This window comes from Clostridium sediminicola (assembly GCF_050402865.1).
Classification (GTDB): Bacteria; Bacillota; Clostridia; order Clostridiales; family Clostridiaceae; genus Clostridium_AF; species Clostridium_AF sediminicola.
Genome location: NZ_BAABMF010000003.1, coordinates 230,687 through 346,029, shown reverse-complemented (window position 1 = coordinate 346,029; position 115,343 = coordinate 230,687). Strand labels below are relative to the sequence as shown.

General features: G+C 30.3%; 99 protein-coding genes, 1 tRNA gene, 2 riboswitches and 1 other annotated feature (2 of these 103 running past the window's edge). Of the genes, 75 read left to right on the top strand and 25 right to left on the bottom strand.

Translation table 11 applies throughout. From position 1 onward, the window contains the following. Positions 1–139: the 5' portion of an ACT domain-containing protein gene (locus ACQ3F0_RS08380; RefSeq protein WP_428864768.1), read on the bottom strand. The gene continues 131 nt to the left of window position 1, outside the view; the window shows 139 of its 270 coding nt (coding positions 1–139); it begins with the start codon at positions 137–139; the stop codon falls past the left edge of the window. Between the two features lie 181 nt (positions 140–320). After that, positions 321–1,160 (bottom strand): MBL fold metallo-hydrolase, encoded by an 840-nt coding sequence (locus ACQ3F0_RS08375; protein ID WP_428864766.1) that lies wholly within the window; start codon positions 1,158–1,160, stop codon positions 321–323. A 260-nt stretch (positions 1,161–1,420) separates the two neighbouring features. Between ACQ3F0_RS08375 and ACQ3F0_RS08370 the strand changes: the two genes are divergently transcribed. Genes ACQ3F0_RS08370 through ACQ3F0_RS08360 form a run of 3 tightly spaced genes read left to right on the top strand, consistent with a single transcriptional unit; the run spans position 1,421 to position 2,257 of the window. Continuing rightward, positions 1,421–1,684, top strand: a complete 264-nt coding sequence (locus ACQ3F0_RS08370; RefSeq protein WP_428864764.1) for a hypothetical protein — start codon at positions 1,421–1,423, stop codon at positions 1,682–1,684. A 50-nt stretch (positions 1,685–1,734) separates the two neighbouring features. Continuing rightward, positions 1,735–1,965 carry a hypothetical protein gene (locus ACQ3F0_RS08365; protein WP_428864762.1) on the top strand — a complete coding sequence of 77 codons (231 nt, stop codon included), beginning with the start codon at positions 1,735–1,737 and terminating at the stop codon, positions 1,963–1,965. Next, positions 1,946–2,257: a YbjQ family protein gene (locus ACQ3F0_RS08360; RefSeq protein ID WP_428864760.1), complete on the top strand. Its 312-nt coding sequence runs from the start codon at positions 1,946–1,948 to the stop codon at positions 2,255–2,257. The genes ACQ3F0_RS08365 and ACQ3F0_RS08360 overlap by 20 nt, the downstream gene beginning before the upstream one ends. 31 nt (positions 2,258–2,288) lie before the next feature. Here the strand turns inward: ACQ3F0_RS08360 and eam are convergent, their stop codons facing one another. Continuing rightward, entirely contained in the window at positions 2,289–3,563 is a 1,275-nt protein-coding gene (gene eam / locus ACQ3F0_RS08355) for a glutamate 2,3-aminomutase (RefSeq protein WP_428864759.1), read from the bottom strand. 208 nt (positions 3,564–3,771) lie between these two features. On the opposite strand from eam, the gene ACQ3F0_RS08350 reads away from it, so the two are divergent. From ACQ3F0_RS08350 to ACQ3F0_RS08335, 4 genes are all read left to right on the top strand, one after another. Further along, a complete protein-coding gene (locus ACQ3F0_RS08350; protein ID WP_428864757.1) occupies positions 3,772–4,614 on the top strand; it encodes a PHP domain-containing protein in 843 nt (280 codons plus the stop codon). 320 nt (positions 4,615–4,934) lie between these two features. Beyond that, complete coding sequence (locus ACQ3F0_RS08345) at positions 4,935–5,120, top strand: Spo0E family sporulation regulatory protein-aspartic acid phosphatase (protein WP_428864755.1); 186 nt, start codon at positions 4,935–4,937, stop codon at positions 5,118–5,120. Between the two features lie 83 nt (positions 5,121–5,203). Continuing rightward, entirely contained in the window at positions 5,204–5,467 is a 264-nt protein-coding gene (locus tag ACQ3F0_RS08340) for an ATP cone domain-containing protein (RefSeq protein ID WP_428864754.1), read from the top strand. A gap of 138 nt (positions 5,468–5,605) precedes the next feature. Further along, positions 5,606–6,454 carry an undecaprenyl-diphosphate phosphatase gene (locus tag ACQ3F0_RS08335; RefSeq protein WP_428864880.1) on the top strand — a complete coding sequence of 283 codons (849 nt, stop codon included), beginning with the start codon at positions 5,606–5,608 and terminating at the stop codon, positions 6,452–6,454. A 406-nt stretch (positions 6,455–6,860) separates the two neighbouring features. Here the strand turns inward: ACQ3F0_RS08335 and ACQ3F0_RS08330 are convergent. The 3 genes from ACQ3F0_RS08330 to ACQ3F0_RS08320 form a co-directional block, all read right to left on the bottom strand. After that, a tRNA-Leu gene (locus tag ACQ3F0_RS08330) sits at positions 6,861–6,949 on the bottom strand. A 234-nt stretch (positions 6,950–7,183) separates the two neighbouring features. After that, positions 7,184–7,987: a prolipoprotein diacylglyceryl transferase gene (lgt, locus tag ACQ3F0_RS08325; RefSeq protein ID WP_428864752.1), complete on the bottom strand. Its 804-nt coding sequence runs from the start codon at positions 7,985–7,987 to the stop codon at positions 7,184–7,186. Positions 7,988–7,994: 7 nt separating this feature from the next. Continuing rightward, positions 7,995–8,870, bottom strand: a complete 876-nt coding sequence (locus tag ACQ3F0_RS08320) for a ComEC/Rec2 family competence protein (RefSeq protein WP_428864750.1) — start codon at positions 8,868–8,870, stop codon at positions 7,995–7,997. A 298-nt stretch (positions 8,871–9,168) separates the two neighbouring features. Between ACQ3F0_RS08320 and ACQ3F0_RS08315 the strand changes: the two genes are divergently transcribed. The 9 genes from ACQ3F0_RS08315 (at position 9,169) to ACQ3F0_RS08275 (ending at position 21,188) form a co-directional block, all read left to right on the top strand. Then, the gene (locus ACQ3F0_RS08315; protein ID WP_428864748.1) at positions 9,169–9,882 is read left to right on the top strand and encodes a lysophospholipid acyltransferase family protein; all 714 of its coding nucleotides are present in this window, start codon (positions 9,169–9,171) and stop codon (positions 9,880–9,882) included. Between the two features lie 528 nt (positions 9,883–10,410). Continuing rightward, the gene (locus ACQ3F0_RS08310; RefSeq protein ID WP_428864746.1) at positions 10,411–12,330 is read left to right on the top strand and encodes an aconitate hydratase; all 1,920 of its coding nucleotides are present in this window, start codon (positions 10,411–10,413) and stop codon (positions 12,328–12,330) included. 21 nt (positions 12,331–12,351) lie between these two features. Next, entirely contained in the window at positions 12,352–13,350 is a 999-nt protein-coding gene (locus tag ACQ3F0_RS08305; protein ID WP_428864744.1) for an isocitrate/isopropylmalate dehydrogenase family protein, read from the top strand. Positions 13,351–13,771: 421 nt separating this feature from the next. Then, positions 13,772–14,611: an amino acid ABC transporter substrate-binding protein gene (locus tag ACQ3F0_RS08300; RefSeq protein ID WP_428864743.1), complete on the top strand. Its 840-nt coding sequence runs from the start codon at positions 13,772–13,774 to the stop codon at positions 14,609–14,611. 112 nt (positions 14,612–14,723) lie between these two features. Continuing rightward, positions 14,724–15,371, top strand: coding sequence for an amino acid ABC transporter permease (locus ACQ3F0_RS08295; protein WP_428864741.1), 648 nt, complete (start codon positions 14,724–14,726; stop codon positions 15,369–15,371). Between the two features lie 134 nt (positions 15,372–15,505). Next, complete coding sequence (locus ACQ3F0_RS08290) at positions 15,506–16,246, top strand: amino acid ABC transporter ATP-binding protein (RefSeq protein WP_428864739.1); 741 nt, start codon at positions 15,506–15,508, stop codon at positions 16,244–16,246. A 198-nt stretch (positions 16,247–16,444) separates the two neighbouring features. Continuing rightward, the gene (locus tag ACQ3F0_RS08285) at positions 16,445–17,638 is read left to right on the top strand and encodes an argininosuccinate synthase (RefSeq protein ID WP_428864738.1); all 1,194 of its coding nucleotides are present in this window, start codon (positions 16,445–16,447) and stop codon (positions 17,636–17,638) included. 113 nt (positions 17,639–17,751) lie between these two features. Beyond that, a complete protein-coding gene (gene argH / locus ACQ3F0_RS08280) occupies positions 17,752–19,065 on the top strand; it encodes an argininosuccinate lyase (RefSeq protein ID WP_428864736.1) in 1,314 nt (437 codons plus the stop codon). Positions 19,066–19,175: 110 nt separating this feature from the next. Next, a riboswitch (Lysine riboswitch) is annotated at positions 19,176–19,344 on the top strand. A 119-nt stretch (positions 19,345–19,463) separates the two neighbouring features. After that, positions 19,464–21,188 carry a Na+/H+ antiporter NhaC family protein gene (locus ACQ3F0_RS08275; protein ID WP_428864735.1) on the top strand — a complete coding sequence of 575 codons (1,725 nt, stop codon included), beginning with the start codon at positions 19,464–19,466 and terminating at the stop codon, positions 21,186–21,188. 205 nt (positions 21,189–21,393) lie between these two features. Here the strand turns inward: ACQ3F0_RS08275 and ACQ3F0_RS08270 are convergent, their stop codons facing one another. Further along, positions 21,394–21,726: a hypothetical protein gene (locus ACQ3F0_RS08270; RefSeq protein ID WP_428864733.1), complete on the bottom strand. Its 333-nt coding sequence runs from the start codon at positions 21,724–21,726 to the stop codon at positions 21,394–21,396. Positions 21,727–21,868: 142 nt separating this feature from the next. On the opposite strand from ACQ3F0_RS08270, the gene ACQ3F0_RS08265 reads away from it, so the two are divergent. The 34 genes from ACQ3F0_RS08265 (at position 21,869) to bioD (ending at position 60,225) form a co-directional block, all read left to right on the top strand. Continuing rightward, positions 21,869–23,095, top strand: coding sequence for an MFS transporter (locus tag ACQ3F0_RS08265; protein WP_428864731.1), 1,227 nt, complete (start codon positions 21,869–21,871; stop codon positions 23,093–23,095). 157 nt (positions 23,096–23,252) lie between these two features. After that, the gene (locus ACQ3F0_RS08260; protein WP_428864729.1) at positions 23,253–24,338 is read left to right on the top strand and encodes a GerAB/ArcD/ProY family transporter; all 1,086 of its coding nucleotides are present in this window, start codon (positions 23,253–23,255) and stop codon (positions 24,336–24,338) included. A gap of 88 nt (positions 24,339–24,426) precedes the next feature. Next, a riboswitch (ZMP/ZTP riboswitch) is annotated at positions 24,427–24,505 on the top strand. A gap of 44 nt (positions 24,506–24,549) precedes the next feature. Next, complete coding sequence (locus tag ACQ3F0_RS08255) at positions 24,550–25,722, top strand: phosphoribosylaminoimidazolecarboxamide formyltransferase (RefSeq protein ID WP_428864727.1); 1,173 nt, start codon at positions 24,550–24,552, stop codon at positions 25,720–25,722. Positions 25,723–26,148: 426 nt separating this feature from the next. Next, complete coding sequence (locus ACQ3F0_RS08250; protein WP_428864725.1) at positions 26,149–27,462, top strand: ABC transporter substrate-binding protein; 1,314 nt, start codon at positions 26,149–26,151, stop codon at positions 27,460–27,462. 92 nt (positions 27,463–27,554) lie between these two features. Beyond that, a complete protein-coding gene (locus ACQ3F0_RS08245; protein ID WP_428864724.1) occupies positions 27,555–28,478 on the top strand; it encodes a carbohydrate ABC transporter permease in 924 nt (307 codons plus the stop codon). Position 28,479: 1 nt separating this feature from the next. Beyond that, positions 28,480–29,319 (top strand): carbohydrate ABC transporter permease, encoded by an 840-nt coding sequence (locus ACQ3F0_RS08240; protein ID WP_428864723.1) that lies wholly within the window; start codon positions 28,480–28,482, stop codon positions 29,317–29,319. Between the two features lie 55 nt (positions 29,320–29,374). Next, a complete protein-coding gene (locus tag ACQ3F0_RS08235; RefSeq protein WP_428864721.1) occupies positions 29,375–30,235 on the top strand; it encodes a ketose-bisphosphate aldolase in 861 nt (286 codons plus the stop codon). A gap of 58 nt (positions 30,236–30,293) precedes the next feature. Then, a complete protein-coding gene (locus ACQ3F0_RS08230; RefSeq protein WP_428864720.1) occupies positions 30,294–31,478 on the top strand; it encodes an ADP-dependent glucokinase/phosphofructokinase in 1,185 nt (394 codons plus the stop codon). Positions 31,479–31,551: 73 nt separating this feature from the next. Next, on the top strand, positions 31,552–32,397 hold the full coding sequence (locus ACQ3F0_RS08225) for a MurR/RpiR family transcriptional regulator (protein ID WP_428864718.1): 846 nt from the start codon (positions 31,552–31,554) through the stop codon (positions 32,395–32,397). Positions 32,398–32,409: 12 nt separating this feature from the next. Beyond that, the gene (locus ACQ3F0_RS08220) at positions 32,410–33,612 is read left to right on the top strand and encodes a hypothetical protein (protein ID WP_428864716.1); all 1,203 of its coding nucleotides are present in this window, start codon (positions 32,410–32,412) and stop codon (positions 33,610–33,612) included. 248 nt (positions 33,613–33,860) lie between these two features. Further along, positions 33,861–34,415, top strand: a complete 555-nt coding sequence (locus ACQ3F0_RS08215) for a GNAT family N-acetyltransferase (protein WP_428864714.1) — start codon at positions 33,861–33,863, stop codon at positions 34,413–34,415. Between the two features lie 93 nt (positions 34,416–34,508). Beyond that, positions 34,509–35,660, top strand: coding sequence for a DUF2812 domain-containing protein (locus tag ACQ3F0_RS08210; RefSeq protein WP_428864713.1), 1,152 nt, complete (start codon positions 34,509–34,511; stop codon positions 35,658–35,660). A gap of 297 nt (positions 35,661–35,957) precedes the next feature. Further along, on the top strand, positions 35,958–36,986 hold the full coding sequence (locus ACQ3F0_RS08205) for an alpha/beta fold hydrolase (RefSeq protein ID WP_428864711.1): 1,029 nt from the start codon (positions 35,958–35,960) through the stop codon (positions 36,984–36,986). Positions 36,987–37,050: 64 nt separating this feature from the next. Next, the gene (locus tag ACQ3F0_RS08200) at positions 37,051–38,124 is read left to right on the top strand and encodes a hypothetical protein (RefSeq protein ID WP_428864710.1); all 1,074 of its coding nucleotides are present in this window, start codon (positions 37,051–37,053) and stop codon (positions 38,122–38,124) included. A 186-nt stretch (positions 38,125–38,310) separates the two neighbouring features. Next, positions 38,311–39,444, top strand: coding sequence for an acyl-CoA dehydrogenase family protein (locus ACQ3F0_RS08195; protein WP_428864708.1), 1,134 nt, complete (start codon positions 38,311–38,313; stop codon positions 39,442–39,444). A 33-nt stretch (positions 39,445–39,477) separates the two neighbouring features. Next, positions 39,478–40,275: an electron transfer flavoprotein subunit beta/FixA family protein gene (locus ACQ3F0_RS08190; RefSeq protein ID WP_428864707.1), complete on the top strand. Its 798-nt coding sequence runs from the start codon at positions 39,478–39,480 to the stop codon at positions 40,273–40,275. 13 nt (positions 40,276–40,288) lie between these two features. Next, positions 40,289–41,308 (top strand): electron transfer flavoprotein subunit alpha/FixB family protein, encoded by a 1,020-nt coding sequence (locus ACQ3F0_RS08185; RefSeq protein WP_428864705.1) that lies wholly within the window; start codon positions 40,289–40,291, stop codon positions 41,306–41,308. Positions 41,309–41,344: 36 nt separating this feature from the next. Further along, entirely contained in the window at positions 41,345–42,130 is a 786-nt protein-coding gene (locus ACQ3F0_RS08180) for an enoyl-CoA hydratase-related protein (RefSeq protein ID WP_428864704.1), read from the top strand. A 49-nt stretch (positions 42,131–42,179) separates the two neighbouring features. After that, positions 42,180–43,469: an acetyl-CoA hydrolase/transferase family protein gene (locus ACQ3F0_RS08175; protein WP_428864702.1), complete on the top strand. Its 1,290-nt coding sequence runs from the start codon at positions 42,180–42,182 to the stop codon at positions 43,467–43,469. A gap of 124 nt (positions 43,470–43,593) precedes the next feature. Further along, positions 43,594–45,054 (top strand): two-component system sensor histidine kinase NtrB, encoded by a 1,461-nt coding sequence (locus tag ACQ3F0_RS08170; RefSeq protein ID WP_428864700.1) that lies wholly within the window; start codon positions 43,594–43,596, stop codon positions 45,052–45,054. An 11-nt stretch (positions 45,055–45,065) separates the two neighbouring features. Next, entirely contained in the window at positions 45,066–46,436 is a 1,371-nt protein-coding gene (locus tag ACQ3F0_RS08165; RefSeq protein WP_428864699.1) for a sigma-54-dependent transcriptional regulator, read from the top strand. A gap of 110 nt (positions 46,437–46,546) precedes the next feature. Next, positions 46,547–47,068 carry a GNAT family N-acetyltransferase gene (locus ACQ3F0_RS08160; RefSeq protein ID WP_428864697.1) on the top strand — a complete coding sequence of 174 codons (522 nt, stop codon included), beginning with the start codon at positions 46,547–46,549 and terminating at the stop codon, positions 47,066–47,068. Between the two features lie 90 nt (positions 47,069–47,158). Beyond that, positions 47,159–48,097 carry a TRM11 family SAM-dependent methyltransferase gene (locus ACQ3F0_RS08155; RefSeq protein WP_428864695.1) on the top strand — a complete coding sequence of 313 codons (939 nt, stop codon included), beginning with the start codon at positions 47,159–47,161 and terminating at the stop codon, positions 48,095–48,097. Positions 48,098–48,435: 338 nt separating this feature from the next. Beyond that, on the top strand, positions 48,436–49,218 hold the full coding sequence (locus ACQ3F0_RS08150; RefSeq protein ID WP_428864694.1) for a hypothetical protein: 783 nt from the start codon (positions 48,436–48,438) through the stop codon (positions 49,216–49,218). Between the two features lie 270 nt (positions 49,219–49,488). Further along, positions 49,489–50,232 (top strand): DeoR/GlpR family DNA-binding transcription regulator, encoded by a 744-nt coding sequence (locus ACQ3F0_RS08145; protein ID WP_428864692.1) that lies wholly within the window; start codon positions 49,489–49,491, stop codon positions 50,230–50,232. 362 nt (positions 50,233–50,594) lie between these two features. Next, entirely contained in the window at positions 50,595–51,725 is a 1,131-nt protein-coding gene (locus ACQ3F0_RS08140; protein WP_428864691.1) for a sugar ABC transporter substrate-binding protein, read from the top strand. Positions 51,726–51,823: 98 nt separating this feature from the next. Then, complete coding sequence (locus tag ACQ3F0_RS08135; protein ID WP_428864689.1) at positions 51,824–53,326, top strand: sugar ABC transporter ATP-binding protein; 1,503 nt, start codon at positions 51,824–51,826, stop codon at positions 53,324–53,326. Then, complete coding sequence (locus tag ACQ3F0_RS08130) at positions 53,319–54,320, top strand: ABC transporter permease (RefSeq protein ID WP_428864687.1); 1,002 nt, start codon at positions 53,319–53,321, stop codon at positions 54,318–54,320. Before ACQ3F0_RS08135 ends, ACQ3F0_RS08130 begins: the two co-directional genes overlap by 8 nt. A gap of 4 nt (positions 54,321–54,324) precedes the next feature. Continuing rightward, positions 54,325–55,530, top strand: coding sequence for an S-methyl-5-thioribose kinase (gene mtnK, locus ACQ3F0_RS08125; protein WP_428864686.1), 1,206 nt, complete (start codon positions 54,325–54,327; stop codon positions 55,528–55,530). A gap of 11 nt (positions 55,531–55,541) precedes the next feature. After that, positions 55,542–56,591, top strand: coding sequence for an S-methyl-5-thioribose-1-phosphate isomerase (mtnA, locus tag ACQ3F0_RS08120; RefSeq protein WP_428864684.1), 1,050 nt, complete (start codon positions 55,542–55,544; stop codon positions 56,589–56,591). After that, a complete protein-coding gene (locus ACQ3F0_RS08115; RefSeq protein WP_428864683.1) occupies positions 56,584–57,714 on the top strand; it encodes an extracellular solute-binding protein in 1,131 nt (376 codons plus the stop codon). Before mtnA ends, ACQ3F0_RS08115 begins: the two co-directional genes overlap by 8 nt. A 223-nt stretch (positions 57,715–57,937) precedes the next feature. After that, on the top strand, positions 57,938–58,465 hold the full coding sequence (locus ACQ3F0_RS08110) for a biotin transporter BioY (RefSeq protein ID WP_428864682.1): 528 nt from the start codon (positions 57,938–57,940) through the stop codon (positions 58,463–58,465). A 27-nt stretch (positions 58,466–58,492) separates the two neighbouring features. Continuing rightward, positions 58,493–59,674, top strand: coding sequence for an adenosylmethionine--8-amino-7-oxononanoate transaminase (bioA, locus tag ACQ3F0_RS08105; RefSeq protein ID WP_428864681.1), 1,182 nt, complete (start codon positions 58,493–58,495; stop codon positions 59,672–59,674). Next, on the top strand, positions 59,674–60,225 hold the full coding sequence (gene bioD, locus ACQ3F0_RS08100) for a dethiobiotin synthase (protein WP_428864680.1): 552 nt from the start codon (positions 59,674–59,676) through the stop codon (positions 60,223–60,225). Before bioA ends, bioD begins: the two co-directional genes overlap by 1 nt. A gap of 23 nt (positions 60,226–60,248) precedes the next feature. On the opposite strand, the gene ACQ3F0_RS08095 is transcribed toward bioD, so the two are convergent. Then, positions 60,249–61,067, bottom strand: a complete 819-nt coding sequence (locus ACQ3F0_RS08095) for an AraC family transcriptional regulator (RefSeq protein ID WP_428864679.1) — start codon at positions 61,065–61,067, stop codon at positions 60,249–60,251. A gap of 172 nt (positions 61,068–61,239) precedes the next feature. Here ACQ3F0_RS08095 and ACQ3F0_RS08090 point away from each other — a divergent pair, with 172 nt between their 5' ends. The 3 genes from ACQ3F0_RS08090 to ACQ3F0_RS08080 are packed head-to-tail and all read left to right on the top strand — an operon-like array spanning position 61,240 to position 64,781. After that, positions 61,240–62,829 carry an FAD-binding oxidoreductase gene (locus tag ACQ3F0_RS08090; RefSeq protein ID WP_428864678.1) on the top strand — a complete coding sequence of 530 codons (1,590 nt, stop codon included), beginning with the start codon at positions 61,240–61,242 and terminating at the stop codon, positions 62,827–62,829. Continuing rightward, positions 62,826–63,605 carry an electron transfer flavoprotein subunit beta/FixA family protein gene (locus tag ACQ3F0_RS08085; RefSeq protein ID WP_428864677.1) on the top strand — a complete coding sequence of 260 codons (780 nt, stop codon included), beginning with the start codon at positions 62,826–62,828 and terminating at the stop codon, positions 63,603–63,605. The genes ACQ3F0_RS08090 and ACQ3F0_RS08085 overlap by 4 nt, the downstream gene beginning before the upstream one ends. Then, positions 63,606–64,781 carry an FAD-binding protein gene (locus tag ACQ3F0_RS08080; protein ID WP_428864675.1) on the top strand — a complete coding sequence of 392 codons (1,176 nt, stop codon included), beginning with the start codon at positions 63,606–63,608 and terminating at the stop codon, positions 64,779–64,781. An 89-nt stretch (positions 64,782–64,870) separates the two neighbouring features. On the opposite strand, the gene wrbA is transcribed toward ACQ3F0_RS08080, so the two are convergent. Next, the gene (gene wrbA / locus ACQ3F0_RS08075) at positions 64,871–65,503 is read right to left on the bottom strand and encodes an NAD(P)H:quinone oxidoreductase (RefSeq protein WP_428864674.1); all 633 of its coding nucleotides are present in this window, start codon (positions 65,501–65,503) and stop codon (positions 64,871–64,873) included. 234 nt (positions 65,504–65,737) lie between these two features. Between wrbA and ACQ3F0_RS08070 the strand changes: the two genes are divergently transcribed. Then, positions 65,738–66,580, top strand: coding sequence for a metallophosphoesterase (locus tag ACQ3F0_RS08070; protein WP_428864673.1), 843 nt, complete (start codon positions 65,738–65,740; stop codon positions 66,578–66,580). Between the two features lie 52 nt (positions 66,581–66,632). Here the strand turns inward: ACQ3F0_RS08070 and trpB are convergent, their stop codons facing one another. The 4 genes from trpB to ACQ3F0_RS08050 form a co-directional block, all read right to left on the bottom strand. After that, the gene (gene trpB / locus ACQ3F0_RS08065) at positions 66,633–67,814 is read right to left on the bottom strand and encodes a tryptophan synthase subunit beta (RefSeq protein WP_428864672.1); all 1,182 of its coding nucleotides are present in this window, start codon (positions 67,812–67,814) and stop codon (positions 66,633–66,635) included. A 51-nt stretch (positions 67,815–67,865) separates the two neighbouring features. Beyond that, positions 67,866–68,402, bottom strand: a complete 537-nt coding sequence (locus ACQ3F0_RS08060; RefSeq protein WP_428864671.1) for a tryptophan transporter — start codon at positions 68,400–68,402, stop codon at positions 67,866–67,868. Between the two features lie 129 nt (positions 68,403–68,531). Then, positions 68,532–68,793, bottom strand: a binding site (T-box leader). Between the two features lie 217 nt (positions 68,794–69,010). Next, entirely contained in the window at positions 69,011–69,223 is a 213-nt protein-coding gene (locus ACQ3F0_RS08055; protein ID WP_428864670.1) for a DUF378 domain-containing protein, read from the bottom strand. 126 nt (positions 69,224–69,349) lie between these two features. Continuing rightward, on the bottom strand, positions 69,350–69,814 hold the full coding sequence (locus ACQ3F0_RS08050) for an Lrp/AsnC ligand binding domain-containing protein (protein WP_428864668.1): 465 nt from the start codon (positions 69,812–69,814) through the stop codon (positions 69,350–69,352). Between the two features lie 344 nt (positions 69,815–70,158). Between ACQ3F0_RS08050 and ACQ3F0_RS08045 the strand changes: the two genes are divergently transcribed. After that, entirely contained in the window at positions 70,159–70,557 is a 399-nt protein-coding gene (locus ACQ3F0_RS08045; protein ID WP_428864667.1) for a hypothetical protein, read from the top strand. 70 nt (positions 70,558–70,627) lie between these two features. Next, positions 70,628–71,401: a histidinol phosphate phosphatase gene (locus ACQ3F0_RS08040; RefSeq protein WP_428864666.1), complete on the top strand. Its 774-nt coding sequence runs from the start codon at positions 70,628–70,630 to the stop codon at positions 71,399–71,401. A 53-nt stretch (positions 71,402–71,454) separates the two neighbouring features. Here the strand turns inward: ACQ3F0_RS08040 and ACQ3F0_RS08035 are convergent, their stop codons facing one another. From ACQ3F0_RS08035 to ACQ3F0_RS08025, 3 genes are all read right to left on the bottom strand, one after another. Next, the gene (locus ACQ3F0_RS08035; RefSeq protein WP_428864665.1) at positions 71,455–71,880 is read right to left on the bottom strand and encodes a MarR family winged helix-turn-helix transcriptional regulator; all 426 of its coding nucleotides are present in this window, start codon (positions 71,878–71,880) and stop codon (positions 71,455–71,457) included. Positions 71,881–71,991: 111 nt separating this feature from the next. Then, the gene (locus ACQ3F0_RS08030) at positions 71,992–73,236 is read right to left on the bottom strand and encodes a CehA/McbA family metallohydrolase (RefSeq protein ID WP_428864664.1); all 1,245 of its coding nucleotides are present in this window, start codon (positions 73,234–73,236) and stop codon (positions 71,992–71,994) included. A 194-nt stretch (positions 73,237–73,430) separates the two neighbouring features. Next, positions 73,431–76,592, bottom strand: a complete 3,162-nt coding sequence (locus ACQ3F0_RS08025) for a vitamin B12-dependent ribonucleotide reductase (protein ID WP_428864663.1) — start codon at positions 76,590–76,592, stop codon at positions 73,431–73,433. A gap of 322 nt (positions 76,593–76,914) precedes the next feature. On the opposite strand from ACQ3F0_RS08025, the gene ACQ3F0_RS08020 reads away from it, so the two are divergent. Beyond that, positions 76,915–77,424 (top strand): gamma carbonic anhydrase family protein, encoded by a 510-nt coding sequence (locus tag ACQ3F0_RS08020; protein ID WP_428864662.1) that lies wholly within the window; start codon positions 76,915–76,917, stop codon positions 77,422–77,424. A gap of 59 nt (positions 77,425–77,483) precedes the next feature. On the opposite strand, the gene ACQ3F0_RS08015 is transcribed toward ACQ3F0_RS08020, so the two are convergent. Together ACQ3F0_RS08015 and ACQ3F0_RS08010 are read right to left on the bottom strand one after the other, a co-directional pair. Further along, complete coding sequence (locus tag ACQ3F0_RS08015; protein ID WP_428864661.1) at positions 77,484–80,132, bottom strand: calcium-translocating P-type ATPase, PMCA-type; 2,649 nt, start codon at positions 80,130–80,132, stop codon at positions 77,484–77,486. A gap of 26 nt (positions 80,133–80,158) precedes the next feature. Next, a complete protein-coding gene (locus tag ACQ3F0_RS08010; protein ID WP_428864659.1) occupies positions 80,159–82,066 on the bottom strand; it encodes an NAD(+) synthase in 1,908 nt (635 codons plus the stop codon). A gap of 663 nt (positions 82,067–82,729) precedes the next feature. On the opposite strand from ACQ3F0_RS08010, the gene ACQ3F0_RS08005 reads away from it, so the two are divergent. The 4 genes from ACQ3F0_RS08005 to ACQ3F0_RS07990 all read left to right on the top strand — a co-directional run bounded on the left by ACQ3F0_RS08005 (position 82,730) and on the right by ACQ3F0_RS07990 (position 88,500). Then, positions 82,730–83,158: an NfeD family protein gene (locus ACQ3F0_RS08005; protein ID WP_428864658.1), complete on the top strand. Its 429-nt coding sequence runs from the start codon at positions 82,730–82,732 to the stop codon at positions 83,156–83,158. A 57-nt stretch (positions 83,159–83,215) separates the two neighbouring features. Further along, positions 83,216–84,157 (top strand): SPFH domain-containing protein, encoded by a 942-nt coding sequence (locus ACQ3F0_RS08000; RefSeq protein WP_428864657.1) that lies wholly within the window; start codon positions 83,216–83,218, stop codon positions 84,155–84,157. A 449-nt stretch (positions 84,158–84,606) separates the two neighbouring features. Further along, complete coding sequence (locus ACQ3F0_RS07995) at positions 84,607–85,800, top strand: glycosyltransferase family 4 protein (RefSeq protein WP_428864656.1); 1,194 nt, start codon at positions 84,607–84,609, stop codon at positions 85,798–85,800. Positions 85,801–86,046: 246 nt separating this feature from the next. Next, positions 86,047–88,500 (top strand): sugar phosphate nucleotidyltransferase, encoded by a 2,454-nt coding sequence (locus tag ACQ3F0_RS07990; protein ID WP_428864655.1) that lies wholly within the window; start codon positions 86,047–86,049, stop codon positions 88,498–88,500. 42 nt (positions 88,501–88,542) lie between these two features. On the opposite strand, the gene ACQ3F0_RS07985 is transcribed toward ACQ3F0_RS07990, so the two are convergent. Next, positions 88,543–88,788, bottom strand: coding sequence for an AbrB/MazE/SpoVT family DNA-binding domain-containing protein (locus tag ACQ3F0_RS07985; RefSeq protein ID WP_428864654.1), 246 nt, complete (start codon positions 88,786–88,788; stop codon positions 88,543–88,545). A 223-nt stretch (positions 88,789–89,011) separates the two neighbouring features. Here ACQ3F0_RS07985 and ACQ3F0_RS07980 point away from each other — a divergent pair, with 223 nt between their 5' ends. The 9 genes from ACQ3F0_RS07980 (at position 89,012) to ACQ3F0_RS07940 (ending at position 100,728) form a co-directional block, all read left to right on the top strand. Continuing rightward, a complete protein-coding gene (locus ACQ3F0_RS07980) occupies positions 89,012–89,740 on the top strand; it encodes an ABC transporter ATP-binding protein (RefSeq protein ID WP_428864653.1) in 729 nt (242 codons plus the stop codon). Then, positions 89,733–90,923 (top strand): ABC transporter permease, encoded by a 1,191-nt coding sequence (locus ACQ3F0_RS07975; protein ID WP_428864652.1) that lies wholly within the window; start codon positions 89,733–89,735, stop codon positions 90,921–90,923. Before ACQ3F0_RS07980 ends, ACQ3F0_RS07975 begins: the two co-directional genes overlap by 8 nt. A gap of 84 nt (positions 90,924–91,007) precedes the next feature. Further along, positions 91,008–92,006, top strand: coding sequence for a hypothetical protein (locus ACQ3F0_RS07970; RefSeq protein ID WP_428864651.1), 999 nt, complete (start codon positions 91,008–91,010; stop codon positions 92,004–92,006). A gap of 30 nt (positions 92,007–92,036) precedes the next feature. Further along, positions 92,037–92,462: a SoxR reducing system RseC family protein gene (locus ACQ3F0_RS07965; RefSeq protein WP_428864650.1), complete on the top strand. Its 426-nt coding sequence runs from the start codon at positions 92,037–92,039 to the stop codon at positions 92,460–92,462. 209 nt (positions 92,463–92,671) lie between these two features. Next, positions 92,672–93,403: an ABC transporter ATP-binding protein gene (locus ACQ3F0_RS07960; RefSeq protein ID WP_428864649.1), complete on the top strand. Its 732-nt coding sequence runs from the start codon at positions 92,672–92,674 to the stop codon at positions 93,401–93,403. Next, entirely contained in the window at positions 93,403–94,329 is a 927-nt protein-coding gene (locus ACQ3F0_RS07955; RefSeq protein ID WP_428864648.1) for a SufB/SufD family protein, read from the top strand. The genes ACQ3F0_RS07960 and ACQ3F0_RS07955 overlap by 1 nt, the downstream gene beginning before the upstream one ends. Before the next feature lie 220 nt (positions 94,330–94,549). Continuing rightward, entirely contained in the window at positions 94,550–98,854 is a 4,305-nt protein-coding gene (locus tag ACQ3F0_RS07950) for an acyl-CoA dehydratase activase-related protein (protein WP_428864646.1), read from the top strand. Between the two features lie 27 nt (positions 98,855–98,881). Next, positions 98,882–99,589 (top strand): suppressor of fused domain protein, encoded by a 708-nt coding sequence (locus tag ACQ3F0_RS07945; protein ID WP_428864645.1) that lies wholly within the window; start codon positions 98,882–98,884, stop codon positions 99,587–99,589. A gap of 86 nt (positions 99,590–99,675) precedes the next feature. Continuing rightward, positions 99,676–100,728, top strand: coding sequence for an AI-2E family transporter (locus ACQ3F0_RS07940; protein ID WP_428864643.1), 1,053 nt, complete (start codon positions 99,676–99,678; stop codon positions 100,726–100,728). A 103-nt stretch (positions 100,729–100,831) separates the two neighbouring features. On the opposite strand, the gene ptsP is transcribed toward ACQ3F0_RS07940, so the two are convergent. Next, complete coding sequence (gene ptsP, locus ACQ3F0_RS07935) at positions 100,832–102,454, bottom strand: phosphoenolpyruvate--protein phosphotransferase (RefSeq protein WP_428864642.1); 1,623 nt, start codon at positions 102,452–102,454, stop codon at positions 100,832–100,834. A gap of 656 nt (positions 102,455–103,110) precedes the next feature. On the opposite strand from ptsP, the gene ACQ3F0_RS07930 reads away from it, so the two are divergent. From ACQ3F0_RS07930 to ACQ3F0_RS07910, 5 genes are all read left to right on the top strand, one after another. Next, positions 103,111–105,111 (top strand): sigma 54-interacting transcriptional regulator, encoded by a 2,001-nt coding sequence (locus ACQ3F0_RS07930; protein WP_428864640.1) that lies wholly within the window; start codon positions 103,111–103,113, stop codon positions 105,109–105,111. Between the two features lie 342 nt (positions 105,112–105,453). Beyond that, on the top strand, positions 105,454–105,594 hold the full coding sequence (locus tag ACQ3F0_RS07925; RefSeq protein WP_428864639.1) for a hypothetical protein: 141 nt from the start codon (positions 105,454–105,456) through the stop codon (positions 105,592–105,594). A 157-nt stretch (positions 105,595–105,751) separates the two neighbouring features. Then, positions 105,752–106,846 carry a PfkB family carbohydrate kinase gene (locus ACQ3F0_RS07920; protein WP_428864638.1) on the top strand — a complete coding sequence of 365 codons (1,095 nt, stop codon included), beginning with the start codon at positions 105,752–105,754 and terminating at the stop codon, positions 106,844–106,846. Continuing rightward, positions 106,840–107,760 (top strand): pseudouridine-5'-phosphate glycosidase, encoded by a 921-nt coding sequence (locus ACQ3F0_RS07915; RefSeq protein ID WP_428864636.1) that lies wholly within the window; start codon positions 106,840–106,842, stop codon positions 107,758–107,760. Before ACQ3F0_RS07920 ends, ACQ3F0_RS07915 begins: the two co-directional genes overlap by 7 nt. A 444-nt stretch (positions 107,761–108,204) precedes the next feature. Further along, a complete protein-coding gene (locus tag ACQ3F0_RS07910; protein ID WP_428864635.1) occupies positions 108,205–108,699 on the top strand; it encodes a hypothetical protein in 495 nt (164 codons plus the stop codon). Positions 108,700–108,759: 60 nt separating this feature from the next. Here the strand turns inward: ACQ3F0_RS07910 and ACQ3F0_RS07905 are convergent, their stop codons facing one another. From ACQ3F0_RS07905 to ACQ3F0_RS07885, 5 genes are all read right to left on the bottom strand, one after another. Further along, positions 108,760–110,499: an NADH-dependent [FeFe] hydrogenase, group A6 gene (locus ACQ3F0_RS07905; protein ID WP_428864634.1), complete on the bottom strand. Its 1,740-nt coding sequence runs from the start codon at positions 110,497–110,499 to the stop codon at positions 108,760–108,762. 21 nt (positions 110,500–110,520) lie between these two features. After that, positions 110,521–112,416 (bottom strand): NADH-ubiquinone oxidoreductase-F iron-sulfur binding region domain-containing protein, encoded by a 1,896-nt coding sequence (locus ACQ3F0_RS07900; RefSeq protein ID WP_428864632.1) that lies wholly within the window; start codon positions 112,414–112,416, stop codon positions 110,521–110,523. Between the two features lie 18 nt (positions 112,417–112,434). Continuing rightward, positions 112,435–112,911, bottom strand: a complete 477-nt coding sequence (locus ACQ3F0_RS07895) for an NADH-quinone oxidoreductase subunit NuoE family protein (RefSeq protein WP_428864631.1) — start codon at positions 112,909–112,911, stop codon at positions 112,435–112,437. 636 nt (positions 112,912–113,547) lie between these two features. After that, complete coding sequence (locus tag ACQ3F0_RS07890; protein WP_428864629.1) at positions 113,548–115,290, bottom strand: NADH-dependent [FeFe] hydrogenase, group A6; 1,743 nt, start codon at positions 115,288–115,290, stop codon at positions 113,548–113,550. Positions 115,291–115,311: 21 nt separating this feature from the next. Next, positions 115,312–115,343 carry the end of an NADH-ubiquinone oxidoreductase-F iron-sulfur binding region domain-containing protein gene (locus tag ACQ3F0_RS07885; RefSeq protein WP_428864628.1) on the bottom strand. The gene runs 1,858 nt beyond the window's last position, so the window shows 32 of its 1,890 coding nt (coding positions 1,859–1,890); the start codon falls outside the window, past its right edge; the stop codon is at positions 115,312–115,314.

Genomic DNA, 115,343 nt, shown 5'->3' with positions numbered 1-115,343 from the left:
CCATTATCATTGTAAAATAATCTTCAAGAATGGTTTGACTTATATCAAGAATATTTACTTTTGCATCTGATAGAACATTACTAACTCCCGCTATAATCCCGATAGTATCTTTCCCCAAAACTGTAACTATTGCTTTCATTTAATAGCCCCCTTAAAATAAAAGATTTTATTTAATATTATTAATAATAAACGAATGTTAGATAATTATCAACATTAAATTAAGGATTTTTAAACATAATAGCGAATATTTAAAAAAAAATAGTTAGAAATATTCATAAAGTGTGTATTGTGAATTACATATTTCTCAAAAAAAAGTATAACTAAATAAAATCTAAGGTATTTCCTGTATTATTAATAAAAAAGTTTCCATTAAAATCTTTTTTAAATATTTCAGTGGTTTTGTCTCCTGAACAATGACATAAACCAGCTAATTTTATGTTATTTTGATTAAAATATTCTAGGGTTTTAAGAATTCTCTCATCAGATGCTTTTGATAGATGAGTTCCTCCGATCACGCCAAAAATAGGTTTAGATGTAGTCTTTTTTATATCCTCAATAATGTTCATAATTCCTGAATGTGCACAGCCTACAATTAATAATAAACCAGCCGAAGTATCAATTCCTAAGACAACTTCACGACTGAAATCATCTGTAAAATACATTTCATTTAGTTTATATCTCATATTTTGATCAATTATTTCATTTTTGTTTTTATTGGTAAAATTAGTAAATAAATAAATTTTTTCTGTTAGATTAGTGCAATTTTTCTTTAAATAGTCTACTTTAATGTTATGTTCTTTTATAATAGTAGAGTTGAAATTTATACCGGTGTATTTGATTGGAACGTCTTCTTTGAATTTAAATTTATCAGAAAATTTAAAGAAATTTTCATTTAGACAAAGTGTTGAGGATAAAGAATAATTGCTTAATAAGGAGGTCAAACCTCCACAATGGTCATAATGGGCATGACTCAATACGATATAATCTAATTTTGTTAAATCTACTTTCAAAGCTTCTGCATTTTTTATAAAGTTTTCACTTTCTCCGGTATCGAATAGGATTTTTTTATTATCGCATTCAATATAAATGGATAATCCGTGTTCATATTTAAGGTATTCTAAAGAACTTTGATTATTTTCAATTAAAGTTATTAATTTCAAGTAAATCATCTCCAAATCATTATAATTTTATTAATACGCTTATATTTTATAAGTTATAATATTATTTTACAATAAATTCTTAAACAAAATGCCAATTTAGGGTAAAATAAAAGTATGAATTACCAATAAGAGGATATTATAAACGAATTAACAAATTATTAATACAATTTTAAGTGATATTTAGTACTATATTACTGAAAGTATGATATAATATAAATATAAACAGAAAATTTAAAACATTTAAAAAGTGAGGGATAAGAATGTCATATTATAGAGGAAATATATTTAGTACAATAATAAATACGGTTTTTGCAGTTTTGATAATTTATTTGTTGATTCAAGGCTTAATATTCTTAGTTCCCATTGGGATAATTGCATGGATGATTTATAGAGTATATAAATATTTTGCTTACAATAAAGAAGACAAAAGAGAAGAAGAACCTATAGTATCGAGGATAAATGTTAATGATGAATTAGACGATTCTGAAGTTATTGATGTAGACTATGAAGATATAACAAAGTAAGTTGAGAATATTTTTTATTTCATAACGTAATATTTAATAGGAGGGATGATATGAAAAAAGGGATGCTAACAGTTATATTCATTACAATAATTATGGCATTAATTATATTTGGCTATGGATATGCAATTATGTTTGGACTTTTGTCCGCTGAGTCACCTATAATTTTTATTATTATAGCAGTTATGGTTTTTGTGGCAATAATGGGGGCTTTGATTTATAATTTGATTGAAAGAATAAAAGAAATAGAGGAGGAAGATAAGGATGATCTTAGTAAGTACTGATTACATTAATGGAAAAGAATTGGAAATGTTATCAATAGTTAAAGGTTCTACTGTGCATTCAAAAAATGTTGGAAAGGATTTTTTAAGTGGATTGAAAACCTTAGTTGGTGGAGAAATATCAGCTTATACAGAAATGATGAATGAGGCAAGAGCTATAGCTACTAAAAGAATGGTGGGAGAAGCTGAACAATTAGGAGCAGATGCTGTAGTGAATATAAGATATGCTACTAGTGCTATAATGCAAGGTTCAGCAGAAGTTATTGTATACGGAACTGCAGTAAAATTTAAGTAATAAAAAGGGCGGCAATTATTTGCCACCCTTTTTATTGTTCTAATGCTTTTTTCAATTCTGATTTTATATCAATAGTACTATGATTTTCGTAATCTATTACATTACCTTCCCAAGTTCTTATTTTAAAAGAATCTTTCCCTTTCATAAGTAAATATTGAGGATTTATAGGGGTTTTTCCTTGACCATTAGGCGCATTCACTATATAAGTTGGAATAGCAAGGCCTGATGTATAGCCTCGTAAATACTCCATTATTTCCATTCCATCATCTATAGAAGTATTAAAATGTGTTGTACCTCTAACGTGTTTTGCATGGAAGATATAGTACGGTCTTACACGGGCTTTTAATAACTCATGGTTTAATAATCTCATTATAAATTTATCGTTATTTATGCCATTTAAAAGAACAGCTTGATTTCCTAATGGAACTCCAGCATCAGCTAATTTTTTGCACGCTGCAACGGACTCATCAGTTAATTCTAACGGATGATTAAAATGAGTGTTAACAAATATAGGGTGATGTTTCTTTATGATATTTATAAAATCATCAGTTATTCTTTGGGGCATAGTTACTAAAGTTCTAGAACCAATTCTAATAATTTCAACATGCTCAATTTTTCTCAGTTCAGTAAGAATCCAATCAATAGAAGAATCAGGTAATGCTAATGGATCTCCTCCAGTTATAAGAACATCTCTGATTTCTGGGTTGTCTCTTATGTAATCTATTGATTCTTTTATAGTTTCTTTTGGACGATGACAGTCTGATGAACCAATATTTCTTCGTCTTTGGCAGTGTCTACAGTACATAGCACATTCATTTGTTACATTTATAATTAATCTATCAGGATATCGTCTAGTAATTGAACCAGCAGGATTTGTGAATTCTTCAGCCATAGGATCTAAGGAGCCTTCTTCTTGTAACTCAAGGACTGATGGGATAGACTGTAGTTTAACTGGATTAAACATATCATTGTCTATTAAAGATAAATAATACGGAGAAATAGACCATCTATACTTCTTGCCTATACTAATTATTGCATCAATTTCTCTGGGGCTTAAATCAATAAGCTGAGATAAAGTATCTACGTCACTTATTCTATTGCTAAGTTGCCACTTCCAATCATCCCAATCTTTTTCCGTTGCATTGAAAAATGAAAGTATTTTCAGCTTGTTTTGTTTAATAAATTCTTTGCTTTCGCTAGATGTACCAATGGGGATTTTTTTCTTCTTTTCTATATAATCTAAAATCCTAGATTTTAGTTCTGATGCTCTGTTAAGAGAAATTTCACGTTTGTTTATTTCAGTCATAACATACCTCCTTGGTGAATTTATTATTTTAACTTACTATATTATTTTAACGTAATGAATAAAAAAATTCAAATTTGAAATTATTGATACAAAACTTTCAATAAATAAAAAATTCACATAATTTGACGAAGTATGTACATAATTTTAATTTTATAATAGTATAATATAAAATAGTATGATGAATTAATAATTTTCTTGAGGTGAAATGATGGTTAATAAAAATTTAAAAGTTGATTTGCATATACACTCTGCCGCATCTGACGGTACGTGGAGCCCTGAAAAGATAGTAAATGAAATAAAAAAAGCAAAGGTAGAATTATTTTCTCTTACTGATCATGATAGTATTGGAAATGTCGAAAAAATGAAAAAATTAATTTTTAGTGAACAATTAAATTTTATACCTGGGATTGAGATTTCTAGCACACACAATGAAAATTTATATCATATTTTAGCTTATGGTACTGATAATTCAAATGAGAAGCTTAGAAAAGTTTTGAATAGGAATACAATTCTTTTAGAAGAAAAAGACGATAACGCTATAAAGAATCTGATTAAAGATGGGTATGATATAAATTTTGATGAATATGTAAACTATAAGCATATTTCTGAAAGAGGTGGATGGAAGGCTCTTAATTTTCTGATTGATAAAGGTTACTGTAAAGATGTATCTGATTATTTTACAAGACTTTTTGCTGGAAAAAAGGATATGCAATTTCCTATTTTTGAAGAAACTGAAAAGGTTATAAATGTTATTAAAAATGCTGGAGGAGTAGCGATTTTAGCTCATCCATATTATGTAGAAATAGATACTCCAGTTGAAAAAAGGTTAGGAACATTAAAAGATATAGGAATTGAGGGAGTAGAATGTTATCATCCTAATCATTCAAAGGAAAAAATAGTATCATGCGTTGAGTGGTGTAGGAAAAATGATATGATCATTACTGCTGGTTCTGACTGTCATGGGGATTTTATCAAAAAGAGAAAAATTGGAATGATGAATGTGAGTATTGATGATATAAGTTTGAAACATTTGAAAGATTATATTATATAAAATGTGCCAATTTCAAATTGGCAATAATTTACAAAATATACCATAGAATATCAATTTAAAAAAGTGGTATAAAAAAAATCTGTAAAGCTGAAATTTTATTAAATTAAAACTATTGCTCTATTTTGTGTAAAAAATATACCTTATATACAATATATAGAAAAAAACAGTATATAAAAAGTGAAATTAGTTTTTTACTCTTTTTATGTAAAAATGAATGGGTTGTAATATTTGAAAAAATATGGTATAAATATATTACAATAAACCTAAAAAATTACATGAAGTTATGTTAATTAACAAAAATTAACAAAAGGAGTAGAGTGATGGTTTCTAATAAATTTAGCAATCGTAGAGAAGTGGATAATATAAAAAAAGAAATTGAAAGAGTTAGGTTACTATTGAATACTCAAGTAAGTAGTAATTATAAAAAGTGTTTAGATCCAGAAGTAATTAAATTAAGTCAATATTTGGACAAACTCTTAAATGACTATTTTAAATGTTCTCATTAAATTCATATATTCATAGTAAATAAAAATAGAATTAGTGTATAATAAAAGTATAACTTTATTTATTTACTAGGGAGGAATGGATAATGAAAGTAATTAAAAGAGATGGTAGAATGCAAGATTTTGATAAAAACAAAATCAAAGTTTCTATAATGAGAGCTTCGGATGATGCAAAGGAACCTTTTAATACTTCTGATATTGAAAATGTGACTGGAAGTGTCACAAAAGCTTTAGGAGATAGAGTTGAAATAAAAGTTATAGAAATACATGAAATCATTCTTAAAACTTTAAAAGATTTTGGGTTTAATAAAACAGCTGAGTTGTTTGATAAAGTTAGTAATTTGACATAAGATTATGAATAAATAGTAAAACTCTAGATTTCTAGAGTTTTTATTTTAGTCATTTATGGACTTGTTAAATAATTGATAGTATAATTTATCTGTTCGGGTAAAATTAAATGGAGAAAGTGAAGTGAATTGTAATTGGATATTTTATTTATCATTAAGGCTGTAATTATAGGGATAGTTGAAGGTTTTACAGAGTTTATTCCGGTTTCATCTACTGGGCATATGATTATTATTGGACATCTTATCGGGTTTGTTGGTAATAGTGATCCAACAAGTTTATACTCAAAAGAATTTACGGATATGTTTGAGGTTGTAATTCAATTAGGTGCTATTCTTGCTATCGTAGTTTTATACTGGGGTAAGATAATGGATACATTGAAGAATTTTTCTCCTAAACATAAAAATTCAGGACTGATTTTTTGGCTCAAAATTATAGTGGCTAGTTTACCAGCAGCTGTTATAGGATTGAAATTTGATGACTTGATAAAAGCAAAATTATTTCATGCTTTACCTGTAACATTGGCTTTACTTATAGGTGCTATTTGGATGATATACGCGGAAAATAAGTTTAGAGGAAAATCAGTTACTAAATTAATTGATGATATTTCTTTTAAACAAGCACTGATTATTGGCTGTTTTCAATGTTTAGCAATGTGGCCTGGAATGTCAAGGTCTGCTTCTACTATTATTGGTGGTTGGATAGTAGGATTGTCAACTGTTGCAGCAGCAGAATTTTCGTTTTTTCTTGCTTTACCTGTAATGGTTGGGGCTTCTTTGCTATCTTTCATTAAAATGCAGATTACTCTAAATACTATTCAAATAATTGCTTTAACAGCAGGATTTATTGTTTCATTTATTGTAGCATTAGTTGTAGTAGACAAGTTTATTGGATATCTTAAAAAGAAAGAAATGAAAGTGTTTGCATATTATAGAATTATTGTTGCGGTATTATTGTTTGTTTTGTTTTTTACTAAAGTTATAAGTATATAATGGTTATTCCACAAAAAGTAATCTAGTTGAACTTCGACCACGATATATAGCGTCAGAACGTATCAATCTGCGGTAGTATTGTGGTCGATTTTAGTTCAATTTACTTTTTGTGGTTTAACCATATAATAAAAAAGTGCGAACAAGTTCGAAATTTATAGTGACAAGTTACAAGTGATAAGTGACAAGTTGTGGATACCTTTCGCAATCCCATCATCGAAGATGATAAAGACTTAGTTAAAGATTTTCTGCAAGAAAATCAACCTTAACTTGTCACTTGTAACTTATCACTTGTCACTGATTTAGTTCGTCTTTTATTTCAATTGCGCCAATACTATTTAAAAACATAATTAATTTTTAGAATAAAAAAAATCTAGTCAAAAGACTAGATTTTTTGTCTCACCAAACTTGGTGCCGAAGACCGGAATCGAACCGGTACGGTGTGTTAGCACCGCAGGATTTTAAGTCCTGTGCGTCTGCCAGTTCCGCCACTTCGGCATGTCCTGTTTTGCCGACAAATAGAATTATACAATGATATTTAACATGTGTCAAGGAATTTTAGAATATTTTTTTGCGAATTGGAAATAGTATAATTGTAGAGTTAATCAAAGTTCCTATTTCTCCTCGAAATAGCTTTCATAAAATTCGCTTGTTTCACAAATAGAAAAAGACTTGAGATCCAAGTCTTTTTCTATTTGTGATTATTAATAATCTGAGTAAGATATAAGTGTTTTACTCTTCATTTTCTTTATTTTCTTTTATAATGAAGTCAGAATTATTAGTTTTAAAAGGAAGTAAAAGTAATATTGAACATATTACAATTAGGCTCATACTAACTAATTGAGCTACTCTAAATGATCCAAACATTAAGCTGTCTGTTCTAAGACCTTCTATAAAGAATCTTCCTACAGAATAAAATATTAAATATAAACAGAAGAGACCACCCTTTTTCAAATCTTTGAACTTTCTGCTTATAAAAATTAGTAATCCAAAAACAAAAAGGTTCCATATAGATTCATATAAAAATGTTGGGTGATAGTAGGCACCATTTATATACATACCTTCTTGGATAAATTGAGGAAAACGAGAAATAAATTCTTTAGTAACTTCTCCTCCATGAGCTTCACTATTCATAAAATTGCCCCATCTACCGATAGCCTGACCAATTATAAAAGCAGGAGCTATAATATCTAATAATCTTAGAATACTAATTTTCTTGTATTTACACATGAAGTATGCAGCTAATACTGCACCAATTATACCACCATGAATAGCAAGGCCTCCCCCTCTTAAATTCAGTATTTGGGAAGGATTATTTCCATAATAACTCCAATTGAAAATAACATAGTATAATCTAGCACCAATAATTGCAACTGGAAGTCCAACTATAAATATATCAGTAATTTTATCAAAATCTACTTCATAAAATTTACTTTGGTAATTTCCTACCAGTAAACCAACCAAAATTCCGGTTGTTATTAATATTCCATACCAATGTACACTAATTCCAAATAATTCGAATGCTATAGGGTTCATAATATCACTACCTTTGTATTATTTTATTGCCGTCGCTTTCTAAGACAATATTACCATTAAAATCAGTTCTAAAAATTTTTATATTGTTTTCTTTTAATTTTTTTAGAGTTACATCGTGAGGATGCCCATATTCATTTTTTTTTTCACATGAAATTATAGCGATTTTAGGCGAAACTGATTCTAGAAATTTAATTGATGTAGAAGACATGCTACCATGATGACCAACTTTTAAAACATCAGCATTTATGTAATAATTGTTTTCTAAAATTTCTGTTTCACTTATTTTTTCTGCATCACCAGTAAATAAAAAACTGGTTTTATCAAAAGTTACTTTTAGAACAGCAGAATAATCGTTAGTATTTTTATAACTAATACTATTTGGTGCTATTATTTCACAGAAGACATCAGTGCCTAATTTAAAAGATACACCTGCTTTTGCAACTGTTATTTTTTTGTGAGCATCACTTATAGCTTTTATCATTGCTTTATAGGAAGCGCTGGTTGAAGTTATTTTAGGAGCAAATATATTTTGTTTTGCACCATATCTGTCAATTACATAACTCATATTGCCTATATGATCCTCATGGGGATGTGTTGCTATTATATAATCTAATTTTTTTATTCCAGTTTTATTAAGATAATTTAATAAATTATTTTTACTGCACTTTGAACCAGAATCAATTAACAAGTTCTCTCCATTTGATTGTAATAAAATAGAGTCTCCCTGACCTACATTAATGAAATGAACCACTAATTTGCCGGTGGTGTCAGCTTCTTGATATTTATTGAAATTTATCTTGTAAAATGCTAAAACAAATAAAATTAACACAATAATTACAAAAAATATTGGGAGTAATTTTATTCTATTTTTCTTATTTTTCAATTATTCACCTCACTTTAATATTCATGAGTTATTTTATCATACAATTAGTATTATTATCAAATACGTAGGGATAAAATTTTGTATTTCTATATACTTTTAATTATAACCAAAAAAATAAAATATTTAATATTTGAAAGAAATAATTTTAAATATTATAATGAATAGAGATAAACCACTTGAGCTATAAATCTAAACAAGTCCAAAACTCACTGATGCCTGAAATTTTGTACATGTTTAGTTTAAGTTTATGTATGGTATGTCTATAGTATTGTAGTGAAAAATAAGAGGGGAGAAAAATATGAGGTCTTTATATGCTTATGGATATTTCTTTTTCTATATGATTTTTACAGTATTTAAGAAAAGGAAGTTGGATAAAATTAAAAGAATAAAAGGAGAAAAGGCTGCACAAGAATATTTACATAGTCAAGTTATGATTTGGGCTGAAAAAGTGTTGAAAGTTTGTAATATCACAATGGAAGTAAGTGGAAAAGAAAATATTCCAGAAGAAAGTTGTTGTTTTATAGGTAACCATCAGAGTTATTTTGATATTCCAGCGATACTTTTTTCAGTAGATAAAAGTATGGGCATTATAGCCAAGAAGGAATTAGAAAAATTCAAGCTGATTTCTGGATGGATGAAAGAATTAAAATGCGTTTTTATGGATAGAAAAGATATTAGAGCTTCTTTGAATGCTATTAATGAAGGAGCTGAAAATATGAGAAATGGATGTTCTATGCTCATATTTCCTGAAGGAACGAGGAGTAGAGGTCCTGAAATGAACGAGTTTAAAAAGGGAAGCTTAAAAATGGCTTTAAAAGCTAAGGTGCCTGTGATTCCTATTACTGTTGATGGTGGATATAAATATTTAGAGAATAATAAATATTGGATCAAAAAAGGCACAATAAAAGTTGTTATTGGAAAGCCCATATATCCTGAAAAAATGTCAAGAGAAGAATTAAAGGGGTTATCCTCTTTATTAAAAGATGAAATTTCTAAACATATTCAAAAATAATTAGAATTATTGCCTAAAACTGTTTTTTATACTGTTTTAGGCTTTTTTACTAAAGGCTTAGTTTAAGATTTTCTGAAAGAAAATCATCCTTAACTCCTTACTCTTAACTAATCTAGTTCGTAATCTATTTCAATTGTAATTTTTTTAATTAATGTCAACAATATTTTAAAAAGTAGCTTTATTTAAAAAAAGATTAGAAAAAATTTTAGAATTGCATATGATACCTTGAAAAATGTAGATAATAATATGGAATACTATAATAAATACTATCAAAATGAATGAAGGTAATGTAAAAATTGCAAAAACGCTTTACTTCCTTAAGAGTTTTATGATAATATATCAGTATAAATATACGATTAATAGATTAAAAAAGAAAATAAATCTATAAATATGCAAAAATACTGAATAAAAATTACATGAACTAAATAATGGAAACATACATGATTGAAATTTGTTAGTATAAATTATTCAAAAATGGTTTTGATGTATAAAAACAATACTTTTTTAAAATTTAAGGAGGAAGCAAAAATGGGGCATAATATTGTTGGGAAAATTTTGAAAGAACATATTGTTGTTGGGGAAATGAAAAAGGGGACTGAAGTTGGTATAAAAATTGACCAAACTTTAACTCAAGACTCAACAGGGACAATGGCTTATCTACAATTTGAAGCATTAGGTGTAGATAAAGTAAAAACAAAAAAATCAGTAGCGTATATAGATCATAATATGCTGCAGACTGGTCCTGAAAATGCAGACGATCATCTTTATATTCAGACAGTTGCTAAGAAACATGGTATATTCTTTTCTAAACCAGGAAATGGTATTTGCCATCAAGTTCATTTAGAAAGATTTGGGGTGCCTGGTTATACTTTAGTTGGATCTGACAGCCACACACCTACTGCTGGTGGTATAGGAATGATTGGAATTGGCGCCGGTGGATTAGATGTTGCAGTTGCTATGGGTGGGGGAGAATATTATATAAAATACCCTGAAGTTGTTAATGTAAAATTAACTGGAAAATTAAATGATTGGGTTACTGCAAAAGATATCATTTTAGAGGTTTTAAGAAGAGTAACAGTTAAAGGTGGAGTTGATAAAATATTCGAATATGGTGGAGAAGGTGTCAAAACTTTATCTGTTCCAGAAAGAGCTACAATAACTAATATGGGAGCTGAATTAGGTGCAACTACTTCTATATTCCCAAGTGACGATGTAACTTTAGAATTCTTAAAAGCTCAAAATAGAGCTGGAGATTACGTAGAGTTAAAAGCAGATGATGATGCAGTTTATGATGAAGTTATAAATATAGATTTAAGTGAATTAGAGCCTTTAATTGCATGTCCGCATAGTCCAGACAACGTTGTTAAAGTTGCTGAGCTTCAAGATGTTAAAGTTGATCAAGTAACTATTGGAAGTTGTACGAATTCTTCATATGCAGATATGATGAAAGTTGCTGAAATTTTGGATGGAAAGACAGTTAATGAAAAAGTATCTTTAGTTATTGGACCGGGATCAAAACAAGTATTAAATATGTTGGCAGAAAATGGTGCACTAGCAAAAATGATAGCAGCAGGTGCTAGAATTATTGAAAGTGGCTGTGGACCATGTATTGGTATGGGTCAATCACCAGCTAATGAAGCGATTTCTTTAAGAACTATAAATCGAAACTTTAAAGGAAGATGCGGAACTGTTTCTGCAGGAGTTTACTTGGTAAGTCCAGAGGTAGCTGTCGTATCTGCTTTAACAGGATATATCACTGATCCAAGAAAATTTGGAGAAGCTCCAAAAGTAGAAATGCCTGAACAGTTTTTAATAAATGATAATTTAGTAGTAACACCAGCAGAGAGTTCAAATGAAGTGGAAGTTGTTAGAGGACCAAATATAAAACCTTTCCCACTAGGAAAAGAATTAGATAACAAAGTAGAAGGTAAGGCATTAATTAAAGTAGAAGACAATATAACTACGGATCACATAATGCCATCAAATGCACAATTGCTTCCTTATAGATCAAATATTCCACACCTCTCTAATTACTGTTTGGCGCCATGTAATGAAGAGTTTCCTAAGAGAGCAAAAGAAAATGGCGGTGGATTTATAGTTGCAGGAGATAACTACGGTCAAGGATCTAGTAGAGAGCATGCAGCATTAGTTCCATTATATCTTGGAATAAGAGCTGTGTTTGCAAAATCATTTGCAAGAATTCATAAAGCTAATCTGTTAAATAATGGAATTATTCCTTTGGTGTTTGATAATGCTGAAGATTATGATAGTATAGATGAATTTGATGAACTAGTTATAAATGATGCTTTATCAAGTGTTGAAACTGGAAAGTTTGTTGTGGAAAATATAACCAAAGGTAATAAGTATCATTTGACACTAAATGCGTCTGACAGACAAAAGGAAATGATTTTGAATGGTGGATTAATTAATTCTTTAAAAACAAAGTAGAAAAGAATAAGGGGGCATAATATGAGTTATACAATTACATTAATACCAGGTGACGGAATAGGACCAGAGGTTATGGAGGCAACGAAAGCTGTAATAGAAGCTTCTGGAATTGAAATAAAATGGGATGTAGTAGAAGCGGGAGCAAAAGTGGTTGATGAATATGGGACTCCATTACCACAATATGTTATTGATAGTATAAAGAAAAATAAAATTGCTATTAAGGGACCAGTAACTACACCAGTAGGAAAAGGTTTCAGAAGTGTTAATGTAGGTTTAAGACAATCTCTTAAACTTTATGCCAATGTAAGACCAGTTAAAACTTATAAAGGGGTACCTTGCAGATATGAAGATGTAGATCTAATTATTGTAAGGGAAAATACTGAAGGTTTATATGCTGGTATAGAACATATGGTAGGAGACGAAGCTGCTGAAACTATTAAAGTTATAACTAAAAAAGGTTCTGATAGAATTTGTAAATATGCTTTTGAATTAGCAAAAGCTCAAAAAAGAAAAACAGTTACTACTGTTCATAAAGCAAATATTATGAAACTAACAGATGGTTTGTTTTTAAAATGTGCTAGAGATATTGCTGAAAACTACTCTGATATAGAATCAAATGATATGATTGTAGATGCAATGAGTATGAGATTGGTTCAAGATCCTACAAAATATGATGTTCTAGTAATGCCAAATTTATATGGAGATATAGTCTCAGATATGGCTTCAGGTCTTGTTGGAGGACTTGGTATAGTTCCTGGTGCAAATATAGGAGAAGATATTGCAGTGTTTGAAGCAGTTCATGGTTCAGCACCTGATATAGCAGGTCAGAATATTGCAAATCCTACAGCGGCAATTTTATCTGGGGTTATGATGCTAAAACACTTAGGGGAATTTGAAGCTGCTGAAAAAATTGATAATGCGGTTTCAAAAGTCTTAGCAGAAGGCAAAGTTGTTACATCAGACCTTGGTGGTACAGCAAAAACAATGGAATACGCAAATGAGGTAATTAAGAATATGTAAAAGCTTCCCGAATGGGGAGCTTTTTATTTTTAATGCATAATTCACTTTAATCAATGCACAATTCACAATGCACAATTGAGGATACCTTTCGCAAGCGAAAGCTTTTAATTAATAAAAAGGTAAAATGATTTATTTTACGTTGGTAAAAGTACATTAAATAAAATGTTTCTTAGTGAAATAATTATACAATATTTGCTTAGTTTATAAATGTAGTTAATTATTAAAAAACAACAAATAATAGAGGTTCAACTTTGGGTAAACTCAATAAACAAGCCGTTTAAACCTTGGTATGAATAATGTGGTGCCAGGGTGGGAGTGATGAAATTGTGTATAAATATAAAAAAATATTGCATAAATATAAAGTTTGTTATATAATAAGTGCAAGGAAAATAAAAAGTTTAAATACAGGGGGAAAATTAACATGAAAAAATTAATTACAATTTTATTAACTCTTGCAATGGGGACAAGCATTTTAGTGGGATGTGGAAGTAACAATAAAAATAATGCTAATGAAAGTGATAAAGCATCAGGAAGTGCTCAAGAAGGTGATATTTCTCTTTCTAGAGTTCAAGATTTAGGAAAGATTACAGTGGGTCTTGATGATTCATATCCACCAATGGAGTATAGAGATGATGATAATAAACTTGTTGGGTTTGATATAGATTTAGCTGAAGCTATAGGTGATAAGATGGGGGTTGAAGTTGAGTATGTGACAACTGAGTTTAGCGGGATTTTACTAGCACTTCAATCTTCAAAATTTGATATGATATTATCTGCATTAAGTATCACTGATGAAAGAAAAGAAAGTATTGGATTTACAGATGCATATGTACAAGGTGGTCCAATATTAGTAACTTTAAAGGATTCTGGTATTGAGAAAGCAGAAGATCTTGATGGTAAGGTTCTTGGATGTCAAATGGGTTCTACTGGACAAAATGCAGCTGAAGAAAGTTTGAGTTTTACAAAAGAATTGAAAAAGTATAGTAAAATTACAGAAGCTATTATGGACTTAAAAAATGAGAGAGTAGATGCAGTAATTATGGATGCTCAAGTAGGGGGATATTATTTAGCAAAAGATACTGATAGTGATGTATTTAAAGTTCTTGATGAAATGGTAAATGAAGAACCAATGGGCATTGGATTAAGACAAGAAGATAAAGAATTAACAGAATCTATTAATAAGGCCATTGCAGAGTTGAAAGAGGACGGAACATTATCAAATTTATCTCAAAAATGGTTTGGTTACGATGCTTATAAGTAAAAAAATTAACTTTTGAAATAAATATATCTACCCTTGTATGTATTATATAAGGGTAGATGTTCTGATATATAGATAAATTAAGCAAGTCATAAATTAACTGGAGGAAAATATTATGGATTTAGAATTTCTAATAAAAATACTTCCAATATTATTAAAGGGAAGTATAATGACAGTTCAATTAACAGTTTTATCTGTTTTTATAGGTAGTGTTATAGGAATAATTTTTGCACTAATGAAGATATCAAATAATGTATTTATATCTAAAATTGCTACTTTTTATACATGGATTTTTAGAGGAACACCTTTGTTATTACAACTATTTGTATTTTATTATGGATTGCCAGTTGTAGGAATAAAGTTAGAACCTTTTTCAGCAGCTTTACTAGGCTTAAGTTTAAATTCTGGAGCTTATATGGCCGAAATTATAAGGGGTGGAATAATATCTATCAACAAAGGTCAATTTGAAGCGTGTAAAGCAATGGGATTTACTTATTTTCAAACAATGAAAAGAGTCATCTTACCTCAAACATTCAAAAATATTATACCAGCAGTAGGAAATGAATTTATTACTATACTTAAAGATACATCATTAGTTCAAGCAATTGCTATGGAAGAATTAATGAGAAGTGCTCAACTAAGAGTATCTGCAACAGGGAGACCATGGGAACCATACTTAGTTGCTGGGTGCTTATATTTATTCATGACAACTATTTTTACAGTAATTTTCTCTGGAATTGAGAAGAAATTATCGGTATACTAGAGATAAACCTACGCAAACTTAATCTATACATGTCCAAAATCTCAGACATTAATGAGTTATGGACATGTATAGATTAGTAGTTGGAGTGGTTTATCTATAACGTTGAGCTTTAGCACTTTAAAGGGGGAAATAAAATGGAAGATTTTATAATGATAGAGACAAAAGGGTTATCTAAGAATTTTGGAAGTTTAGAAGTTTTTAAAGATTTAAATGTAAAGGTACATAAAGGCGAGGTTCTTGTAATTATTGGGCCTTCTGGTTCAGGTAAAAGTACATTTTTAAGATGTTTAAACCATTTAGAAGTACCAACTAATGGAGAAGTTTATGTAGAAGGTGAAAAGCTAGATGTTAAAAATAAAGTAAAAATGAGAGAGACAATTGAAAAAATGGGTATGGTTTTTCAAAATTTCAATCTATTCCCTCATATGACGGTAATGGGGAATGTTATAGAAGCACCTATAACTGTAAAGAAAGAAGATAAAGAGAAAGTTATTAGTAGAGCTGAAAAAATAATTGAAAAAGTTGGTCTTAAGGATAAAATGGAAGCTTATCCATCAAAACTATCAGGTGGACAAAAACAAAGAGTTGCAATAGCTCGTGCTCTTAATATGGAACCAGATATTATGTTGTTTGATGAACCTACTTCAGCACTTGATCCAGAACTTGTAGGAGAGGTTTTAAATGTAATGAAAGACCTAGCAAAAGAAGGAATGACTATGGTGGTAGTAACTCATGAAATGGGATTTGCAAAGGAAGTTGCGGATAGAGTAATATTTATGGATGGGGGTAAAATTGTAGAAGAGGCACATCCTGATATAATATTCAATAATCCTAAAGAGGAAAGAACTAAGGAATTTTTAAATAAAATACTGTAGGAACAAATACATATACGTTCATATACAATAAAAAACTCTAGATGTAAAAGTCTAGAGTTTTTTATTTGAAAAATATTTATGTATATTTATAAATTTTTATTGCATAATTATAAATTATGTAATATAATATGTATAAGAAATCAAACAAATAAAAAAATAAAATTATTTATATATAATATTTCGGGAGGGAAAATAATTATGAAAGAAAAAGTGGTTTTAGCATATTCAGGAGGACTAGATACTTCTATAATTATTCAATGGTTAAAGGAGAATTATGATTTGGATGTAATTGCTTGTTGTATAAATGTAGGACAAGATGATGATTACGAAGCTGTAAAAGAAAAAGCTATAAAATCTGGAGCGGAAAAGATTTACGTAGAAGATTTAACAAAAGAGTTTATAGAGGATTATGTATTCCAAGGTTTAAAAGCAAATGCTAAATATGAAGGTAAATATTTACTGGGAACTTCTTTTGCAAGACCTTTAATGGCTAAAAAATTAGTAGAGATTGCACATAAAGAAGGAGCAAAATATATTTGTCACGGATGTACTGGTAAAGGAAACGATCAAGTTAGATTTGAAGTTGGAATTGCTTCTATTGACCCTACAATAAAGATAATAGCTCCTTGGAGAATATGGGATATAAATTCAAGAGAAGATGCTATTGACTATGCAACTTCTAAAGGAATAGAGATAACTGTAACTAAAGAAAAAATTTACTCAAGAGATAAGAATTTATGGCACTTAAGTCATGAAGGTGGAGATATTGAAGGGTTACAAAATGATCATAAGAGAGACATGTATCAAATGGTTACACCACCAGAATTAGCAAAAGATGAGCCAACATTTGTAGAAATAAACTTTGAAAAAGGTATTCCTACAAAAATAAATGGTGAAGAAATGTCACCAGTTGAAATAGTTAAAGTTTTAAATAAAATTGGTGGAGAAAATGGTGTTGGAGTAGTTGATATGGTTGAAAACCGTCTTGTGGGTATGAAATCTAGAGGGGTTTATGAGACTCCAGGTGGTACAGTACTATATGCTGCTCATCAAGAATTGGAAGAAATCACAATTGATAAAGATACATTACACTATAAATTTATGATAGCTCAAAAATATGGAGAGCTTGTATATAATGGACTATGGTTCTCAACTTTAAAGGATTCATTAGATGCATTTGTGAGTAAAACTCAAGAAACTGTAACAGGTTGGGTTAAATTGAGATTATATAAAGGGAATATTATGGTAGCTGGAAAATCATCTCCATATGCATTATACGATGAAGGTATATCATCATTTGGAGCTTCTGACTATGACCATAAAGATGCCGAAGGATTTATTAATCTATTCTCATTGCCTAGCAAAATAAGAGCTTTGAAATTTGATAAATAAGTTAAATATGCTACAATGATATTAATAATTAGTTTATTGTGCTAGCTCAAATTTTTGACTAGCACAATGTTTTTTTTAATAATAATTAAATGAAAATGGAAAGGATGAGATAGATGAAACTTTGGGGCGGTAGATTTAAAGATGAAGAAAGTAAGTTAATGGAAGATTTCAATAGCTCTTTAAGCTTTGATAAGAAACTTTATTTTCAAGATATAACAGGAAGCATGGCTCACGTAAAAATGTTATCAATTCAAGGAATCATATCTGAGAGTGATAAAGAAAAGATATTAGAAGGGCTTAATTCAATCTTGGATGATATAAATAATGAAAAACTATTAATTGAAGGGGACTATGAAGATATACATAGTTTTGTTGAAACTAATTTAATTAAAAAAATTGGTGATGTAGGTAAGAAACTTCATACAGCTAGGAGTAGAAATGACCAAGTAGCTGTAGATATGAAGATGTATTCAAGAGAAAAAGCAAAAGAAATAATTGAAAATGTAGCCCTACTTATGGATACAATGAAAACTGTTGGTGAGAACAATCATGTAATGATGCCGGGTTATACTCATTTACAGAGAGCTCAGGTTGTTACTTTTACGCAGCATATTATGGCTTATTATAATATGTTAAAAAGAGATAAAAAAAGACTTGAGAATGCAGTGGATATTTTAAATGAAAGTCCTTTGGGATGCTGTGCTTTGGCAGGAACTACATATAATACAAAAAGAGAGTTAACTGCTAAAGAACTTAAATTTGATAAACCTGTTGATAATTTTATGGATGGTGTAAGTGATAGAGACTATTTATTAGAGTTGATGTCAGATTTCTCTATAATAATGATGCATTTGAGTAGGTTAAGTGAAGAATTGATATTATGGAGTAGTAAGGAATTTGATTTTGTAGAAATAAGTGATGCATATTCTACAGGTAGTAGTATAATGCCTCAAAAAAGAAATCCTGATGCTGCTGAATTGATTAGAGGAAAAACAGGTAGAGTATATGGTGACTTAATGAGTCTTTTAACTACAATGAAGGGTATACCACTAGCTTATAATAAAGATATGCAAGAAGATAAAGAACCTTTCTTTGATGCTTCTGATACAGTTCTTAAATGTATAAAGATTATGAATGAAATGATTAAAACAATTAAAGTTAAAGAAGATAATATGTATGCAGGTGTAAAGAAAGGATTTTTAAATGCTACTGAAGCTGCAGATTATCTTGTGAATAATGGGATGCCTTTCAGAGATGCTCATGGGGTAATAGGATCTATAGTATTGTATTGTGAAGAAAATAAAATTGCTATAGAAGATATGAAATTAGAAAAATTAAAAGAGTTTAGTGATTTATTTGCAGAGGATATTTATTCATTTGTTGATTATAAAAACACTTTATCAAGGGGAATAAAAAAGGAAATGTAATTTTCTATGTCCTTGCTATAACTCTGATAAAATTTAATAAAATATTGATTTTCAATTGACATGCTATGTTTTTTGTTATAGAATCAGTTTGGTATTAAAAATTGAATAAATATTTAGGTAGAGGTGCAGTAGTTATAAGTACCAAAGTGGAGGTAAGCACAGTGAAGCTTTGGAAAAGGAATTATTGCCGAAATATATAACTAATGCTTTGATGTTATGTATTGGGCTTGTATACAATATATACAAGACTGTCACGAGTCGTGGAGAGCTATCATTCATTGATTATAAATTTGTTTTTGTATTTAAATGTTTTGAGAATCTCTCAAAACATTTTTTTTGTTTTCTCTACTAAATTTATTCCTTTTTAAACTATTAACATAAATTAAGGGGGAAATATTATGAAAAAACGTAGTATATTTATTACTACATTAGTTTTAATGCTTGTTATGGTTTGCACAACGGCATTTGGGGTTGAACAAGCAGTTAAAGAAGCTAACGCTGCAAAATTTGGACTTTGGACTTTGTTACCACCATTAATTGCTATTGTACTAGCGTTTATTACTAAGAATGTTGTATTATCACTTTTTATCGGAGTATTTACTGGAGGAATTTTACTTAATATAAATGGGTTAAATATTTTTTCAGCAATGTTTTATGGTTTTTTAAGAGTTGTAGAGGAGATACTAGCATCACTAGCGGATTCATGGAATGCAGGAATTATTCTTCAATGTCTTGCAATTGGTGGTCTTATAGCATTAATAACAAAAATGGGTGGAGTAAGAGCTATAGCAGAAGCATTAGCTAAAAAAGCAAAAAGTCAAACAAGCACTCAATTGATTACATGGTTCCTTGGTTTATGTGTTTTCTTTGATGACTACGCAAATGCTTTAATAGTTGGTCCTATTATGAGACCAATAACAGATAAAATGCGAATATCAAGAGAAAAATTATCTTTTATTGTAGACTCTACTGCAGCACCTATTGCAGGTATTGCATTAATATCTACTTGGGTAGGATTTGAGTTAGGTGTAATTAAAGATGGATACGATTCTATTGTAGGGTATGCTGGAGCAGTAGTTAAACCTTATAATATATTTATAGAAACAATTCCATTTAGATTTTATAATATATTAGTTTTAGTATTTATAGTATGTACTGCAATATTTCTAAGAGAATTTGGACCTATGTTAAAAGCTGAAAGAAGAGCAAGAAAAACAGGTAAAGTATTAAGAGATGGTGCAAAGCCAATGGTTTCAGATGAATCAACAGAGATGGAACCTGTTGATGGTACTAAACTAAAAGTATCAAATGCATTAGTACCAGTTTTAGTTCTTGTAATTGGATCATTTTTAGGATTTTATTACAATGGGTATGTAGCTATTTCAGGTGGCGAAGATACTGCTCTTATTGAATTATTAAAGAATAGCCCTGCATCAATGTTGGCAATTCGTGAATGCTTTGGAGCATCTGATGCTGCTATAGTATTATTCCAAGCTGCGTTATTAGCAGGTATAGTTGCAATGATTATGGGTGTGGTTCAGAAGATATTTACTATCAGTGAAGCAATTGATACATGGGTAGTAGGTTTGAAATCAATGCTTATTACAGCGGTTATTTTACTATTAGCATGGTCATTAAGCGGAATAATCAAAGAATTAGGAACAGCTATATTTATAGTTGATAAGGTGTTAGCAGTGAATTTTCCTGCATTCTTATTACCATCATTAATATTTGTATTAGGTTCTATTATTTCTTTTGCAACTGGAACTTCTTATGGAACAATGGGTATTTTGATGCCATTAACTATTCCTTTGGCATATGCTTTAGACCCAACACATTCATATATGGTTGTTGCAATTAGTGCTGTACTAACAGGTGCAATTTTTGGAGATCACTGTTCTCCAATTTCAGATAGTACAATCTTATCATCTATGGGATCTGCTGCAGACCATATAGATCATGTTAAGACGCAAGTTTTCTATTCATTAACAGTTGCAGCTGTAACAATATTATGTGGTTATATTCCAGCAGGACTTGGAGTTTCAATTTGGATTCTTTTACCTGTAAATATTTTAATCATAGCTTCTATCGTTAGATTTGTTGGAAAACCTGTAGAAGCATAATAATATGATAGAGATTTTAATCAAGAGTACTGAATAATTTCAGTGCTCTTTTTGTTATTCAAACCTAAACTCTAAACTCTTAACTAATATATATGTCTACATGTAACTTTTTACTTTATTCTAATGTTAAACTTATTTTATATAAAGTATTAGGTAAATGATTTTTAAGAGGTAGAGGTAAAATCCTAAAAAGTTCAAGTGCTTTTCAGGATTTTTTCTCTTCTCCAGCACCTATATAGGTTAATGCTGTTCCTAACACAATAATCCATTCTCCTATAAGTATTTTATATGTTGATTGAAGATTCTTTATATCATGAGTATTTTTTATGCAGCATCTTAGTAATAAATATTCCTTCAAAATTGCTATAGCTAAAATAAGTCTTCCAACTAAATATAGAAGTCTTATTGGTTGTCTTAAATTATCTGGGTTACATCCTAAATCTTGTTCTTCATTTTCTTTATGTTTAATTTCACAAAGTTCATTTTTCTCAAGAGAGATTGCTTTTAGGAAAAGTGAGTCTGCTAATAATTCAAACAAAACTACTAGCTTACCTAATTTGAAATATGGTTATATATGGATTTTAAACTCATAAGAATAAAGAATACATCTTTGTATTACTATTGGAATAGTAATAAGGGAGTGTTATAATGATATTGCTATTCGTGATGTATAAGGATGAATGAAACTAAAAGAAAAGAATCTATATCAAGAAAAAGGTGGCAAAACATTGAATAATTTAGCAGTTATAAATCAAAAAAAAACTAGTAATCTTACAAGACTTATAGCAGTATCTATAGGACACTTTATTAATGATTTTTATATGAATCTTATTCCGCCAATATTATTTTTATTCGCAAACAGTTTGTCTTTAAGTCTAACACAGCAAGGATTTATAGCATTTGTAATAACAAGTAGTGGTACATTTGCGCAACCTATTATCGGTAGTTTTGTGGACAAGTATGGGAGAACATATCTTTTAATTATATCTATATTATGGATAGGTATTTGGATGAGTTTAACGGGAATAGTTACAAATTATTATTTATTTCTTTTAATAGTTTTTATGGGCGCATTAGCATCCTCGTTATATCATCCTTTGGGAAGTGCTACTGCAATCATGTTGGGCAATAAATCAAGAGGGAAAAGCATTTCTATTTTTATGACTATTGGTGGTTTTGCTGCATCCGTTACACCATTAATAACTATACCTATAGTAAAAAACTATGGTACTGATAAGCTAATTTATTTTATGATTGTTGCATTTGTTACTGCAGGATTAATGTATATTTTACAAGTTCATAAAATTGAAATTACAACTAAAGTAAAGAAAACAAAAGATTCTGAGGAAAAGGCTAATCATTTTTCACTAAAATGGATATCAGTTATAGTTTTTATAGCTACAAATAAATTTTTTATTGTAAGGACATTTTTGACTTTTGGAATACAAATATTAGTTTTAAAAAATGTTGATATAAAAATTGCCGGAATAATACTTTCTTCATATCTCTTTATGAATGCTGCTGGTACGATTACAGGTGGGTTTTTAAATGATAAATTTGGTAGTAAGAAAGTTATACAAATTTCAAATGCGTTAGCTCTTATAATAATATTAATGATAATTTTTGGCTCAGGGATGATTTCTATGATTGCTTTTATATTTTTAGGATTTACTTTTAGTTGTACTAATGCAGCCAATATTGTATTTACACATGATTTAATGCCAGATAAAAAGAACACAGGAACAGGTCTGATTATGGGACTTTCAGGAGGGATAGGTGGACTAGGAATATTTGTGTTTGGTAAGTTAGCAGATCATTTGGGGTTAATCTCAGCAACACCTTTTGTACTTATACCTGTAGTAATGGTGAATATACTATTATTGTTTATACCAAAAAAAGTAGCTTAGTAAGCTTGTGTGGTGGATTGATTTTTTTATAGTTTGTATTGCATATCTTGTAGGAAGAATATATTTATTTGGTATCTGGTTAAACTATAGTTAAGTTTAATTGAATTATTTGATGATAAAGGGATAATTTATTAACTATAGATTGGGGAATTAAATAATGAATAAAGAAGTTATTTCCGATAAACAAGGAGTATCGCTTGTAACTCTTTTTATAATTGGGGAATCTAGCATACTGGTATCTGGTATAACAGCAAAAAAAGAATTATGGTTGGCTATTATTTTTGCGATATTTATGGTATTACCTTTTATATTTTTATATAGTAAATTATTTAATGTTTCCACAGATAAAAATTTGTTTGAAATAATTGAGATTACCTTTGGAAAATTCATTGGAAAGGGGATAATCTTAATATATACTTGGTATACTTTTGATTTAGCATCTTTAGTTCTAATAGACTTGGGTCAATTTATAAATATTGTTAATTTGGATAGTACCCCAATAATTGTGATAATTATATGTATTATGATTCTATGTGCTTGGATAGTAAAAGAAGGAATTCTAGTTATGGGTAAGTTTGGGGAATTATTCTTGAATGTACTTGTCATTTTATCTATTTTTGGAATATTATTACTCGTTCCTAAGATGAACATAAATAATCTTCGTCCTATATTATATAATGGGATTAAACCGGTTATTAAAGGTGCTTATGAAGTATTTATTTATCCTTTTGGCGAAACGGTAGTGTTTACTATTGCTTTTTCTACTCTAAAAAGCAAGAAATCTATTTATAAAATATATAATCAGGGTTTGCTAGTTGGAGGAATATTTTTATTAATGACTTCATTAACAATTGGTTTAGTTATAGGAATAGAGCATGCATCAATATTGTATTATCCAGCATATGAAGCTATTGAAAGAATAGATGTTGGAAATGTTTTGCAAAGAATAGAAGTGATATCGGGTGTTATATTTGTAGTGGGATGCTTTATTAAAATTAGCATTTATTTATTGGCAACATGTAAAGGAGTTGCTAAGATATTTGAATGTAATAATTATAGATTCATAGTAATGCCTATTTCACTACTAATTGTAAATCTAACATATTTTGAATTTGATAGCATTATGAGTTTTAATGAATGGATTTTTGAGGTATGGATATATTATGCTTTTTTATTTATAGTAATTTTGCCTATTATTATATGGTTTGCTTGTGAAATAAAAAAGAAACAATTATCAAAGTGATTCATATAGAATTATTGGAATTAGAATTGAAATATAAAATTTCATACAAATTCTATTTTGACAATTGGAGCTAAAAATGATATAAATAAATTAGTTATACGACTGACGGAAGTGGAATTAACCACATGAAGTATAGCAAATATGAGCCGACCGTCTGGGCAAAGAGCCCGGATAGTAGGCTCTTTTCTTATACTAAAAGGAGTGTAGCAAAATGAAAGAATTAGAATTAAAGTATGGATGTAATCCAAATCAAAAACCATCAAAAATTTATGCAAAAGCTGGTGAACTGCCTATAAAGATATTAAATGGAAAACCAGGATATATTAATCTATTAGATGCCCTTAATGGGTGGCAATTAGTGAAAGAATTAAAAGAAGCTACAGGATTAGCTTCCGCTGCATCATTTAAACATGTAAGTCCTGCAGGAGCAGCCTGTGCTATTCCATTAGATGAAACATTAAAGAAGATATATTTTGTAGAGGGTGTGGAATTATCAGATATTGCTGTTGCTTATGTTAGAGCTAGAGGAGCTGATAGAATGTCTTCTTATGGAGATTTCGTAGCTTTATCCCATGAGTGCGATGAACAAACAGCGACATTCTTATTACGTGAAGTTTCTGATGGTATTATCGCTCCATCCTTTTCAAAAGAAGCATTAGATATTTTAAAAAGAAAACGTAAAGGGACATACGTTGTTATTCAAATTGACAAGGATTATGAACCAAAAGAATTAGAAACAAAAGATGTGTATGGAATTACATTTGAACAGAGAAGAAATGATGTAAAGATAAGATCAGATATATTTGAAAATAAACCTACAGATAATAAATCTATTCCACAAAATGCGAAAAGAGATTTAATGATAGCTTTGATTACATTAAAATATACTCAATCTAATTCTGTTTGCTATGTAAAAGACGGTCAAGCAATTGGTATTGGAGCAGGCCAACAATCAAGAATTCATTGTACAAGGTTGGCAGGAAATAAAGCAGACATATGGTATTTAAGGCAAAATCCTAAGGTATTGAATTTGCCATTTAAATATGATTTAAAAAGAGCTGAAAGAGATAATGCTATTGATGTATATATTTCAGAAAATTATTTAGATATTCTAGCTGATGGAATATGGGAAAATACTTTTGTGAAAAAACCAGAGCCTTTTACACATGATGAAAAAATAAAATGGCTACAAAATTTCAATGGGGTAGCACTGGGTTCAGATGCGTTTTTCCCTTTTGGAGATAACATAGAAAGAGCAAGAAAAAGTGGTGTCTCTTATATTGCACAACCAGGAGGTTCAGTAAGAGATGATAATGTAATTGAGATATGTGATAAATACAATATTGCTATGGCATTTACAGGAATTCGCTTATTTCATCATTAAATTTAAAAATAAATAGTGAAACAAAATCAATTTCTAGTGAGGAAAGATATTCCTTGCTAGTTTTTTTATATCAAAATTTAGTTAATTATATGAGTGTTCTTTTAAAATGCAATAACTAATTTAAGTTATTAATGAATGTTTTTTTAGACATGTTAAACCAAGTAATAAAATTTTATTAAGAAATAAAATTTCATATAATCTAACTATCTTTTGTAGAAATAGCGCAAAAAATGTAGTTATTGTTTGATTAATAAATAAAATGAAGTAATAAAATAATAGAATAACCCATATAAGTAATTAAATAAAATTTTATTTCATTAAAACATTGACATAAATGTAAAAATAAGCTAATATAGAAAATGAGATTGGTAAAATTATACAATAGTATGGTTGGTACTAAAAATACATAGGGGGGAAACCTAATACATGAAAAGAAAATTTTTAAGCGTATTATTATCTGTAGCTTTGGTTGCTACCGTTATAACTGGGTGCGGCAGCAGTAGTTCAAATGACAAAACTAACACAACTAATACTAAGGAAACATCTTCAAAAGAAGCTGATGCTGGTGATAGTGTAACTCTTGAGTTTGCTCAGTGGTGGGAACCTGAACTTCCTGACGGTGCTTTTAGAAAACTGATGGACCAGTTTGAAAAGCAGAACCCTAACATCAAAGTTGAACTCATTAGTGGTCCTTATTCTTCTACGAAGCAACAAGTTATTGCGGGTGCGGCAGCAGGCACAATGTCAGATGTTGTTGGTTTGGACGGAGCTTGGGTAAGTGATTTCGTTAATCAGGGAGCTATTACTAACTTGACTGATTTAATGAGTGAGGCCGGATATGATGATAGCCAGCTTGCATCACAGATTAAGTTAAATGGTGCTACTTATATGATTCCAGTTGTAAACTTTGTTTATCCTGTTTTCGTTAACCTAGATCTAATGGATAAAGCAGGTATTAAAGATCTTCCAAACACTAGAGGTGAATTTGCTGCAGCAGCTAAAAAATTCACCAATGCCGACAGTAACACTTATGGATGGATTCTTCCATTGTCACTACAATCTCCTAATGGTATCCAGAATGATGTTATGTCATGGGTATGGGCTTCAGGAGGAAGCATGATGAAAGATGGTAAGCCTGATGTAACTAATGATAATGTACGCAGTGCTATTGAATTTGTTAAAGGACTATATGATGATGGTGTTGTTACACCAGGGTCATTTTCTATGGCTGAGCAGGATAAAGTTGAAGAGTTTACAAATGGACGAGTTGGTATGATGGTTGATTCTCTAGCTCATATCAATACAATTCGTGAGAAGAATCCTGATTTGAAATTTGATGTTACTTCTATTCCAGCTGATGATAGTTATACTGGCAAAAGAGGACTACCTTATGCATCATGGGGTATAGGTGTTTCTGAAAACAGTAAACACAAAGCAGAAGCTTGGAAACTTGTTGAATTTCTTATGAGCGAAGAAGTTAACTCACAGTTATCATCTATCGCTAATGCATTCCCTGGTAATGTGAATTCTAAACCTGATTTTGTAGAAACTGATGAATTATTTGCTAAGGCATTTGATATATATAAGGAAGGTTATCCTGCAAACGAGTTTGTTGGGTTGCCAGTTGCTGAAGAACTTATGAGATTGTTTGATGAACAATTACAACTTTTACTTGATGGTGATCAAACAGTAGATGAAATGCTTGATAATGCGCAAAATGCTTGGAAGAAAAATTTCTAATGCATTAGTATGTTAAATAAAAGTTGCGCGGCGGTTTAGCCGTGCAATTTTCAATATGTAGAGATTACTTTTAAGAAGGGGGAAAGCTTTCTATGTTGACTAATAACAGTATAAGTAAAAGTACTAGGAAAAATCCACTACAAGTTTTAAAAAGAAAACTTGTTCCATATGCTTATTTATCACCTACGATTATTTTGATGACAGTATTGATGCTAATTCCTATAGTAATGGTTATAATATATTCCTTAATGGATAATGTTGTTATGAATAAAAATCCTGTTCTTGTAGGAATTGAAAATTACGTAGAAATCCTCACAGACAGTATTTTTCTTGAAACTATTTCAAATACACTATATTTTACAGTAATGAGCGTTATTTTTCATTTTGTGATTGGATTAGCATTTGCAATGCTTTTGAATGTGAAAATACTCCACTCTGCTACGAAATCTTTTTTTCGAGTTGTGTACGTTTTACCATGGGTATTTACCGCAACAATTATAGCAATTTTGTGGAGGCTTATGCTTAATCCAAATGGTATTGTAAACTATATACTTAATACATTAAACATCATTAGTAGTAATATTGAATGGTTTAGTTCTAGAAAGTTTGCTTTACATGCAATCACATATTTAAATATTTGGGCAGGTTATCCCTTCTTTATGATTAGCCTTCTTGCAGGACTACAAGGAATTCCTAGTGACCTTTATGAGGCAGCAACTATTGATGGTGCTAATAACATTAAGAGTTTCATATATGTTACAATTCCTCAACTTAAGCCTATTATCATAAGTATGGCTATGCTAGATTTTATTTGGACAATGCAGCAATTTCCGTTGGTATGGATGACTACAGGTGGTGGGCCGATTCATGCGACTGAGATGTTGAGTACTTATACATATAAATTGGCATTTAGTTCTTATAAGTTTTCTCTAGCATCAGCAAGTGCAGTTATTATTCTTATTTTATCAATGTGTGTAGCTTTATTTTATGTAAAGAATCAGAAAGCGAGGGATTAGCATGGTTTCAAAAAAAAGAAGAATACTTGCTAAGGTATTAATTATTATTGTACTTTTGATTGGTGCTATTTATGCAGGATTCCCTGTTCTTTGGATGCTTGTATGTTCATTTAAGCCCAATACAGAAATATTTGCTTACCCACCAAGCTTTATTTCAGATTCTTTTTCTTTCAGTGCATATAAGTCAATATTTAGTGATTCATCGAAGATTCGTTTTTTTATAAACAGTTATTTGGTTTCTTCACTGGTAACTATTTTCACTCTCATTGTTGGTATTTTGGCTGGATATAGTTTCAGTCGATATGAGTTCAAACTGAAAAAAACTTTAAATATGATTATTATCAGTGTACAGGCAGTACCGCCTATTACACTGTTGATACCTTACTTTAGTCTTATCGTTACAATGAAGTTGTACAATACTTATATGGCTTTGATATTTACTTATATGGTTTTTACACTTCCATATGCCATCATAATGATGACCGGGTATTTTAATACTTTGCCAAAGGAATTAGATGAGGCTGTAAAAATAGATGGTGCAAATTCTTTTGTTGCTTTGTGGAAAGTGCTTGTACCGATTTCTGTACCAGGTATTGTTTCAACAGGAATTTATACATTCATGTTGGCTTGGAATGAATATTTATTTGCACTTACTCTTACGAAGACAACTGAAATGAGAACAGTTCCTATAGGTATCCAATTGCTTATGGGTCAGCATTCCTACGAGTGGAATGAAATGATGGCTATGAGTATACTGGGATGTCTACCTGTTCTACTACTTTTTTTATTCTTCCAACGTTATTTTATTGGAGGTATGACAGTGGGTTCTATAAAAAGTTAAAATTAACTTTTTATTGTTAACTATACAAAATTATTATTTGATGGAGGTTATGAGTATGTTAATGAATATGAAAGATTTACTATCTGTGGCAAATGAGAATTATTTTGCTGTTCCAGCATTTAATATTAGTAGCAATATGTTACTAAGAGGTATTTTTGAAGTTTGTGAAGAAAAGCAGTCACCTGTAATTATTGCAATTCATCCTGATGAATTGAGTTTTGTTCGCCCTTCATTTGTAAAGTCAGTAATTGAGGAAGCTAATAATGCTACTATTCCTGTATGTATTCATTTAGATCATGGAGCAACATTTGAACAAGTAATGGAAGCAATTCAGTGTGGTTTCACATCTGTTATGATAGATGCTTCCAGCTACTCATTTGAAGATAATATCGCTATATGTAAGAAGGTTGTGGAAGCTGCTCATGCTGTCAAAGTTTCTGTAGAAGGAGAATTGGGTACCATAGGCACAACAGATGCTGAAGCTGAAGCCGGTGATGAAACAATTATTTTTACCAATCCTGAAAATGCTGTAACTTTTGTGGAAGCTACAGGTGTTGATTCTTTGGCTATTGCTATAGGTACTTCTCATGGTATCTATCCAAAAGACTTGAAACCTGAGTTGAAACTAGATTTACTTAAGAAAATCAAATCTAAAATTAGTATTCCTTTAGTTCTTCATGGTGGTTCAGCTAACCCTGACGAGGAAATTGCAGAATCAGTGAAATTAGGTATTAATAAAATTAATATTTCCAGTGATATAAAGGATGCTTTCTACAAGAAGTGTCGTGAAATTCTTGATGATCCTGTTATTAGAGAACCCAATTCTATTTATCCACCTTGTATTGATGCTATGAAAGAGGTTGCTTATCATAAGATCTCACTTTTTAAATCAGAAGGTAAAGCTTCACTCTATTAGAATTTTAACTTCTGCCAAAAAGTGAGTATATCAAAATGGAGATAGGAGAGATACTATAATGAAGGAAAAAATTATTTTGGGACTTGGCGATAATATAGATTATGAGATTGTCTGGAATTCTGAGGTCATTGAAAATTTAATTACTCAATATGAGATTAAAGATTATGAGTTGTCAACAAATTTAGAGATAAATAGTGAACGTGACTTAGTTATTTCTATCCTCGGTTTTTTAAAGTGCGAAAGTGGTGGTGAACGATTTGTTTCCTCGCAGGACATTATTGAGAAGTTTACACAAAGTTTTGAGAATAAAATCACCCTAGGAGGGACATCTGTAAGAGCTGCCATAGCAATGCGTAAGCTTGGATATATTTCTGCTCTTCATCTTGTAACTATAAACGATAATGTACGAAGACTAATTCCACAAGATAGTCCTTATGTTTGCAGTAATACAAAAGATAGCTCCTATCCTCATTTGATTGTGCAGTTTGGTAAAGATACTAGAGTGAAAGTAGGTGATATTAACATCTGCACTAACCGCGCAAATCGTATTATTTATAATAATGACTACGATAATATTGTAATGAAGCTTAATGAAGACTTTTCTAAACTTATTTCAGATGCAAGGATATTTTTGATTTCAGGATTCAATGCTATGCAAAGTAAGGAACTTCTAGCTAAAAGGATACAGTCTTTATTAAACATATTAAAAAAACTTCCAAAGGATGCTTTGGTTTATTATGAGGATGCATGTTTTTATGATGTAAGTTTTAGTAAACTAATTCACTCTACTTTAGTAGATAGTATAAATATTTATAGTCTTAATGAAGATGAGCTGCAAGCTTATCTTGGCAGAAAGCTGGATTTGTTGAATGCATCTCAAATGAAAGAAGCACTTGAGGATATTCAAAATTTGATTCCTGTACCATTAATTGTGGTACATTCTATGTATTGGGCTATTGCATATGGCAAGAATGCAATTAGTGTTTCAAAAGCTCTTAAAGGCGGAACTACTATGGCAACAACAAGATTCCGTTTTGGCGATGATTTTACAGTGGAAAATTACAAGGAAACAGAAAGTCTTCCGCTTAATGAAGAAGGGGTTATATTTGCAGATGAATTAAAAGAATTGCTAGGAAATAAAGTATGTTGTGTACCTGTTGTAAATGTTGAAGAGACAAATACAACAACTATTGGTCTTGGAGATTCATTTGTTGGAGGATTTTTGCCAGCTATGCTTCCATAGAATTTTAATTATATTAAAGTGTGGACTTTTATGAGTTATTTGTGACGATATTTGTGTTGTAGTGGAGGGGAGTATGAATATGAATCAGGGAATGACAGTTATAGAAACAATAAAAGAAAAATATAATAATATTTTTTTGGCAGAGAAAAAAGTGGCGGATTTTATTTTAGAAAATCCAGAGAAGGCAGTAAACTGCAATGTATCAGAATTAGCTAATTATAGTGGAGTAAGTGATGCAACGGTGATTAGACTGTGCAAACATATAGGTTATCAAGGATATTACCAGCTAAGAATTAACTTATCAAGAGATTTAGGGCGCAAATCAGTGTCGGATAATGAAATGGAAAATATTAAGGTAGATACAGTAAGTGGTTTGTTTCAAGCTTTTTCCTACAGTATAACAGCAATAGGGAAAAATTTAGAACAAAGCAAATTACTAGATTGTGCAAATTTGATAAAAAAGAGTAAACATGTTCATATCGTAGCGGTAGGAAATACAAGTCCATTAGCAATGTATATGGGATTTAGATTAGGTCGTTTTGGTGTTAAATGTACTTATAATATGATTCCAGAATATTTTTTAAATCATATAAACTTGGCAGATGAGGACGATATAGTAATAGCCATTTCTCAATCCGGGGATTCTAAACATGTAGTACAGGCTATGGAACTTGCTAAAGAAAAGGGATTGAAAATTATTGCAATTACTGCATTTGAATATTCTCCAGTTTCCAGGTTAGCGGATTATTTGTTATTATCCAATGTATCGGGACAACCATTTGATTATTATAAGAGTTATTGTCATTTAAATGAAACAGTTGTAATTGATGCTTTATTACATTTTGTAGCAAATGAAGAAAGAATTATTGCGAGTAGCGCAGATAAGCCAGAAATGATTTTATCTGAATATAAGTTATAGGAGGCATATATATTGTTAAAGGAATATATAAAAGAAGTATTCGAAAAAGGTGATGGAATTCTACAATTAACACCAACATGGGTACCGAGGGCCTTTAATGAACCAGGACATAGATTACGTCTACATCCTGATGACTACTATGCATTTGGTATGAATCGTGGAGGTATATGTGAACGGTGGTTAGGTTCTGTAACTACTGCATTAAATGGACCAAAAGCAGGGTCAGCAGAAGGTATGAGTTTTGTATTAGTTGATAGTGTGAAAAGAGAAAAACTTATATTTGCTGATTTTGTAAAGGTTCTAGGAAAAGAACTAATTGGTGATGAATTACAAGAAAAGTATGGATCATGGCCAACATTTGCTAAGTTGTATGACTATGATAAACCGCTATTCCACCATCTACATTTAACCGAAGAAAAAGCTAATAAAATAGGAAGACATGGAAAGCCAGAAGCGTATTACTTCCCAGTACAATATAATTCTTATTTAGGACGATTCCCACTTACTTATTTTGGGTTTGATCCATCGACAGACCCTGAAGATATCAAAAAATGCATTTGCAATTATGATAAAGGAGATACTAGAATTACTGAATTCTCAAGAGCTTATCGTATTCAATTAGGAACAGGTTGGTATACACCAGCAGGTATTATTCATGCTCCTGGTTCTGTTGTTACATATGAACCTCAGTGGAATAGCGATGTTAATACTATTATGGAGAATATTACAATGGGAGAAGTAAATCCTCATAATTTATTAACTGATTGTCAACCAGAAGAAGAAAAAGATGATGTAGAGTCATTATTTAATCAAATTGACTGGAAAGAAAGTACTTTACCAAACTATAAAGAAAAATATTTCCGTGCTCCAAAAGAAATTCCATCGAGTCAGAATGGTTTAACTCAAAAATGGGTTGCCTATGCAAATGAATGGTTTGCAGCAAAAGAAGTTGTTGTTGACCCTGGTGTTGATATCAGATTAGTCGATGAAGCTTGTTATTGTGCACTGGTTACTCAGGGGCATGGAACCTTTGGAGTTTATGAATGTGAAACTCCAGGTTTACTAAGAGTTGACCAACCATCTGGAGATGAATTCTTTGTCTCTGAAAGAGCTGCAAAAAAAGGTGTTGTTATAAAAAATAGAAGTAAATATGAACCTTTAATCATATTACAGAATTTTGCTAACAATAATCCTGAAGTTCCTAAGACTGTTTAATTATTTATCAATTACTAGTGAGGATAGATATTCCTTGCTAGTTTTTTTATATTAATTTTTTTATAGCAACTAGGTAAATTGATAGAACTAAGGAGTGGGTCATAAAGGTGCATATTATAAACAAGCTATAATTTGTGATATAATGGTGAATGATATAAAATATGTAATTATACATTAAACTGAAAGTAAATTTGCTTACAATATAAAAGGAAGTTTATTTATAATTGTTAATAAAATGAGGTGTTGAAATGAGTATTTGTATAGAAACAGATAGACTAATAGTAAGACAATTTTCGTTAGACGATATAATTGAATTACATAAAATTTGTAATGAACCATATATTTTGAAATGGATGCCTGATTGGCAGTGTTCTTTAGATACTAGGAAAGGATGGTTAAACTGGGTTGAAAAACAATATTCATTAGCAACTAGAGAATCAGTAAGAATAATGCTGGCAGTGACTCTTAAAACAAATGGTAAAATAATTGGTATGGTTGGGATAGGAAATAAGGAAGAAGTAGATAATGAAATTGAAATTGCCTACTTTATATCAGAAAAACACAGCAATAAGGGATATATAAGCGAAGCAACAAAAGCTATGGTAAAATGGGCTTTTAGTAGTTTAAATATGGACTACCTAATAGCTATAGTTGAGCTAGACAATTTTCCTTCACAAAGGGTTGTTGAGAAATGTGGGTTTATAAAAATTGAAACAAAAATGATACTTAATTCTGGTGAAACAGAAGAAAAACCATTCTTTTATTACAGATTATATAATGATAAATCAGGTTTAAATCTTTAAGGTAATTATTTAGCTAAAAGTTTCTATATCATCACTACTGAATATTTATTTTAATTAGATTATATGTCTCAATTATCGAGAAAGGGAAAGTATATGAAGGGAAAAGTTAGAAAATTTCATTTTAAGTTCGGATGGGATATAGGTAAATACGAAAAATGGTTTTATGATATGTCAGAAAAGGGACTTCATTTAAAAAAGTTAGGGAAAATATTTGCTACTTTTGAAAAGGGAGATGAGAGTGCAAAATTATACAGAATTTACATTTCAGAAGATAAACTTTCTCCTAATATACTTGAGAACATTAAAAATAAAGGATGGGAATTTATTACAAGTAATGGCGATTTTCAAATTTTTTCAGCACCAATATATTACAACGTAACTGAAATATATGATAATCCACAGGAATATAGCAATAGATTAATTGATAAAGAGAAGAGCCTTAAGAACAGTATAATTCTTTCATTAGTTTTGACTATAATTTTTATTTTTCTTATATTTATCGCCATCTCCAGTTGCACTACTAAAGTTTTAGCATTGATTAGATGGCAAGTTACTTTGCAATTATTAGTTGGTGTTGTTGCTCTTATCAATTTTTTAAAACTAATAAGGAACTACAGAACAATTCATAAAGTAAGGAAATCATTAACTAGAGGTAATTCAATAAATCATAGAGAACCCTGGAAAAAGGCACGCTATATAAATGGATTCTTTTCAATTTTAGCAATAACTATTAATTTGGCTATAATTATAGTTTATAGTGTACAAATTTTTGTGGATTTTTATGATGGTATGGATGATGCTAAAAGAGATTTTCCTATTGTTACGCTATCAGAAATAGAGCAGAAGTCTGATTTTGAAGATAGGGAGTATTATGAATGGAGTATTTTAGCACCTGCTCAGCTTACAATATATGAAAATGGATCATTAAATAATGAAAATGTAGGTGAGAACAATTCTAATAACACATTAGAGAATAAGTATTCATCTTATATGCAAACAGAATATTATAAATTAACTTTTAGAAAAATGGCTAATGGGTTAATCCAAGAAATGATTTGTGATGCTGGTTGTAAACCCAAAAGAACAAAAGGTACTAACTTTGACCAAATATATATTTATGAAATAGGAGTTAAAAAAGAGGTATTTGCGTGTTGGAAGAATAATGTTATACATATAAAATATTATGGAGAAAAAGATGTTGATCAAATTGTTTCTATTCTATCGGAAAAGACTTATAGATATTGATTATTGTAACAATTGATTACCATAGGAAAGACACATATTTCTGAAAACTCAAAATTGAGTTTTCAGAAATTTAAAGGAACTATCAAAGATAAAGGGAGTAATTGAATGACAATTAGTAAAAGAGCAAAAAGAATAATGTTATTAAATTAGCAATGAAAATAGAGTAATAAATTGACTTCATTTCATATATTGTAATATGAAATAACAGGAAAGTAATTTTAAAAATGTAACTTAACTATTTACTTTTTTGTATGCAAATTTCTTGACGATAGACACAAATTATTTGGAGGTTAATTGATGAAAAGATTTAAAAAAATCTTAAAGAGGTTTACATTAGTAATACTTGGTTTAATATTGATAGGATTATTTTTTCCAACTTGGACACCTGCAATTAAAGGTGAAAATAGTGTTAGCATATTCGAACAGGTATCAATAAATGGAACTAAACATCAACTTATGATACGAGGTAAAGATAAAGATAACCCAATCATAGTTTTTGTTCATGGTGGACCTGGGTTTTCAGAAATTCCATATGTAAGAAAATATCAAGATATTTTGGAAGAAAAATTTACTATTGTTCACTACGACCAACGTGGAACTGGAAAATCATATCATTTTTTAGAAGATTACTCAAATTTAACTCCTGAATTATTAACTGATGACTTAATAGCACTAACTGAGTATATTCGTGAAAGATTTGAAAAGGATAAAGTACTCTTAGCTGGGCATTCATTTGGAACTTATATTGCAATGCAGGCTGCTGCAAAAGCACCTGAAAATTATATTGCTTATATTGGAATTGGACAAATATCAAATTTTAAAGAAAGTGAGACAGATTCTTTAAACTATTGTCTTGAAGAGGCAGCTAAAGCAGGAAATAAAGAGGATATTGCAGATCTTCAAAAAATAAAGGTTCCAGTTACAAATGGATATACGGTCGTTCCACGTAAATATATACAAAAATATGGTGGTGGTGCACGCCTCATTGATGAGTACGGTGATTATGACGAAGGGTTCATTAGGAACAGGGAATACAATTTACTTGATAGAATTCGTTTTAAACTAGGTATAAGAAAAAGTGTGGGTATGGTAGAAGATTTACTTAGAAAGCCTTTGACAACTATTGTTAAAAAACTAGAAATTCCATGTTATTTCCATATGGGGCAGTATGACTATAAGACTTCTGCAAAAGCCGCAAAGAATTATTATGACTCCATTATAGCACCAGAAAAAGAATTTATACTTTATTTAGAATCAGCACATTATCCACAATTTGAAGAAGAAGAAAAATTTGCAGAATGGCTTATTAAAAAATATTCAAATTAACACATCTGTGTCACTATCTATTTTAAATTGATTAGCATATAATTTCTTTTGGAGGTATTGAAGAATGGTAATAAAAAGGCTATCAAAGAAAAAGATATTTTTAGTAGCATTTATTTTGATATCCATTTTCATTATAAGCAATAAGATATACAATAAGAAAATAATAAAGAATATGGAAAATGAGGTAAGTGCTATTGTATCTCCAATAATTGAGAGAGTCAAAATAAACTTGACAGATAAAATGGAGAATGGTGAAAAAATTAAAAATAATTATAGTGTGAAGTTTATAAGTTTAGAGCTATACCCTTATAACGATGAAAGTATAAAAGAAGCTTTAACAGCAAGGGCTTATATAAAATATGCTGTTTTAAACGAAAAAGGGGAAGAATGCTACAATCATAGATTGTCAATTCCAATTGAAAAAGAAGACAAAGAGGAAGATTTCAAAGTAGATTGGGATAGGATGACATCAAGAAGTGTGGATAATTTTTTCGTTCTAGATATAATTGAATATTTTTATGATTATCAATACTCTAATTATCAGGAAACGCTTAAGTCACAAGGTTCATATAATGATGAAGATGGTAGTGAGTACTCTGGATCTGGAATAAGTAATAAAGATGAGATTGTATTTGATAAGAATGGAACCTTAATAGAAGGAGAAGAACTTTATTATGTAGGAACTATGACAGGATCTATTGCTACTATGCAAATTAAATATGAATATAATCTGAAAGAATTTACTGGAGAAGAAATTGGACAAGGGATTATTATAGAACTCAAAAAGGAAAGACAGAATGGAAATCCATTTTGGTTTACTAATATTAATGATGTAGATAAGATTGAATTAAGATGGGATAAAGAAGAGGATAAAACTCAAGAAATAGTTGAAATATCAGATAAAGAAGAAATTCAACAAATTCTAAACATCTTGCAATCACAGAAATTTCAATATCTTAGCAACGAGGAGTACTATGTAATTATTTTTAATACGAAAGCAGATTTAAATATTTTATTATTATTAAAAAGTGGATTAGAAATGCATGTAATTATAAACGAAAAAGGAATATTTGCTGATGACCAACAAGGTATTATATCAACTGAAAAAAGTAGAAATATTTTAGAATTACTTAATTAAAGCAATTGTGCAATTAATTTTTGTGCAATTGTTTTTATTTTGCACAAAAATTAATTGCGCATTTTTTAAAAACCACCATTTCAAGTATTTTCCAAATTGGCATAGAATTTGCATACTATAATTTACGAAATCAATAGGATTAGACATTTAAAGAACTTAAAGAAATAAATATTAGGAGGTATTATGATGGGATATATTTTAAATGAAGACCAACAGAGTTTAGTACAAATGGTAAAAGAATTTGCAATCAAAGAGGTAAAACCACATGTCGCTGAATTTGATAAAACAGGAGAATTTCCTGAGAAATTATATAAAAAAGCATTTGAAATGGGATTACATTGCCTTGAAATTCCTGAGGAATTTGGTGGTGGTGGTGTTGATTATATGACTGCGGCAGCTATCTATGAGGAAGTAGGAAAAATTGATGCTGGATTTATAACAGGTTTATGTGCAACAGGTTTAGCAACTAAGCCTGTCTTATTGGCAGGAACTACTGAACAGAAAAAGCGTTTTTCTGACATTATTGTACTAGGTGCTTCTGCAGCCTTTTGTTTAACAGAACCTAACGCAGGTTCAGATGCTGGTGCTGTAAGAACAACAGCAGTAAAAGATGGTGAAGAATATATAATAAATGGTGGAAAATGTTTTATTACCAATGGTGGAGTATCAGATGTATATGTAGTCTTTGCTACTGTAGATAAATCTAAAGGATTGAAAGGTTTAACAGCATTTATTGTTGAAAAAAGCCGTGGAGGTATAACTATAGGGAAAGAAGAAGACAAAATGGGAATTAGGCTTTCAAATACTACTGAAGTAGTGTTCGAAAATGTAAGAATTCCGGTTGCTAATCGTTTAGGAAAAGAAGGTCAGGGATTCAAAATTGCAATGCAAACATTAGACCTATCAAGACCTTTCCTTGGAGCTATTGCTGTAGGGATTGCACAAAGAGGTATTGATGAGGCAGTTAAATATGCAAAAGAAAGAATAACATTTGGAAGACCAATTGCTAAATTTCAAGCAATACAATTTATGCTTGCTGATATGGACATTAAAACAGAAGCTGCACGTCAAACAGTGGTGCATGCAATACAATTAATTTTAGCAAATAAACCATATACAAGAGAGGCTGCTATTGCTAAGTGTTATGCAGGGGATGTTGCAGTTGAAGTAGCATTAGATGCAATTCAAATCTTAGGTGGTTATGGATATAGTAGAGAGTATCCTGTAGAGAAACTTTTAAGAGATGCCAAGATATTCCAAATATTTGAAGGTACTAACCAAATTCAAAGGGTAGTAGTTGCTGGACAATTGTTAAGGTAAACGTTATCTTCTGAAAAAGACTAGGAGGTTAAAATGAATATTTTAGTTTGTGTAAAACAAGTCCCTGATACAACTGAAATTAAAATAGATCCAATTAAAAATACTCTTATCAGAGCAGGTGTACCAAGCATATTGAATCCATTTGATGCTTATGCTCTAGAGTTAGCGGTAAGAATCAAGGAAAGTAATGGAGGTTCAATAACTGTCTTATCAATGGGACCTCCACAAGCAAAGGCTGCTTTGAAAGAGTGTTTATCAGTAGGTGCAGATAAAGCAATTTTAGTAAGTGATAGAGTCTTTGGGGGATCAGATACATTAGCCACAAGTTATATTTTATCAACAACTATAAAGGCTATTGAGGATAAAACAGAAAAATTTGATTTAATACTTTGTGGTAAGCAAGCAATTGATGGAGATACAGGACAAGTTGGTACTGAAATAGCAGAGCATTTGGATTATCCTCAAGTTACATATGCTGCTGATATTACAGTTGATGGTGAAGTGGTAAGAGTGAAAAGAGAAAATGAGGATCATCATGAAATTATTGAAGTAAAATGTCCTGCAGTAATTACTGTTATTAAAACTGAATATGAGCCAAGATATGCAACTATAAGAAGTAAGATGGCAGCTAATAAAGTTAAAATACCTACTATGATAGCTAGTGATTTAGAAATTGACTTGGAGAGAGTAGGTTTAAAAGGATCTCCTACAAAGGTAAAAAAAACTTTTGTACCTCAACATAAAAAAACAGGTATTAAAATTAAAGGAGAAACAGCCTCAGAATCAGCATTAAAGTTAATTTCTTTGCTTTCTGATGCGAGTCTTATATAGGAGGTTACAAAAAATGAATTCATTGGAAGAATATAAAAACCTTTGGGTTTATATCGAAGCAGTAGATGGAAAGCCTAAAAGTGTAGGATTAGAGTTGTTAAATCCAGGAAGAAGACTTGCGGATATCAAAAAAGAAAAATTGATAGCTATAGTTATTGGGGAGGGAGTTGAATGTATTGCAAAGACAGCTATTGAATATGGTGCGGATGAAGTTATTTTAGTAGAAGATAATCAATATAAAAACTATTCTACAGATGGATATGTTAATGTTTTTGATAAACTAGTTGAAAAATACAAGCCTTCAACAATTTTGATTGGTGCTACAAATAATGGAAGAGATGTAGCTCCAAGATTATCATGCAGAATTAAAACGGGATTAACAGCAGATTGTACAGCACTTGATATTGATGAGGAAAGCGGAAATGTTGCTTGGACTAGACCTGCTTTTGGTGGAAATCTTATGGCAACAATTTTATGTCCTAATACAAGGCCTCAAATTGGTACAGTAAGACCAGGGGTTTTTAAAAAAGTAGAACCTGATTTTATTAGAAAAGGCAGAATTATAAGAGAAAGAATTTGTTTGCCAAAAGAGGGGATTAGAACTAAATTAATTGAATGTATTAAAGAAATGGCAGAAGAAATAGTTAATCTTGAAGAGGCTGAAATCATTGTATCTGGAGGAAGAGGATTAGGTAAGCCAGAAAACTTCTCATTGATAAGAGAACTTGCAGAAGCATTAGGTGCTGCAGTAGGTTCATCAAGAGCAGCAGTTGATGCTGGCTGGATATCACATATTCATCAAGTCGGACAGACAGGAAAAACTGTTCAACCTAAGATATATGTTGCATGTGGTATTTCAGGTGCTATTCAACATTTGGCAGGTATGAGTTCCTCTGATACAATTATTGCCATTAATAAGGATGAAGATGCACCTATATTTGATATTGCTGATTATGGAATAGTTGGAGATTTGTTTGAAGTATTACCTATTTTTACAGAAGAAATCAAAAAGATAAAAGTTAAAAATGATTAATATGATTAACACTTAATAAATAAAAGGAGTGGTTGCATGAGTTATGAAAAAATTATTTTTGGGCATGAAAATGGGGTTGCTAAAATCACATTAAACAGTAAAAAGAATTTAAATGCATTAGATGAATCCTTGGCATCAGATTTAATGAATGGACTGGATGAATGTGAAAAAAATCCAGATATAAAAGCAGTAGTTATAAATGGAGCAGGAAAAGGATTTTGTGGTGGTGGAGATATTGCTGCAATGTATAAACTTATAGATGAAGGAAATGGTTTTGATAAATTGATTGAAAAGGTTGTAGAAATAGCGATAAAAATTAAAAAAATGCCTAAGCCTGTAATTGCATCAGTCCATGGGCCAGTAGCTGGTGCTGGTTTTAGCCTTGCATTAGCTTGTGATTTTTGTATTGCAGCAGAAAATGCTTTGTTCTTAGAAGCTTTTGTAAAACTTGGACTTGTTCCTGATACAGGAGGTGTTTATTTATTAACAAAAGCAGTTGGGGCATCAAAAGCATATGAACTTGCGTTAACAGGTAAAAAAATATCTGCAAAAGAAGTATTTGATTTAGGAATAATATCAGAGTTGTGTTCAATTGAAGAGCTTGAGGCCAAAACAAACAAGTTTGCTCTAAAAATGGCAAAAGGACCAGCTGTTGCTTATAAGAATATTAAAGAATTAATTTATAAAAGTCAATTCTCTGATTTTGAAGAGTATGCAAAAGCAGAAGTAAAAGCGCAGATAGAATGTAGTAAGACAGAAGATTTTAAAGAAGGGTTGAAAGCTTTTTTAGAGAAAAGAAAACCTAATTATGTAGGCAGATAAGTAAATACGACTTTTGAAATATAAATATATTGATATGAGGAGGATTATTATGAATTGGCAAGAAATTTATAAAAGTAAATTAGTATCAGTAGAAGAGGCTGCAAAAAAAATTGAATCCGGTGATAAAATTTGGTTTGGAGCATGTTCAGCAGGACCTATACAATTATTAGAAGCGTTAGCTGATCGTGCTGAAGAACTTAAGGATGTTCACCTTGTTACAGCTATGGCAATGTATCCGTATAAATTTTTACAATCACCAAAATTCATTGGTAAACTTAATTTTCATACAATTTTTTATGGACCTATTGAAAGAAAATTCTACAAAGTAGGAAATGTAGATATAGATTCAGTTCATTTTGCTAAATCTTATTTAGCAATAAGAGATGTGTATAAAGTTGATACATTATTAGCTGATGTGTCAGAACCTGATGAAGATGGGTATATGTATTATGGAGCTATGGGTGTATCATGGAATGGCACAGTTGCGGAATATGCAAAAAAGAAAATCGTTCAAGTGAATAAATGCCAGCCAAAAGTAAATGGAACAAAACATAGAATTCATGTTAGTGAAGTAGATTGCATTTGTGAATATGACCATCCCCTACCTGAATTAACGCAGCCTCCAGTTCAGAAAACAGATGAGGAAATTGCATCTTATATTATTCCATTAATTCCTGATGGGGCAACATTACAAGTAGGATTAGGCGGTATTGCAAATGCTGTAGCTTATGGACTTGAAAATAAAAAGAATTTAAGTGTTCATACTGAAATGCTTACAGATTCAATGGTATATTTAGCTAAGAAGGGAGTAATAAATGGAAGAATTTTAGCAGCATTCGGGTTAGGAAGCCAAGAATTAATTGATTTTGTTGGTGAAGGTAAGGTTGAATTAGCTCCTATTGAAGGTGTAAATGATCCATATATAGCTGGTAAAAATGATGATTTTATCTCAATTAATAGTTCACTTATGGTGGATCTTACAGGACAGGTGGGTTCAGAGTCAATTGGTTTTAAACAGTTTAGTTCCACAGGTGGGCAGCTTGATTACGTAAGAGCTGCCGGTATTTCAAAAGGTGGAAAGAGTTTTATTTGTTTAGCTTCTACTGTTAAAAACAAAGATGGTAGTATAGGATCTACAATTAATGTTAGTTTACCAGCTGGTCAAGCAGTTACAACTCCAAGATCTGATGTTATGTATGTAGTTACTGAGTATGGTTTAGCGGATGTATATAACAAGCCTATTAAAGAAAGAGTTGAAGCTATGATTTCTATTGCACATCCAGATTTTAGAGAAAAACTAAGACAAGAGGCTATTGATGCAAAACTAATAACTAAATAAAATTACCATATGCCCTAATGTGTTAAAAAGACATTAGGGCTTTTATAATGTAGACATTCTCTTTTAAAATGACTATAATTAATATAATAGTAAAATTATGTAAAAATATTGAATGGAGGTATTGATGATATTTTCTAAAGTAAGTTGTAAAGCTGATAATTCACTAAAAAAAATTGAAAGTTTGGGTATAACAGAATTAGTTAAAGCTGAGGAAGTTGGTATATGTACAATTACGCAAAGAAATAAGGTATATGTAGATGCTTACTTAAAATATAATGAGGAAGTCAAAGATTTAAAAGACTTGTTAAATTACATAGCTTGTGAAATTTTTAAACTTGAAGATAAAAATGAGGTATTCAATCTTCTGGAATATGGTTATAAAGGGTTTGTTTTAACAATTCCAATAAGAGCTTATTTTAAATATAAAGTTTTTTTTGTGTTTTATAAGAGGGAGAATTTTACTAAAGAAGAAGTTATAGCAGTATCAGCAGTTGTTAATTTATTATATGAAAACGTTTTACTAGACTATGATGTGCTGAAAGAAAGAAATTATCTCAATAGTTTGTTTGATAGTTTGGAATCAATAGTTATTGGATTAGATATGGAGGGAGTAGTGACATCTGGGAATAAAACAGTAGAAAAGATATTCAAGTTGAATTCTCAAGATATTTTAGAAAAAAAATTTATTGATTTAAAAACTATAAAAGGAAAAAGAAATATTCTTGAAACAATTAATAAAGTTATTAAAGACAATAGAAGTTATATAGTTAAAGAAGAAACTTTTTTGATTGATGGTAAAAAAACATTTATGGATATGGTTTTTTCACCTGTAAATAATAGAGAAGGTGAAATTGATGGTATTGTTATAGTTATGGATGACATTACTGACAGAAAAACTTACGAAAAAGAAATTGAACAATTAAATCAATTTGCTTTTTTAGGAGAAGTAGCAGCAGGAATTGCACATGATATAAAAAATCCGCTTACAAACATTAAGGGATGCGGAAGAATATTAGAAAAGAAGTTAATTGGCAATAAATATTATAATGATTTTATATTACCTATAACAAAAGAGTCAGATAGAATTGATGATGTAGTTAATAAAATGTTATCATACACATTTATTACTCAAGAAGATATTTATGGATACATAAGTGTGGAAGAGGCAATTAATAAATGTTTCGATATATTAAGTTTTCATATTAAATCAAGGGATATAAATATAACAAAAGAGATAGAAAAAAATTTGCCTTTGATAAAAGGTAATAATGTTCAACTTCAACAGGCATTTATAAACATTCTTTTCAATGCTTTACAAGCAGTGGAATGTACAGGTGAAATTAAAATTGCATGTAAAAAACTATCTAACAAAAATATAATTAAAATATGTATATCTGATAATGGAAAAGGAATTGAAAAGGATAATATAGAAAATATTTTTAATCCGTTTTTTACTACAAAAAAAGATGGAAATGGATTTGGATTAGCTATAGTAAAGCTAGTTATTGAAAAATTTCAAGGAAATATTAAAGTGAAATCTAAAGAGGGATTTGGAACAAAATTTATAATATATTTACCATGTTAGGAGTTGTGTAAATGAAAAAGAAAAAAATATTAATAGTTGATGATGAAATATTAACTTTAAAAATATTGAAAGAAGAATTAAGTGATATTGGATACAAGGTTAGTATATCCAGTGATGGAGAAGATGCTATAAAAAAATTCAAAAAAGAAGATTTTGACATGGTGATTGTGGATAACAAAATGCCTAAAAAAAGTGGTATTGAAGTAATTAAAGAGATAAAAAAAATCAAACCGAATACAATAATGCTTATGATGACTGCGTTTGGAAGTATAAATAATGCAGTTGAAGCTATGAAAGAAGGTGCATATGACTATATAACTAAACCTTTCGAAAACAATGATTTTGTAGAAAAGATAAAAAGCATTTTAGATAATCAAAAAGAAATTCATCAAAAAAAGATATCGGAATCTGAAGAAAACAAGAAATTAATTGGCAGTGGTAAAGAAATAAAAAGGATTAATAAAATAATAGAAAAAATAAAAGATTTGGATACAATAGTTTTGTTAACAGGAGAAAGTGGTACTGGTAAGGGAGTATTGGCAAGAGAAATACATTCTAGAAGTAGCCGAAGAGAAATGCCTTTTGTACATTTAAGCTGTGCTGCTTTGCCTGCAAACCTAATGGAAAATGAGTTGTTTGGACATGAAAAAGGATCTTTTACAGGTGCAAATGAAAGAAAGATTGGTAAATTTGAATCAGCAGGAAAAGGAACGATATTTTTAGATGAAATAGGGACTTTAGATTTAAATTTACAGGCCAAGTTACTTATTGTTTTACAAGAAAAGGCTTTTGAAAGAATTGGATCATCAGAGTCAAGGAAATTAGAAGCAAGAGTAATTGCTGCGACAAATGTTAATTTAGAAGATGCTGTACATAAAAAAATATTCAGAGAAGATTTATATTATAGATTGAATGTAGTAGCTATAGAGTGCTGTCCTTTAAGGTACAGAAAAGATGAAATAAAAGAGTTATCTTTAGCTTTTATAGAAAGTATAAATAAAAGATTTAAGAAGAAAATTTTATTTGTTTCGGAAGAAGTATGGGATATATTTAATATATATAATTGGCCAGGAAATATAAGAGAATTAGAAAATACTCTAGAAAGCAGTATAGCACTTTCCTCAGATGAAAAGTTAAAAGTAAATGATTTACCTATAAGAATTGTAGAAAAAGTAAAATATATAAAGAAAACAATGAAGAAAGAAGAATTAAAAAAAGCTTTAAAAGATAAAGATAAAAAGAATAAATTAGAAAATCAAGAAATTAGAAGGTTAAAAGAAGCACTTTATAGAAATAATGGACATAGAGAAAAAACAGCAAAGGACCTAAATATATCTAGGCGAACTTTGCAATACAAATTAAAAAAGTATTCTATTAGTTAATCAAAAGCAGAGTTGGGAATCCTGCTGGAATAGAAATTTCTTTTAATTCTAAAAAAAAGCTAGTGTAGTAAGAAGAAAAATAGATGAAACACTTTAAGGAGGAGAATAACATGTCTATATCAATTCATTTATTGTCTAAATGTAATGCAGAAGAAATACTAGAATTTGAAAATCAAAATAGAGATTACTTTGAAACTGTGATTCCTACAAGAGGAGATAGTTACTACAATATAGAAAATCTTAAGCAAATATTAGAAGAAATAGAAGAAGAACAAAGTAAAGGGCTTTGCTACATGTATTTAATTAGAAATGAAAAAGGAGAATTAGTAGGAAGAATAAATTTATTCTCAGTTTTAAGAGGAATATTTCAGAAAGCAGAGATTGGGTACCGGATTGGTGAAGAATATAATGGGAAGGGATATGCAACTGAAGCTGTTAAATTGGTATGTAAAGAGGCCTTTGAAAGATATAAACTTCATAGAATAGAAGCGGGAACTTCTAGTAAAAATATTGGCTCACAAATAGTTCTAATTAAGAATGGATTCGAATTTATTGGAAGAACAAGAAAAGTTATTAATATCAATGGAAAGTGGGAAGATGGTATTTTATTTGAAAAACTAAATGAAAACTAGGTATAGTTGTTATGCTTGGTAATTATATGCGCTTAGTAGGGCTTCAGGGAGTTAATAGCATTTTTACTATATTCATTGGAGGGTTTAAGAATGAATCACAATCAATATATTTATAATGTTAAATATCAAGTTTATGAAGAAGACCTTTGTGCGCTTGAGATAAGATCACTTTTTAACTATAACTTGGATGGCAAAGTCTTTTTTTCAAGTAAACATATAGATCCTTCTATTAGCCCTTTTTTAAAGAACAGGTTAGAAATTATTTATAAGACTTCATCTCTTAGCGAGGTCATTGAGTTGATAAAAAAAGATAAAATAAAGGCACATGATTTTTTAGTTAAATATGTAGAGTTGGTTAGTGGTGATTCATATGTTAAGAAAAGGAAAGAAATTTGCAAGGATGTAGGTTTTAGAATTCAAGGATTTCCTTCATTTTCTGCTCCTAAAAACACTTTTGGTATTACTTTTTATCAAGGTAGCTGGTATTTTGGTATTTTAGTTACTAATAATCCTAAATGGAAAGAACACAATGCAAAACCTTACTCTTATTCTAGTTCTCTAGGAATTAATATAGCGAAAGTACTTCTCAATATTGCTGGGAATGGTGATTTTTCAAAAAGATTAATAGACCCATGTTGTGGTGTTGGAACAGTTCTTTTGGAAGGATTTTTTGCTGGTTATGATATTAGAGGATGGGAGATAAAGAGCAAGGTCGCAGAGAATGCTCGAGGCAATTTACAGTACTTTAATTACCCGCCAAAAGTTACTACTGGCGATATTCAAGATATTGAGGAAAGCTTTGATGTTTCCATTATAGATCTTCCATATGGAAATTTCAGTCATACTACTGTAGCAAACCAGGTGAAGATTATTAGAAATGCAAAAAGAATTTCAAAAAAACTAGTATTAGTTTCTTCTAAGGATATTACTAATGAAATTTTAGAAGAAAAACTTAAAATAACTGATTATTGTAAAGTAAGTAAAAATGAAAATGGAAGTTTTGTTAGGTATATATGGGTCTGTAAGTAATTAATTTTAATTTGCATAGAATTTGAATAACCTACAATAACTTCCCTATCTAATACTTTAGAGGGATGTAATCTTAAAATAAATTATGTGCAATATAGTTTATATAATGAATAGAATATTTTACAAAGTAGAAATTTTAGGGGTCTGTTCAATTTTGAGCAGACTCTATAATTTTAATGTACTAAAATAAGGCTATAAATTTGAATTAAGTGAAATATTTGTTAGGATACTAATGATTTTGGTATAATATTTATATAGTATTATTAATTATTAAATAAGACTAGATTATTTTGAGAGGTGATATTATCAATAAAAAACGAAGCAGGATTACTGCAATTATGACTCTTATCATGTCTGTACTTGTTATATTTGCGTGTCTTACAGGAATTCTAAAGGAAAGCATTTATAATGATGTGTTATTATCAGGAACGATCACAAAGTTTTTATTGTCAGGAGCTAGAGCTCAGGATATAATATTTATTCCGCTAGCTGTGATTCTATTTTTTTTATCAATCTTATTCTTGAGACGACCTTGTTACAAGGTGTTAATTACTATTATCGGACTCAGCTGTAACTTTTTTTATGGCTACGCATTATATGTAATGCAAGGACAATATACATCAATTTATCTTGTTTATCTCGCTATATTTAGTATATCCATATATAGTATTATTTTAGGACTTCTTAGTTTCCCAGCTGAGTTTGTAATGATAACATCCCTGTCTAAAAGATTGTGTAGGTTCATTAGTATATTTCTTTATAGTATTGTATTTATTTTAGGGCTTATTTGGTTAATAAGAATTGAACCTGACATTGCAAGACATATCCCACAAGATACTTACGGGGTTTTTATTTTGGATTTAGGGATTGTTTTTCCTGCAGTTGCAATTTCAGCTACAATGCTAATTCTAAGGAAACCCTATGGAAATATATTTGCAGGAGTAGCTTTAATGAAAGTATTTACAGTGTGTCTGTCCTGGGGGTTTGGAGAATGGTATGGAAGAATTTATGGAGTTGCTCAGGGAAATTATAATATGCTTATCATACCAAGTGTTTTAACTATATTGGGATTCATAATATTCATATTTTATATTGTAAAATTGAAAATAGAACTCAATTGAGACTAGATCTATTCAATCTCAATAGGAATAAGTAATTCACTCTTGTAATCATCCTCAGAAATAAGTCTACAAGTGGTATTAAATTAAGTTTGGCGATGAGTTTAGAGGGAATTAGATAAAAAAAGGAGTGTTATAGAGCTCATTGATAAATTCATGCATAAATCTATTGGGATTGTAGTACCTATATGTATATGCATTTTATATATAATATGTGGAGTTGTGGATTGGAAACTAGACAAAATATGAAATAAAGTGAAAGGATGTGAGTGGATGGTACCTTACGCAAGAAGAAGAATTATTTTGGAACTTATGCACTCAAAGGATCTTGTTCATCTAGATGAAATAAAGGAACACCTAAATGTATCAATTGCTACTGTGCGTAGAGATTTGAAAATCTTATCGGAAGAAGGGCAAATTGAGTTACTATCTGGGGGAGCCGCTAAAATTGTAGTAAATATTGCTGAAAAATCTCTTAGTGAAAAAATAAATCTAAATAAAGAGGAGAAAGAAAGTATTGGAAGTTATTTAGCTACTTTAGTTAATGATGGGCAATTTATTTTTATTGGTCCTGGTACCACTGAAAATCATATGATAAAACATTTAGAGGGTAAAAATGTAACAGTAGTAACCAATGGTGCATTTCATATACAAGAGCTAATTAAGTATAGAATTAATAGTATTTTACTAGGGGGAAGGATTATTAACGATATTGCGGTACTTGTTGGACCCGCTGCTATTAATCAAGCTATGGATATGAATTTTGATAAGTGTTTTATAGGAGCATCAGGCATTACTTTTGAAAGAGGGTTATCAACATCTAATATAGATGTCGCTGAAATAAATAAAATTGTAATTAAAAATTCTAATGAAGTGTTATTTTTTGGAGATTCTACTAAACTTGGAAAGAATTCTAGATATATATTCGCACAAGTGGAAGAAGAGTTTAAGCTGATTACTACTAATAAAGCAAGTCAACAATTCAAAGATGATAGTAAAGTAATTGTAATAGATTAGAAAGAATTTATATAAAACATAACAAAAATCACCATTAGCATTAAGTTGATGGTGATTTTTGTTATTATACAAGGAATTTATAAATTTTTTCAGTAAATCCATACTTGTCAAATGTAGCTATATATGCATTTGTTCTGTTTTTAGTGTATTTTGATTCAATAATATTTAAGAAATTATATACATGTCTACTACTGACGATTAATAGTTCAGTTGGACTTAAAATCACTAATTATACAATTAATGAACGAAAATGATAATAATTGATAATTGTAGTTAAATGATTAATATTATTTACAATATAATGATATATTTTGATTGGACCATGAATATAGATAAATATAATTAAAAAAGGAGAATGTGGAATGAAGAAAAAAATATTAGTGTCACTGTTTGCTTTATTGATTGCATTTGTTGTGGGATGTAATAATTCTTCTACAAAAGAAACGGTTCAGTCTAACGAGGAAAGTGTTGAAAAGAAAACTACCACCGTCGCTAGCACAGCCGAAATTCCAGAAGCACTTAAAGGAAAAACTTTGAAAATGGCTTTAGTTAAGGAGTGGGGTACTGGAACTCATATGATTACTCATATTAACGGAGTTAAAGCAGAGGCAGAAAGATATGGGATTGAACTTAGTGTAATCGATGCCAATAATGATTTAACTAAGATGTCAGAAGGTATTGACAATGCGGTAACTAACAAAATGGATGCAATTTTGATTTCACATGGTAAAGCAGATGCTTTAAAAGATTCTGTACAAAAAGCTTTGGAAGCTTCAATTCCTGTTATTGTATTTGATAATGATTTTGATATTCCAGAAGAAATACATAAAGGAAAACTAGTTTCCCTAGATCAGTACGATTTAATGATGGGATTAATTTCTCAAATGGCTTTAGTACAAGAATTAGATGGAGAAGGTAATATAGTATACAACCGTGTAGCAAATTGTCCTCCAACTGATAAGCGTCATAGAATATGGGAAGGCGGAATTTTGCCAACTTATACAGGTATAAATGTGGTTAATACTATTGACCTTGGAACAGATAATCCAATGCCAAAAGCTCAGACTGCTCTTGAAACATTGCTTACTACTAACGATGATATTGATGCTGTTTATGGAGTTTGGGATGAGTATGCAAAAGGGTTCTATAATGCAATAGTTGCTTCAGGCAAAACTATTCCATTGTATTCAGTTGATATATCTGATCAAGATTTAGCTATGATGCAAGATCATCCAGAAATTTGGAGAGCTTCTGCAGCGGTTGATCCAACAGTTGTTGGTCAAGTTCAAATTCGTTTAGCATTAAAAGCATTAGCTGGAGAAAAAATTCCTAGATATTATTCTTTAAAACCTGTTTTAGTACATGTTGATGATCTACCAACGGCAGATGAAAAACGTGTAACTATGGCTGATTTAGCTGAATACTATGATGGTTGGGGTTCAACAACAGATTTCTTAGAAGAATGGATGTTAACAATAGAACAAAGTAAATAATAAAAATAAATAAGGACTGTGAATGAAGAAAAATTATAAAGAGTTCTTCATTCACAGAAATTTAGATATATATTTGTATTTATGTGAGGGTGAATATTATGGATAAATTAGTTATGAAAGGAATTACTAAGACTTTTCCAGGTGTTAAGGCTTTACAAAATGTTGATTTTCAGGTATCAAGTGGAGAAGTACATGCCTTAATAGGTGCTAATGGAGCAGGTAAAAGTACATTAATGAAAATATTAGCAGGTGTTTATTCTCCTTGTTCAGGTGATATTTTTATTGGAAATCGTAAGATATCCATAAAAAATCCAAAAGATGCAATGAAAAATGGTATTGTTATTGTTTATCAAGAGGTAGATACTGCTTTGGTTCCTCATTTAACTGTGGCTGAAAATATTATGATGGATTATATTGTTACCGAGAAAAAAGATGTGTTTATGAATTGGAAAAACATAAAAATGAGAGCAAAAAAAGAAATTGAAGCTCTTGGGTTAGAGATTAATGAAAACCAATTGATTAGTGAATTATCATTATCTCAAAAACAAATGGTTTTGATTGGTCGCGCGGTTTTACATAAAGCAAAATATTTAATATTAGACGAACCAACAGCTCCTTTGAGTGTTGAAGAAACAGAAAAATTATTTAAGATTGTAAATAAATTAAAACAAGATGGAATGAGTGTTGTTTTTATTTCTCATAGATTAGATGAAGTTTTTAAAATTTGCGAGAGAATAACTATACTAAAAGACGGAGAATTAGTTGGCTCTTATAAAACAAAAGATATGACAATTGATAAAGCAGTGGAGAAGATGTTAGGTAAGAAATTAGAAAATTCTTATCCCAAAATAGATACAACAATTGGCGAAAAAATATTTGAAGTTAAAAATCTTACTGGAACTGGTGGAATCAATGATGTAGATATATTTGTCAGGGCTGGTGAAATTGTTGGATTGGCAGGATTAGTAGGTGGTGGCAAAACAGAATTATGTAAACTACTATTTGGAGAAGGGTGCATAGATTCAGGGGGAATTATATTAAAAGGTAAGAAGATTAATCCTAAATCACCATCACATGCTGTCAAGGAAGGGCTTGCTTTAGTACCTGAAGAAAGAAGAAAAGAAGGCATTTTAGTTCAGGAATCTATAGAAACAAATATTACTTTACCTACGTTACAAAACTATTGCAAAAGAGGATTTATTCAGAGGAATCTCACAAAAAAAATATCAATTGAGAATATAAAAAAAATTGGAGTTAAGACACCTAATGAAAAACAACTTGTAGCTAACCTAAGTGGTGGTAATCAACAAAAGGTAGCTATTGGCAAATGGCTTTTATCGGAAGCAGAAGTCTTTATATTTGATGAGCCTACAAAAGGTGTTGATGTTGGTTCAAAAGCAGAAATTTATTCACTTATAGGGGAATTAGTTGTACAAGGAAAAGGGGTTATATATGCCTCTTGCGAATTTAGTGAAATACTTGGATTATCAGATCGAACATATGTAATGTATAACGGTTCAGTAGCTAAGGAACTAGTAACTAAAAATACTACTGAAGAAGAATTACTTTACTATTCTGCTGGAGGGATGATAAATGATTGATAAAGAAAAGAAAGAAAAAATTGATTTTTTCAAGATATTCTACAAATATGGAACAATTATAGTGACAGTTGCAGCGGTTTTATTTTTCTCATTAACTCTTGAAAATTTTATGAATTTTAACAATATAACGAATGTATTTAGATCTGTGTCTATAGTTGCTTTAATTGCATTGGCTATAACAATATCCTTAACAGTTGATGGCTTTGATTTATCAGTGGGAGCTACTGCTGGATTCGCCTCTGTAATTGCGGCAAAAATTATGGTTATATGGCAGATGGGACCTGTTTTAGCAATTATCGTCCCACTACTTGTTGGCATATTAATTGGTTGTATAAATGCTTTTTTGATTATAAAAGTTGGCATAAAAGATATGCTTACTACCCTATCAATGATGTTTGTTTTGACAGGTATTTCTATAACATTTCAAGATGGTTCGGCGATTTATAATTATATGCCATTGCCTAATAATGGGGGAATAGCACCAGGAACTATGAGTGAAGCTTTTCTCTATATTGGCCAAGGAAAATTATTTCAAATACCAGTGCCAGTTATCATTATGTTGATTGTAGTAATACTTGTACATATTTTATTGAAATACACAAAATATGGAAGATATATGTATATGGTAGGAGGAAATGAAGAAGCTGCTAAGTTAGCAGGTATTCCAGTTAACAGATATAAATTGATTGCCTATATTATTTCAGGATTTCTTGCAGCCTTAGGTGGTCTTGTTCTTGGTTCAAGACTTGGGTCTGGAGAAGTTAATGCAGGAGCAACATATTTAATGGATGCGGTGGCTGCAGCTTATGTTGGATTTTCAGTACTTGGAATTGGTAAACCAAATGCATTTGGTACATTGCTTGGAGCTCTATTAATGGGCGTATTATTAAACGGATTAATAATGATGGATTTTCCATATTATTCACAAGATATTGTAAAAGGTATTGTTCTAATTGTTGCATTAGGATTGACTTATTATAAGCGAAAGGGGTAATCTCATGGGAAAATATTATGAATTAACGACAAATACAGTAGTTAAATATGTTAACAATAAAATAGATTTTTTTGCAAATGATGCGGTTTATGAGTGCAATGAAATTGGAGATGGAAATTTAAATTTAGTATTTAGAGTAAAGGATACTAAAAATAATAAGAGTATTATTGTTAAACAAGCGCTACCATATGTTAGAGCAGCCGGTGAAGCTTGGCCTCTTGATGTTGGGCGAGGTGCTATTGAAACTAAAATTCTAGGAATTGAATATGAATTAACAAATGGATTAGTACCTAAAGTATATACTTTTGATGAGGAAATGTACTGCATGATTATGGAAGATTTATCAGATTATATTATTATGAGATATGGATTGTTGAAATATGAAAATTACTCTCAGTTTTCAGAACAGATTAGTGATTTTTTAGTGAATACTTTACTATTAACTTCTGATGTAGTAATGGAGCATAAAAAAAAGAAAGAAATGGTAAAAGATTTTATAAATCCAGAACTTTGTGAAATTACCGAGGACTTAGTATATACAGAGCCATTTAATATAGGAGCACGTAATGACATGGAAGAGTTTTTGATAGATTTTCATAAAAAAGAGTTAGTTGAAGACAAAGAGCTAAGATTAGAGGTTGCCAAACTTAAATTTGATTTTATGAATAATGCACAATCCTTGTTACACGGTGATTTACATACAGGTAGTATATTTGTAAATAAAACATCTACAAGAGTTATTGATCCAGAATTCGCATTTTATGGACCTATGGCTTACGATGTTGGTGCATTAATTGCAAACTTGGTAATGAACTTCTTGTCAACTAAAGCTGTGCTAACGGATGGTGATAAGAAAGATAAACATTTAAGTTATTTATTAAAAAGTATAGTAGAAGTTGTTGATTTATTTAAAGAAAAAAGTTTTAAAATATGGGACGATGTTGTAAAAGATAAAATGGCAAAGGTTGAAGGTTTTAAAGAATGGTATATAAATGATGTATTAGTCAATTCTGCTGGAGTTGCAGGTTGTGAGATGATAAGAAGAACAGTAGGATTTGCTCATGTGAAAGATCTTGATTGTATTCCTAATGACTCACTTCGACAAGAAGCCAAGAAGAAAAATATTCTGCTAGCAAAAGAATTTATTATTAATAGACAGCAACTTACAACTGGTAAAGATTATATAGAGTTAATAAAAAAATTTGAATAGGAGTGTGAATCATGAATATGACTGTGGTACCAGCTAAACTAAATGAGGCGAAAGATAAATTAGTGTTAATAGATCAAACTTTATTACCAAATGAAGAAGTATTCTTAGAATTAGATAAGGTTGAAGATGTTTGGGAAGCAATAAAAAAATTAAGGGTTAGAGGAGCTCCTGCTATAGGTATAGCAGCGGCATTTGGACTATACGTATGTGTAGCAAAATCAAAGGCTAATAATGTAGCAGATTTTAAAAAAGAATTTGATGAGTTAAGAGAGTACCTTGCAACTTCAAGACCAACTGCAGTAAATTTATTTTGGGCTCTTAATAGAATGAATGATAGATTTGAAGGAGAAGAACATAAAACAGTAGATAAAATAAAAGAAGCTTTATTAGATGAAAGTGAAAAGATATTAGCAGAGGATCAGGCAATGGGAAGAGCTATTGGTGAGTATGGTTTGTCATTGTTAAAACCTAATATGGGTTTGTTAACACATTGTAATGCTGGAGGGATTGCAACATCAGGAATTGGAACAGCTTTGGCTCCAATGTATGCGGGTCATTCAAAAGGATACAATTTTAAGGTATTTGCTGATGAAACAAGACCATTACTTCAGGGAGCTAGGTTAACAGCATATGAGTTATATAAAGCAGGTCTTGATGTAACAGTTATATGTGATAATATGGCATCTATAGTGATGAAAGAAGGAAAAATTGATGCAGTTTTAGTTGGGTGTGATAGAGTGGCTGCCAATGGGGATGTTGCAAATAAAATAGGCACATCTGGTGTTGCTATTTTAGCAAAAGAATATGGTATTCCAATGTACGTTCTTGGACCTACTTCAACAATTGATTTAAATACTCCAACTGGAAAAGAAATCGAAATTGAACTTAGAGATGAAAATGAGATAGGTAACGGATTTGGTAGAAGAACTGCTCCTGAAAAAGTAAAGGCATATAATCCAGCTTTTGATGTAACTGATGCGAAATATATAACTGCAATTATTACAGAAAAAGGGGTTGTTAGAGCACCATATAAAGAAAACTTGGAGAAATTATTTGACTAGGGGAACAGTAAATGTTTTAGCTGTAGGAGACCCTGCCATTCATGTTTATGTAGATGAAAAAAATGATTTCTTAAGTGAGTTTGAAAAACAGACAGGCATATATGTGAACTTTACTATCGTAAAATGGTCTGAGTACTATACTACTTTACTAGAATCATTTGAAACATATAAGTATGATATCGTGATGATAGCAGGACATCTGTGGCTAAAAGAGTTTATTGAAAAAGAATACCTACTCCAACTGAAATGCAAGTTTAAAGAGGATTATGATTATGATGATATTCTTCCGGCTATTAGAAAAGAACTGGAGTTAAATAATGTGAAATATTTACTTCCTTCATTTTGTGATGGGCATATTTTACTATATAGAAAATCTAAAATTAATAAAAGTCTTTCAAATGTTGTAAGCCTAGAAAATGTAATGGATTTAATAAGGAACAGTAAAGATAGCGTAGATAATATATTTGTATTAAAAGCACATCCTTCAGAAATATTTTTAGACTTTTTACCTTATCTAAGAAATGAAGGTGTGGATGCGTTTAATGATAAAGGTATGCCCACTTTTTATAATAAAAATGGAGTAAGAGCACTGAAAAAGTACATTTCAATGAAGAATTATTGTTCATATAATGTTGAAGAATTTGGAAATGAAGAAGTTCTTAAAATAATTCAAGAAGATAGATGCAACCTAGGTGTCTCATGGGGAGGACAATTAGGCCAAATCATGAATGAAAAGTGTATCAATAGAGAAGACATAGGCTTTGCAGCTTTAGAAACCTCATGGAATGTAACATGGTCATTTGGTATTAATAAATTGTGTAGGGAACAAGAAAGTGCAGAACAATTTCTCCAGTATATTACATCAAAGAATGTTGATAGAAAGGTTGGTGCTTACAGTGGAAATCCAACAAGAACATCAAGCTTTAAAATTGATGGGACAGTTTATAAATGGTACCCTGCTCTTCGTAAAATGATTGAAACAGCAAAGCAACTCCCACACTTAACTAATACAGGTGAATTAATTGGGATTGTTACTGAGGAGATAGTGAAAGCTTTTGTTGGCAAACAAAGTGCTGAAACAGCATTATATAAGGCTTCTAAGAAGATTGAATCAATAAGATAATAAATGAAGACTACAAATAAATTTGGATAAAATTTGTTTGTAGTCTTTTTTTACTTAAAAAAGGAGCTAAAAAGTAAGTGTTTTTGATTATTGTAAACCATAAAACAAAAAATGGTTGACAAACTATCTTTATTAATTTACTATATATTCAAGAGACAACTAGAAAGAACAAAATGAATAAAAAACAATAGCTAAAGAAAAAACTTAATTTTAAGGAGGAAAAATGAAAACAAAAGAATTAACTAAAGTAGCATTAGGAACATCATTAATTGCCATAGGAGCATTTATTAAAATTCCATCACCTGTGGCAGGATATTTTACATTGCAATTACCATTCATTATTTTCTTGTCCATTGCATTAGGCAGTAAAAGTGCAAGCAAAAGTGCACTTTTATATATGTTTGGTGGATTGGTTGGTATACCTTGGTTTGCATCAGGTGGGGGCTTAATGTACATTGTGAATCCTACATTTGGGTTTATTGTTTCATTTGTATTTGCTACATACATAGCAGGACAAGGCCATCATCAAAAAAAGAATTATATGAGTATATTTTATAGTCTGCTTGCTACAACGTTTATTTGGGTTTTTGGTATGATCTGGCTTGTAACAGTTAGTAAATTTTATATAGGCAAAGATATAAATTACATATCTATACTTGGTATATTTGTTTCAGTAGATTTTTACGCAGACATTGTACTTTCCATTATTTTTGGTGGTGTAGCTATGAGAATAAAAAAGGTTATTAAATAAATTAATTAATGAGATGAGGGTTGTAAAATGATTTGGTATCCATATTCACAAATGAAAACAATGAAAGAGCCAATAGAAATTACAAATGCAAAAGGAAGTAAACTGTATGTAGGTAAACATGAGCTGATTGATTCAATCTCTTCGTGGTGGAGTGTTATTCATGGTTATAGTAATGATGAAATTAATGAAGCTATGAAAAATCAAATTGATAAATTTTCTCATATAATGCTAGGAGGTCTTACCCATAAGCCTGTACAAGAATTATCACAAAAGTTATCAGAAATACTTCCTAAAGATTTAGATTACTGCTTTTTTTCTGACTCAGGTAGTGTAGCTGTTGAAGTATCTTTAAAAATGGCTGTTCAATACTATTACAATTTAGGTAAAACTGATAGAAAAGGTTTTGTTGCACTAAAAAAATCATATCATGGAGATACTTTTAAGGCGATGGAAGTGGGCGATGATGAAGATTATCACTTAGCTTTTCCAGAAAAAAACAATATTTATCATATTAATCCTTATGAATATGAACTTGAAGAGGCTTTGAAAAACTATAAACCATATGCGTTTATTGTAGAGCCATTACTTCAAGGGGCAGGAGGAATGAAAACCTACTCTATGGAATTTCTCAAAAATGCAAGAGAACTATGTGATAGATATGATACGCTTTTTATTTTTGACGAGGTTGCTACGGGGTTTGGTAGAACTGGGCATATGTTTGTTAGTGATGTAGTATGTCCTGATATAGTAGTTTTAGGAAAGGCTCTTACGGCAGGTTATATAGGACATGCTGTTACGGTAAGTAATAAAAAAGTTTATGATTCTTTTTATTCTGATGATCCGCAAAAGGCATTTATGCATGGTCCTACTTTTATGGGGAATCCACTTGCGTGTGCAGTCGGTTTGAAATCAATAGAAATTTTCCAAAGGGATAATTACTTAGATAAAGTTAAACATATTGAAAGTTATGCTAAAACGGTATTTAAAGATTTTTCAAGTGAAAAAGTTAAAGAAGTAAGGATACTAGGTGCTATGGTTTGTATTGAAGTGTATGATTCCAAAGATTTGGCTGGTTTTTCGGATTTTGCATATGAAAGAGGTATTTTTAACAAACCTTTCTTAAACTATTTATATGCGATGCCGCCTTATATAGTAACAGATGATGAGCTTGATAAGATATATGATACTTTTAAGGAGTGGTTTAATTAATGATAAGATTTATAGTGGGGACCGGTACAGGTGTAGGAAAAACACATTATGGCAAGTCACTAATAGAAAAAGGACATAGGGTTATTAAACCCATTGAAACAGGTAAGAACACCTTTAAAAATATAAATGATAGTGATTGCTATACCTATGCAAATATGCAAAAGATAAGTGTAGATAAAGTCAATAAGTACTTCTTTACAAAAGCTGTTTCACCACACTTAGCTAGTGAAATAGATGGTATAGATTTTGATATCAATTCTTTAAAAGAATTTGTTAATTGCAATAAAGATGTATTTGTTGAACTTGCAGGTGGACTTTTCGTTCCAATTAAAAGAGGGTATACGCAACTTGATTTTATAAAATCATTTGACAATGCCTCTGTTCATTTAGTAATAGAAAATAAACTAGGCTGTATCAATCACGCCCTTTTAACAATTGATGTATTAAAAAGGAACAATATCGAAATTGAACACCTTCATTTTAATCAAATAATAAAAGATGATTTAGATATTGCTAATGATAACATTAGAGTTATTAAAGATTTTTGCTAGAATTGAGAGAAGGTAGCTGAGAACTATTGTTTATTACCTTCTCTGTATTTTTTCATGTAGCGTCCAGGAGAAATTCCTGTTAACTTTCCAAAAGTGCGGATAAAATGAGCATTATTGTTAAAACCTGAGTGTTCTCCGGCTGATTGAACAGAGTATCCCTGTCTTAGTAATTCCTTTGCTTTTAGTATTCTACAATTGATAATATAGTCTACCACATTGAAGCCGGTAGCAGCTTTGAAGGTGCGGCTCAAATGATATTTACTGATAAAAAAGTGCTTTGATATTGAATCAAGATTAAGCGTTTTGTCTAAATTAGCTCGAATATATTCTATAATGGGAGCCATTTTAGAAAAGTCGGGAGAGTTAGAGGCATCAATCCATTTTTTTGATTCTAGTAATGTACATACTCTTAATAGAAACTCGATAAAAGCAATTTTTCTCTTTATATCATCTCCAAAAGCTTCAGATTCAGGTAAGTTACATTTTTCTAATAAATTTATCAAGCCTTTGATTTCATCGTCTTCTAATTGGATACAATGGTTAGAATGGTTTAAAAGGTATAGAAAATCAGTTTGCGGTGTAGAAATTTTGCAAAGTGTATCTTTTGCAAAATGGACTACATACCTTTCGTATAAATTACACTCATTAGCAATTGTTTTATGAAGGCATGAGCTTTTAAATAGCATTAAAGTTCCTCTTTTTAATGGATAGAGGTTATTTTCTGCAAATAAACTTCCAGCATCGGACAATGATAGAAGAATTTCGTGGTACTCATGAAAGTGATGTTTACACATATACCATTCTTTATCTTTATTATTACTTATTTTGTAGTTCAAATTCATAAAATCACCTCCAGTATTAGAATATCATATTAAGATAAAATGAGCAATATATGCAAATAAAAACGCAAAATAGAGAAAGAAGTTGCTTATATAGTAATGTATAATGTATAAATATGAGTAATGCGTGAATTAATATGTAACAACTACAGATAAATATAGAAAGGGGATAAATATGGTCAATAATCTTATAAAACCAGTAAATAAAGAATTTGCCGAGTATTTAAGAGATGAGTCAAGGGTTAGTGGAAAAGCTGATAGCATCTCTTTTCCTCGGGAAGAGAAAGATGTTATTAAACTGATGAAGAGACTATATTCAAAGGGCAGTCCAATTACTTTTCAAGGGGCGAGAACAGGACTTGCAGCAGGGGCAGTACCTCATAGTGGACATATTATGAACTTATCGAGAATGGATAAAGTCACTTCAATGAGACGGGATGAATGTGGAACTTTCTACGTTACTGTTGAGCCAGGTGTAATACTTTCCAACCTAAGAGAACAAATCAAAGGAAAGAAATTCAAAACAAATAAATGGGATAGTACTTCAAAAAATGCATTCATTGAGTTTTGCGAAACAGAAGAACAATTTTTTAGTCCAGATCCAACAGAAGCATCAGCTACTATTGGGGGAATGGTAGCTTGTAATGCATCGGGGGCAAGAAGTTATTTATATGGATCTACTAGAAATCATGTGAATGCATTAAGGATAGTTCTCTTTAATGGAGATACATTGTGGATCAAACGTGGTGAGAATTTTGCTGATGGAAGAGTTCTTAGACTAAACACTGAGCAAAATAATAGCTTGATTATTAATTTGCCTTCATATGAAATGCCTAAAACGAAAAGTGCATCAGGTTATTATGTTGAGAATAATATGGATGCAATTGATTTATTTATAGGTTCAGATGGAACACTTGGCGGTATTACAGAAATCGAATTAAGACTATTACCTTTGCCACAATACAATTGGGGAGTAAACTGTTTTTTTGAACGAATTGAAGATTCAGTAGATTTTGTGGTTAAAATACGTGAACAGCTAGAACATATTGCGGTTATAGAGTTTTTTGATGGAGAAGCATTAAGTATACTACGAAAACAAAAAATAGAGAATCCAGGGTTTTCTCATTTACCTGACACTGACGAATCAATGAATGCAGCTATTTATGTAGAGATTCATTGTAAGGAAGAGCAAGAAGCTTTAAATGAGTTAAAAGCAGTTGGTTTGGCTATGAATGCTTCAGGAGGAAACAACAAGGATACATGGGTAGCTCGTACTGACTCTGATATAGACAGATTGATTTTTTTCAGACATGCTGTTCCAGAAAGTGTTAACATGTTAATTGACAAACGCAAAAAGAAGAATCCTATTATTACTAAACTTGGAACTGATATGTCTGTTCCAGACAAATATTTGAAAGAAGTTATGAAATTGTACAGAGACTCACTTGAAGAATATAAACTTCAGTCAGCTATGTGGGGACATATTGGTGATAATCATCTTCATGTAAATCTACTACCTAACAGTGAAGAAGAGTACCTTAAAGGCAAAGAACTCTATGAAAAGTGGGCAGTAGAAGTGACTAAAATGGGTGGTGCAGTTTCTGCAGAACATGGAGTAGGTAAGTTGAAATCGGAGTTTCTTACTGTAATGTATGGAGAAGAATTTATTAATGAAATGGCAGAAATGAAATTGGAATTTGACCCAAGAGCATTAATTGGTACAGGAAATATGTTTATTCCATTAAAGAGAGGTGATTTGAAATGAAGATAGTGGTGTGTATTAAACAAGTTCCTTCAACCAATGAAGTTCGACTTGACCCTGTTACGAATACTATATTAAGGGACGGACGGCAATCAGTTACGAATCCCTTTGATACATATGCTATTGAAGAAGCGGTTCAAATCAAAGAAAAACTTGGTGGAGAAGTTATTGGACTTAGTATGGGAATTCCAGAAACAGAAAGACTACTTAGGGATGCTGAAAGCAGAGGAGTTGACCGTTCACTATTGCTATCAGATAGAAATTTTGCAGGAGCAGATACTTTAGCAACAGCATATACCTTATCTTTAGGAGTAAAAGAACTAGGGGATGTGGACTTAATTTTATGTGGTAAGATGGCAGTTGACGGAGATACAGCTCAAATTGGACCGGAACTTGCTGAAAATCTAGGAATTCCACATGTGACTGATGTATGTGAATTGGTAGAGGTTACTGAGAAAAAAATTGTATGCAAAAAGATTACAGACTATGGCCATCAAGTTATTGAGGTAAAATTGCCTGCATTACTTACTGTTGTTAAAGACATAAACATGCCTAGGATGCCTTCTATTCCTGGTGTTCTATTTGGACTTGAAGCTCCCTTTGAAATAAAGAATTCAAATGATTTAAATGCTGATATAAAGCGTATAGGATTATCTGGATCACCAACACAAGTTGTAAAAACCTTCACGCCTGAAAGAGAATGTGAGGCTTTAAATATCGATGGGGATGTGGATATACAGGCAGAGAAAATATCAGAAATACTTAGGGAGGTGCTTTAGATGGCAGGTTTAAAGGTAGATATGAACAAATGTGTGGGATGTGGAATCTGCACAAAAAGTTGTGGTTATAATGCCCTAAGTATTGTTGATAAGAAAGCCATTGTTAATGATAAGTGTATGTTATGTGGGATGTGTCTTGATAGTTGTCCTTTTGATGCATTATCAATTGAAAAAGAACATTCAGCTGATATTGATTGTTCAGAGTATAAAGGAATATGGGTTTTTGCTGAACAGCATGAAGGTGAAATATTGTCAGTTGTATATGAACTTCTAGGGAAAGGAAAAGAACTTTCCATGGATAAAGGATGCGAGCTTACTGCTGTGCTTTTAGGTAGTGGAGTTACATCGGATGTAAAAGAACTAATTGCTTATGGGGCTGACCAGGTGATTGTTTGTGATGATGTAAATCTCAAATCTAACATGGATGAAAGATATGTTGAAGTATTCGAAGAATTGATAATTAAGCATAAACCAGAAATGCTGCTACTAGGAGCAACTGGATTTGGGAGATCACTAGCGCCTAGAATTGCTGCGAGAATAGGTACTGGATTGACTGCCGACTGTACGGTATTGGAGATAGACAAGGAATCAGGGTTACTTGAACAGACTCGACCTGCTTTCGGTGGTAACCTTATGGCTACAATAATATGTCCAAATCATCGTCCACAAATGGCAACAGTGAGACCTGGTGTAATGCCTATAAAGCAAGCTGATTATTTTCGTGAAGGAAAAATTATTACTGTTGAGTATGAATCAACTAAAAACGAGAATATAAGGATACTAGACGAAGTGTTTGCTCCAGAAGTAAAAACAATAGGAGATGCTGAAATCATAGTTGCTGTTGGTAGGGGTATAGGAGCTCATAAAAACATTGCGCTAGCAGAAAAACTGGCTAATCTTATTGGTGGAACTGTTGGAGTAACAAGACCTCTAGTTGATATCGGTTGGAGTGAATACAAATATCAAATAGGACAGACAGGGTCTACAGTTGCACCGAAGATTTTGATTTCATGTGGAATTTCTGGCGCTATTCAACATGTTTCAGGTATCGGAGGGGCGAAAACTATTATTGCCATCAACAGCGATCCAGATGCGCCAATATTTTCGCTTGCTCATTATAAGATAGTGGGGGATTGTGTTGAAATTCTTCAAAAGCTTATATCTAATTTTGAATAAAATTGTATTAAGCGATATGGAATTTGGGAAATATTAATCAAAATATAACCATGACTAATCAAAGACTGATTAATCATGGTTTTGTATTTTTACAAACTCTTCGTGCCTAAACATAATGCTTTAGTAATTTGTGCAACGTGTTTACCTTGTAATCTAGCAATTTTTCTTTCTTCTTCAGAAATCTCATTATTATTCATACCACCAGTTATCATAGATGATCCATAAGAATAACCCCCTACTGGCTTATCATCAACATGCATCTCTCCATATGTAAGTGCTGTTGGTACACTTGCAATAAGCATTCCTTGATGATAGAAAAAAGTATTTAAATTATGTAAACAAGTTTCTACACCGCCATTTTGCTCTGAAGACGTTGTAAAAGAACTTCCAACTTTTCCTACTAAAGCTCCTTTAACCCATTCTTCTCCAAATTGATTCAAGTAAGCCACCATCTGACCACTTGGAGTTCCAAAATAGGTAGGTGCTCCTAAAATTATAGCATCCGCATCTACGGCCGTTTCTATTGTAGCTAGAGGTATATGAGAAAAAGTTTTTATTTTTTCTGTTCCACCCATAGCTTCAATAATATCAGCTGAAACAGTTTCAGGGACTCTAAAGATGTTACCTTTAACTCCTTCTACCATCTCAATACCTTTTTTGATTTCTTTAGCCATAGCGTAACCATGTCCATGAATGCTATGAAAAATAATATTAATATTCATTTTTTTATATCCCCCTTAAATAATAAATGTTATATTACAATCTAGACTTATTCTATAAGAAAATTATAACAGATATTTAATATTTATACATAGCTGTACTTATATAATGATGGTGTTTTTATTTATTAATAATATGTTTTTAATTTTTTAAATTCTTTTGTATCTTTTTTGTTACACACCACAATTAATCCAATGGTATAATTAACGAAAATCAGAGGGGCAGGGGAGAGAACATTGAAGAAGAAAAAAATTACTATTATTTGTTTATTCATATTAAGTATAATTAGCTTTTGTTATATTGAGAATAATTTTATAAAAGTAAATAGAATGGAGATTGAGAATGAAGAAATCCCCAAAGCTTTTAATGAATACAAAATAGTTCAATTATCTGATTTGCATTCAAAACTTTTTGGAAAAGAACAAAAGAGACTTGTTAAGAAAGTTTTAAAAGAAGAACCAGACATAATAGTTTTTACGGGTGATTTAATTGATAGTAAAAATTATAACGAAGAGAATAGTTTGATTTTAATGGAAAAACTTATAGAAGCATCACCAGTATATTATGTTACAGGGAATCATGAAAAGTGGAGTGGAAAATTTGATGATTTAGAAGAAAAATTAATAGCTTTAGGAGTTAAAGTTTTAAGAAATGAGTCCATAGATATATTTCACAATGAGAATAGAATCGCTTTAACAGGTATAGACGACCCAGATTTTCAGAATAATTCCTATAATATAAATGATACGGAAATTGAAGGCTGGGATACGTTTATTGATGGTTTAGAAGAAAATAAATTCAACATACTTTTATCACATAGACCAGAATTATTTAGTAATTATGATATAATCAAATTTAATTTAGTTTTTTCTGGACATGCGCATGGAGGACAAGTTAGACTGCCTTTTATAGGTGGGGTGGTTGCTCCTAATCAAGGTTTTTTTCCTGAATACTTATCAGGTATATATAAAGGTCAAAATACTTTGATGGTTGTAAATAGAGGGTTAGGGAATAGTATTATACCTCAACGTTTATTTAATAGACCTGAAATTATTGTTGTAACCTTGAAAAATGAATAAATACTGAAAAGTCAAAATTGACTTTTCAGTATTTATTTGAGGTTTTAGAAATTTATTTACTTAATATATCAGCTATTTCCTGTACATCTTTGTCTCCACGTCCAGAAAGATTTATTATCATAGTTTTAGAAGAATCTAATTCAGCTGCTAATTTTATTCCATATGCTATAGCGTGCGAACTTTCAATAGCTGGAATTATTCCTTCTACTTTAGACAGCTCTTGGAAGGATTCAATAGCTTCAGCATCTGTTATTGCTACATATTCAGCTCTTTTGCTATCTTTATAAAAAGAATGTTCTGGGCCAACACCTGGGTAGTCAAGTCCTGCAGAAACAGAATAAACTGGAAGTGCTTCGCCATTTTCATCTTGCAGTACATAGCTCTTAAAACCGTGAAGAACTCCTGGCGTACCTAATGTTAGAGTTGCAGCATGCATTGAAGTTTCAAGACCTTTACCAGAAGGTTCAACTCCTATAAACTTTACATTTTCATCATAATAAAATGGGGAGAACAATCCAATAGCATTACTTCCTCCGCCGACACAAGCAACTAGATAATCAGGAAGAGTTCCTTCAGCTTCTAAAATTTGAGCTTTCGCTTCATTTCCAATTACAGATTGAAAATAATTTACCATCTCTGGATATGGATCAGGACCAACTGCTGAGCCTAGCATGTAGTAGGTATTTTCATAATTTTCAATAAGGTCATTAAGAGCCTCGTCAACTGCTTCTTTAAGAGTTCTCATTCCTTTTGTTACTGGGACAACTTTTGCTCCTAATAATTCCATTCTAAACACATTTAGAGCCTGTCTTCTTGTATCTTCTTCGCCCATATATATAGTACAGTCCATATTAAATAATGCACATACGGTAGCTGTAGCTACACCGTGTTGACCCGCACCTGTTTCAGCTATTATTCTTTTTTTACCTAATTTTTTTGCAAGAAGAGCTTGACCTATTGTGTTATTAATCTTATGAGCACCTGTATGATTTAAATCTTCTCTTTTTAAATAGATTTTCGCTCCACCTATTTTTTCAGTAAGTTTTTCAGCAAAATATAGAGGGCTAGGTCTACCAACATAATTTTTGTTGTAGTATTCTAATTCTTTTATAAAATCTTCATCATCTTTATAGTGAAAAAAAGCTTCTTTCACTTCTTCTAATATTCCATTCAAACTTTCAGGAACAAATCTTCCACCAAAATCCCCATAAAAACCAGTTTCTTTATTATACATTTGATAATCCCCTTTCAAAATAAATATTTATTATTCTTATTTAAAATCATTTTAGTTATTAACAGTAGAATACATTTGTAAATTAGTAGCTTTTAATGCACGTTTTAGCAATACTAAAAGTGCAGGTGTTACCGCTGCATTAATTGCGGCTGTAGGTATAACAACACTTATGAATAATACCTCAAAAGGAGCAGGTAATCCGGTTATTAATAGCGCTGTGTATAGAAAAACTGAACCACTAAAAGCTGTTCCTAAGAAACCGATAATAATTGATTTGACTTTACTTCCTCTAAATTTTCTGAAAGGAAGTAGAGTTAAGTAAATAACGTGGGTAGTGATAATTTTATCTATTATATTTGGAATTTGACCAGCTGGAAAAGTAGTAGTCATAGCTGCTAGAATTCCAGCAACTATTCCAGTTATCAAAGTTGTTTGATAGTCATTGTTAAAGATTATAATTACGAATAAAATGGCTAACATAAAATCAGGTTTTATTCCTCCTAAGAATCCAGGTGTGATTTGTCTAATAACAAGTCCTACCGCTAATAATAGTGAGTGAACAATTTGTCTTTTTAAATTTGAATTCATATGAAAATCTCTCCTTTTTGTTTTGTATATTTAAATAGAAACTTTGCAACCACCAATCATTTATATCATCAATTCACAACAAATTGTTCACCTCCTTTTTTCTTTAAAATAAAAAAACTCCGTCCTATATAATAGGACGAAGTGTTAATTCGCGGTACCACCTAAATTTCCTAAATCAGTATATAAGATATAGCTGATCTAAGTATCTCTTTTTCGGATACAAACATATCCTATCGCTGTAACGGGCGAACACGGTAAATACTACTCTCTAAAAAGATTTCGGTTTACATCTAACAGGGCCATTCACTAAAAAACATCGTATTGAGATTCCACCATCCTCAACTCTCTGGAACTAAGATTTATAGTTACTCTTCCTGATCAAAGATATTTTCAATTAACTTATTTATTATTCTATACTGATATTTTTTGTTTGTCAATAGTAAATTTATAATAATACATAATAAATTTACTATTGACAAACAAAAAAATAATAATTATAGATTGAAGTATACTGATTTAACTGCATTAGGATAATATTATTTTATAAGAAAAATTTATGAATTGCTTTAAATTTAAAAAAGTTCTCAAAAATGAGAACTTCTTTAAAATTATTTAATATCTCTAGACGCTTCATCATTTTTGCCAAAGAATGAAATTGCATATAAACCAGCAATACCAACTAATGCATAAATTACTCTGCTGAAGGTTGTTAAGTCTCCGAAGATAGCAGCTACTAAATCGAATCTGAAGAATCCAATTAATCCCCAATTAACGGCGCCTATTATTACTAAAATAAGTGCAGTTGTATCTAATGCTTTCATTTAATACATCTCCTTTTAAAAAAATTTACAAATATATTATTTGCAGATACACAAAAAATATGAGTGTTTTGCAAAAAAAATATAAAAATTTCGTAAAGTTGGATATATTATCTGAAATAGTTTTATTTATAATTGTATATTTCTGTCAATTGGTTGTGACAAGGAGATAAAAGTATCAGTTCTTTGTATACCATCAATTACTTGAATTTTATTCATTAATAAAGACTGCAAGTCAGAGATATTTCTACAAATTACTTTTGAAAATACGGAATATTCACCTGTGGTATAATGTAATTCAACAATTTCATTAATTTTATTTAACTCATCTAACACATAATTATAAGATGATGCTTTATCAAGATAAATTCCGATAAAACAACATACATCAAAGCCTAAGCGTGAAGTATTAAGAATTAGTTTAGTACCTTTTATTATCCCTAATTCCTCCATTTTCTTCATTCTTACATGGATGGTACCGCCACTTACATGACATTTTCTAGCTATTTCTAAATATGGAGTTCTTGAATCTTTAATTAGTATTTCTAATATTTGCAAATCTAGTTCATCTAAGCCATTTATATTTAAATTCATTTAAATCACCTCTAATTTTTTCATGCCAATAATATTATATCAAAATCTTTAACAATTTATCAAAATAAACATGCAAAGTTTATAAAAAAATTATAACATTAATAATTATTTTTGCAAATAGTAATAAAGTGTCAAAAAAATAAAGAGAAAATTATTAAAATATTAGTAATAAAAAACAGAATTTTAATTAATAGGCTGTTTTTTTATTAATTTGTTAATTACTATTATGATTATCATCGTTAAATTCCTTTTACTGTTAAAATTTTATGTTTTTAATTGTACTTGATATATATAATGAACATTGTATAATATAGTAATAAGGAATTTATAAAGGAGGGGAATAAATGGAGTGGGTTTATTTGGTATTAAAAATGTTAGTATTAGTTATAGTAATATTAATAGTATATAACTTTATGAAAGTCTATCTTTTAGATAAAGTGAAAATTAATAAATGGATAGTACTAGCACTTGCTGTGATAACTTTTATAGCTCCTGTTTTTTTTGGAGAAAAGTCTAATATGCTTGGGAGCTGGTGGCAGTATCTACATTCGGCTATTTTTGTTATGCTGTTTTTGTGGTATATGGACCTTGCTGGTTTTAACAAAAGAACGAAATCAAATAATAGGTACTCTAAGAATGATAAAAATACTGTAATTAAATCTAAAGCTAAACCGTCAAGAATCAAAAATACAAGTATGGAAGTTATCGAAAAAAATAAAAAGAAAAAACTTTTTAAAAAATAGAAATTAAAAACATCAAAAACAGCAAAACTTTGTTTTGTTGTTTTTCTTTGTTCTTATAGGAGGGAATAGAATGTTTGATACACATGTGCATACTACTTTTTCTTCTGATTCACAACTTGAAATACAGGAAGTATTGAGTAGACTAGATAATTCAAAGTTAGGTATCATAACTACAGAGCATCTAGATTTAAATTACCCTGAAGAAAAATTATTCAAATGTGATATAGATAAGTATTTAAATACATATAGAAAATATCGTGGAGATAAGTTATTGTTAGGGATAGAAATGGGATTAAGTCTGGAGAAAATTAAAGAATTCAGTGATGTAGAAAGAAAATATAATTTTGATTATGTCCTTGGTGCAGTTCATGAAGTTGATGGATTAGATTTATATGCAACTAAAGAATTATATAAAAACTATAGTAAAAAAGAAATGTATGAGAAGTATTTTGAATATATGATTGAATGTGTGAAAACCCATCCGTTTATAGATTCTTTGGCGCATATAGATTATATTTGTAGGTATGCTGAATATATAGATACTGAGATGTATTATAGAGAATTTGCAGATCATTTAGATACTGTTTTTAGAGAACTTATTGATAGAGATATTAGTTTGGAGATAAACACAAGAAGATTAAATATAGATAGTGCAGTTAAAAACATGAATGATTTATATAAACGATACAGTGAGCTTGGAGGCAAGTATGTAACATTAGGGTCAGATGCACATAAAGTTGAAAATGTAGGCGCAAATTACGACCTAGCAGTGGATATGGCTAATCGTAATAATCTGAAAATAGTATATTGCAAAAATAGAAATAAAAATTTTGATATAATCTAAAGTTTTTATAATATAAACTACCTTTTAAATTACTAAAGGTAGTTTATATTAAGTTATTCTTCAGAATTACATACCATTTTATTTAAAACTCTTTTGAATATTTCAAATTCTTCGTCCGTTATCCCTTTTGAAAAAACTTTACTCATTTCTTCGCCAAGAGGGAGCAATGAATCTCTAAATTGCTTTCCTAAAGGGGTTAACTCTAAGTAAGTAACTCTTCTATCATCAGTGCATTTAGTTCTAGTAAGGTATCCTTCTCTCTCCATCCTATCAATTAATCTGGCAGTAGTAGATGGTTTTATATTCATTTTTTCTGATAATTCGGATTGGTTGATTTTTTGTGATAATCCTAAGTAATACAATGCTATAAACTGAACTCTTGTAGATCCTTTTTGTACAAGTCTTTCGTTGAAGGAATTTGATAGTTTTTTAGATGAATTATTAGTTATGAATGCGATACAAGAATTAAGATCAAACATATTTTTAAAAATCTCCTTTTTATATTCATAATCATATTTTATAGGAATTCTAAATATTATACAATGGTTATTCAACAAAAAGTAATTTAGTCTAATCATCAATAGTTTTTACTAAATAACATAAATAGCAGATGAAAGTGCAGATTTGTTATCACTTAAAGTTACCTTAGCTACATAATATTGGCCAGCTTTTGAAGAAATTTTTTCTTGGAATTCAGCTATGTGTGCGTTGAATGATTTATTAAATATGACTTCACCTTTATTAGATATTATTTCTAAATTTTTTATAAGATAAGTTTTATCTTCAGCCTTAACGTATAAATCTATATCTCCTTGAGAAGATAGAGGAACAAGGCTTCCCATCCATTTATTATTAGCTAGAAATTTCAATTTTAATGATTTACTTTCAGTTGAATAAACACGTCTTTTTTTTAAGGCTTCTGCAAAGCTTTTGTATGATAATTTATCAGCAATTATTGCTGTAAGATTATCTGAATCACCCCAATTTTCTAAATGGTTATCTTGGGAGTTTAATGCACCTAGATGCCATCCTTTATCAAGCATTTTGAAATATAGGTCATAATAATCTTTGTATTTATTAGGTGGAGAACCATTTGCTACTTCTATTAAATTAATTACTTTGTCCAACTGAGAATCATAATCCATTTTTAGGATTTTTTTAGCTGGATGATTTAGTGAAATAATCATATTTGGATTTGAACTAGCCACTTCTTTTAATTTTTTTAAGTTTTTCAAGTTAGGAATTAGTTTCTCAGAGAATAGTATGTTTATATGAGATCCTAAATACCCTTTAGTTTCATACCCATAAAGAGGTAAAAACTTTGAACGTTTATTTTTGAAATTTTTACTTTCATTTTTTAACTTATTCCATCTTGTAGTTGATGAGGATTCATTAATAGTTTTTTTTAGACCGCTATAATGATCAGAGATAATCAAGAAGTCTAACTCATTTTTAGCAGCGTATTTGTAGGCTTTTGATGGAGTGCCTTTTCCGCTTGAGTAAGATGTATGACTATGAGGAATACCATAAAAATAAGAGTATTCTTGCTGCAAAGTATTTACATTAAAGCGAAAACAATATTCTTTTTTCTTACCGTTTTTATACTTGATTTTTAATTTTAGTTTATGAGAACCTTTTTTTAGCTTTTTAATAGGTGTATAGGTTAGTGAATTTTTAATTAATTGAGGAATAATCTTTTTTTTATCTAAGTAACATTTCATTTTTTTTAGACTATTCAAACTAAAGCTTCTTTCCCAGAATTGTACTTTTATATTTGGTTGTACATTATCTATTGTTTTACCATCTAAATTACAGCTAATTAAGTTACTTTCCATGTATTTCTCCTTAGATATAGAGATTTCAGATTATTGATTTTGTTAAGAGTGAATTCTCTATAATATTTTACTTTATAGTTTATAGTATTATAAAGGGTTGAAAAACGAGAATAAAATAAGCCTAATAGAGTTTAATAATCTATTGGCTTATCTCATTGGAAAGTATAAAGTTTTTGTATATATGATATTACTATTTAGCTACATCCAGTGGTAGAACCACAATCTAAACATATCATACATGTTCCATTCTTAGCCATTCTAGTGCTTGAGCATATAGAACACTTGCTATCATAAACTCTATGTCCTTTTTCTTTTTGTACTTTTAATGTTTCAGTTGAGATTTTTTTATTTTGTACTTTTTTATTTTCGGTATGCTGCTCAGGTTTTACCTGACATCTAGAAAAATCTCCTAATTCTATGTCTATTACTTTACTAATTAAATCTGATATGGATGTAACAAATTTAATGTATGGATGATCTTTTACGAAACCATAAGGTTCATATTTTTGTCCACGGAGCATGTTTGCAATGTCAGTTGGTGGAACATGATATTGTAACATAACTGAAATTGATTTGGAAAGAGAATTTAATAATCCCATTATAATTGTTCCTTCTCTATCTGTAGTTATATATATTTCAGCTATTTCTCCATTTGAGTATCTATTAACAGTTGTATAGAATTTAACATCTTCAATTTGAGCGGGATGTGTTCTACCGGTTCTTATTCCTATAACTCTCTCTCTCTCTGAATAGTGAGGTTCAGTAGTACTTTGAATAGAAGAGTGTTGTTGAGGCGCTATGTTTTTAATGTAGGCATCATCTTCTACTATATCATCTTCTTCTGTATCTTCTATTTTATCTTTAACCTCTTCATCAAAAACATCATCTGTACTAATGCTGTTATCAAAAATTTTCTCTTTGTTTTCTAAGTCAAGTTGAATATTTTTTACTTTTTCTAATAATTCATAATATGTTAAATCTTCTAAATTATCTGTGTCTGTTTGATCTAAAGATGTATTTAATGGCTGGCTTGCTTTAGAACCATCTCTATATAATGAAATTCCTTTTACACCAAGTTCCCAAGATGAGAGAACTACATTTTTAAAATCTTCTATAGTTGCTGTTGATGGTAAATTAACGGTTTTTGAAACTGCACCTGAAATTAATGGAGTTATACATGCTACTAATTTTACATGCCCCATAGGATCTATATATCTATTACCTGTTCCACATTTGTTTGCAGTATCAAATATTGGAAGATGTTCTTCTTTTAAATGAGGTGCCCCTTCGATTTTACCATCTTCGATTTTATCATATTCAAAACCATCAGTTTCAACAAGCGTTGATTTCATAATATAGGATAGGATATCTTGGATTTCTTCTTCAGTATACCCTAAATTAGTTAAAGCTAATTGAAGTACGGGATTTGCTATAGTCATGAATCCGCCACCAGAAAGCTTTTTGTATACAACATGACTAAAAAATGGTTCTATTGAAGTAGCACTACAATCCATTGCCAAAGATATTGTTCCTGTAGGGGCTACAACAGATACTTGAGCATTTCTGTAACCGTAATTATTACCAAATTCTAATGCTCTAACCCATGCTTCTTTTAATTCTGTACTCATATATGAAAGACCTGTTTCTTCAAGTAGATGATGATTCACTTCAAGAGGCTTATAACCTAAATTTTCATAAGGTGAATTAATAACTCCAGCTACTCTACAATGGTTTCTAATAACTCTAAGCATAGCTTTTTTATTTGTATCAAAGCATTTAAATGGACCAACTTCTTTTGCCATAAGTGAAGATACAAAATAAGATTGGCCTGTCATGATTCCAACTAAAGAGGCTGTTAGTGCTCTTGCTTTTTCAGAATCATAAGGAAAGCCTTTTACCATAAGTAACGATGCTAAATTTGCGATACCTAATCCAGTAGTTCTAAATAAATAAGTTTTTCTAGCAATATCTTCAGTAGGAAATTGACCCCAAATTATTGATGCTTCAAGGGCAAGCTGTATTAATCCTATCAAATGAGTGTAAGATTCAACATCAAATTCACCAGTATCTTTGTTGTAGAATTTAAATACATTAATAGATGCAAGATTGCAAGCAGTGTCATCTAAGAAAGCATATTCACCACAAGGGTTTGTTGAATTTATTCTATTGTATGGGGCATTATATTTCCCGTTCTCCCCAGAAGGGCAAGTATGCCAAGAGTTAAATATATCATCAAATTGAGGGGCAGGATCTGCACATTCCCAAGAAGATTTATTGAAAAGATTCCATAGTTCAGATACTTCAATTTCTCTGCTTACCGAACTATCTACTCGTCCTTTTAATCTCAATGTTGCTTTTGGATTATTCTCTAAGTCTTGAACTTTTTGCATAAACTTTTTTGAAAATCTTACAGAATTATTTCCATTTTGTCCTGATACAGTTTCGTATGCATCTCCCTCAAAACTAGCATCATAGCCCATTTTAGCTAAATCTCTTACTTTTTTTTCTTCTTTTGATTTCCATGAAATAAAGTTTTCAATTTCTGGATGATCAATATTCAAACAAAGCATTTTTGCTGCTCTTCTTGTTGTACCTCCAGATTTTATAGCACCAGCATTTCTATCTAGCCCTTTTAGAAAACTCATGAGTCCAGAAGAAAATCCACCTCCAGATAATTTTTCTCCAACTCCTCGAATAGTAGAAAAGTTTGTTCCAGTACCAGAACCACCTTTAAAAAGTTTAGTTTCAGTTACGTATTGCTCAGAAATAGAGTGAGGACCTAATAATTTATCTTCTATTGATAGTATAAAACAAGCAGAAGCTTGTGTTCTAGTATATGAGTCTTTACTCTCAAGAACCTTTTCTTCAATAGGATCATAGTAGAAACTACCCTGGCTATTACCTTTTATTCCATAAGAGAGGGCTAAACCTGTATTAAACCATTGAGGTGAATTTGGAGCATACATTTGGTTTAATAAACCATAAACCATTTCATCATAAAAAATAGTTTTTTCCTCATCAGTTTTAATAAGGCCTTCATTTTTTAAAGCTTCTGCCCAAAATGATATGATTCTATGAGCAACCATTTTCATGCTATTTTCATAACCCAGATCATTAGATATGCCAGTTTTTCTAAAATATTTTGATGCAATAATATCACAAGCATTTTGAGAATAGTGTTTTGGAAATTCTAAATTATTCATTTCAAACAAAGTATTTCCTGACTTGTGATCTTTAATATTTACATTTACTTTTTTCCATACAAATAAGTCATATACTGTTTTTGCAGGGTTCGATTTTAATTCTTTTGTAAAATGTCTTTTAAATAATTGACTTAATGATGTTACTCTATCCATTCGTAGTACCCTCCTAAAATGATAATACAAAACTATAACTATTATATACTTATTGATAGTAAAATACTAGCAGTATATTATATCTGAAACATAATAGCCCCTATATATTGTGGTTATATAAAAGATGTAACCTACATATAGTATTATATAAAAATAATTTAAAATTTTCAAGAATAATTTAACAACAAAAGAAATGTTTATTCGAAAGAATTTGTTGAAAAAAAGTGAAGAATGCTTGAAAATAATTTCTTGGTAGATTATTATATAAAAATGAGTAGAATAAGGGTACATAGTAAAAATATTGATAGGAGTGTTATATATAATGATAGTTAAATTTAAAGGAATATTACCTGAAATATCAAAAAACGCTTTTGTAGCTGAAAGTGCTGACATTATCGGAGATGTTCAAGTACTAGACAATGCTAATATATGGTATACAGCTGTTTTACGAGGAGATCTTGATAAAATAGTAATTGGCGAAGGAGTTAATGTTCAAGATGGAACAGTTATGCACTCAGAACATGGAAAACCTACAATTATACATGAAAATGTTACTATTGGACATAAGTGTATAATTCATTGTTGCGAAATTGAAGAAAATTGTCTTATTGGTATGGGAAGTATAGTATTAGATGGAGCTAAGATAGGTAAAAATACGATAATAGGTGCAGGTAGTCTTGTTACTCAAAACAAAGAAATTCCTGAAGGGGTTCTTTGCCTTGGTTCACCTGCTAAAGTTATTAGAAAACTTACTGATGAGGAAATTAAAAGTATTGAATTAAGTGCTATTCATTATATCGAAAATTCAAAATTGTATTTAGAGGAAGAATAGTATGGATAGAAAAGATAACAAGCTATCTATACAAAGATTCTTGTAAACAAAAAAACTGCTTATGCAGTTTTTTTGTTTACTATTTTTCTCTTAATTAATTTTATCAATTCATTGATTATCAAAGGAATTATGCTTAGTATCAAGACAATTCCCCAATCATTCATACTAAGTGGTGTAATGTTGAATAAAGTGTTTAATCCAGGCGTAAGAAGTATTAACAGTTGAAGTACAATTCCTACTAAAATTGCATATATCAAATACATGTTTGAGAATAAACCAGTTTTAAATATTGAATCTTTGTTATTTCTAAGATTCAATGAATGAATAAGCTCAGAAATACTCATAACTAAAAATGCCATTGTTTGAGCATAAATTAAAGCATTTGATCCAGGATTCTTAAGTGTAGCTTCTGGGTACCTTGAAATTCCGATATAGTAAGCTGCTAAAGTTAAAATAGCAATCAAGATACCATTAATGGATAAGTTAAATATTTCTCCAGCAAAAATGCTTTCTTTTGCATCCCTTGGTTTCTCATTCATAACACTTTTATCCTTTGGATCAACCCCAAGGGCAAGTGCTGGGAAAGAATCAGTGACTAGATTTATCCATAAAATGTGTATTGGTCTTAATGGAGTAGCCCAACCTACTAATACAGCTATAAATATCGCAATTAATTCTCCTAGATTACAAGATAATAAGAATATTATCGATTTTTTTATATTATTGTATATATTTCTACCTTCTTCTATTGCAGCAACAATAGTCGAAAAATTATCGTCTGTAAGAATTAAATCAGATGCTCCTTTTGCAACATCTGTACCTGTAATACCCATTGCAACTCCGATATCTGCAGCTTTTAGTGATGGAGCATCATTGACACCATCTCCTGTCATAGAAACTGTATTACCATTAGATTTTAGCGCTTTTACAATTTTAACTTTGTGCTCAGGAGATACTCTAGCAAATACTTTTACATTTTGGATAGAAGCATTTAGTTCTTCTTGGCTCAATTTATCAAGCTCGCTACCAGATAATGCTTCATATCTATTTTCAGTTATACCTAAAGATTTTGCTATTGCAAAAGCAGTATCCTTATGATCGCCTGTAATCATAACTGTATCAATACCTGCATCTTTACATAAAGCTATTGAATCTTTAACTTCAAGTCTTGGAGGATCGATCATTCCAACAAACCCAATAAAAATCAAATCACTTTCTAAATTATCTTCATTATAACCAGATATTTCTTTATAAGCAGAGGCAAGAACTCTAAGTGCATTGTTTGACATTGAAGAAGCCACTGCAAGGATTTCTTCTTTGATAGAAGGTGTTATTTCTACGACTTCTCCATTAACTTGTGATTTAGAACAGATATTAAGTAAATTGTCTACAGCACCTTTAGTCATTACATAGTATTTATCTTCATACTTATTGACAGTTGACATAAGCTTTCTATCAGAATCAAATGGGATTTCATTTACCCTCTCATGAGCACTTGTTAAGGTTTCTTTTTTTGTATTGACTCTGATTCCCATATCAATCAATGCTATTTCTGTCGGATCACCTGTACTTCCAGAAACTGATACTGTAGCATCATTACACAATACTAAATTTTCTAAAAGTAAATTTTGAGTATAGTCTTCTCTATTAAATTGATCAATTTCATGTATAGTATTGTTAGTATAATATTTAACAACAGTCATTCTATTTTGAGTCAGTGTGCCTGTTTTATCAGAACAAATTACATTAACTGACCCTAAGGTTTCTACTGCGGGTAGCTTTCTAACTATGGCATTTTCTTTTATCATTCTCTGAACACCTATTGCAAGAACGATTGTAACTATAGCAGGTAATCCTTCAGGAATTGCTGCAACAGCAAGGCTAATTGAGGTCATGAATAGTTCTAATAATTCTCTTCCTTGTAATAGCCCAATAATAAAGATTAATAAGCAGATAGATAAAGCTACAAAACCTAAAATTTTACCTAATTGATCTAATCTTTTTTGAAGTGGACTAAGATCTTTTTTATCTTCTTTTAACATTTGGGCTATTCTGCCGATCTCCGTATTCATTCCAGTACCAACTGCAACACCAATTGCTCTTCCAGAAGTAGCTAATGTGGAACTGTAAAGCATATTTTTTCTATCACCAATAGGGGTGTCTTCATTTTCAAGAATTAAATTAGCATCTTTTTCAACTGGTAATGATTCTCCTGTTAGTGCTGATTCTCCAGCTTGAAAATTTGCTGTTTGAATTAATCTTATATCGCAGGGTATATATCTTCCAGCATCAATTATTACAATATCTCCTGGTACAATTTCAATTGAATCTATTTCTACAATTTCATCTTTCCTTTTTACTAGAGCTTTAGGCGCAGATAGCTTTTGTAGAGCTTCTAATGATTTTTCAGCTTTAGATTCTTGAATTATACCAATCACAGCATTTAATACAATCACAAGTCCAATTATAACCGCATCGCTATATTCTCCGACTATAATTGAAATTATTGCAGCAAACATAAGGATGTAAATAAGAACATCCTTAATTTGTTCTAAAAAAAGCTGAATCAAAGTTTTCTTTTTTTTCGATTGAAGTTGATTTAAACCATATTGTTCTTTTCTACTGTAAACTTCCTCTAATGAAAGACCTGTTTGGGCATTCGTGTTTAGCTCACTTAGTACCTCATCAATAGATTTAGTATGGAACATTTATACCACCTCACCAAAATTTTATATTAGCTTTTCCAAGTATTTGGGCTTGCATCGGATGGCATTCTCCAATCTCCTCGTGGAGAAAGACTTATAGTACCCACTTTAGGGCCATCTGGTAGTGCAGAGCGTTTAAATTGTTGTTGGAAAAATCTATGTATAAACTTCTCAAACCATTTTTTAATAGTTGATTCATCATATTCGTTTACGAAAGCAATTTTAGCCAAAAAGAGTATTTTCTCTGGTTTTGCACAGTGTCTTATAAAGTAATATAAGAAGAAATCATGGAGTTCGTAAGGACCTACAATGTCTTCTGTTTTTTGTGCTATTTTACCGCTTTTATCTTTTGGAAGAAGCTCTGGACTTACTGGAGTATCTAAAACATCCAATAAAATTTCAGAAACATTTTCGGAAACTTCCTTATCAGCTACATATTTCACAAGATATCTAACTAATGTTTTTGGTATAGAACAGTTTACCGAATACATAGACATATGATCTCCATTATATGTGCACCAACCTAATGCTAGTTCAGATAAATCTCCTGTTCCTATTAATAAACCATATTCTTTGTTTGCAATATCCATGAGTATTTGTGTTCTTTCTCTTGCTTGAACATTTTCATAAGTTACATCGTGTTTTTCAATAGGGTGCTGGATATCTTTAAAATGCTGAAGACATGCATCTACAATATTAATCTCTCTCAAGTCTGTTTGTAAATTTTTGCAAAGATCCACTGCATTATTATAAGTCCTATCCGTAGTTCCAAAGCCTGGCATAGTTATAGTTATAATGTTTTTTCTTGGTATACCTAACATATCAAATGTTTTAACTGTAACAAGAAGAGCTAAAGTAGAATCAAGACCTCCTGAAATACCAATTACTGCTTTTTTAATACCAGTATGTTCGAGTCTTTTAGCTAATCCAGAAACTTGAATATTAAAAATTTCCCTACATCTCATTTCTCTTTCTCTTTTATTTGAAGGCACAAAGGGATGTTTATCTATATATCTGTCAAATTCCTTTACATCTGTATCTGAAAAGCTAAAAGGTACTTCAGTGAATTTTTCTTTGTGATGAATCACACTATCTCTAAAAGTAATGTTATTAACTCTTTCGTTATTCAATTTGTCAATATCAATAATTGCTGAAAGTACTTCATTATCTCTGTTAAATCTATTGTTTTCAGATAGAGTAGTTCCATTTTCACTAATAATCATATGTCCACTAAATACTAAATCTGTTGAGGATTCATTAACACCACTAGAAGCATAAGCATAGGCAGCAATGCATTTAGCACTTTGCATGTCTATCAGGTTTTTTCTATAAGAAGATTTACTTACGAGCTCATTGGAGGCTGATAAATTACATAAAATATTTGCACCTTTAAGAGCTAAATTTGAACTTGGAGGAATTACTGCCCAAAGATCTTCGCAAATTTCAAAACCAAATTTGAATTGACCTGATTTGAAGATTAAATCTACTCCAAATGCTATTGAAGATTGAAATGGTAAATCTACAAAAGTGTCCTTTATAGTGAGACCATTTGTAAACCATCTTTTCTCGTAAAATTCCGAATTATTCGGTATGAAACTTTTAGGAACAATTCCAAGCACTTTTCCATCATAAATAATAAATGCACAATTGTATAAGCAGTGTCTATATATTAAAGGAGCTCCTACTGCAATTAATATATCTTTATTATTAGAATAATGACATAAATTATCCAAGGCTGAAATTGATTTTTCAATTAATTGTTGTTGATTAAATAAGTCTCCGCAAGTATAAGAAGTTAAACATAATTCAGGAAAAATAATTAATTTAGATTTTTCTGACAAAGCTGTATCTATACATACTTTTATTTGTTCAAGATTATAGTCAACATCACTTACCTTTGTCACAGGGCATGCTGTTGATATTTTAATAAAATTCATTAAATCACTCCTAAAGCTTTTTCTATAAGTTATTTTCTGCATTCTAAAGATAAACCATACGTAAACTTAATTTATTTATGTACAAAATCTTAGGCTTTAATAAGTTTTGAACTTAAATAAATTAATAGTTGAAGTTGTTTATCTTAACTAAAAATAAAACAAAAATAAAATAGTAATATTTTCAATAATTAAACATTACACGTATATGGCCCCTATGTCAATATTCGTGCCATTATGTTTGAAAATTATTAAAATTTAAAACAGTGATAGTTTATTTAATAATGTTAATAGTTTGTGTTTTGTAAGCAATTGAAATAGATTTAGAAGCTTTCGTTTACGAAAGGTATCCTGACCTTGTCACTTATCATTTGTAACTTGTCACTATAAATTTCGAACATCTTCCCAATTTATAAAAATCATGAAAACCTTTAAAAAACAGAGAAAAACTAAGGAAAACGATTATGGAGTAATGTAATTCATTAAAAACGGTTTAATATACTATATAATAGGTGTAAATATAACTTTATAAATAAATAAAAGTACGCTATAATAGGTATATGGAAACGACGAATACAAAAAATATTTCTTATTTTTTTATATTTGGTATAATATAATTTATAATAGGGATTATTAGTTAACTGATAATAAAAAGGGAGGGTTATTATGTTTTGGTTCCAATTATTTTTATGGATTGTAGTAGCGACTGTTGCATTGGTGGTAGATGCGATTACAAGTAGTTTTTTCTTTATTTGGTTCACAGTTGGTGGAATAGTAGCAATTATTCAAGTTCTGTTAGGGGTAGCTTTTTCGACTCAGATAATTACGTTTATAGCAGTAAGTTTAGCTTGTATAGCAGTTGGTTATCCTATAGTTAAAAGGACAATTAAGAAAACCGTACCTTTTACTCCAACAATGGAACAATCTTATTTAGGAAGAACTTTTGTTGCAAAGAAAAAAATTGTTCAAAAAGCTTCAATTAAATTTGATGGTATTTATTGGACAGTTAGAAATACTGGTGACACAATTGAAATCGGAGATGAAGTTAAAATCACAGGTATAGAAGGAAATAAATTAGTTGTTGAAAAAAAATAGTTTTATGATCAAAATGTTTAAATTTAAATTTATATAAAAAAATTAGGAGGTTTATTTATGGGAGCAATGATTTTCACAGGTATTTTAATAATTTTAGTGCTAGTTTCTTTAGTATCTTCTATCAAAGTAGTACACACAGGACAAGTGTTTATAGTTGAAAGATTTGGTCAATATCACAGAACTTTAGAGCCAGGGTGGCATTTAACTCTACCATTCTTTGATTTTGTAAGAAAGAAAATATCTACTAAGCAACAAATTTTAGATATCCAACCACAAAATGTTATTACAAAAGACAATGTTAAAATCTCTATTGATAATGTAATATTTTATAAGATTCTTTCTCCAAAAGAAGCTGTATACAACATTGAAGATTTTAAATCAGGTATTGTTTACTCAACTATAACAAATATGAGAAATATTGTTGGTGACATGTCTCTAGACGAAGTTTTATCAGGAAGAGATAGAATAAACTCTAGGTTACTTGAAATTATTGATGAGATAACAGATGCATATGGTATCAAAATCTTATCTGTTGAAATTAAAAATATCATTCCACCAGCTGAAATTCAACAAGCTATGGAAAAACAAATGAGAGCAGAAAGAGATAAGAGAGCTGCGATTCTTCAAGCAGAAGGTGCTAAACAAAGTGATATTGAAAGAGCTCAAGGTGAAAAACAGGCTAGAATCCTTGAAGCAGAAGCAGAGAAAGAAGCAAACATTAGAAGAGCAGAAGGTCTTCGTGAATCTCAATTACTTGAAGCTGAAGGTAAAGCTAAAGCTATTGAATTAGTTGCAAAAGCTGATGCTGAAGCAATTAGAAAAGTAAACCAGGCTATAATTGAATCTGGTACAAACGAAACAGTAATTGCCTTAAAGCAAGTTGAAGCGTTAAAAGAGATGTCTAACAACCCAGCTAATAAACTTATACTTCCAAACGAGACATTATCATCTTTAGGTTCAATAGCAGCAATTGGTGAAATGTTAAAAAAAGATAAATAAAATAAGAATAAAGGCATATAAAAAAAGCTTTTCACTTAGGTGGAGAGCTTTTTTTAATTGCTAAAATTTTACATATGAATTATAATTAAATATATTCGACTTTTTAGTTTATGGTTCATACTTGAAATAGATTACGAACTATAAAAGTGACAAGTGATAAGTTACAAGTGACAAGTTAAGGTTGATTTTCTTTTAGAAAATCTTTAACTAAGCCTTTGTTAGCTTCGCTAACTGGAATAAGGAACTTTTGCTACGCAAAAGGAAGTCATTTTATCTTTTGTATAATTAAAAGCTTTCGCTTGCGAAAGGTATCCATAAATTGTCACTTATCACTTGTCACTTATCACTATAAATTGCGAAGCGCTTTTCTTCGCAATTTATAAATAATGTGAATTATTAAAATCAACTATACATTAAAGCAAGGGCTATTGAATTTATGAGGTGAAGTAATGAAAGTATTAATGTTATCGTGGGAGTATCCACCTAAGAATGTAGGGGGGTTATCTAATCATGTTTATTATTTATCTAAAAGTTTAGTGAATAAAGGTGTAGAGGTGCATATTGTTACTTGTGTTGAGGGCGCGGCACCCTATGAAGAATTAAAGCACGGAGTTTTTGTACATAGAGTTGAGCCATATGATATAGAAACGGAGGATTTTACTAAGTGGGTAATGCAACTGAATTTTGCAATGATAGAAAGATCAATAACTTTAATAAATGAAATTGGTGGAGTAGAGGTGATACATGCTCATGATTGGCTTGTTACCTATGCAGCTAAAGTTTTAAAGTGGGCATTTAAAATTCCTTTAGTAAGTACGATACATGCCACAGAATATGGTAGAAATAACGGAATAAGGACAGAAACTCAAAAGTATATTGCTTCAACTGAATATATGTTGACATTTGAGTCTTGTAAAATAATAGCTTGTAGCAATTACATGAGACATCAAATAAATCAGCTATTTACAAAGGAATTAGAGAAAATTTGGGTTATACCCAATGGTATTGATTGCAAAGGATTTGAATTAGAATTTGATAAGGAAAATTTTAAAAATAAATATGCACAAGATTATGAAAAAATAGTATTTTATATTGGAAGACATGTTTTTGAAAAAGGTATAGATGTTTTGATTAATGCGGCTCCATACATTGCAAAGGAATATAACGATGTAAAATTTGTTATTGGAGGCATTGGTCCAATGACAGAAGAATTAAAAGACAAGGTTAAAAATATGGGGATGGAATCGAAATTTATTTTTACTGGATATATGGATGAAGAATCAAAAATAAAACTTTATAAGATTGCAGATATAGCAGTTTTTCCTTCTTTATATGAGCCCTTTGGTATTGTTGCTTTAGAAGCAATGGCATCAGGATGTCCTGTAATTGTTTCAGACGTTGGAGGATTTGCTGAAATAATATATCATGAAAAGAATGGACTGACATTTTTAAATGGAAATTCTAAGAGTTTAAGTGATAACATTTTAAGAATATTTAATGATTTTGAGCTCTCTAAGTTTTTAATAGAAAATGCTAAGGCAACAATTGAAGATAAATTCGCGTGGGAAAAAATTGCAGATACTACTTTAGAAATGTATAATAAAGCGCAATTTGAGATTAAATGTACAGATTGGTTAAAATGAAAAAGTTATAAATAATAAAAATATTTTGTAAATACTTTAAAAATACAATACTGATAAGGAAAGTTTTAGGTAGAATTTTAGTATAATTATAGAAGTGACAAGTAAAGAGTGACAAGTTAATGATGATTTTCTTGTAGAAAATCATCCATTACTGTCGATTGTAAACTGATAGATAAAGCTACGAAGTAGTTTATCTATAGAATGAGTAAGCCATTTATAGGCCAATAGTAATGTGGGGGGAGAAAGTTGAAAGCAATAATAATGGCAGGAGGAAAAGGTTCTAGATTAAAACCATTAACGTGCAATATTCCTAAACCAATGATGCCTATACTTGAAAAACCAGTAATAGAATACATTATTGAACTTTTAAAAGAACACAATATCAAAGATATTGGAATTACTTTAAGTTATTTACCAGATGAAGTAATTAGTTATTTTGGTGATGGTTATAACTTTGGTGTAAACATTATGTATTTTATTGAAGATAAACCCCTAGGTACAGCTGGTAGTGTCAAAAATGCTGAAAGATTTTTAGATGATACATTTGTTGTTATTAGTGGAGATGCGTTAACTGATATTGATATAACTTCAGCAATTAAATTTCATAAAAGAAAAAAAGCTATTGCTACCATTGTATTAAAAGAAGTATCTGTACCTTTAGATTATGGTGTTGTAGTTACAGAAAAAGATGGTAAAGTAAAGGATTTCTTAGAAAAACCAAGTTGGAGTGAAGTGTTTAGTGATAAAGTAAATACAGGTATATATATATTGGAGCCAGAGATATTTAAGTATTATGAAAGAGAACAAAGATTTGATTTCAGCAGAAATTTATTTCCTATACTTTTGAATGAAAAGCGACCAGTGTATGCTTTTGTAACGGATGATTATTGGAGGGATATAGGAAATATAAACCAATATTCAAAATGTCATATGGATATACTTAAAGGTAAAGTTCGTGTAAAGGTTAAAGGAAAGCAATTAAAAAAAGGAATATGGATTGGGGAAAATTGTGAAATTCATGATACTTCAAAAATTACTACTCCAGTTTATATAGGGGCAAATACGAAAATTTATGAGAATAGTGAAATTGGTCCATTCTGTTCTATTGGGAAATCTAATATTATTTCTAAAGGTAGTACAGTTAAAAGGAGTGTTATACTCGATTATTCATATATTGGAGATGATGCTGAAATACGAGGAGCAGTGCTCTGTAAAAATGTTCAGATTGAATCAAAGGCTGCTGTATTTGAGGGGGCAGCTATTGCTGATGAGACTATAATTGGGTCTAGAACTGTAGTTAAACCTGCAGTTAAGATTTGGCCTAATAAAATGATAGAAGCTAGTACAGTGGTTAAAACAAACGTTATATGGGCTGGAAATTACTCTAATTCTTTGTTTGGTAAAAATGGAGTTTCTGGTGAAATTAACGTAGATATTACTCCAGAGTTTGTATCTAAACTAGGTTCGGCATATGGAGCAGTTTTAAAAAATTCTCCTAGAGTAGCTATTAGTTGTAGTGATGACGGAGCTGCACAAATGTTTAAATATTCTCTTGCTACAGGACTTTTATCATTAGGGGTAGAAGTTTATGATTTAAAAAAGATGACCATTTCTATGAGTAGATTTGCAACGGTATTTTTTGGTGTGGATGGAGCAATTCATGTTACTGTTGACAGAGAAGAACCTCAAAATATTAATATTATCTTTATGGATAAAAATGGAGTGCATATTGATAAAGCTTTAGAAAGAAAAATTGAAAACAACTTTATTAGAGAAGACTTCAGGCGTGTTAAATGTGATGATTTCAAACAAATTACACATTTTTCAGATACAGTCAATTATTATATTAGATCATTGATAAATAGGGTGTCAGTAAAAAATATAAAAAAACATAGATTTAAAATTATATTAAGTGCAAGAAATCCACTACTAAATGCTACTGTTCAAAAAATATTGCATGAGTTTAATGTGAATGTGAAAATATTCGATAATTGCAAAGATTTAATTGGGTTAAGTAAAGAAGTTAAAAAAAGTGAAGCAGATTTAGGAATTATTTTTTCAGACGAGAGCGATTCTGCTATGTTTATAGATGAAAAAGGAAATATTATCAAGGACGATATATATGATGGATTAAGAAATTTTATTATGCTAAGATATTCTAATCTTCATTCTTTAGTTGTGCCTGTTACTGCCTCTAAATTGATGGAGAATATTGCAAAGATGTGTTCGGTTAACTTTATAAGAACGAAAACTTCTCATAAAAATATTATTGATGTATATTTTGAAAATGAACACCAAATAAGTAGAAGAGAAATTGTCGAATCTTATCTATTGAGTTTAGATTCTGTTGCTATTTTATCATTAACATTAGAACTTATGGCAAGTTCTAATATACCATTATCAAAAATAGTAGGTCAATTTCCTTTATATTATCAGAAAAAAAAAGATATTATATGTCCATGGAACAAAAAAGGTAAGATAATGAGAAATCTTATAGAGGACAATCCCTCGAAATCTATTGAGTTAATTGAAGGAGTAAAATTAAACTATGGAGATGCATGGGCTTTAGTTTTACCGGATTCTGACGAACCATTATGTAGACTTTATACTGAAGCTGTAAACTTTAATGAAGCAGAAAGAATATCATTAGAGTTGGCTAAAAGGATTGAGGATTTAGTTAGTGTAGACGTTGAAATATAAAATACCAAGGGCTTGTCCCTTGGTATTTTATATTTTATGATATTAAGCTTCGTTCTTGATTATTTCAAGACATTTACTACATATGTTTTTGCCTTTAAAATGAGAAATATCTTTTGCATCTCCGCAGAAGATACATGATGGATTGTATTTCATTAAAATAATTTGTTCACCGTCAACATAAATTGCTAGTGGATCTTTAATATTGATATCTAAAGTTCTTCTCAATTCAATAGGTATAACAATTCTTCCTAATTCGTCAACTTTCCTTACTATTCCCGTAGATTTCATAATTTTCATTCCTTTCGTACAAAATTCGACTTATCTCAAATATATTTTAGCAAGACTAACATAAAAAGTCAATAATTATTGAAAACATTTTAATAATTACAAACAAAATGCTGAAAACAAATATTGGGATTTGATCATAGAGTATCAAATTACTTTTTGTGGAATAACCATGGTATAATTACTTAATAAAATTTTAACTAAGCAAAAGCTTGGAGGGTTTGTTTTGATTGTAGTAAACAATTTGTGCAAAAAATATGGGAAAACCAGAGTTGTTAAAAAAATAAGTTTTAGTATAAAAGCTGGTGAAGTGGTTGCTATTATTGGTAAAAGGGGAGCGGGTAAAACCACAATCTTTAGAATTTTATCTACAATAATAAAACCAACTTCTGGAACTGGATATATAAATCGTAAAAGTATAATAAAGAATAGAAAAGATATAAGGAAAGATATTGGAATTATTTTTGGTGGTGAATTTGCTTTATATGAAAAGTTAACTGCAGAAGAGAATATCAGATATTTTGCGAAGTTACATAAAATTGATAAAGCGAAAATTAACTCAAGAGTAAATGAATTACTAAACAAATTTGAATTAGAAGAAGTGAGAAATGTGAAAGTGGAAAATTATTCAGCTATTATGAAACAAAAAGTTGTACTTGCTAGGTCTATAGTTCATGACCCTAAACTGTTATTGTTAGATGAACCAAGCAAAGGGTTAGATACAGATACTACTAGGTTAATAGATGATTTTATATTAGAAAACAAAAATAAAGGGAAAACAATAGTTATTTCTAGTGGTATTTTAGATAGTTTAGAGAAAGTATGTGATAGGGTTATTATATTACATAAGGGTAAAATTGCTGATGAAGGTGGTTTTGATTATTTGAAAAAAAAATATAATGGTGAAAAAATAGAATTAGCATTAGAGAAAATTGTAGGTGATGAATATGTTTAGCATATTCGTAACTATTCTAAAAAAAGAGTTCACTCAAATTATTAGAAATAGAAAATTTTTGTTTGTAACAATTATAATGCCCTTTATATTGTTTCCTTCTATATTTTGGATTGGTGGAAAGATTGTAAATGAAAGAAAACCAAATTATAATAATGTTATAGATGTTTTTGTAGAAGATGAGACAAAAGGGTATAGTTCTCTAACTAATTATTTGAAATCAATAAAAAAAATTAATGTAATACAAATTAATAATCTAAAGGATGAAAGGAATAAAGATGGAATATCATTAGGTTTACTAATTCCTAAAGAATTTGAAAATGAAATCAATCTAAAAGGAAATCCTCAAGTTGAAATTTATTATAATATAAATAATGAAATGTCTCTTTTAGCCTCATATATGTTAAGTTCTTATATAGAAAAATTTTCTGATGATATTATCAGAAATAGATTGCAAAGTTTTGGTGTAAGTGATAATAATTTTAATAAAATTTCAATCATAAAAAATAGTAGCTCATTTAAAGAGGACTATTCAAATAGATTATTAGCAAATATTCTGTCTGTAGTTATAATAATTCTAAGTGTAGTAGCCCCTATGATTGCTGCATTAGATTTAGGTTTTAGAGAAAAAGAAAGAGGAACTATGGCAGTTTTACTTACAACTCAGGCAAATAGGATAAGTGTTGTATTTGGTAAATTTATTGCAATGACAAGTACTGCAATAATCACCTCAGTTTTAGCTATTGAAGGGCTTATCTTTGCAATTGCTAATAGAGGTGGGTATATTTTTGATAGCAGTGTATTGAGATTTTATATGTCAAATAAGGCAATAGGAGTAGTATGTATTATTTTGATACTTAGTATCATGTTATTTGCAGCTATAGAGTTGATTTTAAGCATTTGTTCAAAATCAATAAAGGAAATAAAAGGGTACCTATTTTTATTAACTTTAATTACTTTTATTCCTAGTTTATTTATGCAGTTAATAAATACAAGTACAATTAATGAAAAATACTTTCATATACCCATTGTAAATATAATCCTTTTAATAAAAGAAGTGGTTTTAAGAGGAATCAACACTAAACATATACTAATGGTAATAGCTTGGATAATGGCATATATACTTGTTTTAATAACAATTGCAATTCATTTATTAGATAAAGATGAAGTGTCTGTGAGAGAATAAAATGTTTATACTAATTTTAAAAATTATGTTATACTATCATTGATAGACGTTGCATGACAAAAAATACTTGAAAGGAAGAGGCGGATGGCGAAAAAAGAAAAATATTTCAAGTTGGAATTAAATTACAGTTTAACTCGTGATGAATTAATTAAGATATTACTGAAAAGATATTACAGTAAATTAAGTGCAAAAATCACAGGGCCTATTATAATTTTATTAGGTTTATTGATAGGACGAATTCAGAGTTTAGTTGGAATATTTATTGCAGTTTGTGGTGTTTTTTATACTATAGTGCCATATCTAATGATTTTAAAAAACTACAGAAAAATTGAAGATAATGAAGTAAAATTAACTTTACTAAAGGACAAAGTTATTTTTGATTTTGGTTCAATGAAGTTAAATATTACATACAAAGCTATTCAATCAGTTGTAGAAGATAATGATTTTATTAGAATAAAACCTTTCCCGGGAAATAAAGAATTTTTGAAAGAAGAAATAATACCGAAGAATAACATTACTAAAGGTAATCTTAATAGCTTTGTTAGTACTCTTAAAGAAAAGGTTTTAAGTAACGAATTGAAAGAAAATGAAAGTAAAGTGAAACAAAACCTTATGCTTCAATATGAAGTTGATAAAAGGGATATTTTTAGATTTGTTAAAATTGAGTACAATGCAATAAAAAGATATAAAATGTATGGATTTGTTTTTTTTATTGTAGGATTAATGTTATTAAGTGCTAATACTACTACAACAATTATATGGGGTTGTCTTTTCATTATAATTGCTGTTTCGTATTTTCTTTATCCTCATTTAATCTATTTATTCAAAATTAGAAAGCTTCAAAAAATGACAATAAGTTTTAGCAAAAGAGGATCAGATGAAGTGGCTATAGAGGGTGAAGGAATAAATATTAGCGCGCCAGTTAATCAACTTGGGTTGATAGAAGATAATTACCTTTATATGAAATTAGTTGTATTTAATAGCAATAACATGATTTTCTATATCCCAAAAGAAAAAATTAAAAGTGGGTCGTTAGAAAAATTCATCAATATTGTTAAAAAGGATAAAAATAATAAAGAGTAGAAAGAGAAATTCTTGTTAGGAGGTGCCATTATGAAAGAAATTGGTGTTGTAAGTCAAGTTAATGGTGAAAAAGCCTATGTGAGCTTTAAAAGAAAATCAGGTTGTGGAGATAGCTGTGCTTGTTGTAAAACTAAATGTGCTGCTGCATTTATTACAACGGAAATAGCTAACCCATTGAATGCTAAGATTGGTGATAAGGTTGATGTTGAAATAGAAAATAAATCTTTCAATAAGATGATGTTTTTCGCATATATGTTACCGCTTATTTTAATGATGATAGGTACAGCAATTGGTATTAATGTATTTAGAAATTTAGGATACGCTAGTTACGAACTATTTGGCTTTGCAATTGGTATGACTTTCTTAGCTTTGTCTTATTATTTATTAAAGAAAATTAATGACAAAATGAGAAACGATAATGAATTATTAATGAAAATAACTAAAATTTTAAAATAACTTCTAAGATTTAGAGGTTAAAGATAAAGATAAAGCCTTGCGAATTCGCGAGGCTTTATCTTATAAAAATCTACTATTGATATCTGGAAAATTTAACTTATCCTACTATTGAAACTAAATTTCCTTAGTGTTATCATAAAAGGTATAAATTACAAGAACTAACTTCAAAAGTTAACAATCTAAAAATAGTTACAGAAAGGAATGTATTTATGTTTCAATTAAAAAACTTAAACTATAAAATAAATGATGGAGAAGAGATTCGTTCTATTTTAAATGATATTAATTTTGAATTAGAAGAGAATAAAATATATGTTATAACCGGACCTAACGGGGGAGGAAAATCCACACTATGTAAGTTAATGATGGGGATAACTAAACCTACTTCAGGTCAAATTTATTTTGAAGGTAAAGATATTTCAAATTTCGATATAACAGAAAGAGCAAATTTAGGTATTGGGTATGCATTTCAACAGCCAGCTCATTTTAAAGGGATGAAGGTAAGAGAGTTATTAGAAATAGCATCTAGAAATAATGTTTCAGTAAGTGATGTTGGAGAACTTATAGCAGATGTTGGATTATGTCCTAAAAATTACTTGGATAGGGAAGTTAATGGAAATCTTTCCGGAGGAGAGCTAAAGAGGATTGAAATTGCAACTGTGCTTGGTAGAGAATTAAAGGTAGCAATATTTGATGAGCCAGAAGCAGGAATAGATTTATGGAGTTTTCAAAAATTAGTAGATACTTTTTTGAGTTATCATAAAAAGTTTAGTACCACTATAGTCATAATCTCTCACCAAGAAAGAATCATTCAGATGGCTGACGAAGTCATTGTTATGAAAGATGGAACTATTGCAAGGACTACTAGTAAATCTCAAATAATAAGCGAAATTAAATCAGAAGCAGCTTGTGATTATTGCATAACTTGTGGGGAGAGAAGATAATGGGTAAAATCAGTAATATTGATACAGGAATATTAGAAAAAATCGGAGTTCTAGAAAATGTTTTTTCTGGAGCACATAATATTAGAAGTAATGGAGTCGCTGTTAGTAGAAGCACATCCAAAAACATTAATATAGATAGTAGGGAAAATAATTCTGGAATTATTGTCACAATTGAAGAAAACACTATTGGGGAAGAAGTTCATGTACCAGTTATATTATCAAATGAAGATTATACTGATACAGTTAATAATATATTTGAAGTTGGTAAATTCTCAGATGTAACAGTAGTGTCTGGTTGTGGTGTTCATAATCATGGGAAATTTAAGACAGAACACGATGGTACTCATGAAATATATGTTAGAGAAGGTGCTAAACTTAAGTATATTGAAAAGCATTATGCTGAAGGTAACTCATCAGCGAAAAAAGTTTTTAAGACGATAACAAAAATCTATGTTGAAAAAGATGGGGTTCTAGAGATGGAACTTAGTCAAATCAAAGGTGTAGATTATGGTGAAAAAGAAATGGAAATACATTTAAGTGAGAATGCAAGTTTGAAGATATCAGAAAAAATGATGACTGATGGAGAGCAAGTATCGAAATCAAATGTTGTTGTGGAACTCAATGGCACAAATTCTTCTGCTCAGGTAGTATCAAGAAGTGTTGCAAAAGATAATTCAGAGCAAAAGTTTTATTTCTCTTTAAAAGGTCAAAATAAATCTAAAGGTCATATTGAATGTGATTCAATTATTATGGGAAATGCTAGAGTTACTTCTATTCCAGCTTTAGAAGCCTTTCATGTAGATGCAGCTCTTATTCATGAAGCTGCGATAGGAAAAATAGCTTCAGAACAACTTATGAAATTGATGTCTCTTGGACTTAGTGAGAAAGAAGCTGAAGAAACTATACTTGAGGGTTTCTTGAAATAGGAAAAATAAACTTAAATTATAAAAAATAAAGAATATGGAATGTAATATTAATAAATTTTTAATAATTTTAGTATACAATTATAAACATATAATATATAAGTATATATATACAACTTAGAGTAAAAATTTACAAATCTATAAATATTGTGAAAATTGTTAGTAAGTTGGTGTATGTTTATTTGCACAATGGAGGTGAAATACAGCATAGCTGTAATTTAATATGGGACATACTTATAGCATGGGATTGGATGTAGGGTCAACAACAGTAAAAGTTATTATTTTGGACAGAGAAGGGAAAATTGTTTTTTCAACCTACAAAAGGCATTTTTCAGACATAAAAAATACGATAATTAAATTAATCAATGAAGTTTGTCAAAAATATGAAAATGATAAAGTTTCTATAATGGTTACAGGATCTGGAGGGTTATCAGTATCTAAATGGCTTGATGTTTCTTTTATTCAAGAAGTCATTGCTTGTACAAAGACTATCGAAGAATATATTCCTAATACAGATGTAGCTATTGAGTTAGGTGGAGAAGATGCGAAGATAACATATTTTGATAGTTCTATTGAACAAAGAATGAATGGAACTTGTGCAGGTGGAACTGGAGCTTTTATTGACCAAATGGCAGTGTTATTACAAACAGATGCAGACGGAATGAATGAACTTGCAAAAAGACATTCAGTTATATATCCTATAGCATCTAGATGTGGAGTTTTTGCAAAAACAGATATTCAACCACTATTAAATGAAGGGGCTGCAAAGGAGGATATTGCAGCATCTGTATTTCAAGCAGTTGTTAATCAAACAATAAGTGGACTTGCATGTGGTAAACCAATAAGAGGAAATGTGGCTTTTTTAGGAGGACCTTTGTCTTTTCTATCTGAGTTAAGAAATAGATTTATTGAAACATTAAACTTGAAATCAGAAAGAGTAATATTTCCTGAAAATGCCCGTTTATTTGTTGCTATAGGAGCAGCCATATCCTCATTGGATGAAAAAAATATTACTTTTAAAGAACTTCAAAACAGAGTAGAACAAATAAACAATGTTAATAGTCACGAAGTAAAAAGGTTAAATGCTTTATTTGCTGATGAAAAAGAGTATAATGAATTCAAAATAAGACACTCTAAACACTTAGTTGAAAAGGGAAATTTAGATAAATATGAAGGTGAATCATTCCTTGGAATAGATGCAGGTTCTACAACAACAAAAGCAGCTTTAATCGGTGAAAATGGACAGTTGTTATATTCTTATTATGGTAGTAATTTAGGTGATCCCCTAGGAAAAACAATAGAAATATTAAAAGATTTATATAACAAATTACATGATAAAGTAAAAATAGTTAATAGTACTGTAACGGGTTATGGTGAAGGTTTAATCAAAGCTGCATTAAAAATTGATAATGGTGAAATTGAGACTGTAGCACATTATAAAGCTGCTAATTTCTTCTTGCCTGGAGTTGATGCCATTCTAGATATCGGTGGTCAGGACATGAAGTTTATGAAAGTTAAAGATGGTATTATTGATGATATATTACTTAATGAAGCATGTTCTTCTGGGTGCGGTTCTTTCATTGAAACTTTTGCTAAGTCTTTGGATATGAAGGTTGAAGATTTTGCAAAAGCTGCTGTATATTCAAAAGAGCCAGTGGATTTAGGATCTAGGTGTACTGTATTTATGAATTCCAGAGTTAAACAAGCTCAAAAGGAAGGAGCTACTGTTGGAGATATATCTTCAGGGTTATCATATTCAGTTATAAAAAATGCTATATATAAAGTAATAAAATTGAGAAATCCAGATGAGATAGGTGAAAAAATTATTGTTCAAGGTGGCACATTCTATAATGATGCTGTTTTGCGAAGTTTTGAACTTCTTTCTGGAAGAGAAGTTATAAGACCAGATATTTCTGGCATAATGGGAGCTTTTGGAGCTGCTATTTTGAGCAAAGAAAGATATGATGAAGAATATAAATCAACTTTATTACCTTTAGAAGAACTTAATAAATTTAAGGTGGATATTGATTTAAGAAGATGCGGAGCCTGTGGTAACAATTGTCTTCTTACGATAAATAAATTTTCTGATGGTAGAAAATTTATATCTGGTAATAGATGTGAAAAAGGTGCTGGAAAAGGGAAAGAAAACAAAGATATTCCTAACCTTATAGAATATAAATATAATAGAATATTTGATTATATACCATTAGAAAATGATAAAGCTGTAAGAGGTACAGTTGGTATTCCTAGGGTGCTTAATATGTATGAGAACTATCCATTTTGGCATAAATTCTTTACAAAATTGGGATATAAAGTGGTTTTATCAGAAAGAAGTTCAAAACATATTTATGAACTTGGGATGGAAACAATACCTTCAGAATCTGTATGCTATCCAGCAAAAATTGCACATGGGCATATAATGGATTTGGTTAATAAAAAAGTAGATATGATATTTTATCCATGCGTTCCATATGATAAAAAAGAGCAATCTGGAGCAGATAATGGATATAGTTGTCCTATTGTTACATCCTATCCTGAAGTTATAAAGAATAATATGGATGTATTAAAAGAAAAAGATATTAATTTCTTAAAACCTTTTTTGCCAATGGATATAAAAGAAAGACTTGCGAAAAGACTATCGGAAGAGTTTAAAGTCTGTGGGATATCTAAAAAAGAAATTTATAGTGCAGTAGATGTTGCATGGGAAGAAAGAGAAAACTTTAGGAATGACGTTAGAAAAAAAGGTGAAGAAGTATTAGAATATTTAAAATGTACTGGAAAGAAAGGAATAGTAGTAGCTGGTAGACCATATCACGTAGATCCAGAAATAAATCATGGTTTAGCAAACTTAATCACAGAATTTGGAATGGCGGTTCTAACAGAAGATTCTGTAGCTCATTTAGGAACTATTGAAAGACCTTTAAGAGTTGTTGATCAGTGGGTATATCATTCAAGATTATATGCGGCAGCACACTTTGTTTCTACTGAAAAAAATCTTGAATTGATTCAGTTAAACTCTTTTGGATGTGGCCTGGATGCGGTAACAACTGATCAGGTACAGGAAATATTGAAAGGTAATAATAAGATTTATACAGTTATTAAAATAGATGAGGTTAATAATTTAGGAGCAGCTAGAATCAGAGTACGTTCTTTAAAAGCAGCTATGGATGAAAGAGAGAAAATTGGTTATGTACCAAAAAACGAGTACAAAACTATAAAAAAAGTACCATTTACTACTGAAATGAAAAAAACACATACAATACTAGCACCACAGATGTCGCCAATTCATTTTGAGTTTATAAGTGATGTATTTAAATCAGAAGGATATAATCTTGAAGTGCTTCCGTCAGTAGATACTGCTGCAGTTGATGAAGGATTAAAGTATGTAAATAATGATGCATGCTATCCATCAATAATAGTTGTAGGACAGATGATTAAAGCTTTAAAATCAGGTAAATATGACTTGAATAATGTTTCTTTGATTATGTCTCAAACTGGTGGAGGCTGTAGAGCTAGTAATTATATAGGGTTTCTTAGAAAAGCATTGAAAGAAGCTGGTATGGAACAGGTTCCTGTTATTTCTTTGAATTATGTTGGGCTTGAAAGTAATCCTGGGTTCAATGTAAATTCAAAATTTTTGAAAAAAGCTTTGTTAGGCTTACTCTTTGGCGATCTATTTATGAGAGTTTTATATAGAGTTCGCCCTTATGAGCGAGTTGAAGGATCTGCTAATGCATTGTATAGAAAATGGGCTGAAAAATCTAAAACTGTTATAAGCTCGTGCAATGTAAAAGAAGCTAAAAGATATATGAGAGAAATAATAGAAGAATTTGATGAATTAGAAGTTCTAAACATTAAGAAGCCTAGAGTTGGAGTAGTAGGTGAAATTTTAGTCAAGTATCATCCAACTGCAAATAACGATATAGTTGGAGTGCTAGAAAGAGAAGGGGCGGAGGCAGTAGTCCCAGACTTAATAGATTTCTTCTTATATTGTGCATATGACGAAACTTTTAAGTATAAATATTTATCAGGAACATTAAAATCAAAACTGATTGGTGATGCAGTAATATGGTATATTGAAAACTTTAGAAATGATATGAGAAAAGCTCTTAAGAATAGCAAAAGATTTGATACATTAGGAACAATAAAAGAGTTAGCTAGAGGAGCAGAGCCTATATTATCTTTGGGAAATCAAACTGGAGAAGGATGGTTTTTAACTGGTGAAATGGTAGAGCTAATCCATAACAATGTAAAGAACATTGTATGTATTCAACCATTTGCTTGCCTACCTAATCATGTAACTGGAAAAGGTATGATAAAAGAACTTAGGAGAAGACATAAGGGAGCAAATATTGTTGCTGTAGATTATGATCCAGGCGCTAGTGAAGTTAACCAATTGAATAGAATTAAACTGATGCTAGCTGTGGCTGAAAAAAATCTTCAGGATGAGCTTAGTAATAAAAATATAAATATAGCAGACAATGAAATCTCAAATCTTAATATTGGAAAAAGAGTAGAGAGTGTGTAATATTAAAATGATGGGTGATTGAATTTAATGAGAGATAATGTTATTTTTAATGATTTAGATTATTATTACAGAAGTATAAAGAATGAAAAAAACATTTTTATAAACCATATAGAAAAATATTTGGGTGAAATAGATAATGTTTTTCAGGAAAAAATAACAGAAGATTATTATTTGAATATTTATCATATACCTCCTACAAAAAATGGGTTTTACCATAAACTTGTAACTTACGGAGTTAGTGATACAAAATTAGAAAAGGACAAAGACTTTCATAATTCTAAATATGTTGAGTTAATTATATGTTTACCTCCTTCTTGGTATAGAGGGGAGAATCATATGAAAGACATTCGATTTGGATGGCCTTATAAATGGCTTATTGAAATTTCTAAACAGCTTATATTAGAATCATCATATCCATGGTATGGATTTAATATCAATAAGCGAAGAACTTATCCTGTAGCTAACAATACAAAGCAATGTGGTTTTGTGCCACTACAACCAACATTAGCTAATCCTGCTTTTAGTAAGTGTAATATTGGTGAAGATAAATATATTAACTTCTTTAATATTGTTCCGTTGTATGAAGAGGAAATGAAATTTAGAATAAACCGTGGGATAAAGGCTTTTGAGAAGAAGTTTTATGGTAACGGAATTACTGAATTAATTGATGTCAATAGAAAAAATGTGTGTGGAAATCAACTATTGAATTTTTTTACAAATAAGACTATGATATAATCATAATAATGAAATGCTGCATCTATAATATAGATGCAGTATTTTTTTATAGTTAGTTAACTGCTTTTAAACTTGGGAGGTAAAAAATGAAAATAGACAATAAGTTTTATCGTTATTCAATAGGAGTTTTAATAGTTTTAACCATAATTTTTTTGTTATCTAAATTAACTTTCATAATTAATCCATTATCCATAATACTCAATACATTATTTATCCCATTATTATTTGGAGGTTTTATTTATTATATATTTAGGCCATTGGTAAAATTAATTGAAAAAACTGGTCTAAAAAGAGATTTGGCTGTAATATTGGTTTTACTTATTTTTGTTGGAGTTTTATTTTTATTGTTTGGATATAGTGGAAGTCAAGTAGCTCAAACTTTTAGTAAATCCTATAAAGATGTAGTATCAAAAATTGAAGAAGTACAAAATAATTTTTATAAGGTATGGGGAAATTTAAATTTAGATTCAAGTACTGCAAAGGAAATAGAAGGGAGTATAAAGCCTTACATAGAGAAATCAATACAAAATATCTCTAAAGGGTCTTTTAGTTTTATTTCAAGTATAGCTAATATAGGAAGTTTACTTATATTAATACCTATAGTTGCATTTTATTTATTAAAAGATGGAGAAAAATTTAAAGAAGGTATTTTAAATATAATACCTGATAAAAGAAGAGTATGGGCAAATAAATTATTTAAGAATATAGATAGTACCTTATCTACATATATAACAGGACAGATTTTAGTGGCCTTTTGCATTGGGATTATGATGTTTATAGGATACTTAATTATAGGTATGCAAGATGCATTTGTACTATCCATATTTGCTATGATCACATCTATGATACCCTTTATAGGGCCATTTTTAGGGATTATACCAGCATTGTTAATAGCGCTCATAACTAATATTAGTTTAGCACTTAAGGTTATTATCGTATCTGTTGTTGTTCAGCAAATAGAAGGTAATTTCATTACACCTAATATAATTGGTAATAGACTTAATATTCATCCACTAACTGTTATATTTCTGATTTTTATATCAGTATCTTTGCTTGGTATTTTAGGAGCATTTATAGCAATACCGGCTTATTCAGTGGTGAAAGTTATAATAAAATCTATATATGTTGAGGAGAAGTAAACTGAAAAAAGACAGCAACCTGGGTAGGGAAGCTGTCTTTTGAGAGACTATATATTAAACTATAATACTATTATTAAGGCGTTATAGTTTTATATCAAGGTTTTTAGATTTCGTGATTCATAATTAATTCTTTAGCTCTTAAAATTGAAGTTGCACTCATTGAGAATTCATCTAATCCATATTCAACTAGAGTAGGAATTACATTTTCATCTCCAGCAGCTTCTCCACACATACCACACCATTTACCTTCTTTGTGAGCGGCATCTATAGTCATTTTAATAAGTCTTAATACTGCTGGGTGCATTGGATCATATAAGTATGAAACTTTTTCGTTCATTCTATCAGCTGCTAAAGTGTATTGTATAAGGTCATTAGTTCCTATACTAAAGAAATCTACATGTTTAGCAAGTTCGTCAGCATAAACGGCAGCAGCAGGTATTTCAACCATCATACCAACTTCTAGATCTTTGTTAAAATCTTTTCCTTCAGCTTTTAATTCTTCCATGCATTCTGTAAGGATTTCTTTTGAAGCTAAGAATTCGCTTAATGAAGAAATCATTGGGAACATGATTTTTAAGTTTCCATATGCAGATGCTCTAAGTAATGCTCTTAATTGAATCTTGAATATGTCTTTTTTATCTAAACACAATCTTATTGCTCTATAGCCTAAGAAAGGATTCATTTCTTCAGGTAAAGGGAGATACGGAAGTTTTTTGTCTCCACCAATGTCTAATGTTCTAATTACTACAGGTTTTTCACCCATTTTTTCAGTAACATATTTATATGAATTAAACTGTTCTTCTTCCGAAGGCATATCATTTCTATCCATGTATAAGAATTCAGTTCTAAATAATCCGATTCCTTCTCCACCGTTTTCTAATACTTGATTTACATCTTCTGCTTTTCCTATATTACCTGATACTTCAACATGTTTTCCGGCTTTAGTTACAGTTCTAACATTGATTAAAGTTTTTAATCTTTCTTTTTCTTTTTCATATTCAGCTTGTTTTGTTTTATATTCTTCAATAGTTGTTTCATCTGGATTTATTATAACAATCCCTTCGCCACCATCAACGATTACTAAATCGCCATTCTTTACACTAGTAGTAATATCTTGAAGGCCAACTATTGCAGGAATTTCTAATGTTCTAGCCATAATAGCGCTATGGGAAGTTCTTCCGCCTATATTTGTAAGGAAAGCAACTACTTTTGACTTATCAAGTTGAGCTGTATCAGAAGGAGTTAAATCATGAGCTACAACTATAGAATTATTAGAAAGACAATCTACTCCTTCACAAGAAGAGTTAGTTAAATTAGCTAAAACTCTATTACCTACATCTTTTATGTCTGAAGCTCTTTCTCTCATATATTCGTCATCCATTGCAGCAAAAATACCAACGTACATTTGGATAACATCATTAACGGCTTTTACAGCATTGTCTTTTTCAGTTTTAATTTTTTCAGTAATTGCACCAGATAATTCGGGATCTTCTAGTACCATTATATGGCTACTAAAAACAGCAGCTTTATCAGCACCAATTTCTTTTTCAGCTTTTTCTTTGATTTTTGTTAATTGTTCTTTAGATAACTCCAGTGCTGTATTTAATTTTGAAATTTCACTTTCAATATCTGTGATTTTTGTATTGTCTATTACAATTTCTGTATCTTCCTTAATAACCACTTTACCAATAGCATATCCTTTTGATGCTGCAATTCCTTTTTTCATTATTATTCCTCCCGAGTTTATATTTAAATCTTTCTATATATAGATATACAGATAAAACACTCTAAACTAAAATTTAAAAGATACTATAAAAAATATAGTGACAAGTTTCAAGTGACAAGTTACAAATTATGGACACCTTTCACTAAGGTGAAAGCTTTTAATTATATAAAAGATTCAATTGATCTCTTTTGTATAGCAAAACAACATTATTCCAGTTAGAGAAGCTAATAAGGCTTAGCTAAAAATTTTCTGCAAGAAAATCATCCTTAACTTGTCACTTGTCACTTTTAACTTATCACTTATATGGTAGTTTTGATACCAAGAGAAAACTCTAAATATCAAATAGGCTGCGTAATTTTTATTTATCACTATAAATTAAAGCAATATTTGTGCCAAATTAGTAGAATAATATATTAATTACTGATATAATTGAATTGGAAATGATTACATTAATATTATTATGTATTTGGTATGATAATATTTATCAATATAAAAATAATATTATATTAATTACAAACTTAGATTAAAGTATTTTTAATGAATGTACTAGAAAAAATCTATAAAAATCAATGTATAACACTATTATTTGGTGGGTTGATAAAAATTATCAACGATTTTTGTAGTTATGATAAAATATATCAATTGAAAGGAAAGCTATGTATAGAGAAAGAGTAAGGATTGATATTGAAAACGGAATTCATACTAGAATAGCAGCAATGATTGTACAAAAGGCTGATGAAATAAAAATTAAAAAAGAGATTGAGCTATTTATTAAAAAACCTAATTCATTACCAATTGCAATAAGTATCTTGGCACTTATTTCTATGAGAATTCAAAATGGTGAAGAAATTGAAATATCCTGTAGGGAAGAAACAGATACAGCAAAACAGGCGGTTAATGAATTAATTAGTTTCATAAATACCCAATTCAATGAAAGAGACGAAAGCTTTGCAGGTTTGGATGCCATACTCGAAGAAAATGCTATTGCTAATGAGCAAATAATTCAAAACATACCTGTAGGGATTCTTGTAATTGGCATGGATGCCAATATTACTTTAATAAATAGATATGGACTTGATTTGATTCAGAAAAAAAGTGATGAAGTGGTGGGGAAGTATGTCAAAGATATTATACCAACTTCTGATCTTCATAATGTGCTTATTACAAAAACTAAACAATATGGAAATGTGCAACATATAAATAATAGAATTGTTATAACTAATAGATCTCCTATAATATCTAGTGGTAAAACAATTGGTGCTATTGGAATATTTCAGGATATATCCGAACTAGTAGGTATGAAAGAGTTAAATGAAAAGCTAAATAAAATTTTGGAAACAACTAATGAAATGATTTGTTTTGTAAATGAGAAAAGAGAAATAACATATGTGAATCCTGCGTATAAAGAATATTTTGATATTAGTGAGGCTGAGATATTAGGAAAAGATTTGGTTCAAATATCATCTAAGGGTTTAAGGATGAAGGTGTTTAATTCTAAAGAAAAGCTAGAAAACGTAGTAAGAACTAAAGACAATACAAATCTTATAACTAGTGTATATCCTTTGTTTATTGACGAAAAATTTAAAGGTGTACTATCAATAGGTAGGTCTGTTGAAGAAATAAAAGAATTAATGAAAAAGCTTGATGAATTTGAAGAAGAACTTAATTATTATAAAGAAGAATTAAAAAGACATAGTAAATTAAATAGTTCCTTTTCAAATATAATAGGTAATAGCAGTAGTTTGAAGGATTGTATGGTAATAGCTGATAAGGCGGCTAAGTACACTTCAACAGTACTGATAAGAGGAGAGAGTGGAACAGGTAAAGAATTAATTGCAAAAGCTATACATAATAGCTCTCATAGGGCTGAAAAACCATTTGTAAGGATTAATTGTGCTGCAATACCAGAAAATTTAATTGAAAGTGAACTTTTTGGATATGTAAAAGGTGCTTTTACAGGAGCACTAAAGAATAAACAGGGAAAATTCAGTATAGCTAATGAAGGTACTATATTTTTAGATGAAATAGGTGACTTACCTAAATCCATGCAGGTTAAACTTTTAAGAGTACTCCAAGAAAAAGAATTTGAACCAGTGGGAGGAATAAAAACAGAAAAAGTTGATGTAAGAATTATATCTGCTACTAACAAAAATCTCGAAAAAATGATGGAAGAGGGCGAGTTTAGGGAAGATTTATATTATAGATTGAATGTTATTTCTATATCTTTACCACCACTTAGGAAAAGAAAAGAAGATCTAAACTTATTAGTTGAACATTTTATAAATAAAATTACAAGTAAAATGGGTAAAAATATTAGTCAAATTGATAACGAGGTTTTAGAATTACTTCAAAAATATCATTGGCCAGGAAACATTAGAGAATTAGAGAATATCATTGAAAGAGCAATAAACATGTGTGATAAAGATATAATTACTATAAAGGATATGCCTATATATATAACCAATCTAAAAGATAAAAAAACAAAACTGATAAATACTCTTAATGACGACATTATGCCTTTTGAAGAATATGAAAAAGAAATAATTGAGCTTGCAATGAAAAAGTATGGAAGTTATAATAAAGCTGGAAAAGCTTTAGGATTAACACATAGAACTGTTTCTTTGAAGTGTAAAAAATATGGGCTAGATAAAAGTTGATTTATCCGTAGAATGGTTAAAGTGTAGAATAATTTCTTTTTGTTATGCTAATAGTATTACTGTGGAAAATATATAGATAAATTACGACCTGGATTTATCTATAGTTCGCAGTTTATAGTAAATGAAAGAGATCGTTGAATAATAACTTCTACTAATTTCTTTCAAAAAACATATAGAGTTTTTAATTCAACTAACTATTTATACAAGTCCAAAACTCATAAATACCTGAGATTTTGTACATGTATAAATAAAGTTTCGTAATAAAAATTCTTACTTGATGATTGTATGTTTTTGAAAGAAAAGTAGAACTAATTATTAAGCCGACTCTGAAGGAGAGAAATTATGCCAAAGGATAGTCAAATTGATAAAAAAGGTGTAAGAGAAGAAAAGGCAAACTGGGATACACCTTTAACTAGAGAATCTGCTAAAAACAGCAATAGAACTTCAAAAAAACAATCAGTTAAAAGAGGAAGCTTTTCTTAAGGAAAAGCTTTTTTTGTTGTAAAAGTATAAATGGTTAAAATTAACGAAACTATTAATGAAATTTTAATATTTTATATATTGAAAAAGTAAAAAAATTTTGTTAATATAAATATAAGCTTAAGTTTAATTACTAAGCAAAAGCAAAGAGGAGCCGGATATGACTAAACGAGAAAAGGAAATTCTAGAACTAATAGAGGTGAACCCTTTAATCTCTCAAAAGGAACTTGCCAATAAGTTAGGAATAACAAGATCGTCTGCTGCTGTTCATATTGCTAACCTGATGAAAAAAGGATATATACTAGGCAAAGGTTATGTAATATATAAGCATGAATATGTAAGTATTTTAGGTGGAGCGAATATTGATATTCAGGGATTTTCGAAGAAAAAATTTATTTATGAAGATTCAAATCCAGGAGATGTTAAGATATCTTTGGGTGGTGTAGGTAGAAATATTGGAGAGAACTTATCAAAATTAGGAGTAGAAACAAAATTATTAACTGCAGTAGGGAATGACCTTTATGGAAAGAAAATTTTGAATGACGCAAAACAATATGGACTAGATTTGAGCTATTCATTGATTTTGGATGATGAAAGTACATCAAATTATATGTGCATATTAGATGAAAAAGGAAGTATGGTAGCTGCAATTTCAAACATGGATATTTTTGATAAAGTTACCCCTGATTTTATAAGAGAGAAGAGAAAAGTTATATCAAATTCGAGACTATGTGTTATTGATACAAATTTACCTGAGGACGTTATAAGACATACAGTTACTAATATTGATGATGTGGATTACTTTTTAGATACTGTATCTACAACTAAAGCAATGAAAATAAAAGATATTATAGGTTATTTTCATACTATTAAACCTAATAAATTAGAAGCAGAAGTTTTATCAGGTATAGAAATTAATAATGTTAGAGATATGAGGAAAGCAGCAAATTATTTTCTATCAAAAGGTGTGAAAAGAGTCTTTATTACACTGGGGGAAAATGGTATTTACTATAATGATGGTGAAAAAGAAGAAAAAATAAAGAGTCCTAAAATTGAACCTATCAATGTAACAGGAGCGGGAGATGCCTTTGTTGCAGGACTTGCATATTGTTACATGGAAGATGAAGAAATAGAGTATGCTGCAAGATTTTCTATGGCTGCTTCAATCCTAGCCATGAAAAACCATAAGACAATAAATCCAAATATGTCAGCAAATAATGTGCTAAATATAATGAAGGAGACAGGATTATGTTAGAAAAATACTTAGAAATAAAAGATGAAGTTTTAGAGGCTTTAAAAAATAATAAACCAGTTGTAGCGCTAGAATCTACAATTATATCACATGGAATGCCATATCCTCAAAATGCAGAGACAGCTATAAATGTTGAAAATATTATTAGAGAAAATGGAGCAGTTCCAGCAACTATAGCAATTTTAAATGGTAAGCTTAAAGTGGGATTATCAGAAGAAGAGATAAATTATTTAGGTAAGCAGGGAACGAAAGTTATTAAGACAAGCAGAAGAGATATTCCATTTATTCTTGCTAAAAAAGCAGATGGAGCAACTACTGTTGCATCTACAATGATTATAGCTAATCTTGCAGGAATAAAAATATTTGCAACAGGTGGAATTGGTGGAGTTCATAGAAAAGCACAAGAAACTTTTGATATATCAGCAGACCTTCAAGAATTAGCAAATACAAATGTTGCTGTAGTATGTGCAGGGGCTAAATCAATTTTAGACATTGGATTAACTCTTGAATATCTAGAAACACAAGGAGTACCGGTTGTTGGATTTAAAACAAACGAACTACCAGCATTTTATACAAGAAAAAGTGGGTTTGGTGTAGATTATAAAGTTGATTCAGTGGATGAACTTGCAGTAGCACTAAAAACTAAATGGGATTTAGGGCTCCATGGAGGAATGGTAGTAGCAAACCCTATTCCTGAACAATACGAAATGGACTTTGATGTAATAACTGAAGCTATAAATAAAGCTTTAAAGGAATGCTTTGAAAAAGGAATTAAGGGTAAGGATACAACTCCTTTCTTACTTGGAAAAGTAAAAGAAATAACAGGTGGAAATAGCTTAGCATCAAATATAGAACTTGTATACAATAATGCAAGAGTAGCTTCAAAATTAGCTGTGAAATTATGTGAACTAAATTAGCTATGAATTTTAATAGAATGCTTAAACCACAAAAAGTAAGTTGAACTAAATTACTTTTTGTGGAATAACTATAGAATATGATATGAATAAAGCTCTTCGCTTAGGCGGAGAGCTTTTTTAGGTGCAATAGAAATAAAAGACGAATTACTCTGTCATCTCTTTTGCATAATTATACTAAAATTAAAGCTTTAAGGCTAATTAGTGAATATTTTAGTGATATAGGTAAATACTATAAATAATCGAGAAAAAAATGTAATAATAGATTTAATTATTGATACATAAGGAGTATGATTAATTTATACACAAAGTTATTTAAGCTCCTTTCCTAGAATTCTAATCCTAGCTTACAGATCTACGTACTATTATTTCAAACATATATAAAGTAATTAATTCTAATAAAGTATCATCATTTTTGCAGTTTATTTAAGAAAGAAGGAATATAAAATGAATATGAGAAGTATGGAAGAGAGGGAAGCAATAGAGGCAATATTGGCTAAGAGGAAAATTGAGGGTAGCTTAAACCAAAAATTAAAAAGGATTTATACTATTTTGAAGTTAAGCGTACCTGAGGATGTAAGAGAGTATTGTACATTTCATTCTAATATGAATAATCGGGAAGGAAATGTAAAAATGAAGATTCATAATTATAGGGCGTTTTTACTACCCTATGAAAAGAATAAAATTCAAATTATTTATCCATCAGATAAAATAGACTCCTTAGCTGATATCTTTAGTAAAGATAGGATAAAAGAACTTTGTGATTTTTGTAAGTTTAATACTTTTCCCTGCTATGTCCTTTATTTAAAATTAGATGAAGTAATGAAATTTACAGAACGGCATTGGGAATGTTATCGTGAAGCATGTAGATTAGCAGCAGGAGCAAAACAGACTAAAAAGGTTGTTGGTACTGTTGTTATAGATTGGAATAGAAAATTATAAAACTAAATTTTAAGACACAGTCAATAATGACTGTGTCTATTTTATAAAGCAAATTATAAATTATTCTGAACGTTTTACGTAATGAGTATGAAGTAATTTATGAGCTTTTTTTCCGTAAGGTTCACCTAAGAATTCTTTATATAATTTTTCTATATAAGGATTATCATGAGATTTTCTGATAGCTTTACCAGAATCCTCTTGATAAATTGCTTGCATTCTTTTTTCTAGAATTGAAGCATCACTGTGACTGTAAGGCTGACCGCCTCCACCAATACATCCACCAGGACAAGCCATGATTTCTATTAAGTGATAATTAGCTTCACCAGATCTGATTTTTTCAAGTAATATACGAGCATTACCTAATCCACTACAGATTGCCACATTTACTTGTAAATCATTAACCATAACTGATGCTTCTTTGATACCTTTAAGACCTCTGATATCTTTGAACTCAATGTTGTTTAATGGCTTCTTAGTTAACCATTCAGAAGCAGTTCTTAAAGCAGCTTCCATAACTCCACCTGAACTAGCGAAGATAGTACCAGCACCAGAAGACTCTCCTAATGGAGCATCAAAATCTTCTTCTCTTAATGATGTGAAGTCAATACCAGTTTCTTTAATCATGATAGCTAATTCTCTAGTAGAAATTACGATATCAACATCTCTAACTCCATTTGGAGCCATTTCAGGTCTTGCAGCTTCGTATTTTTTAGCTAAACATGGCATTATTGAAACAACAACTATATTTTTAGGATCAACATTTAATTTAGCAGCATAGTAAGATTTAGCTATAGCTCCAAACATTTGTTGAGGAGATTTACAAGTTGAAGGTACATCTAGTAAATCAGGGAAATCATGCTCGAAGAATTTAACCCATCCTGGACAACAACTTGTTAACATTGGAAGAGTTCCTCCATGTTGAAGTCTATGAACAAATTCAGAAGCTTCTTCCATTATAGTTAAATCAGCAGCAAAATCAGTATCGAATACTTTATCAAATCCCATAGAACGTAATGCAGCAACCATTTTTCCAGTTACTAATGTTCCAGGTTCATATCCAAATTCTTCACCTAATGCAGCTCTGATAGCTGGAGCTGTTTGAACTACTACAACTTTTTCAGGATTATTTACAGCATCCCAAACATCTTCAATGTAGTTTACTTCAGTTAATGCACCTGTAGGACATACAGCTACACATTGTCCACAGAAAGTACAATTAGTTTCCGTCATAGGAGCATGGAAAGCAGGACTGATTGTAGTTTCGAAGCCTCTATTAATTGCAGATAATACTCCGACTGTTTGGACTTCATTACACATAGTTTCGCATCTTCTACATAGAATACATTTATCAAAATCTCTAATAATAGAGTAACTTGAATTATCTTTTTTAGTATTTCTTTTTTTACCTTGGAACTTTATTTTTCTAATTCCTAAATCTGCTGCAATCTTTTGAAGTTCGCAGTTAAGATTTTTTTCACATAGTAAACAATCTTGAGGATGATCAGATAATAATAACTCAACAATTGTTCTACGTGCTTTGATAGCTCTAATAGAATTTGTTTTTACAACCATACCGTTTGCTACTGGTGTACAACAAGATGGAGCAAGATTTCTTCTTCCTTCAATCTCTACAACACAAACTCTACAAGAACCAGGGTGGTTTGTTGTAACATCATCAGCTAAATTTAAATGACATAAAGTAGGAATATTTATATTTAATTTACTAGCAGCATTTAAAATAGTAGAACCTTCGTCTACTTGAACTTTTCTATTATTTATAGTTAAAGTTACTAAACTCACTATATACACCTCTCTTTTTTATTATTTCTTAATAATCGCATTTACTGGACAAGCCGTGAAACAAGCTCCACATTTAATACATTTTTCTTGATCAATTACGTGAAGTTCTTTAACTTTTCCTGAAATACAATCAACAGGACATTGTCTAGCACATTTTGTACAACCTATACATTTATCAGTAATGTCATAGCTTAGTAAAGCAGTACATGTTCCAGCGGGACAACGTTTTTCATTAATATGAGCTTCATACTCATCTAAGAAGAAATGTAATGTACTTAAAATAGGGTTTGGAGCTGTTTGACCTAATCCACAAAGTGAAGTGTCTTTAATAGTTTCTGCTAATTGTTTTAAGTCAGCTATATCAGTTTTTCTTCCTTGTCCTTTAGTAAGTCTATCTAAGATTTCATATAATCTTCTGTTACCTATTCTACATGGAGTACATTTTCCACAAGATTCTTCAACTGTGAATTCAAGATAGAATTTCGCTATGTCAACCATACAGTTGTCTTCATCCATAACGATCATACCACCAGAACCCATCATAGAACCGATAGCTGTTAATGATTCATAATCAATAGGAGTATCTAGAAGTGAAGCAGGGATACATCCACCAGATGGACCACCAGTTTGAACAGCTTTGAAGGCTTTATCATTTTTGATTCCGCCACCGATTTCAAAAATGATTTCTCTTAGTGTTGTACCCATAGGAACTTCAACAAGACCAACATTATTGATTTTTCCAGCTAAAGCAAAAACTTTTGTTCCTTTAGATGTTTTAGTTCCTATTGAAGTGAACCAGTCAACACCATTGTTTATAATTGCAGGAATGTTTGCGTAAGTTTCAACGTTATTAACACATGTAGGTTTGTCCCATAAACCAGATTCAGCAGGGAATGGTGGTTTTACAGTTGGCTCTCCTCTTTCACCTTCAATAGAGTGAATTAGGGCTGTTTCTTCACCACATACGAATGCTCCAGCACCATATTTTAATTCTATGTCAAAATCAAAATCAGTACCTAGGATATTATTTCCTAGTAAACCATATTCTCTAGCTTGAGAGATAGCTATTCTCAATCTGTTAATTGCAAGAGGGTATTCTGCTCTGATATATATATAACCTTTCGAGGCGCCAATTGCATAACCAGTAAGTGCCATAGCTTCTAATACACTGTGAGGGTCTCCTTCTAAAATAGAACGGTCCATGAATGCACCTGGATCTCCTTCATCAGCATTACAAATTACATATTTTTGATCAGCATTGTAGTTTCTAGCGAATCCCCATTTTCTACCAGTTGGGAAGCCACCGCCACCTCTACCTCTTAATCCTGAGTCAGTAATTAATTGAATTAATTCTTCTGGAGTCATCTCAGATAGAATTCTTCCTAAAGCCATATATCCTTTTGTTCCGATAGCTTCATCTATTTTTTCAGGGTTAATTAAACCACAGTTTCTTAAAGCTATTCTTACTTGCTTTTTATAGAAAGACATTTCGTCTTGTCTCTTAACTTTTTCTTTTATTGTTGGTTCTTCATAAAGAAGTCTTTGAACAACTCGTCCATTCACTAAATTTTCTTTAACTATTTCCTCAGCATCTTCAGGAGTTACATGAACATAGAAGATGTTATCTGGATTTATTTTTATAACAGGACCTTTTTCACAGAAACCAAAGCATCCAGTTATCTCAACTGTAACTTCTCCTGTAAGACCTGCTTTTTCTATTTCAGCTTCTAAATTAGCTTGTATTTCGTCAGCACGTTGTGATTTACATCCAGTACCACCGCATACTAGAATTTCTCTTCTACATCTTTTATTTTCAAAGGATACTTCTTCTTCATGAGAAGCATTTCTTAAGCTTAATAATTCTTTATTTTGCTCATAAAGTTTTTTAAGTTCGTCAAAAGTTTTGATATTACTCAATGTACTTACCTCCTATTCTTAGTATTCGCTCAAAATTTCTTTTACTTGTGCCGCTGTTGTTACATGACCTATTACTCTTTCATTAACTGTTAGAACTGGAGCAAGGCCGCAAGCACCTATGCATCTAAGGACTTCGATAGTGAATTTACCATCTTCTGTAGTTTCACCAGCTTTAATACCTAGTTGATCTTCAAAGGCTTTAAGTACTTCACCAGCACCTTTTACAAAGCATGCTGTTCCCATACATATGCTTATTACATATTCTCCTCTTGGTTCAGTTGTGAAGTATGAGTAGAATGTAACAACACCAAATACTTTTGCAACAGGGATATTTAATTTTTTTGCTACAAACTTTTGAATTTCTTCTGGAAGATACCCGAATATACCTTGAGCTTTATGTAAAACTTCAATTAAAGCACCTTGTTTATCGGGCATTTCGTTGATGAAATTTTCTAACTCAATAAACTTTTCTTTTACTAACTCATTAGAACACACTAATATATACCTCCTTGTATTATTGAGAATCCAAAGTAAAACTAGATTTTATCACGTATCAAAATCTCCACACATTAACGAGTTTTAGATATGTATTATAGACAACATATATTAATTATCAGCTAAAATTGCTTGTCTATAAAGCAAATTAATTTTTAAATTGGAAGCTCTACATAGTTTTTAAAGCTAAACTAAAAATGTCTAAGATTGTGATAAAAATATCATTCACAAACAAATATATATATATACCTACAAAATATTTATTCTTGGTAAAATAGGCTATATTTTACTCATTGATAAATAAATTTGAAAAAAAGTAGGTAAATAAATCTAATTTTGAATTGTTTGAAAATTCATAAAAGATATATTGTTCATAAAATTCAAATGCAAATAAAACTTATATATAATGAAATGAAAGAAATCACTTTACTTTGTTATATTTTTATCAGCCTTTTTCATTATACAGTAAAATAGAAAAAAAATTAATATATATATTAAAAGTTTTTTAAAAAATTTTATAAAGAGTAAAAATAAGACCCTAATAAATTCATTAATTACAAATAAAAGAAAAAGCATCCAAACTATGTATGGTTTAGATGCTGAATTACAACTTAATATTTATAAATATTTATAAATTTAAATTTTTTCTCGAGGAGTATAATGTGTATGTAGTAGAGCGTGAGCTTTTTCGCCACCAATTTCACCAATATACTCTTTATACATTTTTATTACAGCAGGATTATCATGAGACTTTCTAATTGGTTTACCTCTGTCTTCTCTATATATTGCTTCTATTCTTTTTTTAACAATATCTATATTTCCAAAATGATATGGTTGGCCGCCACCATCAATACAGCCTCCAGGACATGCCATTATTTCGATAGCATGGTAGTGTGATTCTCCTGATCTAATAGATTCTAGTAATTTTCTTGCATTTCCAAGTCCATGAGCTACTCCAATTTTTATATCTTGGCCATTAATTTTTACAGTAGCTTCTTTCAGTCCATCTAGGCCTCTAACTGCATGAAATTCTACATCTTCTAATGTATCACCAGTAAGCCATTCATATGATGTCCTAAGGGTAGCCTCAATAACACCACCTGTAACACCAAATATAGTTGATGCTCCAGTAGATTCTCCAAGAGGATGATCAAAGTCGTCATCTGGAAGTGTTTTGAAATCTATGCCAGCTTCAACAATCATATCAGCAAATTCTCTTGTAGTAATGACTAAGTCTACATTATTTTCTCCTTCATGCTTTAATTCTGGACGGTTTACCTCATATTTTTTAGCTATACAAGGCATTACTGATACTACAACGATTTTTTTTGGATCTATGTCAAATTTTTCAGCTAAATATGTTTTGGCAAGTGTTCCAAACATGATATGTGGAGATTTACATGTAGAAGGTATATCTATCATATCTGGGAATTGATGCTCAATAAATTTTACCCAACTAGGACAACAGCTGGTGAGAATAGGAAGTCGTCCTCCGTTTTGAAGTCTATCTATAAATTCATGAGCTTCTTCTACAATGGTAACATCAGCTGCAAAGTTTGTATCAAATACTTTCTTAAATCCTAGCCTTCTTAAAGCAGATACCATTTTTCCAGTAACAATTGTTCCAGGGTCCATATCAAATTTTTCACCAAGAGCAACTCTAATTGCAGGAGCAGTCTGTACAACTACATATTTATCTGGATCAGATAATGCTGACCATATCTTAGATTTATGACTTACTTCTGTTAGTGCAGCAGTAGGACACACTTGAACACATTGGCCGCAAAATGTACACATTGTATCTAACATAGGGAGACCAAAAGCAGGAGAGACTACTGTTTCAAAGCCTCTATCTACTGCAGATAAAATACCACATGTCTGAACTTCGTTGCACATTGTTTCACATCGTCTACACATTATACATTTATCTAGGTTTCTAAATAATGCGCCACTTGAGGCATCCTTATCATAATGGGATTCTTCACCTTTATATCTTATTTTTCGTATGCCAAGTTCTGCTGCGATTAATTGAAGTTGACATTGTGTATTTTTTTCGCAAACCAGACAGTCTGTAGGATGATCCGATAGTAGAAGTTCTACCATAGCGCGTCTTGCTTTTATTGCTCGCAATGAATCAGTTTTAACAATCATTCCCTCTGTAACTTCTGTAGAACATGAAGGAGCAAGATTACGACGTCCTTCTACTTCTACAACGCAAACTCTACAAGATGCAGTTCTATTTACCATTTTTATATCATGTAAATCTAGATAGCATAGTGAAGGAATGTGTATATTTATTGTCTTTGCCGCGTCTAAAATAGTAGTACCTTCAGGCACGGTCACTTTAAAGCCATTTATAGTAAGATTAATCATATTCATTCTTATTACACCTCTTTTATCCTATTTTCTTGTGATAGCATCAAATTTGCATC

What these genes read in the sequence shown, in the direction of transcription:
- ACQ3F0_RS08370 (WP_428864764.1), top strand. Translation starts at nt 1,421, where the DNA reads ATGTCATATTATAGAGGAAATATATTTAGTACAATAATAAATACGGTT.
- ACQ3F0_RS08365 (WP_428864762.1), top strand. Translation starts at nt 1,735, where the DNA reads ATGAAAAAAGGGATGCTAACAGTTATATTCATTACAATAATTATGGCA.
- ACQ3F0_RS08360 (WP_428864760.1), top strand. Translation starts at nt 1,946, where the DNA reads ATGATCTTAGTAAGTACTGATTACATTAATGGAAAAGAATTGGAAATG.
- eam (WP_428864759.1), bottom strand. Translation starts at nt 3,563, where the DNA reads ATGACTGAAATAAACAAACGTGAAATTTCTCTTAACAGAGCATCAGAA.
- ACQ3F0_RS08350 (WP_428864757.1), top strand. Translation starts at nt 3,772, where the DNA reads ATGGTTAATAAAAATTTAAAAGTTGATTTGCATATACACTCTGCCGCA.
- ACQ3F0_RS08345 (WP_428864755.1), top strand. Translation starts at nt 4,935, where the DNA reads ATGGTTTCTAATAAATTTAGCAATCGTAGAGAAGTGGATAATATAAAA.
- ACQ3F0_RS08340 (WP_428864754.1), top strand. Translation starts at nt 5,204, where the DNA reads ATGAAAGTAATTAAAAGAGATGGTAGAATGCAAGATTTTGATAAAAAC.
- lgt (WP_428864752.1), bottom strand. Translation starts at nt 7,987, where the DNA reads ATGAACCCTATAGCATTCGAATTATTTGGAATTAGTGTACATTGGTAT.
- ACQ3F0_RS08315 (WP_428864748.1), top strand. Translation starts at nt 9,169, where the DNA reads ATGAGGTCTTTATATGCTTATGGATATTTCTTTTTCTATATGATTTTT.
- ACQ3F0_RS08310 (WP_428864746.1), top strand. Translation starts at nt 10,411, where the DNA reads ATGGGGCATAATATTGTTGGGAAAATTTTGAAAGAACATATTGTTGTT.
- ACQ3F0_RS08305 (WP_428864744.1), top strand. Translation starts at nt 12,352, where the DNA reads ATGAGTTATACAATTACATTAATACCAGGTGACGGAATAGGACCAGAG.
- ACQ3F0_RS08300 (WP_428864743.1), top strand. Translation starts at nt 13,772, where the DNA reads ATGAAAAAATTAATTACAATTTTATTAACTCTTGCAATGGGGACAAGC.
- ACQ3F0_RS08295 (WP_428864741.1), top strand. Translation starts at nt 14,724, where the DNA reads ATGGATTTAGAATTTCTAATAAAAATACTTCCAATATTATTAAAGGGA.
- ACQ3F0_RS08290 (WP_428864739.1), top strand. Translation starts at nt 15,506, where the DNA reads ATGGAAGATTTTATAATGATAGAGACAAAAGGGTTATCTAAGAATTTT.
- ACQ3F0_RS08285 (WP_428864738.1), top strand. Translation starts at nt 16,445, where the DNA reads ATGAAAGAAAAAGTGGTTTTAGCATATTCAGGAGGACTAGATACTTCT.
- argH (WP_428864736.1), top strand. Translation starts at nt 17,752, where the DNA reads ATGAAACTTTGGGGCGGTAGATTTAAAGATGAAGAAAGTAAGTTAATG.
- ACQ3F0_RS08275 (WP_428864735.1), top strand. Translation starts at nt 19,464, where the DNA reads ATGAAAAAACGTAGTATATTTATTACTACATTAGTTTTAATGCTTGTT.
- ACQ3F0_RS08265 (WP_428864731.1), top strand. Translation starts at nt 21,869, where the DNA reads ATGAAACTAAAAGAAAAGAATCTATATCAAGAAAAAGGTGGCAAAACA.
- ACQ3F0_RS08260 (WP_428864729.1), top strand. Translation starts at nt 23,253, where the DNA reads ATGAATAAAGAAGTTATTTCCGATAAACAAGGAGTATCGCTTGTAACT.
- ACQ3F0_RS08255 (WP_428864727.1), top strand. Translation starts at nt 24,550, where the DNA reads ATGAAAGAATTAGAATTAAAGTATGGATGTAATCCAAATCAAAAACCA.
- ACQ3F0_RS08250 (WP_428864725.1), top strand. Translation starts at nt 26,149, where the DNA reads ATGAAAAGAAAATTTTTAAGCGTATTATTATCTGTAGCTTTGGTTGCT.
- ACQ3F0_RS08245 (WP_428864724.1), top strand. Translation starts at nt 27,555, where the DNA reads ATGTTGACTAATAACAGTATAAGTAAAAGTACTAGGAAAAATCCACTA.
- ACQ3F0_RS08240 (WP_428864723.1), top strand. Translation starts at nt 28,480, where the DNA reads ATGGTTTCAAAAAAAAGAAGAATACTTGCTAAGGTATTAATTATTATT.
- ACQ3F0_RS08235 (WP_428864721.1), top strand. Translation starts at nt 29,375, where the DNA reads ATGTTAATGAATATGAAAGATTTACTATCTGTGGCAAATGAGAATTAT.
- ACQ3F0_RS08230 (WP_428864720.1), top strand. Translation starts at nt 30,294, where the DNA reads ATGAAGGAAAAAATTATTTTGGGACTTGGCGATAATATAGATTATGAG.
- ACQ3F0_RS08225 (WP_428864718.1), top strand. Translation starts at nt 31,552, where the DNA reads ATGAATATGAATCAGGGAATGACAGTTATAGAAACAATAAAAGAAAAA.
- ACQ3F0_RS08215 (WP_428864714.1), top strand. Translation starts at nt 33,861, where the DNA reads ATGAGTATTTGTATAGAAACAGATAGACTAATAGTAAGACAATTTTCG.
- ACQ3F0_RS08210 (WP_428864713.1), top strand. Translation starts at nt 34,509, where the DNA reads ATGAAGGGAAAAGTTAGAAAATTTCATTTTAAGTTCGGATGGGATATA.
- ACQ3F0_RS08205 (WP_428864711.1), top strand. Translation starts at nt 35,958, where the DNA reads ATGAAAAGATTTAAAAAAATCTTAAAGAGGTTTACATTAGTAATACTT.
- ACQ3F0_RS08200 (WP_428864710.1), top strand. Translation starts at nt 37,051, where the DNA reads ATGGTAATAAAAAGGCTATCAAAGAAAAAGATATTTTTAGTAGCATTT.
- ACQ3F0_RS08195 (WP_428864708.1), top strand. Translation starts at nt 38,311, where the DNA reads ATGGGATATATTTTAAATGAAGACCAACAGAGTTTAGTACAAATGGTA.
- ACQ3F0_RS08190 (WP_428864707.1), top strand. Translation starts at nt 39,478, where the DNA reads ATGAATATTTTAGTTTGTGTAAAACAAGTCCCTGATACAACTGAAATT.
- ACQ3F0_RS08185 (WP_428864705.1), top strand. Translation starts at nt 40,289, where the DNA reads ATGAATTCATTGGAAGAATATAAAAACCTTTGGGTTTATATCGAAGCA.
- ACQ3F0_RS08180 (WP_428864704.1), top strand. Translation starts at nt 41,345, where the DNA reads ATGAGTTATGAAAAAATTATTTTTGGGCATGAAAATGGGGTTGCTAAA.
- ACQ3F0_RS08175 (WP_428864702.1), top strand. Translation starts at nt 42,180, where the DNA reads ATGAATTGGCAAGAAATTTATAAAAGTAAATTAGTATCAGTAGAAGAG.
- ACQ3F0_RS08170 (WP_428864700.1), top strand. Translation starts at nt 43,594, where the DNA reads ATGATATTTTCTAAAGTAAGTTGTAAAGCTGATAATTCACTAAAAAAA.
- ACQ3F0_RS08165 (WP_428864699.1), top strand. Translation starts at nt 45,066, where the DNA reads ATGAAAAAGAAAAAAATATTAATAGTTGATGATGAAATATTAACTTTA.
- ACQ3F0_RS08160 (WP_428864697.1), top strand. Translation starts at nt 46,547, where the DNA reads ATGTCTATATCAATTCATTTATTGTCTAAATGTAATGCAGAAGAAATA.
- ACQ3F0_RS08155 (WP_428864695.1), top strand. Translation starts at nt 47,159, where the DNA reads ATGAATCACAATCAATATATTTATAATGTTAAATATCAAGTTTATGAA.
- ACQ3F0_RS08150 (WP_428864694.1), top strand. Translation starts at nt 48,436, where the DNA reads ATGACTCTTATCATGTCTGTACTTGTTATATTTGCGTGTCTTACAGGA.
- ACQ3F0_RS08145 (WP_428864692.1), top strand. Translation starts at nt 49,489, where the DNA reads ATGGTACCTTACGCAAGAAGAAGAATTATTTTGGAACTTATGCACTCA.
- ACQ3F0_RS08140 (WP_428864691.1), top strand. Translation starts at nt 50,595, where the DNA reads ATGAAGAAAAAAATATTAGTGTCACTGTTTGCTTTATTGATTGCATTT.
- ACQ3F0_RS08135 (WP_428864689.1), top strand. Translation starts at nt 51,824, where the DNA reads ATGGATAAATTAGTTATGAAAGGAATTACTAAGACTTTTCCAGGTGTT.
- ACQ3F0_RS08130 (WP_428864687.1), top strand. Translation starts at nt 53,319, where the DNA reads ATGATTGATAAAGAAAAGAAAGAAAAAATTGATTTTTTCAAGATATTC.
- mtnK (WP_428864686.1), top strand. Translation starts at nt 54,325, where the DNA reads ATGGGAAAATATTATGAATTAACGACAAATACAGTAGTTAAATATGTT.
- mtnA (WP_428864684.1), top strand. Translation starts at nt 55,542, where the DNA reads ATGAATATGACTGTGGTACCAGCTAAACTAAATGAGGCGAAAGATAAA.
- ACQ3F0_RS08110 (WP_428864682.1), top strand. Translation starts at nt 57,938, where the DNA reads ATGAAAACAAAAGAATTAACTAAAGTAGCATTAGGAACATCATTAATT.
- bioA (WP_428864681.1), top strand. Translation starts at nt 58,493, where the DNA reads ATGATTTGGTATCCATATTCACAAATGAAAACAATGAAAGAGCCAATA.
- bioD (WP_428864680.1), top strand. Translation starts at nt 59,674, where the DNA reads ATGATAAGATTTATAGTGGGGACCGGTACAGGTGTAGGAAAAACACAT.
- ACQ3F0_RS08095 (WP_428864679.1), bottom strand. Translation starts at nt 61,067, where the DNA reads ATGAATTTGAACTACAAAATAAGTAATAATAAAGATAAAGAATGGTAT.
- ACQ3F0_RS08090 (WP_428864678.1), top strand. Translation starts at nt 61,240, where the DNA reads ATGGTCAATAATCTTATAAAACCAGTAAATAAAGAATTTGCCGAGTAT.
- ACQ3F0_RS08085 (WP_428864677.1), top strand. Translation starts at nt 62,826, where the DNA reads ATGAAGATAGTGGTGTGTATTAAACAAGTTCCTTCAACCAATGAAGTT.
- ACQ3F0_RS08080 (WP_428864675.1), top strand. Translation starts at nt 63,606, where the DNA reads ATGGCAGGTTTAAAGGTAGATATGAACAAATGTGTGGGATGTGGAATC.
- wrbA (WP_428864674.1), bottom strand. Translation starts at nt 65,503, where the DNA reads ATGAATATTAATATTATTTTTCATAGCATTCATGGACATGGTTACGCT.
- trpB (WP_428864672.1), bottom strand. Translation starts at nt 67,814, where the DNA reads ATGTATAATAAAGAAACTGGTTTTTATGGGGATTTTGGTGGAAGATTT.
- ACQ3F0_RS08060 (WP_428864671.1), bottom strand. Translation starts at nt 68,402, where the DNA reads ATGAATTCAAATTTAAAAAGACAAATTGTTCACTCACTATTATTAGCG.
- ACQ3F0_RS08055 (WP_428864670.1), bottom strand. Translation starts at nt 69,223, where the DNA reads ATGAAAGCATTAGATACAACTGCACTTATTTTAGTAATAATAGGCGCC.
- ACQ3F0_RS08050 (WP_428864668.1), bottom strand. Translation starts at nt 69,814, where the DNA reads ATGAATTTAAATATAAATGGCTTAGATGAACTAGATTTGCAAATATTA.
- ACQ3F0_RS08045 (WP_428864667.1), top strand. Translation starts at nt 70,159, where the DNA reads ATGGAGTGGGTTTATTTGGTATTAAAAATGTTAGTATTAGTTATAGTA.
- ACQ3F0_RS08040 (WP_428864666.1), top strand. Translation starts at nt 70,628, where the DNA reads ATGTTTGATACACATGTGCATACTACTTTTTCTTCTGATTCACAACTT.
- ACQ3F0_RS08035 (WP_428864665.1), bottom strand. Translation starts at nt 71,880, where the DNA reads ATGTTTGATCTTAATTCTTGTATCGCATTCATAACTAATAATTCATCT.
- ACQ3F0_RS08030 (WP_428864664.1), bottom strand. Translation starts at nt 73,236, where the DNA reads ATGGAAAGTAACTTAATTAGCTGTAATTTAGATGGTAAAACAATAGAT.
- ACQ3F0_RS08025 (WP_428864663.1), bottom strand. Translation starts at nt 76,592, where the DNA reads ATGGATAGAGTAACATCATTAAGTCAATTATTTAAAAGACATTTTACA.
- ACQ3F0_RS08020 (WP_428864662.1), top strand. Translation starts at nt 76,915, where the DNA reads ATGATAGTTAAATTTAAAGGAATATTACCTGAAATATCAAAAAACGCT.
- ACQ3F0_RS08015 (WP_428864661.1), bottom strand. Translation starts at nt 80,132, where the DNA reads ATGTTCCATACTAAATCTATTGATGAGGTACTAAGTGAGCTAAACACG.
- ACQ3F0_RS08010 (WP_428864659.1), bottom strand. Translation starts at nt 82,066, where the DNA reads ATGAATTTTATTAAAATATCAACAGCATGCCCTGTGACAAAGGTAAGT.
- ACQ3F0_RS08005 (WP_428864658.1), top strand. Translation starts at nt 82,730, where the DNA reads ATGTTTTGGTTCCAATTATTTTTATGGATTGTAGTAGCGACTGTTGCA.
- ACQ3F0_RS08000 (WP_428864657.1), top strand. Translation starts at nt 83,216, where the DNA reads ATGGGAGCAATGATTTTCACAGGTATTTTAATAATTTTAGTGCTAGTT.
- ACQ3F0_RS07995 (WP_428864656.1), top strand. Translation starts at nt 84,607, where the DNA reads ATGAAAGTATTAATGTTATCGTGGGAGTATCCACCTAAGAATGTAGGG.
- ACQ3F0_RS07985 (WP_428864654.1), bottom strand. Translation starts at nt 88,788, where the DNA reads ATGAAATCTACGGGAATAGTAAGGAAAGTTGACGAATTAGGAAGAATT.
- ACQ3F0_RS07975 (WP_428864652.1), top strand. Translation starts at nt 89,733, where the DNA reads ATGTTTAGCATATTCGTAACTATTCTAAAAAAAGAGTTCACTCAAATT.
- ACQ3F0_RS07970 (WP_428864651.1), top strand. Translation starts at nt 91,008, where the DNA reads ATGGCGAAAAAAGAAAAATATTTCAAGTTGGAATTAAATTACAGTTTA.
- ACQ3F0_RS07965 (WP_428864650.1), top strand. Translation starts at nt 92,037, where the DNA reads ATGAAAGAAATTGGTGTTGTAAGTCAAGTTAATGGTGAAAAAGCCTAT.
- ACQ3F0_RS07960 (WP_428864649.1), top strand. Translation starts at nt 92,672, where the DNA reads ATGTTTCAATTAAAAAACTTAAACTATAAAATAAATGATGGAGAAGAG.
- ACQ3F0_RS07955 (WP_428864648.1), top strand. Translation starts at nt 93,403, where the DNA reads ATGGGTAAAATCAGTAATATTGATACAGGAATATTAGAAAAAATCGGA.
- ACQ3F0_RS07950 (WP_428864646.1), top strand. Translation starts at nt 94,550, where the DNA reads ATGGGACATACTTATAGCATGGGATTGGATGTAGGGTCAACAACAGTA.
- ACQ3F0_RS07945 (WP_428864645.1), top strand. Translation starts at nt 98,882, where the DNA reads ATGAGAGATAATGTTATTTTTAATGATTTAGATTATTATTACAGAAGT.
- ACQ3F0_RS07940 (WP_428864643.1), top strand. Translation starts at nt 99,676, where the DNA reads ATGAAAATAGACAATAAGTTTTATCGTTATTCAATAGGAGTTTTAATA.
- ptsP (WP_428864642.1), bottom strand. Translation starts at nt 102,454, where the DNA reads ATGAAAAAAGGAATTGCAGCATCAAAAGGATATGCTATTGGTAAAGTG.
- ACQ3F0_RS07930 (WP_428864640.1), top strand. Translation starts at nt 103,111, where the DNA reads ATGTATAGAGAAAGAGTAAGGATTGATATTGAAAACGGAATTCATACT.
- ACQ3F0_RS07925 (WP_428864639.1), top strand. Translation starts at nt 105,454, where the DNA reads ATGCCAAAGGATAGTCAAATTGATAAAAAAGGTGTAAGAGAAGAAAAG.
- ACQ3F0_RS07920 (WP_428864638.1), top strand. Translation starts at nt 105,752, where the DNA reads ATGACTAAACGAGAAAAGGAAATTCTAGAACTAATAGAGGTGAACCCT.
- ACQ3F0_RS07915 (WP_428864636.1), top strand. Translation starts at nt 106,840, where the DNA reads ATGTTAGAAAAATACTTAGAAATAAAAGATGAAGTTTTAGAGGCTTTA.
- ACQ3F0_RS07910 (WP_428864635.1), top strand. Translation starts at nt 108,205, where the DNA reads ATGAATATGAGAAGTATGGAAGAGAGGGAAGCAATAGAGGCAATATTG.
- ACQ3F0_RS07890 (WP_428864629.1), bottom strand. Translation starts at nt 115,290, where the DNA reads ATGAATATGATTAATCTTACTATAAATGGCTTTAAAGTGACCGTGCCT.